This is a genomic window from [Clostridium] scindens ATCC 35704 (genome assembly GCF_004295125.1).
Taxonomy (GTDB): domain Bacteria; phylum Bacillota; class Clostridia; order Lachnospirales; family Lachnospiraceae; genus Clostridium_AP; species Clostridium_AP scindens.
Window position 1 is genome coordinate 1412843 of record NZ_CP036170.1, and the last position, 115343, is coordinate 1528185.

General features: G+C 45.7%; 112 protein-coding genes, 1 pseudogene and 1 CRISPR repeat array (2 of these 114 running past the window's edge). Of the genes and pseudogenes, 101 read left to right on the forward strand and 12 right to left on the reverse strand.

Features of this window, described 5'->3' with window-relative positions; genetic code table 11:
- The 8 genes in view from baiB to HDCHBGLK_RS07250 are tightly spaced (at most 50 nt apart) and all read left to right on the forward strand, a layout consistent with a single transcriptional unit that may run on beyond the window.
- Positions 1 to 539, forward strand: partial view of a bile acid--CoA ligase BaiB gene (gene baiB, locus HDCHBGLK_RS07215; protein WP_009247906.1) — the end only. Its footprint begins 985 nt before the window's first position; the window shows 539 of its 1524 coding nt (coding positions 986-1524); its start codon lies beyond the left edge, outside the window; the stop codon is at positions 537 to 539.
- Between the two features lie 47 nt (positions 540 to 586).
- The gene (baiCD, locus tag HDCHBGLK_RS07220) at positions 587 to 2506 is read left to right on the forward strand and encodes a bile acid Fe-S flavoenzyme BaiCD (protein ID WP_004607864.1); all 1920 of its coding nucleotides are present in this window, start codon (positions 587 to 589) and stop codon (positions 2504 to 2506) included.
- 44 nt (positions 2507 to 2550) lie between these two features.
- The gene (gene baiE / locus HDCHBGLK_RS07225) at positions 2551 to 3051 is read left to right on the forward strand and encodes a bile acid 7alpha-dehydratase (RefSeq protein WP_009247905.1); all 501 of its coding nucleotides are present in this window, start codon (positions 2551 to 2553) and stop codon (positions 3049 to 3051) included.
- Between the two features lie 32 nt (positions 3052 to 3083).
- On the forward strand, positions 3084 to 3833 hold the full coding sequence (locus HDCHBGLK_RS07230) for an SDR family NAD(P)-dependent oxidoreductase (protein ID WP_004607862.1): 750 nt from the start codon (positions 3084 to 3086) through the stop codon (positions 3831 to 3833).
- 50 nt (positions 3834 to 3883) lie between these two features.
- On the forward strand, positions 3884 to 5164 hold the full coding sequence (gene baiF, locus HDCHBGLK_RS07235; protein ID WP_004607861.1) for a bile acid CoA-transferase BaiF: 1281 nt from the start codon (positions 3884 to 3886) through the stop codon (positions 5162 to 5164).
- A 4-nt stretch (positions 5165 to 5168) separates the two neighbouring features.
- Positions 5169 to 6602, forward strand: coding sequence for an MFS transporter (locus HDCHBGLK_RS07240; protein ID WP_004607860.1), 1434 nt, complete (start codon positions 5169 to 5171; stop codon positions 6600 to 6602).
- 27 nt (positions 6603 to 6629) lie between these two features.
- On the forward strand, positions 6630 to 8615 hold the full coding sequence (gene baiH / locus HDCHBGLK_RS07245; protein WP_004607859.1) for a 7-beta-dihydroxy-3-oxo-5-beta-cholanoyl-CoA 4-oxidoreductase BaiH: 1986 nt from the start codon (positions 6630 to 6632) through the stop codon (positions 8613 to 8615).
- Between the two features lie 31 nt (positions 8616 to 8646).
- Entirely contained in the window at positions 8647 to 9201 is a 555-nt protein-coding gene (locus HDCHBGLK_RS07250) for a nuclear transport factor 2 family protein (protein ID WP_004607858.1), read from the forward strand.
- Positions 9202 to 9248: 47 nt separating this feature from the next.
- Here HDCHBGLK_RS07250 and malQ read toward each other — a convergent pair whose 3' ends face one another.
- Complete coding sequence (malQ, locus tag HDCHBGLK_RS07255) at positions 9249 to 10757, reverse strand: 4-alpha-glucanotransferase (RefSeq protein WP_004607857.1); 1509 nt, start codon at positions 10755 to 10757, stop codon at positions 9249 to 9251.
- Between the two features lie 119 nt (positions 10758 to 10876).
- Here malQ and HDCHBGLK_RS07260 point away from each other — a divergent pair, with 119 nt between their 5' ends.
- The 13 genes from HDCHBGLK_RS07260 to HDCHBGLK_RS07320 all read left to right on the forward strand — a co-directional run bounded on the left by HDCHBGLK_RS07260 (position 10877) and on the right by HDCHBGLK_RS07320 (position 24418).
- A complete protein-coding gene (locus tag HDCHBGLK_RS07260; RefSeq protein ID WP_009247900.1) occupies positions 10877 to 11284 on the forward strand; it encodes a protease complex subunit PrcB family protein in 408 nt (135 codons plus the stop codon).
- Positions 11285 to 11295: 11 nt separating this feature from the next.
- The gene (locus tag HDCHBGLK_RS07265) at positions 11296 to 12855 is read left to right on the forward strand and encodes a DUF3794 and LysM peptidoglycan-binding domain-containing protein (RefSeq protein WP_004607855.1); all 1560 of its coding nucleotides are present in this window, start codon (positions 11296 to 11298) and stop codon (positions 12853 to 12855) included.
- Positions 12856 to 12888: 33 nt separating this feature from the next.
- Entirely contained in the window at positions 12889 to 13764 is an 876-nt protein-coding gene (ispE, locus tag HDCHBGLK_RS07270; RefSeq protein WP_004607854.1) for a 4-(cytidine 5'-diphospho)-2-C-methyl-D-erythritol kinase, read from the forward strand.
- A 3-nt stretch (positions 13765 to 13767) separates the two neighbouring features.
- The gene (locus tag HDCHBGLK_RS07275; protein ID WP_039909911.1) at positions 13768 to 14445 is read left to right on the forward strand and encodes a GntR family transcriptional regulator; all 678 of its coding nucleotides are present in this window, start codon (positions 13768 to 13770) and stop codon (positions 14443 to 14445) included.
- Positions 14446 to 14509: 64 nt separating this feature from the next.
- The gene (spoIIR, locus tag HDCHBGLK_RS07280) at positions 14510 to 15193 is read left to right on the forward strand and encodes a stage II sporulation protein R (RefSeq protein ID WP_004607852.1); all 684 of its coding nucleotides are present in this window, start codon (positions 14510 to 14512) and stop codon (positions 15191 to 15193) included.
- 22 nt (positions 15194 to 15215) lie between these two features.
- Positions 15216 to 16400, forward strand: a complete 1185-nt coding sequence (locus HDCHBGLK_RS07285; protein WP_009247898.1) for a cation diffusion facilitator family transporter — start codon at positions 15216 to 15218, stop codon at positions 16398 to 16400.
- Positions 16387 to 17103, forward strand: a complete 717-nt coding sequence (locus HDCHBGLK_RS07290) for an acyl-[acyl-carrier-protein] thioesterase (RefSeq protein ID WP_004607850.1) — start codon at positions 16387 to 16389, stop codon at positions 17101 to 17103. The genes HDCHBGLK_RS07285 and HDCHBGLK_RS07290 overlap by 14 nt, the downstream gene beginning before the upstream one ends.
- Positions 17104 to 17130: 27 nt before the next feature.
- Positions 17131 to 17970, forward strand: coding sequence for a CvfB family protein (locus tag HDCHBGLK_RS07295; protein ID WP_004607849.1), 840 nt, complete (start codon positions 17131 to 17133; stop codon positions 17968 to 17970).
- Between the two features lie 50 nt (positions 17971 to 18020).
- Positions 18021 to 18257 (forward strand): hypothetical protein, encoded by a 237-nt coding sequence (locus tag HDCHBGLK_RS07300; protein ID WP_004607848.1) that lies wholly within the window; start codon positions 18021 to 18023, stop codon positions 18255 to 18257.
- 198 nt (positions 18258 to 18455) lie between these two features.
- Positions 18456 to 21932: a DNA polymerase III subunit alpha gene (locus HDCHBGLK_RS07305; protein ID WP_004607846.1), complete on the forward strand. Its 3477-nt coding sequence runs from the start codon at positions 18456 to 18458 to the stop codon at positions 21930 to 21932.
- Between the two features lie 68 nt (positions 21933 to 22000).
- Complete coding sequence (gene pfkA, locus HDCHBGLK_RS07310; RefSeq protein WP_004607845.1) at positions 22001 to 22978, forward strand: 6-phosphofructokinase; 978 nt, start codon at positions 22001 to 22003, stop codon at positions 22976 to 22978.
- Positions 22979 to 23117: 139 nt separating this feature from the next.
- On the forward strand, positions 23118 to 23963 hold the full coding sequence (murI, locus tag HDCHBGLK_RS07315; protein ID WP_004607844.1) for a glutamate racemase: 846 nt from the start codon (positions 23118 to 23120) through the stop codon (positions 23961 to 23963).
- A gap of 8 nt (positions 23964 to 23971) precedes the next feature.
- Entirely contained in the window at positions 23972 to 24418 is a 447-nt protein-coding gene (locus HDCHBGLK_RS07320) for a DUF1934 domain-containing protein (protein ID WP_004607843.1), read from the forward strand.
- 28 nt (positions 24419 to 24446) lie between these two features.
- Here the strand turns inward: HDCHBGLK_RS07320 and HDCHBGLK_RS07325 are convergent, their stop codons facing one another.
- Positions 24447 to 24887 (reverse strand): hypothetical protein, encoded by a 441-nt coding sequence (locus HDCHBGLK_RS07325; RefSeq protein WP_004607842.1) that lies wholly within the window; start codon positions 24885 to 24887, stop codon positions 24447 to 24449.
- Between the two features lie 145 nt (positions 24888 to 25032).
- On the opposite strand from HDCHBGLK_RS07325, the gene cls reads away from it, so the two are divergent.
- The 11 genes from cls to guaA all read left to right on the forward strand — a co-directional run bounded on the left by cls (position 25033) and on the right by guaA (position 38212).
- Positions 25033 to 26508 (forward strand): cardiolipin synthase, encoded by a 1476-nt coding sequence (cls, locus tag HDCHBGLK_RS07330; protein WP_004607841.1) that lies wholly within the window; start codon positions 25033 to 25035, stop codon positions 26506 to 26508.
- 118 nt (positions 26509 to 26626) lie between these two features.
- Positions 26627 to 27682, forward strand: coding sequence for a trigger factor (tig, locus tag HDCHBGLK_RS07335; protein WP_004607840.1), 1056 nt, complete (start codon positions 26627 to 26629; stop codon positions 27680 to 27682).
- A gap of 128 nt (positions 27683 to 27810) precedes the next feature.
- Positions 27811 to 29151, forward strand: a complete 1341-nt coding sequence (locus tag HDCHBGLK_RS07340) for a sodium-dependent transporter (RefSeq protein WP_082210559.1) — start codon at positions 27811 to 27813, stop codon at positions 29149 to 29151.
- Between the two features lie 15 nt (positions 29152 to 29166).
- Positions 29167 to 29505, forward strand: coding sequence for a nucleotidyltransferase domain-containing protein (locus HDCHBGLK_RS07345; RefSeq protein ID WP_167738464.1), 339 nt, complete (start codon positions 29167 to 29169; stop codon positions 29503 to 29505).
- Between the two features lie 322 nt (positions 29506 to 29827).
- Positions 29828 to 30106 (forward strand): sporulation transcriptional regulator SpoIIID, encoded by a 279-nt coding sequence (spoIIID, locus tag HDCHBGLK_RS07355; RefSeq protein ID WP_004607837.1) that lies wholly within the window; start codon positions 29828 to 29830, stop codon positions 30104 to 30106.
- 155 nt (positions 30107 to 30261) lie between these two features.
- Entirely contained in the window at positions 30262 to 31503 is a 1242-nt protein-coding gene (locus HDCHBGLK_RS07360; RefSeq protein ID WP_130574573.1) for an ABC transporter substrate-binding protein, read from the forward strand.
- Complete coding sequence (locus HDCHBGLK_RS07365) at positions 31500 to 33242, forward strand: sensor histidine kinase (RefSeq protein ID WP_004607835.1); 1743 nt, start codon at positions 31500 to 31502, stop codon at positions 33240 to 33242. The genes HDCHBGLK_RS07360 and HDCHBGLK_RS07365 overlap by 4 nt, the downstream gene beginning before the upstream one ends.
- A complete protein-coding gene (locus HDCHBGLK_RS07370) occupies positions 33239 to 34762 on the forward strand; it encodes a response regulator transcription factor (RefSeq protein ID WP_004607834.1) in 1524 nt (507 codons plus the stop codon). Before HDCHBGLK_RS07365 ends, HDCHBGLK_RS07370 begins: the two co-directional genes overlap by 4 nt.
- Positions 34763 to 34883: 121 nt before the next feature.
- On the forward strand, positions 34884 to 35114 hold the full coding sequence (locus HDCHBGLK_RS07375) for an HPr family phosphocarrier protein (RefSeq protein ID WP_004607833.1): 231 nt from the start codon (positions 34884 to 34886) through the stop codon (positions 35112 to 35114).
- Between the two features lie 62 nt (positions 35115 to 35176).
- Positions 35177 to 36544, forward strand: coding sequence for an MATE family efflux transporter (locus HDCHBGLK_RS07380; protein WP_004607832.1), 1368 nt, complete (start codon positions 35177 to 35179; stop codon positions 36542 to 36544).
- Between the two features lie 120 nt (positions 36545 to 36664).
- A complete protein-coding gene (gene guaA, locus HDCHBGLK_RS07385; RefSeq protein WP_004607831.1) occupies positions 36665 to 38212 on the forward strand; it encodes a glutamine-hydrolyzing GMP synthase in 1548 nt (515 codons plus the stop codon).
- An 88-nt stretch (positions 38213 to 38300) separates the two neighbouring features.
- Here guaA and HDCHBGLK_RS07390 read toward each other — a convergent pair whose 3' ends face one another.
- Both HDCHBGLK_RS07390 and HDCHBGLK_RS07395 read right to left on the reverse strand, forming a co-directional pair.
- On the reverse strand, positions 38301 to 39857 hold the full coding sequence (locus tag HDCHBGLK_RS07390) for an ATP-dependent nuclease (RefSeq protein ID WP_004607830.1): 1557 nt from the start codon (positions 39855 to 39857) through the stop codon (positions 38301 to 38303).
- A 14-nt stretch (positions 39858 to 39871) separates the two neighbouring features.
- Positions 39872 to 40480, reverse strand: a complete 609-nt coding sequence (locus HDCHBGLK_RS07395; RefSeq protein ID WP_004607829.1) for a helix-turn-helix domain-containing protein — start codon at positions 40478 to 40480, stop codon at positions 39872 to 39874.
- 159 nt (positions 40481 to 40639) lie between these two features.
- Between HDCHBGLK_RS07395 and HDCHBGLK_RS07400 the strand changes: the two genes are divergently transcribed.
- The 13 genes and pseudogenes from HDCHBGLK_RS07400 (at position 40640) to HDCHBGLK_RS07455 (ending at position 51684) form a co-directional block, all read left to right on the forward strand.
- Positions 40640 to 40828 carry a helix-turn-helix transcriptional regulator gene (locus HDCHBGLK_RS07400; RefSeq protein ID WP_004607828.1) on the forward strand — a complete coding sequence of 63 codons (189 nt, stop codon included), beginning with the start codon at positions 40640 to 40642 and terminating at the stop codon, positions 40826 to 40828.
- A 12-nt stretch (positions 40829 to 40840) separates the two neighbouring features.
- The gene (locus HDCHBGLK_RS07405) at positions 40841 to 41905 is read left to right on the forward strand and encodes a site-specific integrase (protein ID WP_004607827.1); all 1065 of its coding nucleotides are present in this window, start codon (positions 40841 to 40843) and stop codon (positions 41903 to 41905) included.
- Entirely contained in the window at positions 41905 to 42270 is a 366-nt protein-coding gene (locus HDCHBGLK_RS07410; protein ID WP_004607826.1) for a plasmid mobilization protein, read from the forward strand. Before HDCHBGLK_RS07405 ends, HDCHBGLK_RS07410 begins: the two co-directional genes overlap by 1 nt.
- Before the next feature lie 105 nt (positions 42271 to 42375).
- Complete coding sequence (locus tag HDCHBGLK_RS07415; RefSeq protein ID WP_004607825.1) at positions 42376 to 43386, forward strand: AAA family ATPase; 1011 nt, start codon at positions 42376 to 42378, stop codon at positions 43384 to 43386.
- A gap of 70 nt (positions 43387 to 43456) precedes the next feature.
- Positions 43457 to 43690, forward strand: coding sequence for a hypothetical protein (locus HDCHBGLK_RS07420; RefSeq protein ID WP_004607824.1), 234 nt, complete (start codon positions 43457 to 43459; stop codon positions 43688 to 43690).
- Between the two features lie 327 nt (positions 43691 to 44017).
- Complete coding sequence (locus HDCHBGLK_RS07425; protein WP_039909886.1) at positions 44018 to 45412, forward strand: plasmid recombination protein; 1395 nt, start codon at positions 44018 to 44020, stop codon at positions 45410 to 45412.
- 254 nt (positions 45413 to 45666) lie between these two features.
- A complete protein-coding gene (locus tag HDCHBGLK_RS07430) occupies positions 45667 to 47106 on the forward strand; it encodes an ISLre2 family transposase (protein ID WP_004607821.1) in 1440 nt (479 codons plus the stop codon).
- Between the two features lie 228 nt (positions 47107 to 47334).
- Positions 47335 to 48168, forward strand: coding sequence for an HNH endonuclease (locus HDCHBGLK_RS07435; protein WP_004607820.1), 834 nt, complete (start codon positions 47335 to 47337; stop codon positions 48166 to 48168).
- An 84-nt stretch (positions 48169 to 48252) separates the two neighbouring features.
- Positions 48253 to 48720, forward strand: a complete 468-nt coding sequence (locus HDCHBGLK_RS07440) for a hypothetical protein (protein WP_004607819.1) — start codon at positions 48253 to 48255, stop codon at positions 48718 to 48720.
- An 86-nt stretch (positions 48721 to 48806) separates the two neighbouring features.
- Positions 48807 to 49286, forward strand: a pseudogene (locus tag HDCHBGLK_RS07445) (MGMT family protein).
- A 108-nt stretch (positions 49287 to 49394) separates the two neighbouring features.
- A complete protein-coding gene (locus tag HDCHBGLK_RS19315; RefSeq protein WP_039909883.1) occupies positions 49395 to 49511 on the forward strand; it encodes a helix-turn-helix domain-containing protein in 117 nt (38 codons plus the stop codon).
- Between the two features lie 12 nt (positions 49512 to 49523).
- Positions 49524 to 50348 carry a putative signal transducing protein gene (locus HDCHBGLK_RS07450; protein WP_004607817.1) on the forward strand — a complete coding sequence of 275 codons (825 nt, stop codon included), beginning with the start codon at positions 49524 to 49526 and terminating at the stop codon, positions 50346 to 50348.
- Between the two features lie 469 nt (positions 50349 to 50817).
- Positions 50818 to 51684 carry a hypothetical protein gene (locus HDCHBGLK_RS07455; RefSeq protein ID WP_039909882.1) on the forward strand — a complete coding sequence of 289 codons (867 nt, stop codon included), beginning with the start codon at positions 50818 to 50820 and terminating at the stop codon, positions 51682 to 51684.
- Between the two features lie 675 nt (positions 51685 to 52359).
- Here HDCHBGLK_RS07455 and HDCHBGLK_RS07460 read toward each other — a convergent pair.
- The 3 genes from HDCHBGLK_RS07460 to HDCHBGLK_RS07470 all read right to left on the reverse strand — a co-directional run bounded on the left by HDCHBGLK_RS07460 (position 52360) and on the right by HDCHBGLK_RS07470 (position 53821).
- On the reverse strand, positions 52360 to 52560 hold the full coding sequence (locus HDCHBGLK_RS07460; RefSeq protein ID WP_004607812.1) for a DUF4368 domain-containing protein: 201 nt from the start codon (positions 52558 to 52560) through the stop codon (positions 52360 to 52362).
- A gap of 87 nt (positions 52561 to 52647) precedes the next feature.
- A complete protein-coding gene (locus HDCHBGLK_RS07465) occupies positions 52648 to 53535 on the reverse strand; it encodes a recombinase family protein (protein WP_004607811.1) in 888 nt (295 codons plus the stop codon).
- A gap of 52 nt (positions 53536 to 53587) precedes the next feature.
- Positions 53588 to 53821, reverse strand: coding sequence for a hypothetical protein (locus HDCHBGLK_RS07470; RefSeq protein ID WP_039909881.1), 234 nt, complete (start codon positions 53819 to 53821; stop codon positions 53588 to 53590).
- Positions 53822 to 54114: 293 nt separating this feature from the next.
- Between HDCHBGLK_RS07470 and HDCHBGLK_RS07475 the strand changes: the two genes are divergently transcribed.
- From HDCHBGLK_RS07475 to HDCHBGLK_RS07555, 17 genes are all read left to right on the forward strand, one after another.
- Positions 54115 to 54537, forward strand: a complete 423-nt coding sequence (locus tag HDCHBGLK_RS07475; protein WP_004607808.1) for a hypothetical protein — start codon at positions 54115 to 54117, stop codon at positions 54535 to 54537.
- Positions 54538 to 54637: 100 nt separating this feature from the next.
- Complete coding sequence (locus HDCHBGLK_RS07480; RefSeq protein WP_004607807.1) at positions 54638 to 55525, forward strand: DUF6602 domain-containing protein; 888 nt, start codon at positions 54638 to 54640, stop codon at positions 55523 to 55525.
- A gap of 157 nt (positions 55526 to 55682) precedes the next feature.
- A complete protein-coding gene (locus HDCHBGLK_RS07485; protein ID WP_233440745.1) occupies positions 55683 to 57521 on the forward strand; it encodes a Cas10/Cmr2 second palm domain-containing protein in 1839 nt (612 codons plus the stop codon).
- A 23-nt stretch (positions 57522 to 57544) separates the two neighbouring features.
- A complete protein-coding gene (locus HDCHBGLK_RS07490; RefSeq protein WP_004607805.1) occupies positions 57545 to 58231 on the forward strand; it encodes an RAMP superfamily CRISPR-associated protein in 687 nt (228 codons plus the stop codon).
- 12 nt (positions 58232 to 58243) lie between these two features.
- Positions 58244 to 59224, forward strand: a complete 981-nt coding sequence (locus HDCHBGLK_RS07495) for a hypothetical protein (RefSeq protein ID WP_004607804.1) — start codon at positions 58244 to 58246, stop codon at positions 59222 to 59224.
- A 3-nt stretch (positions 59225 to 59227) separates the two neighbouring features.
- Positions 59228 to 60049 (forward strand): hypothetical protein, encoded by an 822-nt coding sequence (locus HDCHBGLK_RS07500; RefSeq protein WP_004607803.1) that lies wholly within the window; start codon positions 59228 to 59230, stop codon positions 60047 to 60049.
- Positions 60042 to 60917: a CRISPR system precrRNA processing endoribonuclease RAMP protein Cas6 gene (gene cas6, locus HDCHBGLK_RS07505; protein WP_004607802.1), complete on the forward strand. Its 876-nt coding sequence runs from the start codon at positions 60042 to 60044 to the stop codon at positions 60915 to 60917. The genes HDCHBGLK_RS07500 and cas6 overlap by 8 nt, the downstream gene beginning before the upstream one ends.
- A 185-nt stretch (positions 60918 to 61102) precedes the next feature.
- Positions 61103 to 61999: direct repeats of the CRISPR family, unit length 32 nt; unit sequence GTCTCCACCTGTGTGGTGGAGTGGATTGAAAG.
- A 472-nt stretch (positions 62000 to 62471) separates the two neighbouring features.
- Positions 62472 to 63485 (forward strand): DUF7309 domain-containing protein, encoded by a 1014-nt coding sequence (locus tag HDCHBGLK_RS07510; RefSeq protein ID WP_004607800.1) that lies wholly within the window; start codon positions 62472 to 62474, stop codon positions 63483 to 63485.
- A 209-nt stretch (positions 63486 to 63694) separates the two neighbouring features.
- Positions 63695 to 64840, forward strand: coding sequence for an aminotransferase class V-fold PLP-dependent enzyme (locus HDCHBGLK_RS07515; protein WP_004607799.1), 1146 nt, complete (start codon positions 63695 to 63697; stop codon positions 64838 to 64840).
- Between the two features lie 153 nt (positions 64841 to 64993).
- A complete protein-coding gene (locus tag HDCHBGLK_RS07520) occupies positions 64994 to 66271 on the forward strand; it encodes a double-cubane-cluster-containing anaerobic reductase (RefSeq protein WP_004607798.1) in 1278 nt (425 codons plus the stop codon).
- 30 nt (positions 66272 to 66301) lie between these two features.
- Complete coding sequence (locus tag HDCHBGLK_RS07525) at positions 66302 to 66562, forward strand: DUF3343 domain-containing protein (protein ID WP_004607797.1); 261 nt, start codon at positions 66302 to 66304, stop codon at positions 66560 to 66562.
- A 75-nt stretch (positions 66563 to 66637) separates the two neighbouring features.
- Positions 66638 to 67192 carry a prolyl-tRNA synthetase associated domain-containing protein gene (locus HDCHBGLK_RS07530; RefSeq protein ID WP_004607796.1) on the forward strand — a complete coding sequence of 185 codons (555 nt, stop codon included), beginning with the start codon at positions 66638 to 66640 and terminating at the stop codon, positions 67190 to 67192.
- Positions 67193 to 67555: 363 nt separating this feature from the next.
- Complete coding sequence (locus HDCHBGLK_RS07535) at positions 67556 to 68212, forward strand: TetR/AcrR family transcriptional regulator (RefSeq protein ID WP_009249764.1); 657 nt, start codon at positions 67556 to 67558, stop codon at positions 68210 to 68212.
- 189 nt (positions 68213 to 68401) lie between these two features.
- Positions 68402 to 69649: an MFS transporter gene (locus HDCHBGLK_RS07540; RefSeq protein WP_004607793.1), complete on the forward strand. Its 1248-nt coding sequence runs from the start codon at positions 68402 to 68404 to the stop codon at positions 69647 to 69649.
- 364 nt (positions 69650 to 70013) lie between these two features.
- A complete protein-coding gene (locus HDCHBGLK_RS07545; protein WP_004607791.1) occupies positions 70014 to 71843 on the forward strand; it encodes a DUF975 family protein in 1830 nt (609 codons plus the stop codon).
- 35 nt (positions 71844 to 71878) lie between these two features.
- Positions 71879 to 72454, forward strand: a complete 576-nt coding sequence (locus tag HDCHBGLK_RS07550; protein WP_004607790.1) for a TetR/AcrR family transcriptional regulator — start codon at positions 71879 to 71881, stop codon at positions 72452 to 72454.
- A 43-nt stretch (positions 72455 to 72497) separates the two neighbouring features.
- Positions 72498 to 72851, forward strand: coding sequence for an MBL fold metallo-hydrolase (locus HDCHBGLK_RS07555; RefSeq protein ID WP_004607789.1), 354 nt, complete (start codon positions 72498 to 72500; stop codon positions 72849 to 72851).
- A 271-nt stretch (positions 72852 to 73122) separates the two neighbouring features.
- Here HDCHBGLK_RS07555 and HDCHBGLK_RS07560 read toward each other — a convergent pair whose 3' ends face one another.
- Positions 73123 to 73446, reverse strand: coding sequence for a sporulation initiation factor Spo0A C-terminal domain-containing protein (locus HDCHBGLK_RS07560; RefSeq protein WP_004607787.1), 324 nt, complete (start codon positions 73444 to 73446; stop codon positions 73123 to 73125).
- Between the two features lie 172 nt (positions 73447 to 73618).
- On the opposite strand from HDCHBGLK_RS07560, the gene HDCHBGLK_RS07565 reads away from it, so the two are divergent.
- The 14 genes from HDCHBGLK_RS07565 to HDCHBGLK_RS07635 all read left to right on the forward strand — a co-directional run bounded on the left by HDCHBGLK_RS07565 (position 73619) and on the right by HDCHBGLK_RS07635 (position 88324).
- On the forward strand, positions 73619 to 74776 hold the full coding sequence (locus tag HDCHBGLK_RS07565; protein ID WP_004607786.1) for an SAM-dependent methyltransferase: 1158 nt from the start codon (positions 73619 to 73621) through the stop codon (positions 74774 to 74776).
- A 185-nt stretch (positions 74777 to 74961) separates the two neighbouring features.
- Positions 74962 to 75159 (forward strand): hypothetical protein, encoded by a 198-nt coding sequence (locus tag HDCHBGLK_RS07570; RefSeq protein WP_004607785.1) that lies wholly within the window; start codon positions 74962 to 74964, stop codon positions 75157 to 75159.
- A gap of 280 nt (positions 75160 to 75439) precedes the next feature.
- On the forward strand, positions 75440 to 76414 hold the full coding sequence (locus HDCHBGLK_RS07580; protein WP_004607784.1) for a D-alanyl-D-alanine carboxypeptidase family protein: 975 nt from the start codon (positions 75440 to 75442) through the stop codon (positions 76412 to 76414).
- A 72-nt stretch (positions 76415 to 76486) separates the two neighbouring features.
- Positions 76487 to 77194: a VanR-ABDEGLN family response regulator transcription factor gene (gene vanR, locus HDCHBGLK_RS07585; RefSeq protein ID WP_004607783.1), complete on the forward strand. Its 708-nt coding sequence runs from the start codon at positions 76487 to 76489 to the stop codon at positions 77192 to 77194.
- The gene (locus tag HDCHBGLK_RS07590; RefSeq protein WP_004607782.1) at positions 77181 to 78329 is read left to right on the forward strand and encodes a sensor histidine kinase; all 1149 of its coding nucleotides are present in this window, start codon (positions 77181 to 77183) and stop codon (positions 78327 to 78329) included. Before vanR ends, HDCHBGLK_RS07590 begins: the two co-directional genes overlap by 14 nt.
- 132 nt (positions 78330 to 78461) lie before the next feature.
- Positions 78462 to 80567: an extracellular solute-binding protein gene (locus tag HDCHBGLK_RS07595; protein ID WP_039909879.1), complete on the forward strand. Its 2106-nt coding sequence runs from the start codon at positions 78462 to 78464 to the stop codon at positions 80565 to 80567.
- Positions 80568 to 80595: 28 nt separating this feature from the next.
- Entirely contained in the window at positions 80596 to 81063 is a 468-nt protein-coding gene (locus HDCHBGLK_RS07600; protein ID WP_004607780.1) for a hypothetical protein, read from the forward strand.
- A gap of 22 nt (positions 81064 to 81085) precedes the next feature.
- Positions 81086 to 82759, forward strand: coding sequence for a hypothetical protein (locus tag HDCHBGLK_RS07605; RefSeq protein WP_039909878.1), 1674 nt, complete (start codon positions 81086 to 81088; stop codon positions 82757 to 82759).
- Positions 82749 to 84017: a hypothetical protein gene (locus HDCHBGLK_RS07610; RefSeq protein WP_050755149.1), complete on the forward strand. Its 1269-nt coding sequence runs from the start codon at positions 82749 to 82751 to the stop codon at positions 84015 to 84017. The genes HDCHBGLK_RS07605 and HDCHBGLK_RS07610 overlap by 11 nt, the downstream gene beginning before the upstream one ends.
- On the forward strand, positions 83986 to 84873 hold the full coding sequence (locus HDCHBGLK_RS07615) for a carbohydrate ABC transporter permease (RefSeq protein ID WP_039909902.1): 888 nt from the start codon (positions 83986 to 83988) through the stop codon (positions 84871 to 84873). Before HDCHBGLK_RS07610 ends, HDCHBGLK_RS07615 begins: the two co-directional genes overlap by 32 nt.
- Entirely contained in the window at positions 84870 to 85709 is an 840-nt protein-coding gene (locus HDCHBGLK_RS07620; protein WP_004607776.1) for a carbohydrate ABC transporter permease, read from the forward strand. Before HDCHBGLK_RS07615 ends, HDCHBGLK_RS07620 begins: the two co-directional genes overlap by 4 nt.
- Before the next feature lie 32 nt (positions 85710 to 85741).
- Positions 85742 to 86854 carry an ABC transporter ATP-binding protein gene (locus HDCHBGLK_RS07625; protein ID WP_004607775.1) on the forward strand — a complete coding sequence of 371 codons (1113 nt, stop codon included), beginning with the start codon at positions 85742 to 85744 and terminating at the stop codon, positions 86852 to 86854.
- 121 nt (positions 86855 to 86975) lie between these two features.
- Positions 86976 to 87320, forward strand: a complete 345-nt coding sequence (locus HDCHBGLK_RS07630; protein WP_025645357.1) for a PadR family transcriptional regulator — start codon at positions 86976 to 86978, stop codon at positions 87318 to 87320.
- Positions 87317 to 88324, forward strand: a complete 1008-nt coding sequence (locus HDCHBGLK_RS07635) for an HAAS signaling domain-containing protein (protein ID WP_004607773.1) — start codon at positions 87317 to 87319, stop codon at positions 88322 to 88324. Before HDCHBGLK_RS07630 ends, HDCHBGLK_RS07635 begins: the two co-directional genes overlap by 4 nt.
- Before the next feature lie 74 nt (positions 88325 to 88398).
- On the opposite strand, the gene HDCHBGLK_RS07640 is transcribed toward HDCHBGLK_RS07635, so the two are convergent.
- From HDCHBGLK_RS07640 to HDCHBGLK_RS07650, 3 genes are all read right to left on the reverse strand, one after another.
- Positions 88399 to 89640 (reverse strand): MFS transporter, encoded by a 1242-nt coding sequence (locus HDCHBGLK_RS07640; RefSeq protein ID WP_004607772.1) that lies wholly within the window; start codon positions 89638 to 89640, stop codon positions 88399 to 88401.
- Positions 89641 to 90089: 449 nt separating this feature from the next.
- The gene (locus HDCHBGLK_RS07645) at positions 90090 to 90284 is read right to left on the reverse strand and encodes a hypothetical protein (RefSeq protein ID WP_004607984.1); all 195 of its coding nucleotides are present in this window, start codon (positions 90282 to 90284) and stop codon (positions 90090 to 90092) included.
- Between the two features lie 35 nt (positions 90285 to 90319).
- The gene (locus tag HDCHBGLK_RS07650) at positions 90320 to 91501 is read right to left on the reverse strand and encodes an IS91 family transposase (protein ID WP_039909242.1); all 1182 of its coding nucleotides are present in this window, start codon (positions 91499 to 91501) and stop codon (positions 90320 to 90322) included.
- A 164-nt stretch (positions 91502 to 91665) separates the two neighbouring features.
- Here HDCHBGLK_RS07650 and HDCHBGLK_RS07655 point away from each other — a divergent pair, with 164 nt between their 5' ends.
- The 15 genes from HDCHBGLK_RS07655 (at position 91666) to HDCHBGLK_RS07730 (ending at position 105989) form a co-directional block, all read left to right on the forward strand.
- The gene (locus HDCHBGLK_RS07655; RefSeq protein ID WP_004605350.1) at positions 91666 to 93123 is read left to right on the forward strand and encodes an FAD-binding oxidoreductase; all 1458 of its coding nucleotides are present in this window, start codon (positions 91666 to 91668) and stop codon (positions 93121 to 93123) included.
- A gap of 66 nt (positions 93124 to 93189) precedes the next feature.
- Positions 93190 to 93942, forward strand: a complete 753-nt coding sequence (locus HDCHBGLK_RS07660; RefSeq protein ID WP_230104731.1) for an electron transfer flavoprotein subunit beta/FixA family protein — start codon at positions 93190 to 93192, stop codon at positions 93940 to 93942.
- A complete protein-coding gene (locus HDCHBGLK_RS07665; RefSeq protein WP_004605352.1) occupies positions 93939 to 94874 on the forward strand; it encodes an electron transfer flavoprotein subunit alpha/FixB family protein in 936 nt (311 codons plus the stop codon). The genes HDCHBGLK_RS07660 and HDCHBGLK_RS07665 overlap by 4 nt, the downstream gene beginning before the upstream one ends.
- A 40-nt stretch (positions 94875 to 94914) precedes the next feature.
- A complete protein-coding gene (locus tag HDCHBGLK_RS07670) occupies positions 94915 to 96357 on the forward strand; it encodes an FAD-binding oxidoreductase (protein ID WP_039909324.1) in 1443 nt (480 codons plus the stop codon).
- Positions 96354 to 97151: an electron transfer flavoprotein subunit beta/FixA family protein gene (locus HDCHBGLK_RS07675; RefSeq protein WP_004605354.1), complete on the forward strand. Its 798-nt coding sequence runs from the start codon at positions 96354 to 96356 to the stop codon at positions 97149 to 97151. The genes HDCHBGLK_RS07670 and HDCHBGLK_RS07675 overlap by 4 nt, the downstream gene beginning before the upstream one ends.
- Entirely contained in the window at positions 97148 to 98161 is a 1014-nt protein-coding gene (locus HDCHBGLK_RS07680) for an electron transfer flavoprotein subunit alpha/FixB family protein (RefSeq protein ID WP_004605355.1), read from the forward strand. The genes HDCHBGLK_RS07675 and HDCHBGLK_RS07680 overlap by 4 nt, the downstream gene beginning before the upstream one ends.
- A complete protein-coding gene (locus HDCHBGLK_RS07685; RefSeq protein WP_004605356.1) occupies positions 98142 to 98657 on the forward strand; it encodes a hypothetical protein in 516 nt (171 codons plus the stop codon). Before HDCHBGLK_RS07680 ends, HDCHBGLK_RS07685 begins: the two co-directional genes overlap by 20 nt.
- Positions 98658 to 98661: 4 nt before the next feature.
- Complete coding sequence (locus tag HDCHBGLK_RS07690) at positions 98662 to 100263, forward strand: BCCT family transporter (RefSeq protein WP_004605357.1); 1602 nt, start codon at positions 98662 to 98664, stop codon at positions 100261 to 100263.
- A gap of 6 nt (positions 100264 to 100269) precedes the next feature.
- Entirely contained in the window at positions 100270 to 100845 is a 576-nt protein-coding gene (locus tag HDCHBGLK_RS07695; RefSeq protein ID WP_004605358.1) for a glycerol-3-phosphate responsive antiterminator, read from the forward strand.
- Between the two features lie 16 nt (positions 100846 to 100861).
- Positions 100862 to 101746 (forward strand): damage-control phosphatase ARMT1 family protein, encoded by an 885-nt coding sequence (locus tag HDCHBGLK_RS07700; RefSeq protein WP_004605359.1) that lies wholly within the window; start codon positions 100862 to 100864, stop codon positions 101744 to 101746.
- Between the two features lie 221 nt (positions 101747 to 101967).
- Positions 101968 to 102753, forward strand: a complete 786-nt coding sequence (locus tag HDCHBGLK_RS07710; protein ID WP_039909317.1) for an SDR family oxidoreductase — start codon at positions 101968 to 101970, stop codon at positions 102751 to 102753.
- A gap of 39 nt (positions 102754 to 102792) precedes the next feature.
- Positions 102793 to 104223: an FGGY-family carbohydrate kinase gene (locus HDCHBGLK_RS07715; protein ID WP_004605362.1), complete on the forward strand. Its 1431-nt coding sequence runs from the start codon at positions 102793 to 102795 to the stop codon at positions 104221 to 104223.
- A 21-nt stretch (positions 104224 to 104244) separates the two neighbouring features.
- Positions 104245 to 105030, forward strand: coding sequence for a 5'/3'-nucleotidase SurE (gene surE / locus HDCHBGLK_RS07720; RefSeq protein ID WP_233440746.1), 786 nt, complete (start codon positions 104245 to 104247; stop codon positions 105028 to 105030).
- A 71-nt stretch (positions 105031 to 105101) separates the two neighbouring features.
- Positions 105102 to 105623: a 4Fe-4S binding protein gene (locus tag HDCHBGLK_RS07725; protein WP_230104733.1), complete on the forward strand. Its 522-nt coding sequence runs from the start codon at positions 105102 to 105104 to the stop codon at positions 105621 to 105623.
- Positions 105624 to 105635: 12 nt separating this feature from the next.
- Positions 105636 to 105989 carry a hydrogenase maturation nickel metallochaperone HypA gene (locus tag HDCHBGLK_RS07730; RefSeq protein WP_004605365.1) on the forward strand — a complete coding sequence of 118 codons (354 nt, stop codon included), beginning with the start codon at positions 105636 to 105638 and terminating at the stop codon, positions 105987 to 105989.
- 53 nt (positions 105990 to 106042) lie between these two features.
- Here the strand turns inward: HDCHBGLK_RS07730 and HDCHBGLK_RS07735 are convergent, their stop codons facing one another.
- Positions 106043 to 106597 carry a TetR/AcrR family transcriptional regulator C-terminal domain-containing protein gene (locus HDCHBGLK_RS07735; protein ID WP_009249880.1) on the reverse strand — a complete coding sequence of 185 codons (555 nt, stop codon included), beginning with the start codon at positions 106595 to 106597 and terminating at the stop codon, positions 106043 to 106045.
- A gap of 148 nt (positions 106598 to 106745) precedes the next feature.
- Here HDCHBGLK_RS07735 and HDCHBGLK_RS07740 point away from each other — a divergent pair, with 148 nt between their 5' ends.
- The 10 genes from HDCHBGLK_RS07740 to HDCHBGLK_RS07785 form a co-directional block, all read left to right on the forward strand.
- Positions 106746 to 107228: an RNA polymerase sigma factor gene (locus HDCHBGLK_RS07740; protein WP_039909319.1), complete on the forward strand. Its 483-nt coding sequence runs from the start codon at positions 106746 to 106748 to the stop codon at positions 107226 to 107228.
- Positions 107200 to 107904 (forward strand): hypothetical protein, encoded by a 705-nt coding sequence (locus tag HDCHBGLK_RS07745; RefSeq protein WP_004605368.1) that lies wholly within the window; start codon positions 107200 to 107202, stop codon positions 107902 to 107904. The genes HDCHBGLK_RS07740 and HDCHBGLK_RS07745 overlap by 29 nt, the downstream gene beginning before the upstream one ends.
- Positions 107895 to 108602 (forward strand): ABC transporter ATP-binding protein, encoded by a 708-nt coding sequence (locus HDCHBGLK_RS07750; protein WP_004605369.1) that lies wholly within the window; start codon positions 107895 to 107897, stop codon positions 108600 to 108602. Before HDCHBGLK_RS07745 ends, HDCHBGLK_RS07750 begins: the two co-directional genes overlap by 10 nt.
- Positions 108595 to 109734 (forward strand): ABC transporter permease, encoded by a 1140-nt coding sequence (locus tag HDCHBGLK_RS07755; protein WP_004605370.1) that lies wholly within the window; start codon positions 108595 to 108597, stop codon positions 109732 to 109734. The genes HDCHBGLK_RS07750 and HDCHBGLK_RS07755 overlap by 8 nt, the downstream gene beginning before the upstream one ends.
- A 249-nt stretch (positions 109735 to 109983) precedes the next feature.
- Positions 109984 to 110808 carry an Rpn family recombination-promoting nuclease/putative transposase gene (locus tag HDCHBGLK_RS07760; protein ID WP_004605371.1) on the forward strand — a complete coding sequence of 275 codons (825 nt, stop codon included), beginning with the start codon at positions 109984 to 109986 and terminating at the stop codon, positions 110806 to 110808.
- Between the two features lie 89 nt (positions 110809 to 110897).
- Positions 110898 to 112001, forward strand: a complete 1104-nt coding sequence (locus HDCHBGLK_RS07765; RefSeq protein WP_009249865.1) for a DUF362 domain-containing protein — start codon at positions 110898 to 110900, stop codon at positions 111999 to 112001.
- Positions 112002 to 112232: 231 nt separating this feature from the next.
- Positions 112233 to 112928: a response regulator transcription factor gene (locus tag HDCHBGLK_RS07770; RefSeq protein WP_004605373.1), complete on the forward strand. Its 696-nt coding sequence runs from the start codon at positions 112233 to 112235 to the stop codon at positions 112926 to 112928.
- 2 nt (positions 112929 to 112930) lie between these two features.
- Positions 112931 to 113872, forward strand: a complete 942-nt coding sequence (locus HDCHBGLK_RS07775; RefSeq protein WP_004605374.1) for a sensor histidine kinase — start codon at positions 112931 to 112933, stop codon at positions 113870 to 113872.
- Positions 113873 to 113967: 95 nt separating this feature from the next.
- Positions 113968 to 114876 (forward strand): ABC transporter ATP-binding protein, encoded by a 909-nt coding sequence (locus HDCHBGLK_RS07780; protein WP_009249863.1) that lies wholly within the window; start codon positions 113968 to 113970, stop codon positions 114874 to 114876.
- A gap of 18 nt (positions 114877 to 114894) precedes the next feature.
- Positions 114895 to 115343, forward strand: the 5' portion of a protein-coding gene (locus tag HDCHBGLK_RS07785) for an ABC transporter permease family protein (protein WP_004605376.1). The gene runs 262 nt beyond the window's last position; the window shows 449 of its 711 coding nt (coding positions 1-449); the start codon lies at positions 114895 to 114897; its stop codon lies beyond the right edge, outside the window.

The following is a 115343-nucleotide window of genomic DNA, read 5'->3' on the forward strand; positions in this document are numbered from 1 at the left end:
GCATCGGCCGGCCGGTGGGCGACTGCAAGGTGTCTATCCAGGATGAGAATGGAAGGGAAGTTGCGCCTCTTGAGATTGGCGAGATCTATATGACGGCGCCAGCCTCTTATCTGGTTACCGAGTACATCAATTGGGAGCCGCTGGAAGTGAAAGAGGGAGGCTTCCGAAGCGTAGGGGATATCGGCTACGTGGATGAGCAGGGCTATCTGTACTTTTCTGACCGGCGCAGCGACATGCTGGTATCAGGCGGAGAAAACGTGTTCGCCACCGAAGTCGAGACAGCGCTTTTGAGATATAAGGATATCCTGGATGCTGTAGTGGTAGGGATACCGGACGAAGATATGGGGCGAAGGCTCCACGCGGTTATTGAGTCAGGGAAAGAGATACCCGCAGAGGAACTGAAAACGTTCCTTGGACAGTATCTGACTCCATACAAGATACCAAAGACATTCGAGTTCGTAAGGAGCATACGAAGGGGGGACAATGGAAAGGCCGACAGGAAGCGGATCCTGGAAGATTGTATTGCCCGCGGGGTATGATTCTAAAAATGCAAAGAAAACAAATTATATAAAGGAGGAGTAACAAAATGAGTTACGAAGCACTTTTTTCACCATTCAAGGTCAGAGGACTGGAACTTAAGAACCGTATCGTCCTGCCTGGAATGAACACCAAGATGGCAAAGAATAAGCACGACATTGGCGAGGATATGATAGCCTACCATGTTGCCAGGGCAAAAGCGGGATGCGCGTTAAATATATTTGAATGTGTAGCCTTATGTCCGGCGCCTCACGCTTATATGTATATGGGGCTTTACACGGGCCATCATGTAGAACAGTTTAAGAAATTGACGGATGCAGTCCATGAAGCAGGCGGCAAGATGGGGATCCAGTTGTGGCATGGTGGGTTCAGCCCGCAGATGTTCTTTGATGAGACCAACACTCTGGAAACTCCGGACACTCTTACGGTAGAGAGAATCCATGAGATTGTAGAAGAATTCGGACGCGGCGCAAGACTGGCTGTTCAGGCTGGATTTGATGCAGTGGAATTCCATGCGGCCCACAGTTATCTGCCTCACGAGTTCTTAAGCCCGGGAATGAATAAACGTACGGATGAGTACGGCGGAAGTTTTGAGAACCGCTGCAGATTCTGCTATGAAGTCGTTCAGGCAATCCGGTCTAATATTCCGGATGATATGCCATTCTTTATGCGTGCAGACTGTATCGATGAACTGATGGAACAGACCATGACAGAGGAAGAGATCGTTACATTTATCAACAAGTGCGCAGAACTTGGCGTGGATGTGGCAGACCTTTCCCGTGGAAACGCGACTTCATTCGCAACTGTATATGAAGTACCGCCATTCAACCTGGCTCATGGCTTCAACATTGAAAATATTTACAATATTAAAAAGCAGATCAATATCCCGGTTATGGGAGTCGGCCGTATCAATACAGGAGAGATGGCAAACAAGGTGATTGAAGAAGGCAAGTTTGACCTGGTAGGCATCGGACGCGCCCAGCTTGCAGATCCGAATTGGATCACCAAAGTAAGAGAAGGCAAAGAAGACTTGATCCGTCACTGTATCGGATGTGACCAGGGATGCTATGACGCAGTCATTAATCCAAAGATGAAGCATATCACCTGCACCCACAATCCAGGATTGTGCTTAGAGTACCAGGGAATGCCAAAGACAGACGCTCCTAAGAAAGTCATGATCGTAGGAGGCGGAATGGCAGGCATGATCGCCGCAGAAGTATTAAAGACCAGAGGCCATAACCCGGTAATCTTCGAGGCATCCGACAAGCTGGCGGGACAGTTCAGGCTGGCAGGCGTAGCGCCGATGAAGCAGGATTGGGCAGATGCTGCAGAATGGGAAGCAAAAGAAGTAGAGCGCCTTGGAATCGAAGTACGTCTGAATACCGAGGTGACAGCAGAGACCATCAAGGAATTCAATCCGGACAATGTCATCATTGCAGTTGGCTCTACCTATGCGCTGCCTGAGATTCCAGGAATCGACAGCCCAAGCGTATACTCTCAGTATCAGGTACTGAAAGGGGAAGTAAATCCTACAGGCCGTGTAGCCGTTATCGGATGCGGACTGGTTGGTACGGAAGTCGCAGAACTTCTGGCATCCAGAGGCGCACAGGTAATCGCAATCGAGAGGAAGGGCGTAGGTACCGGCCTTAGCATGCTTCGCAGAATGTTCATGAGTCCGGAATTCAAATATTATAAGATTGCGAAGATGTCCGGAACAAATGTCACCGCTTTAGAGCAGGGCAAGGTTCACTACATCATGACAGACAGGAAGACCAAAGAAGTGACGCAGGGAGTCCTGGAATGCGACGCTGCCGTTATCTGTACAGGAATTACCGCACGTCCAAGCGATGGACTGAAGGCAAGATGCGAAGAACTTGGAATCCCGGTTGAGGTAATCGGAGACGCTGCCGGCGCAAGAGACTGCACAATCGCGACCCGCGAAGGCTACGACGCAGGAATGGCAATCTAGAAAATCAGAACTTATCAATCATACATATAGAAAGGATGATACATATGACATTAGAAGAGAGAGTTGAAGCATTAGAAAAAGAACTGCAGAAGATGAAGGATATCGAGGCGATCAAAGAACTGAAAGGAAAGTATTTCCGCTGCCTGGACGGAAAGATGTGGGATGAACTGGAGACCACTCTGTCACCAAATATCGTAACCTCTTATTCCAACGGGAAACTGGTATTCCATAGCCCGAAGGAAGTTACCGATTACTTAAAGAGCACAATGCCAAAAGAAGAGATCAGCATGCATATGGGCCACACGCCGGAGATCACCATTGACAGCGAGACTACGGCTACGGGCAGATGGTATCTGGAAGATAAACTGATCTTTACGGACGGCAAGTACAAAGATGTGGGGATTAACGGCGGCGCGTTCTATACAGACAAATACGAGAAAATAGAAGGCCAGTGGTACATCCTTGAAACAGGCTATGTACGAATCTATGAAGAACATTTCATGCGTGATCCGAAGATCCATATCACGATGAACATGCACAAATAAGAACATTGTAAAAGAAAGGCAGGAGTAAGATTATGAATCTCGTACAAGACAAGGTTACCATCATCACGGGCGGCACAAGAGGCATTGGATTCGCCGCTGCGAAAATATTTATCGACAATGGAGCGAAAGTATCCATCTTCGGAGAGACGCAGGAAGAAGTAGATACAGCGCTTGCACAGTTAAAGGAACTTTATCCGGAAGAAGAGGTTCTGGGATTCGCGCCAGACCTTACATCCAGAGATGCGGTTATGGCAGCGGTAGGCCAGGTGGCACAGAAGTATCGCAGACTGGATGTCATGATCAATAATGCGGGCATTACCAGCAATAACGTATTCTCAAGAGTGTCAGAAGAAGAGTTTAAGCACATCATGGATATTAATGTGGTAGGCGTATTCAACGGCGCATGGTCCGCTTACCAATGCATGAAGGAGGCCAAGAAAGGCGTAATCATCAATACGGCTTCCGTTACAGGCATCTTCGGATCACTCTCCGGCGTAGGCTATCCGGCCAGCAAGGCAGGCGTAATCGGCCTTACCCAGGGACTTGGAAGAGAGATCATCCGTAAGAACATCCGTGTAGTAGGAGTAGCTCCTGGAGTTGTCAACACAGACATGACCAACGGCAATCCTCCGGAGATTATGGAAGGATACTTGAAAGCGCTTCCGATGAAGAGAATGCTTGAGCCGGAAGAAATCGCTAATGTATACCTGTTCCTGGCATCCGACCTGGCAAGCGGCATTACGGCTACTACGGTTAGCGTAGACGGAGCTTACAGACCATAATTTTGATTTTTACAAAGTAGAATATGTGATAGAAAAGGAGATATAAAAACATGGCTGGATTAAAAGATTTTCCAAAATTCGGAGCTCTTGCAGGGCTTAAGATACTTGACAGCGGATCTAACATTGCCGGACCTTTAGGCGGAGGACTTCTGGCAGAATGCGGAGCAACGGTCATCCATTTTGAAGGACCAAAGAAACCTGACAACCAGAGAGGATGGTACGGCTATCCACAGAATCACCGTAATCAGTTATCCATGGTAGCGGATATCAAATCTGTAGAAGGAAGGAAGATCTTCCTTGATCTGATCAAATGGGCAGATATCTGGGTAGAGTCATCCAAAGGCGGACAGTATGACAGGCTGGGACTTTCCGATGAAGTCATCTGGGAAGTAAATCCTAAGATTGCCATCGTGCACGTATCCGGATACGGACAGACAGGAGACCCATCTTACGTTACACGTGCATCCTATGACGCAGTAGGCCAGGCATTCAGCGGCTATATGTCACTGAACGGAACAACGGAGGCGCTGAAGATCAATCCTTATCTGAGCGATTTCGTATGCGGACTTACCACATGCTGGGCTATGCTTGCCTGCTATGTAAGCACCATTCTTACCGGAAAGGGAGAATCTGTTGATGTTGCACAGTACGAAGCACTGGCACGTATCATGGACGGACGTATGATCCAGTACGCCACAGACGGCGTGAAGATGCCAAGAACCGGCAATAAGGACGCGCAGGCTGCCCTGTTCAGTTTCTACACCTGTAAAGACGGACGTACGATCTTCATCGGAATGACCGGTGCGGAAGTATGTAAGAGAGGATTTCCGATCATCGGACTTCCTGTACCAGGAACCGGAGACCCGGACTTCCCGGAAGGCTTCACAGGCTGGATGATCTATACTCCTGTAGGACAGAGAATGGAAAAGGCTATGGAGAAGTATGTATCTGAGCATACGATGGAAGAAGTAGAAGCGGAGATGCAGGCGCATCAGATTCCATGCCAGAGAGTATACGAGCTGGAAGACTGCCTGAACGATCCTCACTGGAAAGCGCGTGGGACAATCACGGAGTGGGATGACCCGATGATGGGACATATTACAGGCCTTGGACTGATCAACAAGTTCAAGAGAAATCCTTCCGAGATCTGGAGAGGCGCTCCGCTGTTCGGTATGGATAACCGCGATATCCTGAAAGACCTGGGATATGACGATGCAAAGATCGATGAACTCTATGAGCAGGGCATCGTCAATGAATTCGACCTTGACACTACTATCAAACGCTATAGACTGGATGAAGTAATTCCACATATGAGAAAGAAAGAGGAGTAAGAGTATGAGCACCGTAGCCAATCCTAATTATAAGAAAGGTTTTGTCCCCTTTGCAATTGCAGCACTCCTGGTGAGCCTGATCGGCGGTTTTACCGCCGTTCTCGGCCCGGCCTTCGTGGCGGACCAGGGGATTGACTATAATAATACCACATGGATTTCTCTGGCACTGGCGATGTCTTCCGCCGCATGCGCTCCAATCCTTGGAAAACTGGGAGACGTGCTGGGACGCAGGACGACGCTGCTTCTTGGTATCGTGATCTTTGCGGCCGGCAATGTGCTGACAGCCGTAGCCACGTCCCTAATATTCATGCTGGCAGCCCGTTTTATCGTAGGTATCGGAACAGCAGCGATCTCGCCGATCGTTATGGCCTATATCGTAACCGAGTATCCGCAGGAGGAGACAGGAAAGGCCTTTGGCCTTTATATGCTGATCTCCAGCGGCGCCGTTGTGGTGGGACCTACCTGTGGAGGCCTGATCATGAATGCGGCAGGATGGAGAGTCATGATGTGGGTATGCGTCGCTCTGTGCGTGGCTGTATTCATAATCTGTGCATTCTCCATTAAGAAGACTGCATTTGAGAAGAAGAGCATGGCAGGATTTGACAAGCCGGGCGCAGCCCTGGTAGTCGTATTCTTCAGCTTGTTCCTGTGCATCCCATCCTTCGGACAGAACATCGGATGGTCTTCCACAGCATTTATCGCAGCTGCGGCAGTAGCGCTGGTGGCGCTTTTCATCCTGGTAATGGTAGAAAAGAAAGCGAAGAGTCCGATCATGAACGGCAAGTTTATGGCACGCAAGGAATTCGTGCTTCCAGTATTGATCCTGTTCCTTACTCAGGGACTTATGATGGCAAATATGACCAATGTCATCGTGTTCGTGCGCTATACCCAGCCGGACAATGTCATTATATCAAGTTTTGCGATCTCCATCATGTACATAGGAATGTCTTTAGGCTCCGTTATCATTGGACCTGTTGCAGATAAGAAAGAGCCAAAGACGGTTCTGACATTCTCTCTGGTACTGACAGCCATCGGCTGTGCGCTGATGTATCTGTTCAAGGCAGATTCCTCCGTCGCTATCTTTGCGGCATCCTTGGGAATCCTTGGATTTGGCCTTGGGGGAAATGCAACCATCTTCATGAAGGTAGCGCTTTCCGGCCTGTCCAGCGAAGTAGCTGGCTCTGGTACTGGAACCTATGGCCTGTTCAGAGATATCTCGGCACCATTCGGCGTGGCAGTGTTCGTGCCTATGTTTGCCAACGGCGTAACAGCGAATATCGCAAAATATGCGTCAGGCGGCATGGAAGAAGGCGCCGCTACGGTAAAAGCAGCCATCTCATCCATCCAGACGCTGACATTGGTTGAACTTGGATGTATCGTTGTGGGAATCATCCTTGTGAGAATGCTGCCAAGAATCTATCAGAAGAAAGAGGCATAAATAAGTTAAGAAAAGAGGTAATTATAAATGGATATGAAACATTCCAGATTATTTTCGCCGCTTCAGATCGGATCCCTGACACTGTCTAACCGTGTCGGCATGGCTCCCATGAGCATGGACTATGAAGCAGCAGACGGAACTGTGCCTAAGAGGCTGGCGGACGTATTTGTCCGCCGCGCCGAGGGAGGCACAGGCTACGTCATGATCGATGCGGTGACGATAGACAGCAAGTATCCTTATATGGGAAATACAACGGCCCTTGACCGTGATGAACTGGTTCCCCAGTTTAAGGAATTTGCCGACAGAATAAAAGAAGCAGGCAGCACGCTGGTGCCGCAGATCATTCATCCGGGTCCGGAATCCATATGCGGCTACCGGCATATCGCTCCGCTTGGCCCTTCTGCCAACACCAATGCTAACTGCCATGTGAGCAGATCGATCAGTATAGATGAGATCCATGACATTATAAAGCAGTTCGGCCAGGCGGCGCGCCGCGCCGAGGAAGCAGGCTGCGGGGCGATCTCTCTGCACTGCGCGCATGCATATATGCTGCCAGGATCCTTCCTGTCACCACTTCGAAACAAGCGCATGGATGAATATGGCGGAAGCCTTGACAACCGTGCCCGTTTTGTGATCGAGATGATTGAGGAGGCCCGCAGGAATGTGAGCCTTGATTTCCCTATTTTCCTTCGTATCTCCGGAGACGAGAGAATGGTAGGAGGCAACAGCCTTGAAGATATGCTCTACCTGGCGCCGAAGTTCGAGGCTGCTGGCGTAAGCATGCTGGAAATATCCGGCGGAACCCAGTATGAAGGCCTGGAACATATCATTCCTTGCCAGAATAAGAGCAGGGGCGTCAATGTATATGAAGCTTCTGAGATCAAGAAAGTAGTGGGCATTCCGGTTTATGCAGTAGGCAAGATCAACGATATCCGCTATGCGGCAGAGATCGTAGAGCGCGGCCTGGTAGACGGCGTGGCTATGGGACGTCCGCTTCTGGCAGATCCGGATCTTTGCAAGAAGGCAGTAAAAGGTCAGTTTGACGAGATCACTCCTTGCGCAAGCTGCGGAGGAAGCTGCATCAGCCGTTCCGAGGCAGCGCCTGAGTGCCATTGCCATATTAACCCAAGGCTTGGCCGGGAGTATGAATTCCCGGATGTGCCTGCCGGGAAGTCCAAAAAGGTTCTGGTTATCGGCGCAGGCCCTGGAGGAATGATGGCTGCAGTGACAGCTGCGGAACGAGGCCATGATGTTACCGTATGGGAGGCTGATGACAAGATCGGCGGTCAGCTGAACCTGGCAGTAGTGGCTCCGGGCAAGCAGGAGATGACTCAGTGGATGGTGCATCTTAACTATCGTGCGAAGAAAGCAGGCGTGAAGTTTGAATTCAATAAAGAAGCGACGGCAGAAGATGTCAAGGCGCTGGCGCCGGAAGCGGTGATCGTTGCCACAGGCGCGAAACCGCTGGTTCCACCGATTAAAGGAACACAGGATTATCCGGTGCTTACCGCCCATGATTTCCTTCGCGGCAAGTTCGTGATTCCGAAGGGACGCGTCTGCGTGCTGGGAGGAGGCGCTGTTGCCTGCGAGACTGCCGAGACAGTCCTGGAGAATGCACGTCCGAATTCTTATACCAGAGGATACGATGCAAGCATCGGAGATATTGATGTAACGCTTGTGGAGATGCTTCCGCAGCTCCTTACCGGCGTATGCGCCCCAAACCGCGAGCCGCTGATCCGCAAGTTAAAGAGCAAGGGCGTACATATCAACGTCAATACCAAGATCATGGAAGTAACAGACCATGAAGTAAAGGTTCAGAGACAGAATGGAACGCAGGAGTGGCTGGAAGGATTTGACTATGTCCTCTTTGGCCTTGGTTCCAGAAACTACGATCCGCTTTCAGAGACCCTCAAGGAATTCGTTCCGGAAGTACATGTCATCGGTGATGCCGTAAGGGCGCGCCAGGCAAGCTACGCGATGTGGGAAGGATTTGAGAAGGCATACAGCCTGTAAAAGCGGTTAGAGTAAAAAGGAGGCTTAAGAAATGGCAGTGAAGGCAATCTCAGGCAGCGACAAGGATCAGGAACTGATCATTGATACCTTGAAGCATGCCAGAAGGCAGGAGTATACGCCCCAGAGGCTGTGCGAGCTTCAGAAGATCATTGAGACCCAGTATTATTACTGGTGGATCATGGATATGAAGAAAGAAGAATTCTGCCTGGAACTGTTCGATGAAGACTTCCAATACTACTATAATGGCTATCTGGCATCAACTAAGCCAGAAGAACAGGCCAGGACATCCAAATGGGTCAATGCGCCTCTGGCAACGATGCATATGGGCCATCAGCCTCTCGTATGGCTCATGGACGAGAAAAATGCCAGGGGAATCTTCCAGTATGAGGACCACCAGGTCTATCGGGAAAGCGGCGAAGTCGTGGAGACATGGATGGTATACTGTAATGATTTCTGCAAGGATGAAAAAGGAATCTGGCACATCAAGACGATGCGTATGATCAAGCGGCAAGCTGACGGCCGCTACCATGACATCAATCCACCGGAAGGCTGGATGCCAGAAGAGTGGGATACATGTGATTTTTAAAAAAGGAGACAGGATGAATCTTCGGGGAGATATCATCCTGTCTTTTACTATCCTCTTCCATATAATAATGTAAGTTCTTTTAATTCCTCGGCAAGGGAAGGGCTTAAAGCGTCCTTTTTAAAGCGCCAGCTCCAGTTGTCAGAAGCCGTGCCAGGAATGTTCATGCGGGCCGTCGAGCCATAGCCTAGCAGATCCTGCAGCGGAAAGATACTGTAGCGGGCAATGCTCCCAAGGCAGGTGCGGATCAGGCAGCGGCCAATCTGCGGCGCGTCCTTGCAGCAGGTATAGCGTCGCACCTTTTCCTGACAGTCGGGCGGAAGATGCTGGTACCAGCCGGAAGTGGTGTCGTTGTCGTGGGTACCTGTATAGCAGACGCAGTCCGGCGAAGTAAACTGATGCGGAAGATAGCTGCTCTCTAAAGTAGAATCAAAAGCGAACTGAAGCACCTTCATTCCCGGGAAATGGAAATGTTCTCGCAGCGCATTGACCTCATCGGTGATGATGCCCAGATCTTCGGCGATAATAGGAAGATCGTCTCCCAGGGCATTCTGGATGGCGTTAAAGAGTTCATAGCCAGGAGCCTGCACCCATTGCCCGTTGATGGCGGTCTTCTCCCCGTATTCCACCGACCAGTAGGCCTCAAACCCGCGGAAATGATCAATCCGGAGGATATCAAGGACATCCAGCTGGTGCCGGATTCTGGAGATCCACCAGGCAAAGCCTTCTTCCTTATGGGCATCCCAGGCATACAGCGGATTGCCCCACAGCTGTCCCGTGGCAGAGAAGTAATCCGGCGGAACCCCGGCCACCTTGAGGGGATAGCCGTTTGAATCCAGTTGGAAGAGATGCTGGCTGGCCCATACGTCTGCGCTGTCCATGGAAACAAATATGGGGATATCCCCGATAATCCGGATATCCTTTTGATTGGCATATTCTTTCAGGCGCATCCATTCATCAAAGAACAAGAACTGCGTGAATTGGTAGAAGCCAATGGTCTGTGCCAGGCGGCCTCGAAGCCGGTCTTTTATGTCTTCTGTGGGATTGCGGTATTGATCTTCCCATTCCAGCCAGCTGCGCCCTTCGTTTCGTTCCTTGCATGCCATGAACAGAGCATAGTCATTAAGCCAGCAGCCTTGTTCCTGGACAAACCTGGAAAAGCCTTCCTTCAGCTTCTGATTATCATAGTCATCTCTGCAGAATTCCCGATATGCTGCTTCCAGGATATGCTGCTTCCAGGGGATCAGTGTTCCGTAGTCTACGCGCTCGTCGTCGGAAGCAGGGCAGCCCTCCAGATCCTTATCTCCTACAAGCCCCAGACGCTTTAAGCCGGAAGGGCTGATCAAGAGCGGCTGTCCGGCAAAGGCAGAAAAACTCTGGTAAGGCGAGTCTCCATATCCGGTGTGCGTAAGCGGCAGGATCTGCCAGAGATGCTGGCCTGCCGTTGCAAGAAAGTCTACGAATTTGTAGGCCGCCTCTCCAAGATCCCCAATTCCGTAGGGCGATGGCAGCGAAGTCGGATGCAGCAGGATGCCGGAGAGTCTTCTTTTATCTTTCATGAGTTTCCTCCTTCTATACTATTTTCGTACGAATAGACCTCATTATACTACAAATTTGGTATTTTTCCTAGCATTGCTGTGTATGATGTTAAAGAGAATATGCTCTTATGAGGGATTCTATGAAGAAACGATGGGGAATACTGCTGCTGGCCTTTTGTCTTCTTGGCCTGACGGCGTGCGCCGCAGGAAAGTTGGACACGGAGAAGATACGGGATATTGAATTCACGGTTCTTTCCAAAGAGGAGGTGCCGGAAGAATTCATGACACAGATAGAAGAAGAAAAGAGCGGTCAGATGAAGCTAAACTATGGGGACAAAGGATACCTGTACATAGCCAGAGGATACGGAACCAAGAAGACCACCGGCTATAGCGTGGAAGTTTTCCAATGCTATGAGACCGGGAATTCAGTCGTCATAAAGACCGGTCTTCAAGGGCCCGGCAAAAAAGAGGAGATTCTTAAGAAGAAGACCTATCCTTACGTGGTAATAAAGATGGAGTATACAGATAAACAAGTAGTATTTAAGTAGGAGGCGCAGATATGGAATATGTAACAAAGCAGATGCAGACTTACAGGACTGGCAAGACCATCACTGACCAGTTCTACATTGATGACGATTATAATGTACCGGACGCGAAAAGCGATGTGAAAAGAGTCATACTTGGCGAGGGAACGCTGGCGGTTGAAGATATGAAGATTGTGGAAAATTATATCCGGGTGGCCGGCAAGCTGAACTTCAAGGTGCTTTATGTGACGGATGAGGGCGAGACACGCCTGTCCTGTCTGGAGGGACGGATTCCCTTTGAAGAGATGATCTATCTGGAGCAAGATCCGGTGGGAGACCTGTTCATCCAGTCCTCAAGCGTAGATCTGACCGTCACGGCCATTCATTCCCGAAAATTGAATCTTAAGACCCTGGCTGAGATATCCATCTGCTCTGAAGGACGTAAGGAAGCGGAGATCACTACGGACATTGACAGCGATACGCCCCTTTATAAGCGGCATGAGAGCAAGGAACTGCTTCGGGTATTCACCACGAAAAAGGATACATACCGCATTAAGGAAGAGGTTTCCATCAGCGGCACGAAGGAGAATATCGGCACGCTTTTGTGGACGGAGGTCAACAGCAGGAAGCTGGATACGAGGCTTGAGGCGGACGAACTGAAACTACAGGGCGAACTGCTGCTTTTCTGCTTCTATGAGTCTCTGGATGGCAAGACGGACTGGATTGAACAGACAATTCCATATGAAGGACGTATAGAATGCTATGGAGTACAGGATAATATGTATCACCAGATATATCCAGAACTTACGGATGTGAACATCGACGTGCGTATGGATGAGGATGGAGAAATGCGCCTGATCGGAGTAGAGGCGACCCTGGAAGTACGGCTGATCATATATGAAGAAGAACAGGTTGATATCCTTTCGGACATCTATTCCTTGGAGCAGGCGTGCACTCCAAGAGTGAAAGAAGAGTGGATGGAGCAGCTTCTGTTGCAGAACCACTCTAAATGCAAGGTGACAGAGCAGCTCTCCCTCCCGGAGATTAAAGATGATATCCTGCAGATCTGCCACAGCAGCGCCCGGATCCAGATCGAGCGGACGGAACCAGCGGACAATGGAATTCAGATCGAAGGCGTGCTGCACATCAGTTTTCTGTATGTAAAGGCGGATGATACCATACCGTTTGATACATGGCAGGGAATGATACCATTTTCCTATCTGCTTGAGGGCAACGAGGCTTCCGCGGATATGGTCTATGGGCTGACTTCTGCGGTGGAGCAGCTCTCCATAGGGCTTCTGGGCAGCGATGAGATTGAGATCAAGGCTGTGCTTGCATTCAACAGCTTCCTGAAGAAGCCGGTTCGAATCATGAATATTGAGGAAGTGGAGTTTGCGCCCATTGATATGGAAGAGGTGGAAAGAAGGCCTGGAATTACCGGCTACATCGTGAGAGAAGGCGATGCGCTGTGGGATCTTGCCAAGAGATATAGCACCACGGTAGAAGGAATCATGGAGGTAAACGGACTGGAAAAAGATGAGATAAAACCAGGGGATAAGATATTGATTTTTAAGGAGAATATGAGTATACTGTAGGTACACTGTATACAAGATACAAGGAGAAAACATATGGATAAGCTGGACTTAAAAGCACTGGGAAAGATAAATCTGGGACTGGATGTATTGGGAAAGAGAGAGAATGGCTACCATGACGTACGAATGGTAATGCAGACAGTGTATCTCTATGACCAGATTCGCATTGAGAAGAGGAAGGAGCCGGGAATCAGCCTGTCCACCAACCTGTTCTACCTGCCGGTAAATGAGAATAATCTGGCTTACCGGGCAGCCAGCCTGCTGATGGAGGAGTTCCACATCAAAGAGGGCGTAAAGATCACCCTGGATAAGCATATTCCAGTGGCTGCCGGGATGGCTGGAGGAAGTTCCAATGCAGCGGCAGTCTTATTTGGGATAAACCGTATGTTTTCACTTGGACTGTCACAGAAAGACCTGATGGAACGCGCAGTGTCGCTGGGAGCCGACGTGCCTTACTGTATCATGAGGGGAACCGTGCTGGCAGAAGGAATCGGAGAGATTCTGACGCCCCTTCCAAATATGCCCAAATGCCATGTCCTGCTCTCCAAGCCGCCGATCAGCGTATCTACCAAGCTGGTCTATGAGAAACTGGATTCTTATGACAGTATCGAACATCCGGACATTGATGGAATCATAAAGGGGCTAAAAGATGGGGATATTAAGAAGGTAGCCTCCAGCATGGGCAATGTGCTGGAAAATGTAACCATAGAGGAACATCCGGTCATCGAAGAGATTAAGAACGTGATGCGCAAAGAAGGCGCGCTAAATGCCATGATGAGCGGAAGCGGCCCTACCGTATTCGGGCTGTTCGAAGACAAGAAGAGGGCCAAGAAGGCTGCCGCGAGGATAAAGGAGTTACAATTGGCGAAGCAGGCGTACGTGACCGGCGTACATAATGCAAGGAGGAAATAAATGATGGAACCGAACTTTAAAGTGAATATGAATGAGTACCTGCCTTTACGGGACGTGGTGTTCAATACGCTTCGCCAGGCGATCCTGCGAGGCGAGTTAAAGCCGGGCGAGAGGCTTATGGAGATCCAACTTGCCAATAAGCTGGGAGTAAGCCGTACGCCGATTAGGGAGGCCATCCGCAAGCTGGAACTGGAAGGCCTTGTCCTGATGATTCCAAGAAAAGGGGCCGAGGTAGCTGAGATTACGGAGAAGAGTCTAAGAGACGTCCTGGAAGTGCGAAGAGCGCTGGAAGAACTGGCCGTACAGCTGGCGTGCGAGAAGATTACCAAAGAAGAGATACGCGAGTTGGAACGCGTGGCAAAGGAGTTCCAGCAGGTGGTAAATAGCAGTGATATTACCGAGATTGCGGAAGTGGACGTATGTTTCCACGATATTATCTATACAGCAACGGATAACCAGAAGCTGATCCAGCTTCTTAACAACCTGCGTGAGCAGATGTATCGCTACCGGGTAGAGTATCTGAAGCGGGACGGCGTGTTTCCCCAGCTCATTGCCGAGCATGAGGCGATCATCCGTCATATCGAGAATAACGAGAAAGAGAAGGCCACGGAGGTCATGTGCAGGCATATTGACAACCAGGTAGAGACGGTGATCGACGTGATCCGGGCAAAACATAGCTAGCAGTTGAATAAAAGGCCTTTCATATGTCAAGACTCCTAATAACAGTGAAGGAGGTACGTTACATATGGAAGGAAAGAAAAATTATTTGGAAAGATATAGAATCAGACAGATCATCTGTGTTATACTTGGAATCTGCATTGCCCTGGCCGCAACGCTGCTTCTTACCGCAAGCCGCATGAAGCAGGTGGACGCGAAGGTCGCTCGTACCCAGGAGTCGCTGGCGAAGGAAGTGTTTCGCTTCCATGTGCTGGCCAACAGCGACAGCGACGAGGATCAGGCAGTGAAACTGAAGGTGCGGGACGCAGTCATTACTTATATGAAGGAAAGCATGGATGAAGAGATAGAAGGAAGTACGGATGCAAAGGATACGAAGGAGTGGGCCAAGGCACATCTGGAGGAACTGGAACAGGTAGCCGACAGCGTGATCGCAAGGGAAGGATACTCCTATCAGGCGGAGGCGGAAGTGACCACCTGTTATTTCCCGGATAAGCGTTACGGAGACATCCTGTTTCCGCAAGGAGATTACGAGGCGCTCAGGATCAAACTTGGAAAGGCCAAAGGCCATAACTGGTGGTGCGTCCTGTATCCCAACCTGTGCTTTACCAATTCTACCTGTGCCGTAGTCAGCGATGATGGGAAAGAAGAACTGAAAGAAGCGCTGACGGCAGAGGAATACGAGATGGTTACCGCTACCTCGGACTTTAAGATAAAATGGTTCTTCTTCGGAGAGGATTCCGAAGAGGATTAGGAGAAACATGGAGGCAGTTTTCATGACTGAATTTTTAGTTAGACATTTTGTTAAGAATCACGAAGACGTTGAAAAGGTGTCTGTCCGCACCGCCTATGGAGTATTGGCGAGCGTGGTGGGCATCTTTTGCAACGTTCTTTTGTTTGTGGTCAAGGGGGCTGTAGGATTCTTCCTGCACAGCGTCTCTGTCATGGCAGATGCGTTCAATAATCTGTCAGATGCCGGCTCTTCCATCGTAGGGCTTGTGGGGGTAAGGATGGCCAGCAAGCCGGCGGATGAGGAGCATCCTTTTGGCCATGGAAGGATTGAATATATAGCGGCGCTTGTGGTATCCTTCCTGGTACTGCAGGTTGGATTTACATTTTTTAAAGATTCCATCCGCAAGATACAGAACCCGGAAGAGTTAAAATTCCAGGCAGTATCCGTCATCATACTGGTTCTGTCCATTGGCGTGAAACTGTGGATGGGCATGTTTAATAAGAAGCTTGGGAAGAAGATTGATTCCAAAGTGATGATGGCTACGGCTACGGATGCCATGGGAGACGTGGTGACGACGACCGCCACCATCGCGTCCGTTTTATTTTTTAAGATTACGGGAATCAATATTGACGGAATCGTAGGAATCGGCGTATCCTTGGTGGTAATGTGGGCCGGAATCGGCATTGCCAAAGATACTTTGGAGCCGCTGATTGGCGAGGCAGTGGCTCCGGAAGAGTATGTGAGGATCAGCAGATTCGTGGAAAAGTATGAAGGGATCGTGGGGAGTCATGACCTGATCGTGCACAATTACGGGCCGGGCAGGAGCATGGCATCCATCCATGCGGAGGTACCCAATGACGTGGACATCGAAGTTTCCCACGAGATCATAGACCGGATCGAGCGGGATGCGGCCAAGCGTCTGGGAATATTCCTGGTAATACATATGGATCCGGTGGAGACGAAGGACGCGCATGTGCTGGAGGTGCGGCATCAGGTGGAGCAGATATTGGATGCAGTGGACTTCCGCGTATCCATCCATGATTTCCGCATGGTGGACGGAAAAGAGCAGATCAATCTGATCTTTGACATGGTGGTGCCCTTTGAGTACAGTACGCAGAAACAGAATGAACTGAAGATGACGCTTCGGAAGCTGCTTCAGATGGCAGATAAAAGATACCAGTGCGTTATCACCATTGAAAGGAGTTATGTAGCAAGTGCAAAGGGATAATCAATATACTTTTAAAAGCAGGGTAAGATTCAGCGAAGTAGATCACACCAAACGGATCACGCTTCCGGGGATCGTAAACTATTTCCAGGACTGCAGCACCTTTCAGTCGGAAGAACTGGGCCTTGGAGTAGACCACTTCGCAAAATATAAAAGGGCGTGGATCCTGTCTGCCTGGCAGGTCGTGATCGACAGATACCCCTCCCTGGGGGAAGAGATCAGCGTCAGTACCTGGGCTACCGAATTCAACGGCCTCTATGGGCTTCGTAACTTCTGTATGGAAGATGAAGGGCGGCAGATGACTGCCTGCGCCAACTCGGTATGGGTCTATATGGATATAGAGAAGGGAAGGCCGGCAAAGCCGGGAGAAGACGAGACGAAGGCATACGGAGAAGGGGAGCCCCTGAAGATGGAGTATGCGCCCAGGAAGATCGCGCTTGCGAAGGATGCAGAGCCTATGGATGCATTTCCGGTAAGGAAATATCATATAGATACCAATGAACATGTCAACAACTGCCAGTATGTGCAGATGGCTTTGGAAGTACTGAAAGAACGGATGGAAGTACGGCAGCTGCGGGTAGAATATAAGAGATCGGCCGTATATGGGGATGTCATCTATCCCCGGACAGCGTATGAAAAAGACCGGACGGTAGTGGAACTGTGCGATGAAGCAGGAAAGCCCTACGCAGTCGTAGAACTAAAGTAGAGGCAAGGGATTAAGAAGGAGGAAAGCATGACATTAGAAGAAGGATTAGGAACAAAGAAGACGCTTATGGTGGTAAAAGAAGTGGAATTCGGCGTGTACCTGGGGAACAGCCAGGAGAAGGTACTTCTGCCGAAAAAGCAGGTGCCGGAAGGCGTGGAGGTGGGAGATCCAATCGAAGTATTCCTGTATAAGGATTCTTCGGACAGGCTGATTGCCACCACCAACGAGCCAAAGATCATGCTGGGAGAGCTGGCAGTACTTAACGTCGCTGCGACGGGCGGGATTGGCGCATTTCTGGACTGGGGGCTGGAGAAGGATCTGCTGCTTCCCTTCCGGGAGCAGACGGCGCCGCTTAAGAAGGGGGACCAGATCCTGGTAGCCCTATATATCGACAAGTCGCAAAGACTGTGCGCCACCATGAAGGTCTACGAAAGGCTGCGTACGGATTCTCCTTATAAAGTGGATGACCAGGTGGAAGGAATCATCTATGAGTTAAGCGATAATTTCGGCGTATTCGTGGCAGTGGACAATCTCTATTCCGCATTGATACCTAAGAGGGAAGCCTTTGGGAAGCTCAGAGTGGGAGACAGAGTAAAAGCAAGGGTTGTGAAAGTAAAAGAGGACGGAAAATTAGACCTCAGCGTGAGGGAGAAGGCTTTTCTCCAGATGGATGTGGATGCGGACTTGATTATGAAGCGGATGGAGGAATATGGCGGAAGCCTTCCTTTTACCGATAAGGCTGACCCGGAATTGATCAAGAAGGAGTTTGATTTAAGCAAGAACGCGTTCAAGCGCGCAATTGGCCGCCTTTTAAAAGAAGGAAAGATAGAAATTGGTGAAAAAAGCATTGAAATCCGTAACAAATAGTTTATAATAAGGGGCGAAGGATTGAAAATTGGAAAGGAGATTGGTAGAAGATGAAAGTACAGAACATCACAGACGTAGATAAATTTTTTAAGGTAGTTGACCAGTGCAAAGGCAGGGTCGAGTTAGTAACAGGCGAGGGCGACAGGCTGAACTTAAAGTCCAAACTGTCCCAGTACGTGTCTATGGCGAATATTTTCTCTAATGGAGAGATTCCGGAGTTAGAGATTATTGCATATGAGAAGGAAGATATTGACAAACTGGTGAACTTTATGATCAACGGCCAGTAACAGGCCGGGGCTTGACGATGATATAAGCAGATAGCAGAAATGATTACTGCCAATGGAGGATTATCCATTGGCAGTTTTTTTGTCCGGTTTTTAGATTCACGTGTAAGAAAAAGGAACTTCCCCAAAACAAGGTTTTTTGGTATAGTATAAAAATACAGGACAGTCAACGATGTTTACAGATAGAAAGTGGGAAGGGATATGAGTTTTGCACATCTTCACGTTCATACAGAGTACAGTCTGCTGGACGGTTCCAACAAAATTAAAGAATGTGTTTCCAGAGTCAAGGAACTGGGAATGGACAGCGTAGCGATCACGGATCATGGCGTCATGTTCGGCGTTATTGATTTTTACAGGGCTGCCAAGGCCGTCGGCATAAAGCCGATCCTGGGCTGCGAAGTCTATGTGGCGCCAGGCTCCAGGTTTGATAAAGAAGCAGTAGGAAGCGGGGACAACAGGTATTACCATCTGGTTCTTCTTGCGGAGACTGATCTGGGCTATCACAATCTGATGAAGATCGTATCCCGGGGATTTACCGAGGGATATTATTATAAGCCTCGTGTGGATATGGAGATCCTTAAGGAGTTCCACCAAGGCATCATTGCCCTCAGCGCCTGTCTCGCGGGAGAGGTACAGAAGAATATTGTCCGCGGGATGTATGAAGAGGGAAAAGCAGCGGCATTAAGATATCAGGAGATATTCGGGGAGGGAAATTTCTTCCTGGAATTGCAGGATCACGGGATCCAGGAACAAAAATTGGTGAACCAGTCGCTGCTTAGGATGGCAAAGGAGACGCAGATTGGACTGGTGGCCACCAATGACGTCCACTATACTTACGCGGAGGATGAGAAGGCCCATGATATCCTCCTGTGCATCCAGACCGGCAAGAAGGTGGCGGATGAAGACCGTATGCGCTATGAGGGCGGCCAGTACTATATCAAGTCGGAAGAAGAAATGAAAACACTCTTCCCTTATGCCCTGGAGGCCCTTGAGAATACGCAGAAGATTGCGGACCGCTGCAATGTAGAGATTGAATTCGGCGTGACCAAACTGCCGAAATACGATGTCCCGGAAGGCTATACTTCCTGGGAATATCTGAATAAATTATGCTATGACGGATTAAAGGAGCGTTATCCGGACGGGGAGGGATCCTTGAAAGAGCGGCTGGAGTACGAATTGTCCGTAATCAAGTCCATGGGATATGTGGATTATTTCCTGATCGTGTGGGACTTTATCAAATATGCCAGGGATCATGACATCATGGTAGGTCCGGGAAGGGGGTCGGCGGCGGGCAGCATCGTATCGTATACCCTTGGAATTACCAGTATCGACCCAATTAAGTACCAGCTGCTGTTTGAGCGTTTCCTGAATCCGGAACGCGTATCCATGCCCGATATTGACGTGGACTTCTGCTTCGAGCGCAGGCAGGAGGTCATCGACTATGTTGTGGAAAAATACGGATCCGACCGGGTGGTACAGATCGTCACCTTTGGTACTATGGCTGCCAGAGGCGTTATAAGGGACGTAGGAAGGGTTATGGATCTGCCTTACGCATTCGTGGACGGTATTGCGAAAATGGTGCCTACAGAGTTGAATATTACGCTTGAGCGGGCACTGACGGTTAACCCGGAATTTAAAAGAATGTACCAGGAGGACGAGCAGGTCAGGGAATTGATTGATATGTCTAAGAGGCTGGAAGGACTTCCCAGGCATACATCCATGCATGCGGCCGGGGTAGTCATCAGCCAGAAGGCGATCGATGAGTATGTGCCCCTGTCTTTGGGATCTGACGGCTCTGTCACCACCCAGTTTACCATGACTACGCTGGAAGAACTGGGGCTGCTTAAGATGGACTTCCTGGGGCTTCGGACGCTGACCGTGATTCAGGATGCGGTCAAGCTGGCAAGCCGGTCCTCTGGCAAAGACATTAATATGGAACAGATCGACTATAATGATAAGGCAGTGCTGGACTCCATAGGAACAGGGCGTACGGATGGCATATTCCAGCTGGAAAGCGGCGGGATGAAGAGTTTCATGAAGGAACTAAAGCCGCAGAACCTGGAGGATATCATTGCCGGCATCTCCTTATACCGTCCGGGCCCGATGGATTTCATACCGCAGTATATCAAGGGCAAGAACCATATGGATAACATCACTTATGACTGCCCCCAGCTGGAGCCGATTCTTGCCCCTACCTATGGCTGCATCGTCTACCAGGAGCAGGTCATGCAGATTGTGCGGGATCTGGCAGGATACACGCTGGGACGAAGCGACCTGCTGCGGCGCGCCATGTCCAAGAAAAAGGGCGATGTCATGAAGAAGGAGCGCCAGAGTTTCGTGTACGGCAATGAGGCCGAAGGGGTTCCCGGCTGCATCGCCAATGGAATTGATGAAAAGACTGCCAATAAGATCTATGATGAGATGATTGATTTCGCCAAATATGCTTTTAATAAATCCCATGCGGCCGCCTATGCGGTGGTATCCTATCAGACGGCATGGCTGAAGTATTACTATCCGGTGGAGTTCATGGCGGCTCTTATGACATCCGTCATTGAAAATCCGGGGAAAGTATCAGAATATATCTATACCTGCCGCCAGATGGGAATTGAGATCCTGCCCCCAGACATTAACAAGGGAGAGGGAAGCTTCTCCGTAGATAACGGCAATATTCGCTATGGACTGGCCGCCATCAAGAGCATCGGCAAGCCGGTCATCCAGGCGATATTGACAGAACGGGAGGCCAGAGGGGAATTCAAGAATATGAAGGATTTCATCGAACGTCTCTCTGGAAAAGAGGTCAACAAGCGTACGATCGAAAGTTTTATCAAGTCAGGCGCATTTGACAGCCTGGGTGGGACCAGGAAGCAGTTTATGGTCATCTACGTGCAGATTCTGGATCAGGTTAACCAGGAAAGGAAATATTCCATGACCGGACAGATGTCTCTGTTCGATATGGTGGATGAGGATCAGAAGGCAGAGTTTGACATACCGCTTCCAGATGTGGGAGAGTACGAGAAGGAGACGAAGCTGGCATTTGAAAAAGAAGTGCTGGGCGTGTATCTTAGCGGCCATCCCATGGAAGAATATGAAGAGAAGTGGCGAAAGAGCATATCCAAGACTACCCTGGATTTCCAGCTGGTAGAAGATACCGGGCACACCAAGGTTTCAGACGGCGCCAGGGAAATTATTGGAGGAATGATCACCGATAAGACCATCAAATATACGAAGAATAATAAAGTAATGGCATTTGTGACCTTGGAAGACATGTTGGGGTCGGTCGAAGTGGTGGTATTTCCAAAGGATTATGAGAAGAATCAGCAGTACCTGAATGAGGACAGCAAAGTATTCATTAAGGGTCGGGTATCCGAGGAAGACGATGCCCCCAGCAAGCTGATCTGCGAGTCGGTGATTCCCTTTGAGCAGACGAAGCGGGAAATATGGCTTCAGTATGGCAGCAAAGAAGAATATCTGGCGGAAGAAGCACAGCTTCTGGATCTGATCAAGGACTCTGACGGGCAGGATGCGGTGGTCATCTACTGTCGGAAAGAGAAGGCGGTAAAACGACTCGGGGCCGGTCGGAGCGTAAGCGCGGATGCCCGTCTGTTAAGCAGATTGACGAATTATCTGGGGGAATCTTGTGTAAAAGTTATAGAAAAACCCATTGAAAACATTCGTTAATTCATGTACAATGTAGCACGAGGATAGTAAGGAATTAAGAAGAACGCTAATACAATGGAGGAATTAAGATGGCAGAGAAAATAATTCGTACGATAGGCGTATTGACAAGCGGTGGGGACGCGCCGGGAATGAATGCGGCAATTCGTGCGGTAGTCAGGACGGCATTAGGAAAAGGACTGAAAGTAAGAGGCATCAGGAGAGGATACCAGGGCCTTTTGAATGAAGAGATTATTGACCTGTCAGCCAGAGATGTATCCGACACCATCCAGCGCGGCGGCACGATCCTTCAGACAGCGCGCTGCGACGAGATGCGCACAGAAGAAGGACAGCAGAAGGCGGCGGCTATCTGTAAGAAATATGGAATTGACGGGCTTGTAGTAATCGGAGGAGACGGTTCCTTTAAGGGTGCCCAGAAACTGGCAAACCTGGGAATCAATACAATTGGCTTGCCGGGAACCATCGATCTTGACATTGCCTGTACAGAATATACGATTGGATTTGACACGGCAGTGAATACGGCAATGGAAGCGATTGACAAGGTACGCGACACCTCTACTTCCCATGAAAGATGCTCAATCATCGAGGTTATGGGAAGAGATGCCGGATATCTGGCACTGTGGTGCGGCATTGCCAACGGTGCGGAGCGTATCCTGATGCCGGAAGAGCATGACTATAACGAAGAGGCAATCGTTGCTGACATTCAGGAATGCCGGAAGCGTGGAAAGAAGAACTATATCATCATCAATGCAGAAGGCATTGGCGATTCCATGAACATGGCGAAGAGAATCGAAGAGGCGACGGGCATGGAGACAAGGGCAACAGTGCTTGGACACATGCAGCGAGGCGGAAGCCCTACCTGCAAGGACAGAGTCTATGCATCCATCATGGGAGCGCTGGCGGTGGATCTGCTTGAACAAGGAAAGACGAACCGCGTGGTGGGATACAAGCATGGAGAATACGTTGATTTTGACATCGACGAGGCACTGGGCATGCAGAAAGGAATTCCGGCATACCAGTATGAGATAGCAAAGGAACTTGCATTATAGGAACTCTATGAGGCAAGAAAAAGGCATTGGATGAAGAAAAATCCAATGCCTTTTTAAATATACAGGAACACCCATAAACCCGCTTTGGGGAAATTACTCTTGAAAACAGCAGGGATTGACGTTACAATGAGTATTACGAATGGTTTTAAAGGAGATAATAATTGTGGAGAATAATAGAGAAAATACAGCGCCGGTAGGAGTGTTTGACTCTGGCGTGGGAGGGCTGACGGTAGCGCGGGAAATCATGCGCCAGCTTCCTATGGAGAATGTGGTGTATTTTGGAGATACGGCAAGAGTTCCCTATGGAAGCAAGTCCAGAGATAATATTATCCGGTTCTCCAGGCAGATTATTCGCTTCCTGGAGACGAAGAATGTTAAGGCAATCGTGATTGCCTGCAATACGGCAAGCGCCCTTGCGCTCGACACGGTGCAGAAGGAGACGGATGTACCGGTGATCGGAGTGATAGGGCCGGGAGCCAGAGCAGCTGTCAAGGAGACAAGGAACGGCCAGATTGGCGTGGTGGGGACGGAGGCGACCATACAGAGCGAGACTTATACCAAAGTGATACATAGCCTGAATCCGGAAGCATCCGTTATCGGAAAGCCATGCCCGCTTTTCGTGCCGCTTGTGGAAGAGGGGTTTGCAAAGCACAAGATTACGGAAGAGGCCATTGATTTCTATCTGTCGGATATGAAGTCAACGCAGATTGACACGATGATTCTGGGATGTACCCACTATCCACTGCTTCGCTCCAAGATCATGGCTTACTTCGGAGAAGAGATCCATATCGTGAATCCCGCCTATGAGACAGCTATGGACCTGAAGGCCGCGCTGAATGACTGCGGCATTGCCAATCAGTCAGGCATACCCGCGACCTATGAGTTCTATGTAAGCGACGCCGCCCAGAAGTTTACGAAGTTCGCCAATTCCATCCTGCCATATGATGTAGCGACGACGAAGCAGATTAACATTGAGGAATACTAGGAGAGCCTATGACAAAGGATGTATTACTTAGCATATCCGGCCTACATTACGATGTGGCCGGAGTAACGGAAGAAGATGAGAATGAGCCGATCGAAGTTATTACGCCTGCGGCGTATTACTTCAAGAACGGCAAGCATTATGTGATCTATGACGAAGTGGTGGAAGGGATGCCCGGTACGATTAAGAATAAGATCCGCATTGCCGAGGACGGCAAACTGGAAATCATGAAAAGCGGGCTTGCCAACACCCATATGGTCTTTGAAAAAGGCAAGATCAATATGACGGAGTATGAGACGCCATACGGAGAACTTCTGGTGGGAATCCATACAAAGGAAATGACGGTAAAGTCGGAGGAAAAAATCATAGATGTCCATGTGAATTACGAATTGGATGTCAATGGAGAGATGGTGGCAGACTGCAATATCGAGATGAATATAAAAGCATTGGACCGGTAAGATCCAATGCTTTTTATGTGGCTTGTCCTTATTTGTTTCTTAATCTTGCGAAGAAGCCTTTCTTCTTCTGAGGAGTCTCTAATGGCCCTCTTAATCCTTTGACCGCGGTAATATAAATACCGCTTACGGTAGCCTTTACTTCCTTCTTGACGGGAATCAATGGGAATACCTGAGCATCGCACATCAATGTCATTACCTTCGGGCCTACCTTAGCCTTTACTACAGGAACTTTAGAGCGGCGCAGATACTTTGGCGTACCTTCTACGACAATACTTGGGAACCCGGCTTCCTTAAGCCTCATCTTGCCTTTATCAATGATAAGCATGGACACGGTCTGTGCGACGGCAGCCAGCTGCTCCTGCTGTTCGGCCTGCTTTTTCTCTGCTCTTTTTCCTAAGAAATACAATACGATGCAAGCAATGATTAAAACGACTAAAATAACAAGCAATACAATCGTTAACGTCTTCACGGCGAACCTCCTAAAAATCTATTTTACACGAACTACATTGTACCATTCTTTGAACGCAAGTGCAAGAGATTTGAGATTTTGGGGTTACTTTTCCGGCAAGAAACGGTATAATAGATAAAATAACGAGATTTTTAAGGAGAGTAGCATGCTTCATACTGTGACGGAGGGAATTGGAACCGTATACTGGTGGATACTTGACCATCTGTTTCTTATTAACATCATATTTGCGCTGCTGATCATATTTTTTCAGCGGAGGAATCCTACGACGGTGTGGGCGTGGCTTTTGCTGCTTTACTTTATACCGGTGCTGGGATTTGTGCTGTATCTGGTGCTGGGGCAGAATTTCCGCAAGGACCGGATGTTCAAGATGAAGGAGATTGAAGGAGAGATCAAATATGCTGTCCGGCGGCAGGAGGAATCTATCTATCGTAAGAAATTAAGGCTTCGGGATCCCGAGCTTGAGCGGTTCAAAAGCCTGATCTTATATAACCTGAACGAAGGAGAAGCAGTACTGACGGATAATAACGATATCAGAATTTATACAGATGGACGGGAGAAGTTTAATGCACTGCTTACGGAGATGGAGCATGCGAGAAACTACATCCATCTGCAATACTATATTATCCGTAATGATGAACTGTGGCAGGAGATAGAAGAAGTCCTGGTCAGGAAGGCGAGGCAGGGAGTCGAAGTCCGGGTGCTGTTTGACAGCATGGGATGTAGAGGGATGCGTAACTCGGTCTGGATGCGCCTTGAGAAAGCAGGCATCGAGGTGGCGGAATTCTTTCCGGCGATCTTCGGCCAGCTCCAGTTACGCGTGAATTACCGGAACCACAGGAAGATCGTGGTTATAGATGGAAGAATCGGGTTCGTGGGCGGATTCAATATTGGAAGAGAGTATGTGGGGAAGGATAAGAAGTTCGGATACTGGCGGGATACTCACATCTGCATCGAAGGCTCGGCAGTCACTTCCCTGGCAGTACGGTTTGTGCTGGACTGGAATTACGCGGCTAAGGAAAATCTGTTTCTGGAGGATCGGATTTTTGAGATTCCTACGTATATCCGGAACGGGCGCGACCCTATTCAGATCATATCAAGCGGCCCGGATTCCAGAAGCCAGGAGATTCGTGACAATTATCTGAGACTGATTCATATGGCAAGGAAAAGCATCTACATTCAGACTCCGTATTTCATACCGGATGATGATATTGCGGATGCCCTGGTAATTGCAGCCAAGTCTGGAATCGACGTGCGCATCATGATTCCCTGCAAGCCAGATCATCCGTTCGTATACTGGGCAACCTACTCTTATCTGGGCGAGATGATCGAGGCAGGAGCAAGATGCTACACTTATGACAATGGATTCCTCCATGCCAAGTGCATGTGCGTGGATGGACTGGTCAGCTGCATGGGAACTGCCAATATGGACATCCGCAGCTTCAGCCTGAATTTTGAAGTCAATGCGGTGATCTACAGCGCCAGGACGACGGAAAAGCTGATGGAGGCATTTGAGAACGATATTACCAAGAGCACTCTGGTGACAAGAAAGAAGTATGAGCAGCGCAATCTGCTCATTCGAATCAAAGAACAGTTCTGCAGGCTGCTCTCCCCTGTGCTGTAACCGGCAGGGCAGATTCTTAATAAAGAGTGAAATATGTGTGAAAATGCTTTGAAAGTTCTGTTAAATGTGCTATAACATAATAGTGTGATTTAACGGAAAGTATAATAAGAGGTGTAAAATGAAGAAGAAAATTGTAGTGCTATTAACAGGAATACTTGCCGCATCCATGATGCTGGCAGGCTGCGAAGGGAGCAAGGGACTGGAGACAGACAGCCTGAATATATCCCAATATAAAGGAGTAGAAGTTGATCAAGTCAGCAAGCCGGACGAGATTACGGATAAAGACGTGGAAGATGCAATCCAGGCAACGCTTCAGACCAATGCAACCACTAATGATATCACAGACCGGGCGGTGAAGTCCGGGGACACGGTGAATATTGACTTCGTAGGAAAGATTGACGGAGTAGAATTTGAAGGCGGATCGGGAACAGACTACCCTCTGACCATAGGTTCCGGCCAGTTTATTGAGGGATTTGAGGACAGCGTTGTGGACCATAACATCGGAGATACCTATGACTGGGAGGGCAAGTTCCCGGATAATTACAATAAAACGGAATATGCAGGGAAGCCGGTAGTATTTACCATTACGGTGAAGTCCATCAGCGAGCAGGTGGTGCCGGAACTGAACGATGAGTTTGTAAAGACGGTTTCTGAGAAATCAAAGAATGTAAAAGAGTATAAGAAGGAAGTAAAAAAGCAGCTGGAAGATGATGCCCAGACCACTTACAAGGATACGCTAACCCAGAAGGTATGGCAAAAAGTTTTGGACAACACGAAGGTGAAGAAGTATCCGAAGAAAAAGGTAAAAGAAATCTCTGATTCCCTGGTCGAGCAGTATAAAACGGCAGCGGAGTATTATCAGACAGATTACGAGACATTCCTTAAGGAGCAGATGGGAAGTTCAGTAGAAGATTTCGAGGCCCAGGTGGACGAAGCAGCCAAATCAAGTGTCAAGCAGCAGCTGGTGACGGATGCCATCGCGGACAAAGAAAAGATCAAAATGGATGATAAAGAGTACGAGAAGCAGTTGAAGAAGATTGCGGACGCGTACGGATATGAAGATATCAAAGCAGTTAAGGAAGCAGCATCCGAGGAAGATCTAAAAGAGATTGCACTGAATAACATGGTGAAAGAATGGCTGACAGAGCACTGCGTGCAGGTTGCTTCAAAATAAGCCGCTGGTAGTTTCAGGAAGTAAAGACATATAAAGACCCCTTGCATAGAATAAAGAAATCGGCTATGCAAGGGTTTTTTGCGAGGAGAAAGGGCTTTCCTATAGAACAAAACGATTGGAGAGAGATGATGTCGAGAGGGAATGAAAAAGGGAGAGATGAGTTTCGCACCAGGCTGGGATTTATCGTGGCCTGCATCGGATCTGCGGTAGGCATGGGAAACATCTGGATGTTTCCATATCGAACCGGCAAATTTGGCGGCGCGGCATTCTTAATCCCGTATTTTATATTTGTAATCCTGCTGGGATTTTCCGGCGTGATCGGGGAGATGGCGTTTGGCAGGAGCATGAAGACAGGGCCTTTGGGGGCCTTTTCCAATGTGATGGGGATGCGATTTGGAGAAAAGGGAAAGAAGTGGGGGAAGGCCATCGGGATGATACCGGTGATTGGCTCCCTTGGCATTGCCATTGGGTATTCTGTCGTGGTGGGGTGGTTTTTAAAGTATCTAAGCAGCGCGGTTACCGGAAGCCTGACGAAGATCGAAGATATGGGGGCCTATTTTGGAGGGCTGGCGGTAGATTTTGGAAGCGTGGGATGGCAGATGCTGGGCCTGGCGCTTACCTTCCTGGTCATGGCCTTAGGAGTAACGAAGGGAATCGAGAAGATGAACAAGGTTATGATGCCCGTATTCTTCTTGTTCTTCATTATCCTTCTGTTTCGGGTGGCAACTTTGCCGGGCGCGGCGGAAGGGTACCGCTATATGTTCGTACCCAAATGGGAGCAGCTGGGGGATATCAAGACCTGGGTATATGCCCTGGGACAGGCCTTCTTCTCCCTGTCGCTGGCAGGATCCGGCACGATTGTGTATGGAAGTTACTTAAAGAAAGATGTGGACGTCGTCAGCTGCGCGAAGAACGTGGCCTTCTTTGATACCTGTGCCGCGCTTCTGGCGGGCGTGGTGGTGATACCGGCAGTATTTGCGTTCGGACTGGATGTTGCCAGCGGCCCTCCGCTGATGTTCATTTCCCTTCCGGCAGTGTTCCAGCAGATGCCATTTGGCGAGGTGTTTGCCGTAATCTTCTTCGTGGCTGTGCTCTTTGCGGCTCTGACTTCGCTGATGAACCTGTTCGAGACTTCTATCGAGGCGTTGCAGCAGCAAGTCAAACTGTCCCGGAAGGCAGCGGTGGCCATTGTTGCGGCAGTATCCGCGGGAGTGGGTGTCTTCATTGAGAGCGGGGACTCCGTAGGCGCGTGGATGGATGCGGTATCGATCTACATCATTCCGCTTGGCGCGCTTCTTGCGGGAATCATCTTCTACTGGGTATGTCCGAAGGGATTTGCGAGAGAGCAGGTGGAGACCGGGGCGAAAAAGCCTCTGGGAAAATGGTTCGAGCCGGTGACGAAGTATGTATTCGTAGGGATTACCCTGGTGGTGTATGTGCTTGGAATTTTCTTTGGAGGAATCGGATAGAGCAAGAAATGCAATATCCTGCGGCAGATTGCCCTTAGGGCATGCCGCAGGATATTTTTTATATATGGAAATCATCTAAACGCTGTTATTTTATATGGCTCTTATGCTCGAGGAGTTTATGATGAATTTTCGGATGTTGACATTATGATTCTTCTTAATCTGGATGAGATGGAACTTAAGAAATATCGACAGCAGTTGTCAGAGATAACATTTGACTTTAATATGGAGCATGATATAGATATTAAGCCGATCGCAAAAAGCAAGGAACTATTTTTAAAATGGCAGGAGTCTTATCCATTTTATAAAAATGTTAGTCGAGAAGGGGTGACGCTATATCGTGCAGCATGTTTATAATACCGGAAAAAAGAAGATTTAAAATCGGCGAAAGCACTGTTTGAAATTCCTGAATACAGAGGAGCCAATAATAGAGCATATTATGCAATATATTATATCGGCAATCCATGTATTGGATGAGGTGGACTGTAATCGACATAATGATACAATAGTCAATTTTATATAAAAACAGAATATCAAAATGTAAAAAGTAACCATCAATTGATTCCGGTAGTTTTTCTTGGATGACAAAAGAGAAGATTAAACAGATGCTCTAAATTGCGAATAAGCTTTCTGATCCCTGCATAGATTGTAAAAAACAAACTATGCAGGGGTTATTGATATGAAGGATTATATTGAGGAGAGGGCAGTAGAAATAGCATATTATATCATTGAGCACAAAGCCACTGTAAGGCAGACAGCCAAGGCGTTCGGAGTTAGCAAGTCTACCATACATAAGGACGTAACGGAACGCTTATTGAAGATTAATCCGTCTCTTGCTGCCGAGGCACGCAAGGTGTTGGACATGAATAAGTCGGAACGGCACATCCGAGGAGGCATGGCTACCAGAGAGAAGTATCTGCATCAGCATGGGCAGGATGCAGTCGGAACGAGTATCTGAGAAGGAGTGGGAGATTGCGCAAATCTCCTTCTTTTTTTCTGCCCTGCTATAAGCACGGAAGAAGCAATGCCAGGAAAAAATTTGTCCGCAGGCGGTCAATATGTTAAAATGTAGGGACTACTATTGGTGATAGCGATACTACAGGAGGAAAAGACTTGAGGGACAAGATAAGATTCCTGTCTGCGGCATTGGCAGCAATGCTGGCGGTATCCCTGGCGGCGGCCGGCATTGGCGGCTGCGGGAAGGAAGAAAAGATAAAGCAGAATGAGGAGCAGCAGATAGAACTATGGTATTACTGGGATATGGCTTACCAGCAGAAAGTGCTGGGGGATCTGATTGATGAATTCAACCATTCCCAGGATGATATAGAGGTGACCACCAGATATATACCGGACGCGGATTTTAAGAAGGAACTTGCGCTTAGCATGTATGAGGGAACCATGCCGGATATTGCGCTGGTAGATTCGGCAGACTTCCAATTCTTCCAGCATACGCAGTCCTTTGCGGATCTGACGGATGAGATCGAAGGGCTTGAGGACTATCTGCCGGAGGCATTGGCGCCATGCGAGGAAGGAGGGCGGATCAAAGGGCTTCCATTTGGAGTGAACTGTGTCGCCTTATTTTATAATGAAGAAATGCTGGCAAAGCGCGGATTAAATCCGCCGGCTACGTGGCAGGAATTCTACGATACGGCAAAGGCGCTGACAGCAGATGGAGTCTATGGGTATGCCCAGCCGGCCCTGGAGAGTGAAGAGAGCATGTATTCATTCCTTCCGGTACTGTGGTCTATGGGCGGGGATGTGGACTGCCTGAACTCCCGGGAGAGCGCCTATGCATTCCAACTGTTCCGGGATCTTACCGAAGATGGCGTCGTAAGCCGGCAGAGCATCAGCCTGACCCATAAGGATCTTGCCCAGCAGTTCGCAAAAGGCAATATTGCCATGATGATCGGCAATCCTATGCAGGTGGAGTATATCCGCAAGATCAATCCCAATCTTGCGTTTGATGTTACGGATATCCCGTCCATTTCCGATAAGGTGACGGTTCTCGGGGGAGAGATCTTCGGAGTGACGGACGGCAAAGGAAAGGACGCGGCAATCGAATTCCTGAATTATATAAGCGACATGGACAGGATGGCCGGGTATATGGATGATTTGGGCTATATGGCGGCCAGAAAGGACATTTTAGATGGACAGTTTCAGGAAGACGCGGTTCTGCATAAGTTCATCGGAATGCTTTCCTGCGCAAGAACCAGAGAATTTACCTATCAATGGCCGGATATTACGAGAACGGTAGTGTCTGCCCTTGAGCATTCTATTATCGGCGAGGAAGATGAGCGCATAATATTAGAGGAAGCGGCGGATAGCATACAGAAGATCAGGGAGGGTGGACAATGAGAAGAGAGATGACGCTTAGAAGACGCCTGCTGCCGATCTTCATACTGGCTACCGGAATCCCCATCGTCCTGTTTGCCCTGATATCCCAATACAGGCTGCGCAGCAGCCTGAACGAGAATATACAGATGCAGATTGACAACAATCTGAACCGGGCGGACCAGAGCCTGGATATGATATTGGATAAGTACGATACGCTTTTGTATGACTTGTGCACGGATGATGAGATAATTGGAATCGTGGAAGATATCAATCAGAAGAAGGATACCCTGGAAGTAAACAGCAGCAGGATACGCCATGAATTAAGCCATATCTGTAACCGAAATGACGGCATAGAGGGAATTACCATTATTACAGAGGAAAATCAGGTCATCTTTTATGACAGGCTATCAGCCTCCTCCGTAAGCAGCAGCTGGGCGGACAAGATAAGGGCGCCTGAGGTAGTAAAGGGGGCCTTGTACCGGGGGGTGGGACAGCCTATAGAGTCGGGGAATGATAAGGTCTATATGTTCCAGATCATCCGGGAATTCGTAGACTACCGGGATATCCATAAGTCCATAGGAACCGTGATTCTAAGCATTAATACGGATGTGCTGGAGCCGGTTCTGGATGCTGGGCAGAACGCCGACATCTACCTGCTTCAGAAGGGGAAGATCATAGCAGCGTACGAGGAAGATAAATGTGGAAAGAAATTGGATGCGGCGAAGGACGAAGAATTCCGCTACACCAGGAAAATGAATGAAATGAGTGGATTTACGATCTGTAATGCCCAGTCCCTGAGGCTATATCACCAGACTTTAAAGGAGCAGATCCTGTTCTGGATATTCATAGCAGTAGGCGCAATCCTACTACTGATGGCGCTGACGTATTCTTTGACCAGGCCGTACCTTAAGGAGATCGACCAGATAGCAGATGCCATGAGCCAGGCGGAACAGGGAAACTTCCAGGCACGGGTACCTGTTACCGAGAATATGACGGTAGAGGTGCGCAAGATTAGTTCGGGATTCAATGAAATGGTGGGCCATATTGACAGCCTGATCAATCAGGTCAAAGAGGCGGTGGTTGAGCAGAAAAACGCGGAACTATCCGCGCTGGAAGCCCAGATAGATCCGCATTTCCTCTATAATACGCTGGATACCATCAACTGGAAGGCCATTGAACTGGGAGAATTCGAAATCAGCGAAATGTTAGGAGCCCTGGCGGATATCTTAAGATATACGGTTAAGAATGCAGGGGCAGAGACTTCGATTGAACAGGAACTGCACTGGCTTGCAATGTACATCCTGCTACAGAAGGCGAAACTTGGAAGAGAACTCCAGGTAGAAGTAAAGGTGCCGGAAGAACTATACGGATACAGAATCCACAAACTGCTTCTGCAGCCATTTGTAGAGAATGCGATCCGGCATGGCCTGAAGCAGAAAGAAGGCGAACTGAAACTGGGGATTACCATGAGATCGGCAGGAGGCCAGATGCACATCATCGTAAAGGACAATGGCCGCGGAATTCCGGAAGACGTCTTACAGAGGCTTAATGACAGCGAAAATGAAGCAGATGAAAAAGATTCTGGAGAGCACATGGGAATCGTCAACGTGAGAAAGCGCCTGAACCTATATTATGGAGATCAGGCGGACCTATATTTTGAGAGCGCGCTGGGCAAGTACACGAAGGTGCATCTGTTTATCCCTGTAGTCAGCCCTCATAGGCAGGCAGACGAAGAAGGCAGAAAGGAGGAGGGCCAATGAGAATTGCGGTAATAGAAGATGAAGCGCCGATCCGGGAAGGCATGAGCAAGATTCTGAAGAAGATTAACGAGAATTATGAACTGGTAGGAAAGGCAGAAAACGGCAAAAAAGGGCTGGAACTGATCCGCAAAGAGAAGCCGGACCTGGTAATCCTGGATATCCGCATGCCGGATATGGACGGGCTTACCATGCTCTCCATTGTGCGGGAGGAAGGCATAGAGTGCAAGGCTATCGTCCTGAGCGCCTATTCGGATTTTGCATATGCGCAGAGGGCCATTGAACTGGGAATCGAGAACTATCTGCTGAAGCCGATCAAGATTGCGGAACTTAAGAAGGCCCTGGAACAGGCAGAGGTGAATATTTCCAAAGAACAGAGCAAGGAGCAGCTGTTCAGCCTGGAATATATCTTTCTGAACGCCATAACAGGCCAGCTGGATGAAGACGGGAAACTGGCTGACATGATTACCGAGCGGTATGGAATCAGGGGGGACGAGCAGATTGCCATATTTGGCATTGGATTAAGCGATAATTATGACCGCTACCATGAGATGGTTCGCCGGACCATGGAAGAAGTAGGTATTCACAGCAATGAATTCCATTTCTACGTTATCGAATTCCAGGAAAAGGGCTCGATTGTCGTCATTCTGTACCAGTTGGAAGACCAGGATAAAATAAAAGAATATTTTAAAAAGACGGTGGTTCCGATGCTTGGAAGCCAGATACCCGGACGGCTCAGCTGCGCCTGGGGGAACTGCCGGGGACTCTTGAATATAAGGAAAGCGATTCTGGAGATGGACAGCGTGCTGGAGTGGAACCTTTTCTTTGACAGAGGGACGCTGATCAGCAAGAGGCTGATTGACGCGACCCAGACCTATCCGATCAAGTACCCTATTGACATCGAGGTGCAGACGAAGGAGGCGGTGGCGGATAGCGACCGGAAAGAGTTCTTAAGCAGTCTGCGCCGCTTCCGGGAATACTGCAGGGAGGGAGCGTGCACGCCCCAGGATATGAAAGAAGCATGCAGCCGCTATATGATGAGCCTGCTGCACGTGGCAAAGGAATCAGGGAAACTGGAGTCATCCGTGTCTATGCAGAATATGATTACGTCCATATCCGACGCAATATTCTGGCAGGATATTGAAGAAGCATTTCTTACATTTTTTGAAAATCTGTCCTTGAAAAACATCGGGGAAGATGGCGTAAGCCTGCTGGTCCAGAAGGCCATACAGCATATCCAGGAGTACTATAACCAGGGAATCACCTTGGAGGAAGTGGCTGCCAAGCTGCATGTGTCCGAAGAATACCTAAGCACCCAGTTTAAGAAGCAGACCGGCAGGACATTTACCGAGACGATCCGTAAATACCGCATTGAAAATGTAAAGGAATTGCTGTTAAAGTCAACGCTTAAGCTCAATCAGATCGCGGATATGGTTGGGTACTCTGATCCCAAGTATATGAGCAAAGTGTTCAAGGATGAAGTAGGGATGCTTCCGGCAGAGTACCGGAAGAAGAACAGTTAAGGACAAAAACAGGCAAAATTCGGAAAAAACCGTTAAAAATTTCTACTTTTTTAAAAAATTTCCACCTTGGAGGGATGGGAGATTATGCTAAGATGTTCATAACGAAAAAGGAGAGATTGTTATGAGCAAAAGAATCGTTGTATTTCAAAATCCAAGCGATATATTAGAATTTGTAAGAAAGGTCGAAAAATATCCTTATGACATGGACATGAAGCGCGGCCGTTATATCGTCGACGCGAAATCTCTGCTGGGACTCATGAATCTCGGTTTTCAAAATGAGATTGAGTTGAAAGTCTATGAAGAAGAATGTGATGACCTCTGGAAGGATATAGAAAAATATGTCGCTGCATAAGCAAAGTGATGCTTGTGTAATGAAACTCCCTGTCGTATAATTTACGATGAGGAGTTTTTATTATGGAGAAGAAAATGAAAAAAAGAGTTGACAGAAGCAGCTACTTATTCGACAATAAGGCGCTGCTTGCATTAATTATTCCGTTGGTCATCGAGCAGCTTCTTGCAGTACTTGTTGGCATGGCGGATTCTATTATGATTGCGAGCGTGGGCGAGGCAGCCGTCTCCGGCGTATCGCTGGTAGATCAGATCATGGTCCTGCTGATCAATGTATTTGCCGCCCTTGCAACCGGCGGCGCGGTGGTGGCCGGACAGTATCTGGGACAGAAGAATCAAAAGGAAGCCTGTAAGTCAGCCACCCAGCTGGTATGGTTCATTACCCTGTGCTCGGTTGTGATTACCTTGCTGGTCTATGCGGGAAAATACTTCATCCTGCACGGGATCTTCGGAAAGATCGAGGCCGACGTAATGGGGCATGCCAATACCTACCTGATGATCGTGACGGCATCTATCCCGTTCATGGCCCTGTATAATGGAGGCGCGGCGATCTTCCGTGCCATGGGCAATTCCAAGGTGTCCATGCAAGTATCCATCATCATGAATATCATCAATGTTGGCGGAAACGCGATCCTGATCTACGGATTCCACAGAGGGACGGAAGGCGTGGCCATTCCCACCCTGGTGTCCAGGATGGTGGCAGCGGTTATCATCATTGCCCTGTTGTGCAATCCGAACCAGCTTCTACATATCGAGCGCACCTTCCGCTATAAGTTCAACTGGCAGATGGTAAAGAAGATCCTGAGCATCGGCGTGCCAAACGGCCTGGAGAACAGCATGTTCCAATTGGGCAAGATCCTGGTTTTAAGCCTGGTATCCACATTTGGAACTTACGCTATCGCGGCAAATGCGGTGGGCAACGCCATCGCCCTATTCCAGATACTTCCCGGAATGGCAATATCCCTGGCAGTTACTACGGTGATCGCAAGATGCGTAGGGGCAGGAGACTACGAACAGGTGAAATATTACAACCGGAAACTGATGGTGATCACCTATGTATGCATGGCGGCGACCGTGTTCTTCATATTCTCCATCCTTCCGCTGATCATCAAGGCTTATAATCTGTCAGACGTGACAGCCAGTGCAACCGAGCAGATCATCCATTTCCATGGAATCAGCGCAATCCTGATCTGGCCCATATCCTTTACGCTGCCGGCTACCTTCCGTGCGTCGGGAGATGCCAAGGCATGCATGTACATATCCATACTGTCCATGTGGATCTTCAGAATCGCATTCAGTTACGTGCTGGGTAAATACATGGGATTGGGCGTGTTCGGCGTATGGGTGGCAATGGTCATCGACTGGGTATTCCGGGCGCTGTGCTTTGTGATCCGGTATTTCAAAGGTACCTGGCGCAAAAGCGTGATTGTGTAAAATCAAAAGAAGTCCCTTGTCAACAGGGGGCTTCTATCATATAATAGAACCTGATTTTGAGAGACATTTACCCGATTTGGACACAATAGGTACGAGATTGACAAAATAGGAGGAATTCTTGTGAAGAGAGAATTAGTAATCGTCATTGATTTTGGAGGGCAGTATAACCAGCTGGTAGCAAGACGTGTCAGAGAATGCAACGTATACTGCGAGATCTATTCCTACAAGACAGACCTGGAGAAGATCAAAGAAATGAATCCCAAGGGAATCATCCTGACCGGAGGACCCAACAGTTGCTACGAGGCGGATTCGCCCACATATAAGAAAGAATTATTCGAACTTGGCATACCAGTCCTCGGACTGTGCTACGGCGCCCAGCTGATGATGCACATACTGGGCGGCAAGGTAGAAAGCGCCGACGTCAGGGAATATGGCAAGACAGAAGTCATCATAGATAAAACCCAGTCGCCAATCTTTGAAGGCGTGTCGTCCCCAACCATCTGCTGGATGAGCCATTTTGACTACATCTCTAAGGTGGCGCCGGGATTCGAAATCACTGCCCACACGGCAGACTGCCCGGTGGCAGCGGCCGAGAATCCGGAGCAGAAATTATACGCGATCCAGTACCATCCGGAAGTGCTCCATACTGCAGAAGGCACGAAGATGCTGTCCAACTTCGTGCTTGGCGTATGCGGCTGCGCCGGAGACTGGAGGATGGATTCCTTCGTGGAAGAATCCATCAGGCAGATCCGGGAGAAAGTCGGCAAAGGCAAAGTATTGTGCGCCCTGTCCGGCGGCGTAGACTCCTCCGTGGCAGCAGTCCTGCTGTCCAAGGCTGTAGGAGATCAGCTGACCTGCGTATTCGTAGATCACGGGCTTCTCCGTAAAAATGAAGGAGACGAAGTAGAGGCTGCCTTCGGACCAGAAGGAGCTTATGACCTGAACTTCATCCGTGTCAACGCCCAGCAGCGTTTCTACGAGAAACTGGCAGGAGTTTCAGAGCCGGAGGCAAAACGTAAAATCATCGGGGAAGAATTCATCCGCGTATTCGAAGAAGAAGCCAAGAAGATCGGCGCGGTAGACTTCCTGGTGCAGGGAACCATCTACCCGGACGTGGTAGAAAGCGGGCTTGGCGGAGAATCCGCAGTCATCAAGTCCCACCACAACGTGGGAGGCCTGCCGGACTGTGTAGACTTCAAAGAAATCATCGAGCCCCTGCGCGACCTGTTCAAAGACGAAGTAAGGAAAGCCGGACTGGAACTTGGCATCCCTAAGCACCTGGTATTCCGCCAGCCGTTCCCCGGCCCGGGACTTGGCATCCGCATTGTCGGAGAAGTGACGGAAGAAAAGGTTAAGATGGTTCAAAACGCAGACGCAATCTACCGGGAAGAAATCGCTAATGCCGGATTGGATAAAAGCGTCGGCCAGTACTTCGCCGCGCTTACGAATATGCGAAGCGTCGGCGTCATGGGGGATGAGAGGACCTATGATTACGCGGTGGCCCTCAGAGCGGTGAACACCATAGACTTCATGACGGCGGAAGCCGCGGAGATCCCGTGGGAAGTGCTGCATAAGGTGACCAGCCGGATTGTGAATGAAGTAGATCATGTGAATCGAGTGATGTATGATATTACCTCTAAGCCGCCTGGGACGATTGAGTTTGAATAAAAAAATGGAGCTCGGAAATCCAGCATTTATGCGGGTTTCCGGGCTCTTTGTATGTGGGGTGAGTACAGAATGAGTACAAAATATATAATCAGTGAAATAATTGCTGTAATGCTGTTCCCAGTCTTTGCTCAAAAGAAGTATAGTCGTTGTAATCAATGACTAGTTGACATATAGCTTTTCTGAACTCGATTTTTTTGCCACCGTTATTAACATATTCATCAGATAGTATACTAAATAAGTTCTTTCCGTTAGTAAAATATTCGGTATCATTTTTAATAGGCTTATTTTGTTCGGCATCATGCTTTTTCTTTGTATTTATGTTTTCTCTATACTGTGCCTCAAACCAATTTGGTTCTGTTTGGAATTTAAATAAACGATCTCTGATTTTTCTCATTAATTCATAATTATGCATATCAAAAAGTTGAACTTTTAAATATTTTTCAAGACTTTCGATAGGAAGAAAGAGAATATTATTGTTTGGTATGCGTGACCATAATTTATCTTCATCTATTTTTTTTCTTACTATGTCTTGAACATCCCCATCAATGATGCTGATAATATGGGATGATTCAGTGAGAATTCTATCGGTAATAAAATTCTCATGCAAATCTAATGTGTTATCATAGCCACCAACAGGCAAAACTTGAATACGTTTGTTTTCATCAAGATTTATTTTGTGAATGAAATTATTTACAAGATACTCTGCCAGATCATCTTCTACAAGGATGATTACATCATAACCATTATGAGAATATATGTCACGTGTTATATATGCTGGGTAACATGGCGTTTCACAAACAATAGTATCATCATTAATCTGCTTTAAATAAAACAGATTATCAATAGGAAGTGCATGTATTATTTCGAGAGAATGTGTTGAAAAATATGTAGCAACGTTGTATCTATGAGATATGTTTTTCATAAATTCAACTAATCTCTTAATTGCCGATGGATGTAAAGCGAGTTCAATTTCATCAATAAGTATCAAATTTAATTTCTCACTATTATTAGTGCGCACTAATAAATTATTGAGTAGGTGTAGTAGATTTATTAATAAAAATTCACCAGTACTTAAATCAAAATGACTTAATAAGTGATTATTGGTTTCCAGAAAATATGGTACACCACGATACTGGTATATCTGCTCAGCTTTATTACGGTCTATTCGGAATAATTTTTCGTAGTAGTTTTTATTATTATGTAAAATTAGTCCTAAATTTTCCCTGACAAAATCATCAGCCGGGAGCAAATAGTGACGGTTGACACGTTGCAGCTTTTTATATGTCTTATATGAAGATGTATTTGAAAAGCGAGTACCTTTTGTGATACTACCCTCTTGAAAACCTCGCAAATTTAAAGTGGGAGATGTTGAGCAAGTCCATCTACCGTTTGTTTGGGGTTGCCACTTTTCAGTGTTTTCATCTATTGTAAAAGATATGAATGAATCATCTGTGTAATCAAACGGTCTTAACATAGAGAAATTGATTGGGCGTACTAATCGTGGAGCAATAGAGGATAATACAGTACTTTTACCAATTCCATTAATTCCTGTAATTGCGTATACATCTGGTTTAAGTGGCATATCTATCTCAAGGGAGGATATACCTTTGATGTTGTTTATTTCTACATGTAATTTTTTATTCATAATTTTTCCTCCATTTAGAAACAGAGTGCCATTTGGCTTTTCTGTAATTCCAATTCTACTTTTTCTTTTGTTTCAGTAATTTCATCAATAGCTGCCTGTGTAGCTTCATTTGGATTATCACCAGCGGATTTCAAAGCACTCTGGTAGAGGTAATTCATCTTTTCCCATTTCAACAAGTCATTAAATACCTTATAACTTCTGATATTCAACAAAGCATCTTGTAAAGACAGCGTATGTGTTTTTCCTCTGACAGTATATCCGATTTCAAGATAAGAGGAAAGAACCGGATTCAAACGAATGGATACGGTGTTATCCTTTAACAGTTTATCTTCCCCACGCTCTCCGCTAATCTGTAGGATACTGGAATTACAAAGCACCATAAGTATGCCCATCAGATCACCGACTGTTTCCAAACGAAGTCCGGCAGTATCACTGCCATTTAAAGCATTATAACTGACACCGAGTGCGGCTGCAATCTTCTCTAACTGAGGAGGTTGTGGCTGCATTTTATTTGTTTCGTATTTTCGGATGGACACCGGATGGATGCCGGTCAGTTCAGCCAATTTATCTTGCGTGATTCCGATTTGTTTACGGCAGTATTTGATTTTTTCTCCTACGGTCATTTTTATCGCCCTCCATGTATCGAGATGGCTACATTATATCACGTATGAAAAAAATTTTCTACAGGCATTTCAAAACACTTGACAATAGCGATATCGCTACATATAATAAAAATATAAAATGTAGCGATTGCGCTACATAAAGAAAAGGAGGAATTTCATATGGAACAGAACAACAAGATTTATATTACTGCAAATGAACTCGCAGAAATGTTGGGTGTTTCCGTGGGTCATGCTTATAAGCTGATTCGTAAGCTAAATCAGGAATTGGAAAAAGAAGGATTTCTGGTGATTGCAGGCAAAGTTCCCAGACGTTATTTTGAAAAACGCTGGTATGGTTACAGCGCGTAGGAGGTGTTTTGAATGAGAGCGGAAAAAGACAAGAAAACAGGAAAATGGTTGATTCAGTATCGTTATACGGATTGGCAGGGCAAGCGCCGGAAATCTACAAAAAGAGGTTTTGCTACCAAACTAGAGGCAGAGGAATGGCTGCGAAATTTCCTTATTACGCAGAATGCGGACTTTGATATGAAGTTTGAGGAATTCTGGAAAATGTATTGTGCAGATATGGAGACTCGTCTGCGGGAGCATACCATGAGAACAAAAAAGTATATTGTGGAATTGAAAATTCTTCCGTATTTCGGGAAGAAGCGGGTAAATGATATTACAGCAGCGGACATACGGCAATGGCAGAATGAGTTGATTAAAAAGGGGTATTCACCTACTTACCTGAAAACAATTAATAACCAGTTGAGTGCAATATTTAATTATGCGGTTCGATATTACGATTTGAAAAGTAATCCCTGTGTAAAGGCTGGAAGCATGGGAAAGAGCAAAGCCGAAGAAATGGATTTCTGGACAGGAGAGGAATTTAGGAAGTTTATCGACAGTATTATGAACAAAAGGCTTTCTTATATGGCATTTATGACTTTGTACTGGACGGGGATGCGTTTGGGAGAACTGCTGGCTTTGACTCCAAAAGATGTTGACCTGGAAAAACGAACGATTTCTATCACAAAATCTTATCAGCGCCTTGGCAGGAAAGATGTGATTACTCCGCCAAAGACACCGAAGAGCAAGAGAGTGATTACCATTCCGGAGTTTCTAGCTGCAGACATCAAGGATTATATGGATAGCTTATATGATTTGCAGGAGGATGACAGGCTGTTTCCCATTACAAAATATTATCTCGAGCATGAAATGCAGCGAGGAATTAAAGAAAGTGGTGTAAAGCGGATACGGTTGCACGATTTGAGACATTCACACGCAAGTCTACTGATTGAGCTTGGATTTTCACCATTGGAAATTGCAAATCGGCTGGGACATGAAAAAGTGGAAACCACATTGAATACCTACGCACATCTTTATCCAAACAAGCAGGCGAAACTGGCTGATCGGCTGGACAGTGAATATAGGGAGGATTTGTAATGAGTGGATTAGATAAAAACAGAAAACGAAACCAGACAGTTTGCTTTCGGATGACACCGGAAGAGCGCAGGGAATTAGAAGCCCGTATTACAGTGAGCGGACTGCCAAAAGGAAAGTATTTTATTCAGTCGGTACTTCATCAGGAAATAAAGATTGCGGTTGGTAAATATCAGAGTGATCGGTTAAGTCTTGAGATACGGAGATTGTGGGAGCGTCTGGATCATTTGGAAACAGAGAATTTGTATGAGTTACTGGCAGACTGTCAGGCATTAATGAAACAGGTAATTGAAATCACGGGAAAAGATTGTTCAGCCAAATGGACAGCAAGTGATTTTAAAACAGAGATAATGGAAGATGAAAAATAAAAACCTTTAAGTGTCGGCAAACACCTAAAGGCGGAGACTTGGTAGAAAATCCAAATCAATTACTAAAGTCATTCTACCAAAGTCTCCATTATCTTTCAACAGAAAATGGAGGTAATTTTGGATAACAGAAGAAACGAACCGAATTTAAAATTGATAAATATGGAACAGGTTGAGGTGGAAAAAATAGACTGGCTGATTTATCCGTTTATTCCCTTTGGGAAGGTTACGATTGTGCAGGGGGATCCGGGTGAGGGCAAGACCACAATGGTGCTTCAGATTATCGCAAAGCTGACGAAAGGAGAGTCTGTATTATCGGGCAGTGATGAACCTATTTTAGAGGGTAAAACAATGGCTCTGGATCCGGTAAATGTGATTTATCAGACTGCAGAGGATGGATTGGGTGATACCATCAAGCCACGACTTCTTGCGGCTGGAGCAGATTGTTCCAGAGTAATGGTGATTGATGATAACGATCAGGCATTGACTATGATGGATGTCAGACTGGAAGAAGCCATTATACAGACAAAAGCACGACTTGTAGTTTTAGATCCGATACAGGGATTTCTGGGGGCTGATGTAGATATGCATAGGGCAAATGAAATCCGTCCGCTTATGAAACGTGTAGCGATACTTGCTGAAAAATATCATTGTGCGATTATTCTGATTGGCCATATGAATAAAAACAGCAATGGAAAATCATCATATCGTGGACTTGGCTCTATTGATTTTCAGGCAGCAGCCAGAAGTGTTCTAATTGTTGGCAGAATCAAGGATGAACCAGAAATCCGTGTTGTCTGTCACGTGAAAAGTTCCCTTGCACCAGAAGGAAAATCCATTGCATTCCGTTTGGATAAAGATAAAGGGTTTGAATGGATTGGAGAATATGATATCAGCGCAGATGATTTGTTAAGCGGAGATAATCGTGGGCAGAAAATCCATGCAGCAAAAGAGTTCCTGAAGGAAATACTGGTATCTGGTTCGATGGCACAGACAAAAGTGGCAGAAGAAGCGGAAAGCAGAGGAATTAAAAAGAAAACACTGTGGAATGCGAAGAAGGAACTGGAGATTGATTCTGTGAAGATAGGGAGTCAATGGTTCTGGATGTTGCCGGAATAATATTGGGAAGATGGCAAGATTACCATTTCTTTAAGAACAGGGAATCTTGCTATCTTGAAAGGAGACATGGATGAAAAATGTACAAATATCGCAAGAACTATTTATGAAACTACTCCGATATCATTTGCTTGATGATGACAGCTGCACCGACGAGGTGAAAAAAGGTTTGGAACAGAAAATGAATGCTATGGTGGAGCGTGAATTATATACGAAATCAAAAACTGCCCAAACGGAGGAAGAACGGGAAAAAGCCCGGCAGGAGTATTTGGACAAGCGAGGGATACAGAAGGACTTCAGATGGTAGTTCTTTCCTGATTACCATTCTGACAGGGGCGTGACACGCTCCTGTATAGATGGCGGACAAGAGAAAATGCAGATGTGAGGACGGAGGTTTTTAGGATGGCAGTGGAAAGGGAGCTCTGACTTAGGGCATCCTCTGCAGGACATTTCATCCCGACCGTAGGGAGGAATAGCCCCGCAGGGCGCAAGGGCAACTTTTGATGGACGGAACGGCTGTCGAAAGTGCTTTTGCGTTACTTTTGACAAAAGTAACAAAACTGCCCTAACGGGCATGAATACAATTTATGTGCCGTATCCGGCACTATTTAAAGAATGTGAGGTGAAAAATAGGATGATGAAAAGAACAGTCAGTGGTATGACCGGAGCTGGTTCTCTTGCCCATAACAGAAGGGATTTTATTGCAGAGAATGTTAATCCGGACAGAGTACACCTGAACATCTGTTACCGGGATGAAAACCTGAAGGATGTTTACAAAGAACTGTTTGATGAAGCGGTAGAACGATATAATGTCGGGAAAAGAAATGACCGGAAGATTACGAATTATTATGATAAAATTCAGCATGGAAAGCAGGAGAAGTTGTTTCATGAAGTAATCTTTCAGATTGGAAATAGTAAAGATATGGCTGCCGGAACACCAGAGGGAGAGCTTGCAGTCAAGATCCTGGATGAATATATGCAGGAATTCCAGAAACGCAATCCAACACTTCGGGTATTTTGCTGTTATCTGCATCAGGACGAAGCTACCCCACATCTACATATTGATTTTGTACCTTATGTGACCGGATGGAAGGGAAAAGGAATGGATACAAGAGTTTCACTGAAACAGGCATTAAAAAGTCTTGGATTTCAAGGTGGAGCTAAACATGATACAGAATTGAATCAATGGATCAATCATGAAAAAGAAATTCTATCAGAGATTATGGAGCGACATGAAATTGAGTGGGAACAGAAAGGAACCCATGAAGAACATCTGGATGTGTATAATTTTAAGAAAAAGGAACGTGCAAAAGAAGTAAAAGAGCTGGAACAGAAAATAGAAAGTTTGACAGCAGATGTTGAAGCAGCAGAATCAGATATAAAGGTGCTTAAGCAGGAAAAAGTTGATATAGAAAAAGCCAGAGATCAGGTCAGTGAAAGTAAGGAACAGACGAAAAAAGAACTTGAGCATATGGAGAAGCAACAGAATCAGTTGAAACTAATTATGAATAATATTGATAAGGAATTGAAAAATTCTGGACAAATCAAATTGGTGTTACCGGAAGCCGGAACACTGGAACTTGCGTCTACATATCGAAACAAAAAAATCAAACCACTGTTTACTAAGATGAAAAATTATATTGCAGGATTAGCTGCGAAAGTGATAGAAATTACCAGAGAAGCGGAAAAATGGAGAGATAAATATTATCAGTTGAAGAAAGATTATGATGATCTGGAAAAAGACGTTGATGAGGTAGCGGATTTGTGTGATCAGTTGTCTGATGACGTGAATAAGCTGGAGATAATATCAGATAAGTATAACAGAGCGTTGCGGATATTTGGAAGGGATACCATAGAGTCAGCAATCTGGAAAGATATTCAGAGAGAAAAAGCACTGGAAGAACAAAAACGAAAAGAGCAGATGCCGAGAAAAATAATTGACAGGCTGCAATGGGGCAGGGAAAGAAGTCAGGAGTACAATATGCAGCAGAAGAAAAATAAAACTAAACGCAGAGGAATGGAGTTGTGAGAATATGAGAAATATTTGTATTATGGGAATGACGGATTAAGTTATATGTTGCATAGAAATTATTATTTGAGTGGTTTGGTTCTTATCAAAAAATTGTACACAATGAGTATAGGATTCTGTGGAAGGTTATTTTGGTGGTGAAGTTGGAGTAAAGAAATAGTCAGTTGATAAAAAACAAATGAAAAGAGTATTGGTTCCTTGAGGTATAATGATTTCGACGAAAAAAACAAAAACCGAAAGGAGTACCAATACTCATGGACATTATAACATTAATTCAGGTTCTTGTCAGCGGATTACTCAATGCTCAGGAGGAGTTTTTAGAACATTTGGATCAGTTCTCAACCTTTGAGGAGACTGTGAACAGACTGACAGACCAGGTCGCAGCAGATTTTATAGGACTGACTTTGACAGCTGCTGATACCTTGATCCGAGAAAGTGGGAAGCGTAAAGCTGGCTATACTGTACAGAGAAGCAGAAACCGGACTCTGATCTCAGGAGTAGGCGATATTACATTCACCCATACTCTATATAAAGATTCGGAGGGGAAAATACGGTGTCTGCTGGATGAACTACTCCATCTCCCAAACCGGGAACGGTTTACTCCTGTAGCCGAAGCAAAAGTACTGAACGAGGCGGAAGTACATTCCTATCAGCATGCAGCAGACTCAATCCAGACAAAAGGACAGACAATCACGAAGACAACGGTAATGAATAAAGTGCATTCCATCGAAAAAGAGTTACCCCCGATGGAAGAAACCCATGTAGAAAAGAAAGCCTGTGAGTATCTTTACATCGAAGTCGATGAAGATCATATCCACCGGCAGAAAGACGGAAAAGAGCAGGGATGTTTTATGGGAAAACTGATCTATCTTTTTGAGGGAAAAGAAGAAGTCTGCAAAGGCAGGCAGAAATTGATCTCTCCATTCTATTTTGGAGGGCTTTATACGGGAACAGATCAGAATGCATCCCTATGGGAAAAGGTGGATTTTTATATCCGACAGCACTATGATTATGATGTTTTAAAGTGCGTTTATATCAACAGTGACGGGGCAGGCTGGATCAGGGCGGCGGACAATTATGTCGGGAAAAGCAAGCTTGTGGCAGACCGGTTTCATCTGATGAAATATATCAACCGGGTAGCGCGATATACCCTGGATGAGGAAACGATTACAAAAGAGCGGTTTTATAAATATATTTACAAAAATAAGCTTCTGGCGGCCAAAAAACTTCTGACACGGATCCAAAATCAATGTGAGGGAAGTTACCGTGCAGTAGAGGAATGCCGAAAGTATCTGGTGGGGAACTGGGAGTATATTCAGCGAGCATTCCATGACAAGCACGTACTGGGCTGCAGTGCAGAGGGGCATGTGAGCAGCGTGTATTCGGAACGTATGAGTTCCAGACCGATGGGATGGAGCGAAACGGGAACAGACAGGATGTGTAAACTGAGATGTTTTATCCGGAACTATGGTCGGGAAAAAGTAATCGATCTGGTGAACTATCGAAGGGAGAAGGAATTGTATGCAGTCGCGGCAACAGGTACAGACGGGATGATTGAAGAATGTCAGCGGAAACGGTATACGAAGAAGCAAAGAGAAGTTCAGAGGTACGCAGAGACACTGCACGTAACTCTTTCTAAGAGTTCAACAGTACGGAAGATTCTTGCAATCAGGGAACAAATCGGGAATATCTAAACTTGAAATAACGAAATGTAGGTTGTATGATTGAGAAAATAAGTCTATGATCATTTTTCTTTAGGGAAAGTCTTTTTCATTTCAACTGACAATTCGTTTACTTCATCGGTGGTGAATATAAGAATGGTGTTTGGAATGGGAGTGTGATAAAATAAGAAAGAAATCAATTGGTAATTATCGTAACTTTATGGAATAGTGATAGAAAGATTTTTTGGGGGAGGGGGGTCTATGAAATTTGAATACATACCTAAGATTCGTGCGCAAGAATCGTTTGGATATATCGATTTTCCAGATAAGTTCTACAGATTTATAGATGAATTTAACATTGTAGGTGTTAGATGGTTACAACCTACAACCATCAGTGCATCTTATTTTTTGAGAGTACTTCAGGAGGGTTCATCAGCAAAGGCACGTGGATATGGAAGAGGTAATAACAAAGAGAATGATGAATTATCGATTCAAATGCAGGATTTTTATCACCCCCTTCTGGATCATGGTGCTTTATGGAAAGTGAAAAATGACAATGTGATATGTACTGCAATGCCATATGGTGATAGGGAATCTATCACTGATGGGTTTTATAGAATGGTTAATATGTTCCATTATCCGGAAACAATGAAGATGGAGTTTTTAGATGATAAATATCGATTTCGGATTAACGGTGATCATATGATTGCCATCTATTGTGATTCATCACAAGAGAATTTTAACCCGAATTGCTCAGATAAGGAATTACGTAGAAAAGCAATCCAGCATTCTGCTCAGGGATTCTTACGTTATCAAACAACAACTGGTTCATATGTTCGTGATCGTTATGTGAGCGAGTATGCCAAAAGGCGTGCACACGGAATTTGTCAGTTATGTGATAAGCCGGCTCCCTTTTCTGATTGTGATGGAAATCCATTTCTTGAAACACATCATATTATTTGGCTTGCTGATGGAGGAGCAGATTCGATAGAAAATACCGTAGCACTTTGTCCAAATTGTCATAGGAAAATGCATACTTTAAATCTTAGTGAAGATGTTGAAAAACTTCTAAAGATTGCTACAATAGCAGATTAGTCATGCTTGGAATAAAAGTAAAAAATTATAAAAAAGTACAATTCCAGTTAATGAACTGAAAATTGGGAATTATGAGGTGAATTTATGCATTTTGGATTTTCCTATATTGGCTTGATTTTTCTTATCATGTTAATGGTTCCGAATTTGTTTTGGACGAAGAATCAGCCCAAAGACTATGAAAAATATGTACATAATGAAAGCAAAATCTTGCTGTTATTTGAGAGAGTTGGCGAAGTTTTAGTGACTTGTTTGTTGCTGATTTTCAAAGATTTTAACATTCAAGGCATTTCTGCATGGATGATTTGGCTGATTACGGCATTTGTGTTGATGATTATGTATGAATTATACTGGATACGGTATTTTAAAAGCGAAAAGACGATGAAAGATTTTTACAGCAGTTTAATGGGTATTCCTGTTGCAGGTGCTACTCTTCCGGTTGTTGCGTGCGGTTTGATTGCTATATATGGACGGAATCCAATTTTATTTGTGGCTGCAATAATATTGGGTGTAGGGCATATCGGCATTCACTTAAATCATAAAAAAGAGTTATAAATTCTGGTTATGATAAGAAATTTATAAAAGTGTCTCATTGCATAGAATAGGAAAAATGTATATCCTTGGATCAGTAGGTGGCGGATATGGCTAATGAAGATAAGAAGGATTTTAATGCAATGTTGCATGATAATAAAGATATGCCAAAGTTCCAGATAATTACGGATGAAAAGAGCATTGAGAAATATGGTGGAAACAGGATGTATTTTGCACCACCCATTGATTATGATGAAGTGATGAAAAAAATTCCATATGGCAAAGTGATTACAGTTGGAAAGATAAGAGAATTTTTTGCGAAAGAGAATGGTGCAGATTTTACGGAACCTATAACTGCCGGAATTTTTGTATCTATTGCTGCATGGGCAAGCCACCAGAGATTGGAAGATAAAACGTCTTACTGGAGAACACTGAAAGCAAATGGTGAATTGAATGAAAAGTATCCAGGCGGTACCCGGAAACAAAAAGAAAAACTGGAAGCAGAGGGTCATATCATCATTTAAAAAGGGCGAAAAAGTATCAGGTATTACGTTAAAGATTACGAGGATTTTCTGTTTGAAATGGATTAATCTGTACCAGACACGCAATGTCCGGTCGAAAATCAGGTGATTCTCGGTTTATGTCGTGGGGGTTTTCTGAAATAATTGGTAAGTTGTAAGTGAAAGAGAGGTAGAAACATGGACACAAAAAAGATCGGAGCTTTTTTGAAACAATGCCGTAAGGAAAATAATCTTACACAAGAACAGCTTGCAGAAAAATTTGGCGTATCGGCAAGAACCGTTTCCAGATGGTAGACAGGATCAAATATGCCAGATCTTAGTATATTGGTTGAACTTGCTGATTATTATGACATTGAAATAAAAGAGCTTCTGGATGGAGAAAGGAGTTCGACCATGAACAAAGAGATGAAAGAAACATTAAACAAAGTAGCTGATTATGAAGAGTGGGTAAAGCAAAAAGCCTTAAAAGCCGGAAATCTTGCTTTTGCATCGATGTTCCTGATCAGTGTAGGAGCGATTATCATACAGCTCCTATTGGCAGTAAACCTTCGTCTGGTGCTGGGAGAAACATTAATTGCTCTGGTGGGAGGAATTGTATATGCGTTTCTTATGGTACATAATGGTATTTGGGATAAAGGTTTGTCTCAGAGAGAGGCACTATGGAGAGATTTTCTCACCAGTGTAATCTGTGCAGGAATTTTCTCAGTGCTTTATGGTATATGCCTGGGAAGAATGGGGGCAACTGAGAAGCAAACGATATATTTGTCCTTACTTTTTCTGGGTGGAATCATAATCGTAGCATTTATTGTTCTCAGGATATTATCATATTTTAACAGGAAGAGGCGACGGATTTCAGTTAATGGGGAGCAAAGAGATCTTCCAACGTCAAAGGGAGGTTGTACAAAAATCTACAATGCCAAAGACATAGTAGAAGCGGCAAGAATTGTAGAACTGTTAAAAGAACATGGAATTGCTGCTTTTTCACAGGAAGCAGGTGCAAGTGTCGCTATGCATGGTGCATCAGGATTTGGTATGTACGGTATGGACGTATTGGTGGAAACCGATGAAGCGAAAAGGGCGTTGCAGATTATCGAAACTGCAGATGATCCTCAGGGATCAGAAAAATTTTGACATTTCTATTGAAGCGTGATAATATGATTATAGAAAAAGAGTGCTACCGATAGACGGTTAGTCCGATATAAAGTCAAACAAAAATTGCCGCTTAGTTTACCAGACTGGGGCGGCTATTTTTGTGGTTTATGATTATCCTTACCGAATGTGTATCCGATACTAAAGCAGGTTAAGCCGAAGCCCACTACTGCGATAAAATCTACAATACTCATTGGCTTAGCCCTCCTTTCCAGTGGATTCCCGTAAGGGTTTCTATGTAATCAGAGGGTCACAGTCCCTCTGTTGAAGGACTAACCGCCTACCGTTGTATGGTAGCACCCATGCATTGATTATAACAGTCGGCAAGATTGACTGCAACAGCAAATTAAAGTGAGTGTAAGTATTATGGCAGTTAAACTATATATGATGCTTACTGATATTGATGTTAAAAAACAATAGAATAGACTTCAGATTGGGGAATAAAATCTATATGGGAATTTTATCAACTAGGGAGTGGGCAACTGTAATCTGGGCCTTTATTTTCTTTGTGTATGCAATGGTGCATAGACAGATTAGAGAGGCGTTTTGGAAAGTGGTAAAAATATTCTTTGGTAAGAAGTTAAGAATACTTTGGGGTACTATTTTGCTTTATGTTTTGGGTATAACTCTAATATTTTATCATTTACCGTTTTGGGATAACGTTTATATTAAAGATATTATAGTCTGGCTTCTCTTTTCTGGTTTGATATATTGCATGAATGCTGTTTCACAAGAGGCAGATGAGGAATATATTAGAAAAGTTTTAAAAGACAATTTGAAATTAACGGCTATTTTGGAATTCATTATTAGCACATTTACTTTCAACATATGGGTCGAATTGGCAATTATTCCAATTACTACAATGATCGTAATGATGAATGTAATTGCAGAGCGAAAAGAGGAATATGAGAAAGTACATAAATTGTTAGATATCGTTCTTGCAGTAGCAGGATTTTGGATACTATACGAGACTATAAAGATTGGAATACATGAATATAAAGAACTGGATGCATTAAATACTTTTATTAGTTTTATGATTCCCATTGTGTACTTAATACTAATGATACCGTTGGAATATATACTTGAGCTTTATTCGAAATATGAATTGTTGTTTGTTAGGATGTCATTTAAGGAAGAAAAAGATAAAAAAATTCAAAGAAGACATCGTTGGCTTGTTATAAAAGTATGTAAACTTTCAGTACATAAAGTGCTGCTGTTTCAAAAGAAATATTGGTGCAAAATGTATAGTAGAATGTCCATGGAAGGATTTGAGAAGTTGATAGAAGAATTCAGGAACGAATGCAATAACGAGAGATAACTTTTGTATATCAGAATAAATTATTGGCTTGATGCATGAGTACATTTTGAGTACAATTTTTATATCAATCAAAATTATGCCTGCGAATATGGCGAATATAGTGACGAAAGTAGCGAAAACGCTATTAAAAACACTGAAATTAATCTCCTGTGAGACGAGTTTGAGTAGAGGATTAAAACCCCGCAAGCCAGTAATTACAAGGCTTGTGGGGGTTCTTCTGCCCGAAAAAGTAAGATTTTATTAAGACTTTCTGTAATGTGCTTATTTAGCTTGCTCGCTGCCAATAAGGATTTTACAAATTTCAAATCCCAAAGTTAATTATTTGACCTAAATTATCTATTTGGAGAATTTCGAGATGAATTTATCTGAAACATCTGCCCATTCATCCAATCTTGAAACACATTTTATCAGGTTGTCTATATAATCTAATTCATTGATATTTAAAACTTCAAAAATTATCCGTCGGCATAACAAACTCATGTTTAACTTTCATAGGGATATTTTTAGAAGTGGGCTTAAAACCCTTATGTATTGGGAGTTTCCGGCAGATGCCTATGCTTCCTCGTTGGATTTATTAGTATCAGTTGCAGTTTCTAAAGCTGCTTTTTCTTTTTCAGCATGTTCTTTCTCATCCTTGCGTCGATTGTAGGTGCGATTCCATGCACGCTTGCGACGTTACCGTTCTTCTTCGGCTAATTCCTCCGGTGTTAGCTCTGGCATTGGAACATCCAGTTTACCTACATATTTGAGATAAATGTCGATTTCCTGTGTGCGTTCCCCGGTTGACTTGTCAGCCTCATGCACTTCGATTCGGTCTATAAATTCGTGAATCATTGGTGTAGCCAATTCAGAAAAATCTGTGTACTTATGCAGCATTGCAATAAATTTATCGGCATTCGAAGCTTCTTCTTTTGCTGTAGCTAACTGTCCTCTGGCAGTAGTAAGGAATTCTTCTAATTCAGACTATTCCTTTTCATAGTCAGCAGATAGCATATCGAAACGCTTATCGGTCAGTATCCCGGATACATTATCTTCATAAATACGTTTTATCAAATGGTCAAGCTCAGCAACCCGCTTTTCGGATTTGGTAATCTTTTTAGTGAGAGCCTTTGTATCCGCTTCCTGTTTCAAGATGTTAGATCTTCTAACCTTTTCCAGAATTTCATCCTCATGCTCTTTGATATAGCTTGCTGTATACTGCAAAGTTGTCAAAATCAGGTGTCTGACCACATCTGTCCTTACGTGGTGCTGGGAGCATTTGTTTTCAAAATGTCCCTTTGCCTTGCTATAGGTTGAGCAGGTGTAATTATTCTGGGCATTGGCATATTGGGAATGCTTGTCCTTGTAAGATTCCTTAAAAGTTCTGAAATTTACAGTATGCCCCATATATTCCGGTTTTGATACCAGGTCTGTGATGGTGGTAGCAGTCCAGGAATAAGGTCTTGTCATATCGCACTTGCCTCTGCAAGTACCGAGTCCCTGCTTGGCAAGATAGTAGGATGGACGTTCAATCTTTTCAACTGAGAGTATTCTTGCAACCTGCATCGGACCATTACCTTCGATAATCAGTTGGAAAATACGTTTTACTACGGCAGCGGCTTCTTCATCAATAAGCCAGTGATTGTTATCTTCTGGGTCTTTTTTGTATCCGTAGATGACATTAGAAGTCAGATGCTTGCCCTCCATACCCTTGTTGCGTAGCACAGACTTGATTTTCCGGCCGGTATCACGCACATACCATTCATTCATAATGTTTAAGAATGGTGCAAATTCATTGGATTCAGAATGTGTGCTGTCAACACCATTGGAAATGGCAATAAAGCGGACACCTTTTTCACGGAATAGAACCAAGATGACTCTTCACCATTACTTACTACATCATTGAAAGCCTGCTCTATAACATCTAAGGATAATTCTGTATCTGGTACATAAGCATACATAGCTTGTATTTTTTACATTGGCATTTACCTTTCAAAATATTGTCTACAATTCCTATATTGGGAGATAGATTAGCACTACGTCTGCTTCTTGCAAGCACCTCGTCAATATCATCGGAGACGATGACATTGGCCTTGTCGAATCCAAAGATTTCCCACGCGTCTTTTCCGACCTTTTTCGGATCAACGTCTATGCGCATACCAGTTCCAGGCTTTTCTTGGATTGGATCATTATTACAGCATAACGCCCGACGCTTCCTAATCCCCATACGATTACTTTGTACTTCTTCATAATAAGGCTCCTTCCATGATTATATACGTGTTTACAAAATTCTGAAATCATGGAATCGCATTCATACAGAATTGTCAATATTAAATGGATAAGGATATATTATTTTTACAAAATATGTTAAAATGAGTACATTATAAAGGAGTTTTGTCATGAAAAATAAACATCAGCTACAATCAGAAAAAACATATCAGGTATTTATCGATGCAGATCCTGCAGTGCTATAGCACGCATGAAGAGGAACTGCTGAAGCAGATTCTGGAAGCGCAGAAGGAGGCCGCAGATCCTCTGGACAAGGTACTTCAAATATTTGACGCAAAAGTCATCGTTTCCTTAAAGTTCGCAAAACTGGGAAGAGAGTTATACGTCTGCGCCTTGCATTATTATGATGAGAATCTGTTTGATGATACCATTCCGCTCTATGTGAAGGTAAAAGAAGCCTTGGATGAATGCGTGGAGAAGAAATTGTATTCATTCAATGAGGATACCAGGACGGTTGCATGGGAACTGATTGACTTTTCCAGGGGGATTGTCTTCGACTATTATCTGAGGCAGGAGAGTTATGACTTAGGGTCTGTTTCGGCAAAACGGATGAAACGGTATTTAGGGACGTTTATAGAAAAGTGACGGACTTGCCAGTGCGTGGAAGGGGGAATTAATTGAATAACAGTTTCATGATGGTATGGGTGACAAGGAGGCCGAGTAGTAAGATTGGGAGGAAAAAGGTATGTCTGACGAGGAAAGATTTAAAAAAGCAATCAAAAACATCAAGAACAATTATAAGCAGATTGAACGATCGAAAGTAAATCAACTGTATCTTGAACAAGATTTACATCCGACTACGATTGGGACTGCAAGGGAAGAGATTTGGGGAGAAATATTCGAGGGCCTGATACCCAAAAAATTCGTGGTAGAAAGATCCGTCTTCCTCATTGATGCAAAGGATAATGTATCTTTGGAAGCAGATCTTGTGATTATGGATGAGATGTATACTCCGTACATATTCCGATATGGCAGTATAAAGTTCATACCAATCGAGGCAGTGGCCGCTGTGATACAATGCAAAAGCACGAGTGTGGATAAGAAGAGCCTGGGAGAATGGGCTGAGTCTATAAAGATATTGAGAACTTCTGAAAGAGCAGTGGCCAGATTAGCCACTATGTTTTCCACAGGACCAGTACTAACGCAGCCATCAACGCGCCCCATTCTTATACTGTGCGCGTTAAAAACTGAAATTAGCAATGAGTTGGAGGAGTTGTTTGATATCGTACTTTTGGCGGTAAAAAAAGGCAAATCAGATATTGAAGATAGTTATATCGATGTGCGGTTTAATAAGGAGTTTGATAATCTTCTGAAATGGTTCGAGGCATTGAACTTTAATAATATTGATAAAACGGAGGATGTGTGGAAAAAGATCCATAATGCAGATAAAGCAAAGAAAAGATTGGGCGGAATGAAATTAGAGGAGTTCCAAGTAAATGATAAGAATGGAAAGAACATATCCCTCTTATCCTTTAATCTACAGTTCAACCAACTATTGATGCTGATTAATAATCCCATGCTGTTTCCTCATCAAGATTATGCAAAGCTATTTCAGGAATGTGAGGAGGAATAAGATGAAAGACCAGGTTGTAGCAATATCCATTGATAAGATTCAAACGGCTCTTTTTGAAGTGATTAAATCAGGTACCCAGGAAAAGCAGACGAACAGCGGCACGTTGAGAAGCATTATGGCGGCGTCCAGGAGGATTTCCGGAGATTTCTACAGGGATGTGGGAATAGAAGGAGATGCAGGGGAATTTGCAGGAAAGGTAAAAGAAATATTGCTCCAATGTTCCGGAGTATGCATCTTTACTACCACGTGTGCAGAAGATGAAATCTCAAAACGTTTGAAGAGATTATTCGCAAAGTTTTACCGGGAGTCAGGCGGAAAACTGATTTTGAAGTATGTACTTTTTACAGAGGACGTGTCAACGGGGAATGGAAAACTCAAAGCGATTCAAAGTTCTAAGGAATTGCTGAAAAGCAAAGCATGTATGAATCAGGTAGTGAAAGAGAATCAAGAGATTCTTTTTCAGTTTATGAAATACCATGAAGAAGATATAAGTGCACAGAATGAAGAGGGAGGCGCGTTTGTCCAGACGATAAATGATTTGAGAGCTTCTGAGCAAAAGTCCAATGAGAATAAGCAGGACAAGGGAAGTTTTCGAATTGTGGTGATTAAGGCAGATTTAGATGGAATGGGAAGTGCTTTTCAGAAGATCCAAGATTTTGAGGTATATCAGAAAGTGAGCAGCATCCTGAACCAATATATATCCATGGAGTATTTAGAAGAAAAGGTCAGGGGATTTCAAATAAATAATAGCGAGTTTAAAGTATATCCTCTTTATGTTGCAGGTGATGATATCTTTTTTGCCGTGGGAATGGAAAATTTAATAGAAGGTATTAATCTTTGCAAATGGATTGTCAAAGAATTAAATAGTGCTATTGAGGATACGGTTGGCACCGCATCATTTAATAAACTGACGCTCAGCATTGGCTTGGACTTTGCCTTCAACCGGGAACCGATTCGCTACTATTTTGCACGTGTCGAGGATCAATTGAAGAAAGCTAAAAAAGCAAAAGCATTGAATAAAGGTGAAAGAGATCGGCTGGTTGCAAGAATCTGCATAAACGATGTCGTATATTACGATGTGAAGCGAGAGGAGAAAAAGGAAGAGGAAAATACCGAAGCAGAGTCGGACGTACCAAAATGGGAACATGTGATTCACGGATTAAAGGTAGCAAAAAGAGCAGAAAAAGAAGGAATTGAAGTGACTGCATTTCTTTACGAATTATTGAGAAAACTGAAGGTTCGAGAGGAAGATCCGACGGGAATAATACATAGCAATCTGGTATTATATCATCTTTTGCCTCAGTATTTAGATGATCCATGTAAGGAGAAAAGAAAAGCAGAACTTCTGTTATTAGAAAATATATTAAGTTTTATAAGTTTTGGCAAAAAGAATGAGACAAAGGAATTGAACTTTGATCAAACTTCTTGTACTAAACTGGTAAAATATATAAGTCTGCTTATATTGCTTTGCGATATTAGATTTAATATTAGGGAAGGCGAAAAATCTCAAGTACAGTATGATGAAGAAAAAATTAAAAAGGTATTTAACCGGCCGCTGCATTATCTTTATGACAATAGTTTGTATAAGTTGTGGATGGAATCAGGAGTGGAAGAAAGTCTAGTTAGCAAAATGAGAAAGATATTTGTAAATAAGGCGTTTTATAAAAATCCGAATCCAGAGGTGAAAAGACCTGTACAGGTTTACCAGACTCTGCAAATTACAAACTCCATGTTTATACGCTTTAAAAGATTCGATATGGATATTGATGCTGCGGCTGTAATGATAAAAGCCATGAATCCAAAGACAAAAGGGCAATATCTTAAAGAAAAGAAAGAGAGAAAATGCACACAGCCGCCTGGAAACTTGTATTTTAAGGAAAAGGATTTTAAGAATATGGCAGTAAAGTCTGGCTTATGGAAGAAAGAATATGTAGATGCCTTAATGATCTTTTATCGGTTTAACAGGGCTAAAATTCATTATCTGTCAACGAAATAATCATTGTTAATGGGAGGAACGAGATGGAAAGAATTAAGATAGAATTAACGACGTTATCAAATCTGTTTATTGGGGATACTCCGTCCTCATTTGAGATTGGAGGCATAGATCAGTATACGAAGACCGATTTTTATAATAAGCCATTGGTTCCTGCCTCTTCTTTAAAGGGCGTGCTGCGCAGAATTATCAGCGACATGGAGACTGACGGTACGGCAGAGGAGATTGCAAAGGCATATAAAGATTATTTTAAAGATTTAAAAGAAAAGAATATAAGGAATTTGGAAAAAGTGGCAGATAAGATTGAACCTGAGAGAAAAAAGGGAATTAATGACCGGTTTGAAAAGACGATTGAAGAGGCATCTGCGGAATACCTGTTTGGAGTTCAGGGATTTAATGATGCTCCCAAACTGATTTTTAATGATCTGGTGGTAAAAGAAGGCCAGGAAGAAAGAGAATTATTTTCAATAGATTCCAAAAATAGAATTGATGTTGTGGAAGACCAGTTAAGTGCAAAGCCAAGAACCTATAAAACGGTGCGTCCAGGAGTTGTTTTTACCGGAGATATTCTGCTCTATCGAATGGAAAGACTTGGGATAAAGGGCATTAGAGAGTTTGTAGAAAATTCTTTGCTGGAGTTCAATTCAGGTATTTATCGTCTTGGAGGCTCTGGCAGCAGAGGTTATGGCAGAGTCCGGATTGAGGTCAGATAGGAGGCAGAATAGATGAAAAAGGTAGATGTTTTCGAGATTTGTATGAAACTGACAGGGCGGCTGACCCAAATTCCGGATTCGCAGAAGATATTTGGCTCTATGATTTATCATTATGCAGAAAGAAATTCGGATGAGCAGGCGGCTGCCTTGGTAAGAAAAATCCGGAAAGGCCAGTTATACTGCGCAATTTCTAATATGCTTCCGCAAGGATATATGCCAATGCCACAAGTGGATTTGACAGTAGTAGATACTTCATCACCGGATAAGATCGATTTAAAGACACTTCACGAAGAACAAAAGAAACGAGCATACATTCAGGAAAAGGACTTAAAAGAAGTCATGGAATATCCTAAGAAGATAGCAGAATTATATCCATATGTAAAAGTTAAGGAACTACAGCAGATTCATGCAGTACTGGACAGCCATCAGTATAACCTGCCGGGGCTTGATCCAAACCTCTATTCCGTTCCGGAAGTGCAGGTGGTAGAGGTAAGAAAAGATGACAAAGATGAGAAAGAATGTAATCTGTGTCAATTTGTTTTTTATATGGCGATTGAAAACGGCCCGGAAGAAAATGAATTATACAAGATGCTCCAAGAGGCCAAGGAGGAAGAAGGAAGATTTTTCTTAGGACCCCGTACTTCTCAGGGGATGAATACATATGTAGTGGAGCGAATTGAAAAGAAGAAAGAAGAAAAATGTATGGGCAAAAGATATCTGAATATGGGAATGCTTTTACCAGATCGGATTGATTATGACAGATCCACGCTTCGCCTGTTTACCTCTGAAAGAAGACCTTATAATATGAGCGCAGGCTGGGAAAAGTCTGATGATAGAATGGTCATTAGTTTTATTGAAGCAGGAAGTATTATCTATCCGAAAATTGATATTTTTCATACAGGACGTTCTGTGGCATCGCCCTTCGATGCCCGGGCAATTGTATTTGGCAACGCTTTTTTATATCCGTTATTCAATAATGAAATGGAGGGGTAAAGGGTGAAAAAACTTAAGAGATTTGATTATTATCTTGAAACCATTTCTTCTATGCCGCTTTCTCCCAGAGCGCAGGAAGCGCGTTATGCGGGTATTGATTATGATCCGGAAAGTATAAGTAAGAAGTATGGAAAAAACATTAACATAATCTATCCATTTTACCAATATGGCGAGTATCATTCAGAACAGCCAGAATATTATATTCCCGGCTCTTCTATTAAGGGAGCGATGAAACGCGAGTTAAGAGATGAGTTTGGCAGGTTTATGGTAGATGATATTCCGGTTCGAAGTGATGATATTGTATTGCGCCAATTATATAAAGTGCAGAATCTGCCGGAACAGTGGGAAATAAAAGAAAAGCCGGAAGATCGAAAGAAGATCATGCTTGAACTGTTCTTTCCTCAGATGGCAATACAGATGCTCCGGCGTGGTATTTCCTATAAAGGAGAAATATATGCAGAGGAGGAACTTGACGCTTTCCTGGAGGAGATACGGGATGGCACGAAAGAAAAGTTAAAACAATTTATATATAGCCTGGATAGGATTCTTGAGAATGTGTATGAAAATCCAAAGAATGTAAAAAGGGAAATAAGCTGTCTGAAAGAATTAGAAGAGGCGAGGATTGGAGTACAATCGCTTATAGATACCTGCAAACGAAATGAGGCACTATTGCTGATGGGCGGATACAAGGGATTATTGCTGTCAGAATTATTTTCATATAGGGATTCGGCGGATGGAATGCTAAAGGGAGCGATCTATCTGGATAAAGAATGCAATCTTCCACATGGTATTGTTAAAATTAGATTAGGGGAAGAATATGTATGATAAGAATTTGTTTTCCGTAACCTACTTGCCATTAACAATTCGATTAAAATGCTGCGAACCAGTGAAACTTCCGGCTTATTTAGGCTCTATGCTCCACGGAACGCTAGGGTGGGCCCTTTTGCCTCAACAAAAGGTGTATCGCTACTTATTTGAAAACCGAAGAAGAAGTACAGGACAAAGAGATATCGTAAATCCATATATAATCAACACGCCGCCACAGAAAATGAATTATCAAGAAAATGATGAACTTGTGTTTCAGATCCTGCTGCTTGGCGATGGGATAAAGTATGCAGAGGACTTTGTAAATGTAATGACAGAGACATCTGTATTTGGCTTAGGGGCAGGCAGGGCAAAGTTCGAACTGGTTGATATACGCCATGGAGTCAGCCTTCATCCAATATGGGATGGGGAACATCTGTGGCAGAAAGAGATTGTGGCAAGTGCATTGGTAGATGAGATTTATGAAAATTGCCAGTATTGTTCTATTCAGATGAAGACGCCACTACGGATCAGGAGAGATGGCGAATTGCTGACTCAGATTGATATGCCTGCCATTATGCGAAATATAACCAGGCGGATATCAGATATTGTAGATAGGTATGGCGGATATATAGATAGAGAAAAGGCAGAAACCATATGCGATATGGCCAGGGAAATCAAACAAAAGAATGCAGAGATATATGTATGCCATCTAGAGCGATATTCCAGTAGAAAAGGCGAAAAAATGGACATGAGCGGTGTGATGGGATCATTAGCATATCAAGGAGAACTCACAGCGTTTACACCTTGGCTAAATGCGGCCAGTGTACTTCATATAGGCAGAAATGTGACATTTGGGTATGGACAGGTTAACGTCGTCTTTGCCTAGCAATTGAAATTTGGTGCGAATGTCAAGCAAACATAAAATTCCAGGGGGATTCGCACCAAAAAAAGATACAAAATGGAATGGTAATGCTAAGAATATGTAATAAAAACTGGTGATAAATATATGAAATAATAGTTAATTTGTTGGAAATTAACAAAAAGTCCTGTATAATATTATATGATATTGCAGTCTCCACCTGTGTGGTGGAGTGGATTGAAAGTAGGAAGGAGGGATAGCATGCAGAACGGACAGTATGTCTCCACCTGTGTGGTGGAGTGGATTGAAAGATGTATGGTCCTCTAACTCCGTCTACCAATAACGTCTCCACCTGTGTGGTGGAGTGGATTGAAAGATATTCGTTCATTAGTTTCCCTTTCTACTAACCGTAGTCTCCACCTGTGTGGTGGAGTGGATTGAAAGGATGTATATAGTGTTAAGATACTTTAACAGACTACGTCTCCACCTGTGTGGTGGAGTGGATTGAAAGATTCTGTGTCATGAGCAGGATATCTGAAATCTCGGTCTCCACCTGTGTGGTGGAGTGGATTGAAAGACAGAAAAGTCCACAACCTTCCCTTTCTCTGCTAGTCTCCACCTGTGTGGTGGAGTGGATTGAAAGGATTCATAAAACGCCACATATTAGAAAATGTGTGGGTCTCCACCTGTGTGGTGGAGTGGATTGAAAGAATTAAAGGTGGTGGTTAACTTGAAGGAAAGAAAGTCTCCACCTGTGTGGTGGAGTGGATTGAAAGATCAAATTTATATCGTTCCGTTCCAAATCCGCATGTCTCCACCTGTGTGGTGGAGTGGATTGAAAGTCTTTTGGGTACTCGATTCCGAGTATCTCCATCAAGTCTCCACCTGTGTGGTGGAGTGGATTGAAAGTCTATCTGCTTATTGTGCTGTGTAAGAACTATTATCGTCTCCACCTGTGTGGTGGAGTGGATTGAAAGAAATCACCTGTATAATTAATTACGCGCCCATTTTGTCTCCACCTGTGTGGTGGAGTGGATTGAAAGTCTTCTGGTTTCTCGCACCTCTCAAATTCGATAAGTCTCCACCTGTGTGGTGGAGTGGATTGAAAGAGGGATGACAATGCTAGTCTGAGAAAGAGACACATGAATCTGCTGGCAGATGGGCTCGGTATGATCCACCATTCTTTGAAACATAAGTTCAATGTAAGCATCGAAATCATGTTTAAAACGTGATAACAGGGAAGTATCGGGGACTTTAGAGAAACCTGAAAGCCGAATAGAACTCGGGTGGAATAAATTCATGGAGATCAAAGTGTTCTGAAAAAAGAACAAAGAAAGAGGGTAATTGTCAATGAGTTTGCTTTGAAAGTCTGAAAAAATATCATTTAAAGCGATCTGTTGATATTTAGCAGTCATAAATTTTCTCCTCCTCAGGAGTTGAAATGTATTGGTGTCGTTACCTATATCTTACCACCCGTGGAGAGAAAATTTATATAAATCAAGTAAGAAACCCCAGTAAAATCAAGGAGAACAGCATTTATCAAATGCCTAAAGTACACAGAATAAGAGGAGAAATGAGCAAATGAGAAAAGAAGCAAGTTTAGCAGAGTGGAAGGCATTGTATGAAATCGCAACGGAACTTAAGGAGTTGCGCCCGTGGGAGTCTTTCTGGGATATGGATCTGATCCAGCTGCAGGGAGAAGAAGAGGAAGATGTAGCCTTTGTAAGCATTCTCGGAAAAGGGGGAGACTGCTATGGGATAACGGTATATGAGGGGTATGATGGATTAAATGATTTTATGCGCCTCGCACTGGCAGATGAAATGAATCTTTCCGTTGAGTTTGCAATGTTCTCCCAGAATAATCTGACTTGCTATTGGGGAAACCGGGAAGAATTGAGTGAGAAACAGAGAAAGACGATCAAAGAACTGGGCTATAAGTACCGTGGGAAGAATCAATGGCTGTACTTTATGTCTTATCAGGCAGGCTATTTTCCATACAATCTGGATGAGGATGAAGTGCGAAGGATGACGAGATACCTGGGACTTCTTCTGGAGGCAGTGCAATGCTACCGCGATATGGAGGAAGTGGTAGACTTTAAGGGAGGCGACCTGTTTTGCTATGCGTTTAATGAGAAGACAGGAGCCAGGAAGTGGGGAGCACAGGCCATGCCATTTACCAGTTGCCAGTTTCCCAGCCTGACGCTGACGGAGGAAGAACTTTTGCGGGAATTAAAAGAAGCGTCGAAAAATGATTGTATTTTGGAGGCTGAGTGTACTTACACCGGGTCGGCAGTAACTGATAAAAAGTATGACCGCCCTGCCAACCCAATGCTGTGTCTCTTGGCGGAGAGGAATTCGGGAATGATGTTGAAGGCAGAAATGGTCGGGCCTGACGAGGATGCAATGGTGGTACTGGCTGAAACTGTGGTGGGATTTATCCTGACCCATGGAGCGCCAAAGGAAATCCGGGTAAGCAATGTGATTATCGAGGCAATCCTGGATCAGGTGTGCCAAGTAGCCGGAATACGGTTAAGGAGAGTGAAAAAACTTTCGGCAGTCAGCGAGTTTTGGGAAGGCATGCGGGAAAGACTCTAAGGAAGAAGTAACATACGGGAAAAATCGTGTGGTTAGAAAATAAATCAAGGGAATAGATGATGCATTATAGATAAGAAAAATATAACGCATCACCTATTTCCTTTTTCAATCAATGGGGCGCATGGAATATGATAAGATTAATTTAACGCGGGCAGGCAATAACCATTGACTCCCGCATTCGGACAAACATTTCACACAGGGGGAAGAAGATGGAAAGAATATACTTTGACAATGGCAGCACATCCTGGCCAAAAGCGCCAAAGGTCGCAGAGTCTATGGCGGAACTTCTGACGAATGGCGCGTTCAATATCAACCGGGGCAATTATGAAGGCGCATACGAAGTGGCTGGAATCGTGCTGGAGACCAGGGAGCAGCTTAAGCGGCTGTTCCATGCCGCAGATTCAAGAAGCGTAATATTCTCCCCGGGCATTACCTATTCCCTGAACTATTTTATTCAGGGGTTCCTTAAGAGCGGGGATCATGTAATCGTGACCGGAATCGAGCACAATGCGGTGATGCGCCCTCTTCACCAGATGGCGAGCCGGGGCGTGACGTATGACATTGCTCCTGCGGATGAGCAAGGGAATGTCAGCGCAGAAGAGATGGAGAGGCTGGTTCGGCCGCAGACAAGGGCAATCATCGCCTCGCATGCATCCAATGTCTGCGGAACCATCGTGCCCATCCGGGAAATCGGGGAAATGTGCCGCCGGAGGCATCTTATTTTTGCGGTGGATACGGCGCAGACGGCCGGAACTCTTGACATAGACATGCAGAAATGCGGCATCGACTTCCTGGCATTCACCGGGCACAAAGGGCTTCTGGGTCCCCAGGGGATTGGCGGGTTTCTGATATCCGAGGAGCTGGACCGCCAGATGCAGCCCTATATTGCGGGCGGAACAGGGAGCCAGTCAGATTCCTTCGAGATGCCGGATAATCTGCCGGACAAGTATGAGAGCGGGACAATGAATCTGCCGGGAATTATCGGGCTGCATGCTGCGCTGTCTTATCTTGAAGAGACGGGGATAGAGAAGATTCACGACAGGAAGATGGAACTGACAGAGTATTTTCTTGAGAGTATAAAGGAATTGCCGGGAATCCGGATTGCCGGAAGGCAGGACGTAAGACAGCGCGTAGCCGTGGTGTCTCTTGACTTTCAGACCAGCGATAACGCAGTCGTGGCATTTGAACTGGAGCAGCGGGCAGACATTATGACGAGAGTCGGCCTTCACTGCGCGCCGCTGGCTCATCGGACGCTGCATACATTTCCACAGGGGACTATCCGCTTTGCATTTAGCGCAAGCAACACTAAAGAGGAGATTGATATTTGTATTCGGACGCTGCGCGAACTTGTCTGATGAAGATATAGATGAGATATAGATAACATAAATAAGTATGGATAATGTTGGGAATTAACAATAGCCCATTCCAGCAGGTTGCGTTGTCCTTAATAGGAAAAAATGATACGGTAAATATAGTCGAATATTGTAAAATACAAGGAGGACGATAATATGGACAATAATCACAAGATGTGGAGCGACCTGGGCATGAACCTGGAACTGCATGACCAGTTATGCGAAGTACTGCCGCAGGCATTTGGGGATGTTTTCTTATCACAGGAGAACAGGCCGGAAGGCATGGATTACTATAACATGGTCGTGGCGGATATCCACGGAATACGCCCGGCGGAATTGATCGAGCATCAGAACAAAGGCGGAAAGGTCTTCGGAACATTCTGCGTCTATGTGCCGGATGAGGTTATATTTGCGGCGGACGCGATTGCCACAGGCCTGTGCGGAGGCTCCCAGTTCTGGGTTCCGGGAGGAGAGAAGGTGCTTCCGACGAATACCTGTCCGCTGATCAAGGCATCTGTTGGCGCAAGGCTTGACAGGACTTGCCCATTCTTTAGGATCGCAGATATGTACATCGGAGAGACGACCTGCGATGGAAAGAAGAAGGCATGGGAGATCTTAAGCGAGGATGTGCCGGTCTATGTAATGGACCTGCCGCAGATGAAGCGTGCAAAGGATGTCAAGGCATGGGCTGAGGAGATCGAGGCCTTAAAGGAAAAGGTAGAAGAGTTTACCGGAAATAAGGTGACTGCCGAGAAACTTGCCGAGAGCATCAAGCTGATCAACAATAAGAGAAAGGCTCTGGAGAGGCTCTATAACTGCCGCAAGAGCGATAACCTTCCGATTAGCGGAACGGATGCCCTGGTAATTTCCCAGATTGCGTTCTACGATGATCCGGCCAGATTCACGCAGATGACCAACAAGCTCTGCGATGAGTTGGAACAGAGGATTCAGGACGGCGTAAGCGTTGTTCCGGCAGGCACGAAGCGAATCATGCTTACAGGTACGCCGCTTGCCATCCCGAACTGGAAATTACATAATATCGTCGAGACCAGCGGCGGCGTGATCGTCTGTGAAGAGATGTGCACAGGCACGCGCTATTTTGAGAACCAGGTGGATGAGACCAAGGAGACGGTGGAAGAGCAGATCAAGGCAATCGCAGAGCGTTATATGAAGATCAACTGCGCATGCTTCACTCCGAACAGCGGAAGAATCGATGATATCCTGCGCCTTGCGAAGGAATATAAGGTGGACGGCATCATTGACGTGAACCTGAAGTTCTGCAACCTCTATGATACAGAGGGCTATTTCGTAGAAAGGGCTATGAAAGAGGCAGGCATTCCGGTACTTGGAATCGAGACAGACTATACAGACAGCGATGCGTCACAGCTTCGTACAAGAGTAGGAGCATTTATCGAGATGCTCAACAACAGATAGTGAGTAAACAGAAAAAGAGGGGATTGCCAGATGCAGCAACTACAGCATTATGTGCTGTTTCCAAACCACGACAATGGCATGCGTCTCTATAAGGAATTAAAAGCGCTGGGAGTGCGGGCGGTCATATCCCCCACTCCCAGAACTGCCAGCAAATGTTGCGGAATCTCGCTGATGGTGGAGGAAGAAGACCTGGGAACCATCCAGTCCTGCGCCAAAGAGCACGACATCGAGATCCTGAAGATTGCGGCGGTGGAGCGTGACTTGAATCCGAAAAGGGACCGGTATTGCTAGATATGGCGCTATCTTGACGGGCCTGTATATTTGGAGTAATATGGACAGGACTGAATCAGAACGGGAGATATCGCTATGGAATTACAGAATGGCCGCCCGGCGTCTTTGGAGGGGCGAGAAGAAAAAGAAATTAAAGTATATGATCTGCTGGATCGTCTTGGCATAGAGTATCTTAGGACGGATCACGAGGCAGCAGGCACGATCGCGGACTGTCTGGAAGTAGACCAAGTGCTTGGAATCACGATCTGCAAGAATCTGTTCCTGTGCAATCGGCAGAAGACAGAGTTCTATCTGCTGATGATGCCAGGCCATAAAAGCTTGCGAACCAAAGAACTGTCCGCCCAGATCCCAACATCCAGACTGTCCTTTGCATCCGGGGAGGATATGGTCAAGTACCTGAACGTGCTGCCTGGCTCCGCTACGGTCATGGGGCTGATGAATGATACAGAGAACCACGTACAGCTGCTGGTAGATGAAGAAATATTAAAAGATGAATATGTGGGCTGCCACCCATGCGTGAACACATCCAGCGTGAAGATCTGCACGGAGGATGTGTTTGGGAAGTTCCTGGACGCAGTGCATCATGACTATATAACCGTAACATTAAGCGATAATTCCCCTCAATCTTGAGGGGAATTATTTTTATCTTTATAGGAAATTTCTAAGATTGTAAAAAATAGTGTATAATGTATGAGAAATAAAAAACAGCATAACAAAGAGTGCAGTTTTTTTGTGGTAAACTTCCAACACCAACATAGAAGTGCCACACTTTGATAGATGCCATATATTACTCATGTAATTATTATTCCGCACCCGGAGAGGCATAGGGCAGGCAGTAAAACAAAAGACCATATGATTAACTTTATCTTTTAAAATTGATTCTACCAGGATTTTTAAGATTATTATAAGGAAATAGAAAATAAGAAAAATGTATTTGACAAACATACTAACGGTATGTATAATGAACTTACCATCCACATACAGGAGGGAGCCATGGCAAGAAACAAATATCCGGAAGAGACAAGAAATTTAATCGTTGATACGGCAGCCAGACTATTTATGGAGAAGGGGTATGACCACACGTCTATCCAGGATATCATAGACAATCTGGGAGGCCTTACGAAAGGAGCCATCTATCACCATTTCAAATCCAAAGAAGAGATTGTGTACGCGGTTTTTGAAAAGTTGTACGCATCGGCGGATGTAGACATGAAAAAGGTCTGCGAGAGTAAGGAATTGAATGGATTTCAGAAGTTACAGGAAGTCTTCAGGTTATCCATTTTTAATCCGGTGCAGAATGATGTGTTTGTAGTAGCAATCGATATGATTAAGAATCCACAACTGCTGGTCATCTATCTGCGTGATACGGTGCAGACAGAGTCGACAGAGATAGTGAGACGTATTCTCGAAGAAGGGATAGAAGATGGGTCTATAAAGACCGAGTACCCCAAGGAACTGGCAGAGGTCTTGATGCTGCTGGGAGGAATATGGCTGAATCCAATGGTTTATCATTGCGATTCAGCAGAAATCGTGAGAAAGACAAGATTCTACAAGCATATGCTGGAGGCGCTTGGCCTTAATCTGATTGAGGATTCATGGATTGAACGGATAGAATCATATGCCGTATTGTATCAGGAGAATCAAAAGTAAGAAAAACTGTCCTGTTTTTGCAGGGCAGTAAAATTTTAAAATTATACATACCAACGGTTGGTATTAAAGGGAGGATAAGTCGTGATTGAAGTAAAAAGAGCAGGAAAAACCACTTTGATGAAGATGGCAGCAGGCAGCGTCGCATTTCGTAAGATGGAAGTATGGATTAAGAATATGGAGGTTAAGTAAATGGATCAGAAAAAGGGCTATTCAAAAGATTTTTACCTGGTCGTAATCGGTCAGATCATCTCATTGTTTGGAAATGCGGTTATGCGGTTTGCACTGCCCATCCATCTGCTGAACGTGACGGGATCAGCGGCCGTCTTAGGCGTGGTGTCCGGATGCGCGTTCATTCCCCTGGCGGTGATGTCACCAATTGGCGGGATCATAGCGGATAGAGTGAACAAGTGGAATGTAATGGTATTTCTAGATTTCTTTACTTCCGGGCTGACCGTTCTATTCTTGCTGATGTATGGAAAGGTAAGCATAACAGGAATGGTGCTGGTGACTCTATTCTTGCTATATGGAATCAGCGGGGCATATCAGCCTTCCGTCCAGGCAAGTATTCCGGTATTGGTAGAGCCGGAGCATATTATGCCGGCGAATGCTATTATTAATATGGTATCCTCTTTATCCGGCCTGTTGGGGCCGGCGCTTGGCGGCACAGCGTATAGCCTGTGGGGAATCTATCCGGTGCTGTCCATTGCCGCGGGCTGCTTCTTCTTATCTGCCGTGATGGAGATCTTTATTAAGATTCCATATGAGAAGAAGCAAAGCACAGAATCCATCCTGCGTCAGACGAAAGACGATCTGAGCGAGAGTATTGCCTATATCGGCCGGAAAAAGCCGGAACTAGCAAAACTGACGCTTTGCTGCGCGGGCGTGAACCTGGTCATGTCTGCGCTGATGGTCATAGGCCTGCCTGTTATCGTGATGAATATACTTGACTTTTCCAAGTCTGAGGCATCCAGGCTATATGGATACATGGAGGCGATTCTTGCGATCGGCGGCCTGGCAGGAGGAATCGGCGCAGGCGTATTTGGACAGAAGTTAAAGGTAAACGGAAGCTGGAAGTTCCTGCTGGCTTCAGGAGTTCTGCTGGTTCCCATGGGAGTCGTGCTGCTGCCTTCCTGCCCGCCGTATCTGGCATATGGGGTGCTTGCGGCTGTAGGGATTGTCATTATGGCTATGTCAGCAATCTATACCATACAGATTATGTCCTATATCCAGATCACGACGCCCCAGCACATGGTGGGGAAAGTCATTGCCTGGATTATCGCGGTGTCTACATGTGCCCAGCCAGTGGGGCAGGTTCTATATGGATTCCTGTTCGAAAAGATAGGGCAGAATGCGTATCTGATTTTCTATGCGGCAGCAGTATGCTCGATGCTGATTGCGTGGGGAAGCAGGAAGGCAACGAAGGCATTGCAGAATTGAGAGACAGTTACTAGCGAAAATAAGAAAGAGATGATGCCTATTGTAGCGCAATTGCTGGACCGTACGGTCGGCGGAGATGAAAGGATCCGAAGGATCGTAAAAAGACGGACGGGATTATTGCGACTTCGCTTATCGTTGCAGGATATTTCCTGATCATCGGCGCAGGCTATGTGCTGAATACGGTGACGAACTGTTTCCTGGGTGCGTTAAATGAGCCATATCGTGGCATGTGTAGCGGCATCCTATGCGGGATACAGAGAAATATGCAGATAAATTATGTCTTGAATCCTAAAGGTTGTGCAATCTGGCCATTTGTCTTATAATATATGCGATTACTAGAATGAAGGATTGGAAAAAGTAACGAATGATGAATAGAAAGATAATGAAAAAGGCAGCAAAGCGCAACCTGAAGAAGCACTATTGGATATTCTTGGCGGCTTGCTTGATCGCGGCTTTTCTGAATGTGGAATTCTCCGGGACTCTGAGTTTTGCGCAGGTCAATGTGGAGCCGGCCCAAGAGGCAGAAGGAAGTCCTTCTTCCGGGAACACCGCGTTTAAGCAGGCAGGCGCGTGGGATGTTATGAATGATATCCTCAGCGGCAATGAGAAGGAAGGAAAGCAGCTGTCTGAGCAGATCAGGCAGGCGCAGATTCAGCAGTCCGGGCAAGCGAATCCTGCATTTGGCAGGAGCAGAGGCGTGCTGGCCCAGGCGGTGAACTCCATTACATCCGGCTCTTTATTTGTAACCATCGCGTCTGCGGTCAATGGAATGGTGAAATCAAAAGAGGTGGCGCTTCTGATCCTGATTGGCCTTAGCATGACCTTGATGCTGGGTTTCTGGTTTTTTATTACCAATGTATATACAGTAATTTCCAGAAGGATATTTCTGGAGGGACGTAATTTTGAGAGCGTGCCTATTCAGCGTTTCCTCTTCTTATTCCGCGTGCGGAAATGGACGAAGGCGGCATGGACCATGCTGGTCAAGTATATATATGAGTTTTTGTGGTCGTTGACGGTTATTGGAGGGATTATCAAGCGTTATTCTTATTATATGGTGCCATATATCGTGGCAGAGAACCCGGATATTTCCGCAAAGAACGCAATCCGGCTGTCCAGGAAGATGATGAATGGGCATAAGTGGGAATGCTTTGTATTTGAACTGTCATTTCTTGGCTGGAGTATGCTGGGGGCGGTTACGATGGGGCTGTCACAGGTGCTGTATTCCAATCCATACAGGGTGGCGTCTTTTACAGAGTACTATGTTACCCTTAGAAAAATGGCCAAAGAACGGAACATACCGGAGGCGCAGCAGTTAAATGATATCTATCTCTATCGGCCCGCCGGAAGGGAAGCGCTGGATCTTGCATATGCTGATGTGATCGCGGTGATGGAAAAGCCAAAGAAAGAGATAGATGACCTGAAAGGCATCCGCAAGTTCTTTGCGGACTACTTGGGCATTCTGCTGTTCCCGAGCGCAAAAGAGCGGGAGTATGAGGAGGATCAGGCGGAGCGGACTAGGATCTTTGCCCTGCAAAGAGCGGTAGAAGGGAAGTGCTATCCCAGCCGCCTGGATCCGATTCCAGAGATGGCGAAGCGGCAGAAGGTAGAGACGGTTCATTACATGCGTCATTATACGGTGTGGTCCCTGATACTATTATTCTTTATATTTTCCTGTATCGGATGGGTATGGGAGGTGAGCCTTCATCTGGTAAATGACGGCGAATTTGTCAACCGCGGGGTCCTCCATGGCCCATGGCTTCCGATATATGGAAGCGGCGGCGTTCTGATCCTTACCGTACTCAATAAGTTTCGCAAGAACCCGGCGGCAGAATTTGTGGCGATCGTCGTATTGTGCGGTGTAGTGGAATATTTTACTTCTTATTATCTGGAAGTAACCCAGGGAAAGAAATGGTGGGATTATAGCGGATATTTCCTGAACCTGAATGGGCGCATCTGCGCGGAAGGGCTGCTGGTATTTGGCGTGGGAGGCATGGCTATTGTATATGCGCTGGCCCCTGTCCTGGATAACTTTATACGGAGACAGAAGCTAAAGGTAGTGATTCCTGCCTGTCTGGTGCTTCTGGGAGCCTATGTTGGGGATGCCGCATATTCGTCGGAACATCCCAATGCAGGGAAAGGGATCACGGACTATCAGAGCAGGGCTGTAAGACTTGACACGTATGCCAATAAATGAAAAGATGCAAGTGAACACTTGCAAGGAGATTGAATATGCTTGCCGATACCCAGGAAAAGATTATTAAAGCGACGATGGAACTGGTGATGGAAAAAGGATATTCCAATACCACGACGAAAGACATTGCCCGAAGCGCCGGGATCAATGAATGTACGATTTTCCGCAAATTCAAGGGTAAGAAAGAGATCATACTGGCAGCGATGGAAAAGCCGGAGTGGAATCCAGATTTAAAGCCAGAAGACTTTGAAGGATACTCGGGAGATATGCTGGGAGATCTTACACGTTTTTCTGAAGTTTATATGCAGAAGGTAACGCCCAGAATGGTAAAGGTATCTACCGGACTTCGTACGCCGGAATTATATCCGTATACTGCAAAGGGGATTTTGAAGATTCCTCAGACCTTCAAGAAGGCATTAAAAGAATATTTTGTGGAGATGAAGGAACAAGGAAAGATCCGGCGGGCAGATCCGGAGGAACTGGCAATGATGTTCTTGTCCATGAATTTTGGGTTCGTATTCTTGAAGGCATCTTTCGGCTCTGAACTTTCACCGATAGAAAGTGCAGCGTATATCGAAAGTAGCATAAATACTTTTGTAAAAGGGATCCTATAGAGAACCATTATTATGGCACTGAGAGGTGCCATATATTTTTAACATGAATAGTTATGAGGAATATATCCGTCAGTTTGCAGAACGCCCGATTCCTAATTTTTATAAACTGGTCAATGCCCCGGTAAAGATTGACAAGATCCTGGCCGGAGGCGAGGCTATCGTGCTGGAAGAAGGCATGACCTTAAGCGCGGCAGAAGTTCCGGGCCATTCGAGGGGGGCTACGGCGTATTGCCTGGATAATGGGAAAGAAAAAGTGCTTTTTACGGGGGATTCCATTCCTGCAAAAGGCGATCTGCCTATATTTACGGATAGCGTTAAGAGCAAAGAGACGCTGGAAAAGATAAGGAGGATGCAAGGCATAGATTGCTATTATCCTGCCTGGGAGAGGTGTATGTAAGAGACGAGATATCTGATATCCCGGATAGCGCGTTTCGTATAATTAAAGACATTGAGAACTGTTCGGCAACAGTGTTATTGGAATATGCAGATCGAAGCATGGAGGAGAAGATGGGTCGGATATGCAAAGAACTTCGGATGGAGCATCTGTCCAGGAATCCGCTGTTTTATAGGAGTGTACTAGGCAGCCTGGGTGGGGCATAGATAAATATATAGAATATATGGATCAATAGCATCCCTATGATGAAGGAAAAGAAAACCCGTGAAACGGGTTAACCTTCAAGGGCATTATACAGGATATCAAGGACCTCACTGTTTGTCGGTTTTTCTTTCAACGGATACCGGGCTATCTTTATTAGGTATTCTCTGTTTCCATTATACCAGCAATAAGCTATGGCGGTGCGCATACAATGTTCGACATTATCTTGAGATGTCTGGTATTTCCTGGCAACTTCCGGATATATGTACTTGCAGATGGACGGGATCTTATCTCCGTCATCAAGGCAGAGACATAGGGCATGCTTAATATAGTGGAAGCCCTGGTAAGTAGAACGTATGCCAAGAGTGAGCAAAGTATCTTTAACACGTTTATCCATAATTTCGCCTCCCTTTTGCTATTAATAACACTTAAGGGACGGAAAATACAAAGGAGCGGAGCGAATTCTATGAAAACATATAGAAATCGACAAAGCAGAAGCACCCTGTATGTCTCAGGATTTTTATGGGAATAATAGGAGGCAGCAGATAATGATATAAGGGAGGCAGATTATGAACGAATTTTTGACAAGTTATCTAGGCGGCATCATACCGGTAGCATTCAGGATTCAAAGTGGTGAGGAAAGCATGATCGTAGGAAGGGATCGGCCTGAGTTTACGATCACGCTTAACGAAGATCTGGACAAGAAAGAATTGCTGACCAGTACTTCTCTGGCGCTTGGGGAGGCTTATATGAAGGAAGAACTGGAAGTAGACAGGGACTTATATGAAGTCTTGAATCTGTTTCTTGGACAGATGGGAAAGTTTAAGATGGATAAATCTGCTTTGAAAAAATTAATCCTTACATCAAAAGCAAAAAAGAACCAAGAAAAAGAGGTAAGGTTCCACTATGATATCGGCAATGAATTCTACCGTCTGTGGCTGGATGAAACGATGAGTTATTCCTGTGGATATTTTAAAAATGCAGAGGATACGCTGTATGACGCGCAGGTTAATAAGGCGGATCATATTCTGGAAAAACTGCAGCTTCAGGAAGGAATGACCTTGCTGGATATCGGATGTGGATGGGGATTCCTTCTAATGCGGGCTGCAAAAAAATATGGGATAAAGGGAACCGGCATTACGCTAAGCAAAGAGCAGTACCAGAAGTTTTCAGAGGACATCGAAAGGGAAGGATTGAAAGACCGGCTGCAAGTCGAACTGATGGATTACCGGGATTTGAAGCATAGCGGCGTCCAGTTTGACCGCGTGGTGAGCGTAGGGATGCTGGAACATGTGGGTAGAGGCAACTATGAATTATTCATGGAGAATGCAGAGGCAGTGTTGAAGCCGGAAGGGTTATTCCTTCTGCATTACATCAGCGCACAGAAGGAGCATGAGGGCGATCCATGGATTAAAAAATATATTTTTCCTGGAGGGACGATTCCCAGCCTGCGTGAAATTATCGATATTCTTCCGGAATATGAATTTCACGTGCTGGATATTGAAAGTCTTCGCCGTCATTATAACAGGACCCTGCTTTGCTGGCGTGAGAATTTCCTGAAGCACAGAGCGGAGATTGCCAGAATGCAGGGAGAGGAATTTACCCGCATGTGGGAACTTTACCTGGCTTCCTGCGCGGCGACATTTAATAATGGAATTATTGATCTGCACCAGATTCTGACCTCGAAAGGAATCAACAACAGACTGCCGATGACCAGGGTGGTATAAGCATAAGGGGGGGATAGGCCGCATGCGCCGTCTCCCCTAATTGGTTATTGATTTTCTATGAAATCTGTGCTAACGTATCCTATATTATCTATTCTATTTTGCCAGTAAGCTGGCGTCAGCAACTCTTCCGCGGATTCTGCGGGCCAATTCAATTTGAATGATGATATTTTAGAAGGGAGCAGTCTATGGGTAAGAACGACATAGCAGTAAAACAATGGCTTTCTGCAAAAGACCGGTTTGCAGATTTATTTAACATGTTGATTTTCGGAGGCAGCACGGTCGTGCATCCGCAAGACTTGGAAGATATGGAGGGAGAGGCAGATATCTTTGTTCCTGACAAGGCAGGAGGGGAGAATGGGATGCGCCTATCTTTTTTCTGCTGAGCAAATATAATGGCAGGGAAGAAGGCGTATCGGAGGCCCTTGACATCCTGGACAGGCAGATACAGGAATTTTACCAAATATACAGCCGGAAAAACCAAGAGAAAGAATAGTCGAGAGATTCCGTAGATAACTCTACAATGGGATGAAGAGAATTCCAGGATACATTAACCTTTTCTTAGGAATTAAACAACAGAATATTAAAGTATGGGTAACTCTTATTCAGTAGAATATTACTGAACAAGAGTTATTTGTTTATAATAGGAAAGGATTGGTGTATAACATGGAATATAGAATTAGGAAGCGCTATAAAAAGAAAAGGCGGCATTTTATAAGGAGGGTTGTTATTAGTATTGTTGCAGTGGCGGTTTTGATTTTAGTTGGAAGGAAGTTTACTCCTAATACTGCAATAGATCTGGAGAACTTATATAGTCCCTATTCAATTTTAACTGATCTGGATTCAGGGAACGCTCTTGCTGAACATAATGCACAAGATCGGATTTATCCGGCATCGCTTACCAAAATTATGACAGCCATACTGGCAATTGAAAATACGCAGGACATGGAAGAAGTTATAACACTTCCTACGGATTTTTTCTCAAAACTGTATATAGAGAATGCTTCTATGGCTGGCTTTCAGCCGGGAGAGCAGGTCCGTTTAAAGGATTTGCTTTACGGCATGCTTCTTCCGTCTGGTGCGGAATGCTGTCTGGCTTTTTGCGAGAGGATTGCCGGCTCCGAGGAAGCGTTTGTGAGACTAATGAACAAGAAGGCAGGGGAACTGGGGTTGGAGAATACGCATTTTTGCAATTCAACAGGACTGCATGATTCGGAACACTACTCCACTGTGAAAGATATTTCTGCTCTTTTGCAGTATGCTTTAAAAAATGAAACCTTTAGAGCTGCCTTTACAAGCAGTCAATACAGTACGCTTCCATCGGAGCAGCATCCGAAGGGTTTTACATTTTACAGTACGATGTTTGAATGTATGGAAAGTACAAAATTTACTGGAGGAAAAATCATAGGAGGAAAAACGGGATATACGAAAGAAGCAGGATTATGTCTGGCAAGCCTGGCTGAAATAAATGGGAAAGAAGTCATTTTAGTAACTGCTAATGCGGATGGAACGCACCAGACAACACCATTCCATATTCTGGATGCTATGAATGTGTATCGTCAGATGGGGGAATCGTCTGTATGTTATAGCAGTAAATTTTCACCTAATGGATATCTTAGGAAACAATTTATAATTTCATAATGAATATTAAATATAATATTAATGTCAACCTGATATAATATGTAACATTTAAATGAAAAGGAGAATAATGCCTTGAGCGAGAAGATACTTGTCGTTGATGATGAGAAAGAAATTGCTGATTTGATTGAAGTATATCTTCAGAATGAAAATCTGAATGTATACAAATTCTACTCAGGTACAGAGGCGCTTGCCCATATGGAGAGCGTAGATTTTGACCTTGCCATATTAGACATTATGCTTCCGGATATCAGTGGTCTTTCTATTTGCCAGATTATGAGGGAGAAGGGCTGCGCTTGTCCTATCATCATGCTTACGGCAAAGGATGAGGAAACCGATAAAATTACCGGACTTATGCTCGGTGCAGATGATTATATTACAAAACCCTTTCGCCCGCTTGAATTGGTAGCGAGGGTAAAGGCGCAGCTTCGCCGCTACAAAAAATACAACACGGTCTCTGCTGCCCCTGCGACAGAGACAATTCTTGAATATGCCGGATTGACTATGAATATCAAGACATATGAATGCCTGCTTAACGGAGAAAGTCTATCGCTGACACCTACGGAATTCGCGATTCTTCGGGTTCTTCTGGAGCGCAAGGGCAGCGTGGTCAGTGCGGAGGATTTGTTTCATGAAATATGGCAAGACGAATACTATAATAAGAGCAATAATACCATTACCGTACACATTCGTCATCTTCGTGAAAAAATGAAGGATACCGGCGGAAATCCCAAATATATCAAAACTATCTGGGGGGTGGGCTACAAGATTGAAGATATTTAAAAAATCAGAATACAACTATTCAAAACTTAGCCGTCTGACATATATCAAAGGAGTATTTATTACGGCGGGCGCTGTCCTGATCATATTTCTCCTGCGGTTATTAAGCAGGGGGCATCTGGCAGACAGAATTGCCGAATGGATAGCGCGTCAATTCTCGCTAAGTGATTTCCAGGCTGAGATGGCCTATTTCAATCTTATAACCCTTAACATGCAGTATATACTTGCGACGGTAATCATCATATTCATGCTTCTGCTATTTCGGATGCTGCTAAATTCATATAAAAAATACTTTGATGAAGTCGTGAACGGGATTGACCAACTTATAGATGAGGACGGACAGATATCGTTATCTCCAGAATTAGAAGTTGTTGAACATAAACTGATTCATGTAAGCCATACGCTCAAAATACGCGATGATGAGAAGCAGAGAGCGGAGCAGCAGAAGGATGACCTTGTAGTTTATCTGGCTCACGATGTAAAGACACCGCTTACTTCTGTTATGGGATATCTAAGCCTTTTGGATGAAAACCCGGACATGCCTGACGGGAAGAAATCAGAATATATCCATATTGCATGGGAAAAGGCTAATCGGCTTGAAACTTTGATCAATGAATTTTTTGAAATTATACGTAATAATTCGGAATCTGCTCCCCTTCAAAAGACAAAAATCGACCTGTATTATATGATGGTACAGATTGCAGATGAACTGTATCCGCAATTGAATTCATGTGGAAAACGCATTGAGAATAATATTAGCGAGACGGTCGTGTTGTACGGAAACCCTGATAAATTGGCGAGAGTATTTAATAACATTTTGAAAAATGCCATAGCTTACAGTGTGGATCACAGTGTTATAACGATATCGGCCCAGGAACGACCTGGAAAAACTGTGATTAAATTTGAAAATGAAGGAGATATTCCGAAAGACAAGCTCCAAGTGATTTTCGATAAATTCTATCGCTTGGACAGTTCGAGACTAAGTGCGACCGGTGGTTCTGGACTTGGCCTTGCTATCGCAAAAGACATAGTGATACGACATGGTGGCGACATTAAGGCTGAAAGCAGTAATGGAGTTACGGTGTTTAGCATTGAACTCCCATCAATCCCATGCAAAGTTTCCGACGAGATGTGTTAACAATTCTTAGGATTTCATTTATCATTCTTTAAACAATCATTTATTTCAATTTAAAAAATTGCCTGTTCTTTCATGGTATTCTGAATCAACCTGAAAGAGCAGGCAATTTTTATGAAAGGATGGAGACAAATTATGAAACAGTTATATCGAAGTTTTACAATCCTATGTCTGATAGCCGTGATTTTTTCTATGACGGGATGCAGTCATAATACCAAAGATGATGAAACGGGGGAATCCTATGTCGCAAGGTTTTTTGATATCCCTGATGAGGTGAAAGGGATTTCAAGGCTCTTAGCAAGTGATGAGACTGCCTATATGTGCTGCTCAGAAAATGATGAGGTTTCGTACATAGCATCCATATCAATGGATGGCAGTGACTTTCAAAAACTGCCGTTACAAACGGAGGATTCGATAGAATTCCTGGATTTTGGTATAGATCAACAGGGCTGCATATGGACCGTCTGCCGGGATCATGCCGGAGGTTACAGTCTGAAAAAATTTGACAGCAGCTACACGGTAGTTCAATCTGTTGACTTGACTTCGGTATTGGACGATGCAGTGCTCTCATCTGTTGACAAGGATCTATCTATAAGTATAGATGCAAAGGGGAACATCTGCTTAGCAGCCAAATGTGGAAGTACCTATGCGTATCTTTTTGACAGCAGCGGACAGTTTTTATTTCCTCTCAATTATGGCGGGAATCTTATGACTACAATAACGACTGCCGAAGGAAAGATCGGAGTATGCGCTACGACTTCGGATCGAATGAACTACGATCTGCTTACTGTGGATATGGATAATAAGAATTGGCATAAAGATATTATTTATCTGGGTGCAGTGACGGGAATTTATGGAGGTCATACTAGCAATTTTTACCGTTTTGACTCTTCAAGCCTGTATGGATACAACTCTGGGGAGCAGGAAGGCAGACGTATCTTTGGCTGGTCCGATATGGGACTAAATACAGCAGATGTTCACTTATGTGAACTTGAGGACGGACGATTTGTGGTTCTTGCCGCATCCTCCAACCAGGCCTCCGTGCTCTCATATGAGATGGCTGTCCTTACGAAGGGCAGCGATAAACGGACTGTTCTCAGCATGACTAGCCTGACGGCGAATCCGAGTGTTGTCCAGACGGTTTCAGATTTTAATAAGACAAATAAAGAGTATAAGATCGAACTGACGGAGTATTTTCCGTATGAACAAAACGTATCCGATGAGGACTGGAATAATGCCATAACGAATCTTAACACACAGATTATCTCTGGAGACATACCAGACATTCTGGATATGAGCGATTTATCTGTCCAGATCTACCATAACAAGGGATTGCTGGAAGACCTTTATACATACATGGAGAAAGATCCGGAAATTAACAGGGATGATTATTTTGGAAATGTATTTGATGCTATAGGTATTGATGGCAAACTGCCATACATCACAAATGGCGTGGCCGTATCCACAATGCTGTCTGACGCAAGTGCACTTGGCGATACTGCTGAATGGACACTGAAAGACTTGGAGGATGTTCTTGAAACCTCTGGAACGAACGCCATAAGTAATCTGTCAAGTGAAGCATTTCTCAAAATAATGCTGCAGACCAGCGACAGTCTTGTTGACTGGAGTTTGGGCGAGTGCTTTTTCGATTCTTCAGAGTTTATCGAATTGCTGGAATTTGCCGGGAAAATCCAGGATAACATCGCTGGAAATAATACGGACATGAATGCGGGTCTGGCTTCTTATGAAACGATCAACAGCGTATATCAAATTGCACGATACAGAGATTTATATAAAGGGAACCTGAACTTGCTCGGTCTTCCAAGTGACAGTGGCGAATATCACGCGGTCAAGCCGGAAGTAAAGATCGGAATATCTTCATCTGGCAATCATAAGGATGGCGCATGGGAGTTTGTCAAAATGTTTTTGATGGAGGAACATCAGGAATCTTGTTATATGCTTCCAATCCACAAGGGGGCATTTGATACAGTCATGCAGGCCGCCATTGATGGGAATTCTATGTGGACTCTGGTATACGAGAACTTAAAGGCAGCGCAGGAGGATGCAGAGACTGTGAAGGGACTGATAAGCGGTGCTTCTTATGTGGTGAACGATAATCTGACTTTGGAAAATATCGTATTAGAAGAAGCAGCCCAATATTTTGCTGGGATAATGAGCGCACAGAAAGCCGCTGAAAAGATTCAAAGCCGGGCAACGCTTTATATAAAGGAGCAAATGTAATCTAATAATAAGAAAGGAATTATGATTTATGAAAAAATGTATTGTCAGCCTGTATGTAATCATCTGCTTAGGGATATTCTTATTTGCCGGGTGTGCAAGTGCAGATACGAACGATAAGACGAATAAGGAGAAAAAGGCCCCAGCCGGGGAAGACGCATTTGCCAATGCAAATGATATGTTCAAATCTGCTGATCTTTGCGGTACAGTTAATGGCTGTTCGGATACGGGATGTACCATAGCTCCATTGCCCTTTTCTTCAATTGAGGACGATGGGACATCGTCTTCTGAAGGTGTAGGAAGTAATGACATTATTTATACGGATGAAACCATATTTCAAAAAGCAAGAGTCGATTCTGATGGAAACACCTATTCTATAAGCGATGGTGGGAAAAATGAACTGAAAGATGGTGATATTATATTGTGTTTCGGGAATCTGCAGGCAGATGATGCTTACTTGGCAGAAAAAATTATTATGATCGAATTCAATTATGATTAATTATACAGGAGATGAGACACCAATGCTTGTACATATCAAGGAAAAGATCAAGGATATTGTCACAGATGATAAGCGTAAGCCTTTTATTAGCAACCGCGTACAACGTATAGCCATACGTCTAATATCCTCATTCTTTGCATTAATTCTTTTATTCACAATTGTTTCCCGTGTTTCCGGCTCTGCTGCCGTTGCAAGCGTTCAGGTATCAACAATGACAAGTGGGGAATTGACTGCTCAAGCCGAAATTGATGGAACAATTGATGCGGAAGATGGCATATCAATCGTCTTGCCAGAGGGCCTCAAGGTAATCGCAGTCAATGCAGAGAAAGGGAAAAAAGTAAACGAAGGAGAGGCATTGCTTGAATTTAATAAGGAAGCCATTGAACGCGAACGGGAGAAACTAGAGGACGAGATTTATATTCTGAACCAGAGAATCAGCCTTTCGGGGACAGGAAGCAGCGACAGTGTTCTTGAAGCACAGCAGGCCTTAGAAGATGCGCAGGAGGCGTATAACCGTTTGACCGCTAATTCCGGGCGGAATGATTGCGCAGATCTTGAGGCGGCGCTTACGAGCGCAAAAAATAACCGAGACAGGGTACTTACAACTACAAAACAGGCTTTTGTTAAAGAAGCGGAAGACAATCTAAAAAGTGTAAAAGAATCCGCGGAAAATGATATCCGCCTAGCGCAGCAGGCGCTCTCCAAAGCAGAGTATGGGACTCCTGCCTATGACAGCGCACTCCAGAATCTTGAGAACCAAAAGAAGTACTGGGAGAATGCAATTACGGAGGCAGAAGAAAAACTGAAGGCGGAAAAGAGCCGGACCGATTTTTCGAATGAGGCAGCAGTCATGGAGGCACAGGCTGCGATTGACGATGCAAAGAACGCCTTGGAAAGTGCAAAGAGGGAGTCTGAATATTCCAGAGAAGATGAACTCTATGCTGCAGAAAAGGACATTGAAGCGGCACGGCGGGCATTGAAAAAGGCTCAGGAACAGGCGTCCGTATCACAGACAGAAACTGAGATTGAGATCCTTACATACAAGTCTGAGTTGTCAGATAAGGAAAAAATACGTGATACACTGCAGGATATCCTGGATCATGACGGCCATGTGACAGCTCCGGCTTCCGGCATCGTATTGAAAACCTTGGAAAAGGATTCAAAAACGGAAGAAGATGTTGACGCGGTTACGATTTCCCGTAAGGGGGAGGGCTTTGTATGTAAGGGCAGCCTTGAAGAAGAAAGCGCCGAGAACTTCTCTGTGGGCGATACGGGAGAACTTAGTTATAGACTGGATGGCAGAACACAAAAGCTAAATGCTCAGATCACCTCGATTAGCGCGCCCGATAAGAACAAAAAGGTTCTGGTAACAGTCGCGCTGCCCGATGGGACCTATACGCCCGGCATGTCCGCGCAGTTTTCCCTGAGCAAAAAAAGCGAGACATATCAAAACTGCCTGCCGCTGACCGCGCTTAGAAGCAGCTCTGACGGCGATTACATCCTTGTACTCCGGAAACAAAGCACTGTAATGGGAACAGAGTGGATTGCCGCGCGGGTTGACATCATTGTCAGAGACAGGGACAGCCAGATGATGAACATTGAAAGCACGGAAGATGCGCTGAATTATTCGGATCAGGTGGTCACAGGTTCCAACAAGGCTATTTCGGAAGGAGACAGAGTGCGTATTGAAGACTAACAATTCTATACACTGCCGGGTTCTGGCAGTAACAGCAATACTGACTGCTTTCGTCTGGTGCATGGCTTGTTCATTCTACAGTACGACCATGGACTCTTGCGCCAGCATCAGTGTCCGATGGAAAAATGGAGGCGTCAGTCCGTCTGCTCTAGTCAGACAGCAAAATAATGCCAAGAAGGACGGTATAGCAGATCAGCCGGAGGTCACATTATGGCAGGTATACTCCGCACAACAGATCATGGATTCGGATATGCGCAATACAACAGCAAATGTGGTGGCTGTTTTTGGGGAGTGTGAGGATATCACGACAAAATCTATGCTCTATGGCGCTTTCCCCTCAAACTCTGATACACAAGGATGTGCTGTAAGTTCTGGGCTGGCATTTTCCCTTTGGGGAAGCACGCAAGTGCTCGGCGTCCAAGTTAGGATTGAAGGAGAAGTATTCTATGTGCGTGGTGTATTTGAAGATGATAATGCAAGGGTATTTCGGCAGGCCGAGTTCGACAAAACCCTGTCCAATATGCAGCTGACATTTCCTGGCGGCGGAACACGGGAGGATGCGGAGCGTTATCTTACTGCTGCAAACTTCATGGGAGGTACAATTCTGGACTTGCCTCTGATGGGAAGGGGATTTCGTATTCTTTTTAGATCTCCTGCTATCGTTTTAGCATTTGGCATTATTGTAAGGCTGTTAAGGCGCGCAAGAAAACTCTGGCATTACCAAGCGTGGCTGTTTTCCTATCTGCCGTTTGTCCTTGCTGTCTTGGCTGTACTTATGCTCTGTATTGATTTACCAGAGATCCCTTCCAGTTTCATCCCTTCCAAGTGGTCTGATTTTGAATTCTGGAAAGATCTGTTTCTTAGTCATTGGAAGAATGTTACGAGATGGACGTCGGCAGCGCCAACCTTCAGAGATAAAGAACTTTGGGGTTCGGCATCAGCCATGCTGCTGCTTTCTATATTCGCAACGATCCTTGTAGCAGTATCGGCAGCGATGACTTCTATACGTTCCTATAAGAATATGGTCCTGACCTGTGCGGCATACATACTGACGCTTTGCTTGATATCCCTGGGTACGGCATCATCCGGCAAACTATCATTCTGCAAAGAGATGTACCTTGTGCCTTGTCTGTGGATCGGTATAGATTACATGCTCTATTGGCAAGGAAGAAGATTTGACTTGGCATCCCATGAAAGGAGGCTTTCTGATGATAAAAATACTTCTAATGCAACGGAAGAAACAGTGGAACAAACATGATTACAAGGCTCCATGGAAAGAACGTATCGTGCCGTGGCTGTTTCTGGCTCCCAGCCTGTTTGTTGTGAGCGTAATGGTACTGCTCCCGCTCTTGGATGCGTTTCGCCGATCCTTTTTCCTCGCTGTCAGCAGTCGATTCGTTGGACTACAAAATTATATTTCCGTTCTGGGCAACAGCGCGTTTAAGCTGGCAGCGGGTAATACCGCGAAATTTATAGCGGTTTGCATGCCGCTGCTGCTTGTGATCTCCCTGTCAGTTGCCCTGATGCTGACTGCCTTTCAGGAAAAACATGGAATTTTCAAAACCTCTTTTCTGGTACCCATGGCAATTCCTGTGGCCTCAATTGTTCTCCTGTGGCGCGTCATATTCCATAGAAACGGGCTGCTCAACGGGATACTGGCGCCTTGGGACGCTGCTCCGGTTGATTGGATTGGCAGCGCCGCTTCTTTTGGAGTACTGGTATTCGCATATCTCTGGAAAAATTTCGGGTATGACATGGTGCTGTGGCTCTCAGGCATCAGCGCCATTAATCCTGCATTGTATGAGGCGGCGCAGATAGACGGCGCGGGGAGTATCAAGCGGTTTGTAAAGATCACGTTACCAAACCTCATGCCAACTCTGTTCACGGTTACCGTGCTGTCTCTGCTCAATTCATTCAAAGTGTTCAGGGAAGCCTATCTCATCGCTGGCAGCTATCCTGATGACAGCATTTATATGCTTCAGCATCTGTTTAACAATTGGTTCAGCAACCTGGATGTGGATAAAATGTGCGCAGGCGCTGTGATGATGGCATCGCTGGTATTCATTCTAATTATGATATTACAGAAGATTTTGAATCGAGGTGGCAGCGTATGAAAAAATGGTTCATCGGACTCGTCCTTCTTTTTATAGCTGTTTTTATATGGGTGTTGCTGTGGATGCTCTTCTCCGGCACTCTTATGGGAGCCGGAGAATTGTCTTCGAATCTTGCTCCGGTTCTGGAAAGCGATGACGGCTTCGCTACGTGGCCCATCATTGCAAATTACCCGACTTTGCAGGCATATGTGGAACTGCTGCTGGATACGCCTCAATTCTTCACGGTATTCTGGAATTCCTGTAAACAGGTTTTTCCGATCATACTCGGTCATATAGTTTTAGGCGCCCCTGCAGCGTGGGCATTTGCACGTTTTGAATTCCGTGGGAAAAAAGTGCTGTACACCTTATATATTGTCCTTATGCTGATGCCCTTTCAGGTAACTATGGTTTCCAGTTATCTGGTGCTGAATAAACTGGGGTTTATTGATACCATATGGGCAATTATCCTGCCCGGCGCAGCCTCTACTCTTCCGGTGTTTATTATGACGCGCTTTTTTCTGTCGATACCTAGTGCCGTAACGGAAGCAGCGGCTGTGGATGGGGCGTCACCCATTCAGACGTTTTTGAGACTTGGGCTGCCTCTCGGGGCTCCGGGAATCCTCTCAGTTGTCGTGTTGGGCTTTCTGGAATACTGGAACGCGATGGAAGCGCCGCAGGCATTCCTGAAAGACCAGACCCTTTGGCCGCTATCGCTCTATATGGCGAACATTACAGCTGACAATGCCGGAGTATCCCTGATCGCGTCCCTGATAACACTTATGCCGCCTCTCCTGATCTTTCTGTTTGGGCAGAGATACCTTGAGCAAGGCATTATATCTTCTGGAATGAAGGATTAAAATACAGGACTGATATATTGAAGGAGCTGATTATGGAAAATAGATTTCAGGCAAGTGGCCTACAAATACACAACGTAAATAAATGGTATCCCGGAGACGTTCACGCTGTCATTGATATGAATATGGAGATCGAACAGGGCGAATTTATTGTTTTCGTTGGCCCCTCCGGCTGTGGCAAGACTACACTGCTTCGCATGATTGCAGGGCTTGAGGGCATCAGCAGCGGCGAGGTCATTATGGATGGAAGGGTCGTTAACAGAGTGCCGCCCAAGAAACGAGATATAGCGATGGTATTTCAGAACTATGCCCTTTATCCGAACATGAAGGTAAAGGATAATATTGCGTTCCCCCTTAAGATGCGCCATACCGGGAGGCAGGAAACAGCGTCGAAGGTAGCAGAGGTTGCAGAAAAACTGGAATTGAATACGCTGCTTAACAGGAAGCCGGGCGCCCTTTCCGGCGGTCAGCGGCAGCGCGTAGCCCTTGCACGGTCAATGGTGAGAGAGCCGAAGCTTTTTCTCATGGATGAGCCGCTGGCTAACCTGGATGCAAAACTCCGTGTTGAGATGCGCCGGGAGATTATAACGCTCCAGCGGGAATTAGGGGTAACAACAATATATGTCACGCATGACCAGATCGAAGCCATGACCATGGGAACGCGTATTGCTGTCATGAACGGCGGTGTTCTGCAGCAGTTTGGAACGCCCCAGGAGATCTATCAGCATCCTGCCAATATGTTTGTTGCCGGATTTATAGGCTCTCCCAATATGAATTTATGGAATACAGAGCTTGTTTCCGAGAATGGACGTAATTTTCTGACCCTGGGGAAAGCCCGTATTCCTGCAGGCAAAGACAGTTATCCTGCGGATCAATTGCAAGAGCCGCTCAAGGGTGGGATTCGTCCTGAACACATTGAACTTGTTGCGCCGGATACATGCGGCGCAATCCGGATGACCATCAGCATGCTGGAGAATACGGGGCGTGAGACAGCGATTTTCCTTACAGCGCCCGGCATGCCGGATCTTGCCATTGTGACGGATGCTGATTTCTCGGGGCAGCCCGGACAGGTGGCGTACATTCGCCTGAGGCCGGAAAAAATACATATATTTAATGCCAAGTCACACGCCATCACTCATGAAAAGTGATTGGCGCCATTATCATTTTTTCAACCAGAACGAAATCATCCTCTTTTTTGCTGCTCCAGTATTTTAATATTGACAATAGTGTGCGCCGCACAGTATAATGAAAACACAAGGAGGAGACTCTATGGGAGAAGAAAAAGATTTGATGCACAACCTGATATCGGAACTGCGCAGAGGAACCTTGATATTAAGCGTATTAAGCCAGCTGAGCGAGGCTAAGTACGGGTATGCCCTTGTGCAGAGCCTGGAGGAAAAGGGCGTGGAGATAGATCCCAATACCTTGTATCCGCTGCTTCGCAGGCTGGAGAAGCAGGGAATACTAACGAGCCAGTGGGATGTGGGCGAGTCAAAGCCGAGAAAGTACTACAGCAGGACTCCTATGGGAGACGACATATTCCGGCGCTTAAAAGAACAGTGGGAACAGTTGTCAGAAAATATGGAGCAGATATTGAGGGAGGAAGAGATATGACAGACAGGGAGAAGGAATTAGTCAACCGCTATGTCTATGAGGTGACAAAGAGGATCCCGAAAGAACAAAGAAGCGAGATTGAAATGGAACTTCGGGAACTGATCGAAGATATGGCAGAAGGGGCGCCGCTTGAGGAAGTGTTCGCAAAACTGGGGGATCCGGCAGTATTTGCCAGGAAGTACAGGGAAGATAAGAATTATGTCATCAGCCCGGAATACTACGATAACTATGTCTGGGTGATGAAGATCGCGGTTGCCTGCATATGGGCAGGGCTGCTTATCGCCATGGCGGTGAAATGCTTTATTGACTATCAGGATATCATCCGGATAGCCGGCGAGTTTATCAGTGACGCAGTCATGGCATCGTTAGCAATAGTTGGAACCGTTACCTTGATCTTTGCATTCCTGGAGAGACAGAAGATCAAAGTGGATTTGAAGCAGGAAAAGCCGTGGTCGCCGGATATGCTAAGCCCGATTCCGAATAAGAAGTCCAGGATCAGCAGAGGAGACTGTATCGCGTCCCTGATATTTCTTGCGCTGTTTAGCTGCCTGCTTATTTTTGCGCCGCAATTGATCGGAGCATATTCGGTAAACGGAAGGGATGTCTCATACGTGCCTGTCTTTAACCTGGGATGGTGGGATGTGATATTGCCGGTACTTCTTCTTGCGATGGCGGTGGGATTCTTCAATGAGATCATCCGCCTGATTTACGGATGCTACTGCAAGATGGTTTTGCTAAGCAGTATCGTGACCAATTGCATAGGTATCGTTCTTGCATTTATCGTGCTGAAGTTCCTGCCATTCTGGAATGCTAATTTCGCGCAGGAGGTTGCGACACAGCTTGATGATACATTTAAATTCAAAGTATTCTGGCAGAATAAGATGATTCTGGGGTGGGATGGAGACTTCCTGTCGAATGTCCTGCTGGCAATCATTGTGATCGCTTCCGTAGGCGAGATCATCACGACTGCGTATAAGACGGCCAGATATGGAACAGACAGATAGAAAAGAAGACACGCCTCCAGGATGCAATTCGCTTCCTAGGGATGTGTCTTTTGTTTTAGAATGCTTTCAAGGAATTACTGTGCCTTTGCAGCTTTTTCCTTTTTCACGATGCGGCTTAAGATAAAGGTAATGATAGCACAGAGTACTGCGGCAACCATTGCATAAGCCCATGTCATATTGTAGCCGGTCCTGCCATAATTATCCATCCAGCTGCCGACTAATGTATACATAAAGATGTCAGGCGTGTAGCCTAAGCAGGATGCAATACCAGATACACGGCCGCTCATGTTGAGCGGGATGCCTGCATCGTCATGCACTGCGAAGTACTGGCTTCTTACGGCGTAGATAAAGAACAGGCCGACGAAGAAGTTTGCTACTACCATAACGCAGAGGCTGGCCTTTGCCGGTACGACGATAAAGAGGGCGAAGGATAAAGCCAGACCGATACATCCGCCGATGATAACTTTAAAGCGAGATTTCATCTTATCTGCCAGGAAACCGCCGACAATACCGCCAGCACCCTGGATGAGGTAACGGATACCGCCGAGCGTAGCAGCTGATGCAGCTGATAATCCATAGAATTTCTGTGCAAATGTGGTTGCATATGCAATCAGTCCGTATACGCTGTAAGCAGTGAAGACGATTGCTACAAGCAGCCATACTCTCGGGATCAGAAGAACCTTGAACATACCTTTTGTAACGTCTATAAAGGATTCGGAATTCTCTTCCTTCTTTGTGTCTTCAATAAAGATAAAGTTAAGGATACCAATGATAATAACTACGATAGAGCATACTTTGATAGCCGCGGATGCTCCGGCAACTTCATCTGCAAAGTGAGTAAATGCAGCCGTCATGCCGAATACAAGCAGGGCATTCATGATACCTCTGAGTCCTTCCTGCAGTCCGAACAGACGTCCCTGCTCCTCTTCTGTACCAAGCATACGCGTTGCCTTGATACAAGCGGACCAGTAGGTGATAATGGTAGAGATACCCATAAGTACGAAGATAACACGGCTTATGGTATAGCCAGGGAATGTGGAGAACCAAAGTCCCAGGACACCCGTTGCGATAAAGGAGAAAGTAAGCAACTTTCTCGCTGAAAACTTATCGGCTATAATACCACCTATAAAATAAGAGAAAAGTGACATTGTCGCATAACCGGATGATAATAGTCCCATCTGCGCGTTAGACAGGTTCATTGCATTCTGAATCGGTACATAGAAGGTTTCTCTTATGTACGGCAACTGAAAGATGATTCCGGCACCAGTTGCTAGAAGAAGCAGAGTGCCATACTTCTTAATAAAAGCTTTGTTCATGATTTCGCCTCCAGATTAACTATAATAATTTAGTGGTGATATGGCGCTGCAGTCGCCCTATCTGTTATGAATGTAACAAAAAAAGAGAAAAGTAATGCCTTGACAGCGTTACTTCTCTCCTCACTCTTTGTAACTAACACGAATGATAAAATATTTGTGAAAAAAAGTCAATCAAAAAACTGGTAAAAATCGAAATATAATCATTCTGCACAAAAACGATGCTCCAATAATATGAAAAATAACCAATTGACTTTTTGCGCAAAATGGTTTTATACTATATGCAGTTACCGAAAGAGATTTTCAGAGAAAAGTAACCAGCGTGGCAGGAGTTCCCTGCTCGTGTTGTGTTACTTTTCTTTTTTTACTTTATAGGAAAGTTCTCCTTTCGGAGAACTTGGGGACTAAAATAGCCCGCTCAAAAGCGGGCATAGTGAATCAGACGGTTTGGATTAAAAGATGTAAAAGCCCTCTTCACCAAAATCGTCATCATCAAGGTTATCAAATTCATGTAAGAAATAATCCATATCCAGAAGTTCGTCGTCACTCATGTCATGGACTTCTTTAGAAGTCATACCTTCTGGTGGATTTTTAATGTACTGTTCCCTTAGTTCCTTTGCGAGTTCTGCTTCTGTTATACGTTTCATAGTGTGGCCTCCGTTCTTAAGATATATTGAGTTTATCATGAGAAAAGAGGTTTTGGAAGATATGAAAACGAGGCAGGCGAACGACATCTATGTTTTTGCATAGCCTTTTCGTATAATTCATGCAAAGGAACAGGATTATGATTAAAATATAGTTCTAAAAATAGCATGGTTTTTCCACAGTTCGGACATTTTAAAGGATCGTAACCAAAAGAATGTAAGATTGAATCACGCCACCTATTGAGTGAAAGAAAAAAGTTATGTTTTTCTCTGGAAATGGCTTTTCGTAAAAAATTGTCAGAATTACGGTGACGAGCGTAAATACCATAATAGCGAATCATTTTAAAATGTTTTTCAGGGATGTGTTGTGTTAAGCGGTCAATGAATTCCAAAACAGGAACAGTTTCTGTAATAAGTTTATTGTCTTCATGACGGTTGTAATGGAAGGTGACAAAATCACCATCGTAAGAATCAATGCGAGAAGTAGCAATAACAGGTCTGCCAAGATAACGACCGATATATTTGATAACCTGAGAAGGATTACACTTGTTAGGCATGGCGCGAACATAAAAACCATTTTTATCTTTTGCATAGATAGCAGATTTTACTTTTTTGAAAGCTGGACCTATTTTTTGATGGAGTTCATTTAAAAGAGCAGTTTGGAACGCATCACGTAAAAAATGATAGTTAAAATGTTTGAAGTGTCGCCAGGAAAGAGTATTACCAACACCACCTTCAGAAACAAGGCAGTGAATGTGAGGATTCCATTTTAAATCTCTGCCAAAGGTATGAAGGACGCAAATAAATCCAGGAGTAAATAATTCAGATTTATTTTCTTTATGGAACATACGAGAAATCACGCTGTTGACTGCCGAAAAAAGGCAGTTAAGAAGAGAACGGTCTTTAAGAAAAAAAGGCCGCAAAGAATCATCAATGGTAAAAACACAATGCCGATGTTGTACATCAATAATCTTAAAAGACATAGCAGTAGTTCTGTCAATGGAATACATGTTACCACAAGTTGGACAGAAGCGAGAATGACAACGAAAAGCAGTAAATTTGAAATTACCACAATTGGGACAAATATACATGGCGCCACCATAAGATGGATCGCCACAATGAATCATTTTTTCTACATTCTCAACAATAGCATCACGAGGATGTTGAAGATAAATCATTTCTTCATAATGTTCGATAAAAATTTTTTGTAAGATATTCATAAGACCATTATGAAGCAAAATGAAGCAAAAAGAAACCCCTATCCCTCATGATTGAGGGGCAGGGGAGTTGAAGTGTCGAAGACACTATTTTTATTCCCATTTATCTCCTACGGTGAAGAAGTAAAGAAAAATGCGTTATAATGAAATGAAAGGAGCCCAGAGTCATGGCAATTATTTCAAGAGAACAAATCGTAGAAGGATTAGTTGATATCCTTGGAAAAGATCAGGTCGTAACAGACGAGCAGGTATTAAAAGAAAGCAGTATCGACAGATACAGAAAATATGAGCAGGTATGCGAAGTATATACGCAGCCTATCCCGGCAGCAGTGGTATATGTTAGGAGCGCCGAGGAAGTATCAGAAGTGCTGAAATTCGCTAATGATAATGAAATTAACATAGTGCCAAGGACAGGGCACTCCGCGATCGAGGGCGGACTCGAGACAGCCCTTAAGGATTCTGTCGTAATCGACGGCTCTACTATGAATAAAGTAATCAAGGTAGATGAGTACAACATGCAGGTTACCTGCCAGTGCGGCGTGCCGCTTCAGGAACTGGATGACATGCTTAGAGAAAGAGGACTTACGACGGGACATTCCCCACAGTCCAAGCCGCTTGCACAGATGGGCGGGCTGGTTGCGACAAGAAGTATCGGTCAGTTCTCTACCCTGTATGGCGGTATCGAAGATATGATCGTAGGATTGGAAGCAGTATTTCCGAACGGCAAGATCTGCAGAATCAAGAATGTACCAAGGCGTGCGGCAGGACCGGACATCAGACACATCATCTGCGGCAACGAGGGAGCGCTCTGCTTTATTACAGAAGTTACATTAAAACTCTTCAAATGGCAGCCGGAGAACAACCGTTATATCGGATACAAGCTGGATGACGAGCATATGAAACTTGGATTTGACTGCCTGCGCGAGGTTATGGTAGCAGGATATAAGCCATCTTTCGCAAGACTTTATGATGCGGCAGATGCGCAGCAGCACTTCAGTTCCTGGCTGGAAGAAGGCAAGGCAATCCTGATCTGGATGGCAGAGGGCCCGGCAAATATCACTCCTGCGATCGAGGAAGGCATCAAGGATCTGATGTCCAAGCATCCGGAACTGGAAGAAGTAGACCCGAAGCTGATCGAGAAATGGTATGGCGGACTGAACTGGGGACCAGAGCAGATTGCGGAAGAGAAGGAAGAAATCAAGGCTACCCAGAACATCGGCATTACGACAGAGGTATCCGGAAACTGGGATAATATTTATGAAATCTACAAGACTGCATGTGACAGAATCATGGAAGAAGTACCGGATATGACGTTGATGGGAGGGCACTCTTCTCACAGTTATATCAATGGAACGAACATGTATTTCGTATACTATTACAATATCGTAGACTGCGCTCCGGAAGAGGAGATCAACAAATATCACGACAGAATTAACCAGATTATCTGCGAACAGGTTATCAAATACGGCGGATCCATCGTTCATCATCATGGACTTGGAAAGGCAAGAGCAAGATATGTAACAGAGGAGTATGGATCTTCCTACTATATGCTGAAGACTCTGAAGCAGGCATTCGATCCAAACGGCGTTATGAACATGGGAACATTGATTCCGCTGCGTAAATAATCCATGAAGATCTTAGGGTGTTTCAAGATAGTTCCGGATCTGGATTTTATTGCACAAGAGGACTGGATGGCAGATGGACAGCTTCAGGTAGACACTAGTTACGCAAAACTGCTGTGGAACTGTTTTGATGAAGGAGCACTGGAAATGATGTTAAGGCTTTCTGATTTATCAGAAGGCTTTGATGTCGTATATGAGCTTAATGCGCTGACGGTCGGCAGGCTCCGTCATGAAACCTTTTTAAAGACCTTGTATGCGCTTGGATTTAGCCATGCTGTCAGGGTAGAGGCAGAAGAGGATGTGGACTTAAGATTCTGCCCGGGCCTGATTGCAGATGTAACAGCAAAATATGTAAAAGAGACGGCTTCTTCGGACGTGATCGTTATGGGGACACAGAGTTCGGATGGCAGCAACATGAAGACGCCGCTGCTTCTTGCGGAGAGGCTTGGGTGGACATGCATCACGCAGGTGACAGCGATGGAGCCGGTAGATGAAAAGCATCTGAAGGTAACCAGCCAGGAAGACGGAAAGACAGCGGTACAGGTTGTGACGGTTCCCATCGTGCTGGCGGTAGGAAATGCGCCTTGCGCCTATTTAAGGGTTCCTACGCTGAAAGACAAGATGAAACTGGGGAAAAGACCAATCGAACATATCAGCCTTCATGAAGAACTGGCAGAAAGCCAGAGCCGGAATGTAGAACTTAAGGGGCTGACACCGATAGATGACAGCAGGGATACCATACTGATAGAAGGAGAGTCGCCGCAGGAGAAGGCAGAGAAACTGTACGAGATGTATTTGAAAGGGAGGCTTGAAAGACTATGAAATATCATTATATTATAAATGCCTATTCTGATGATGCCATCTGCCAGATGGAAGAATTCCATGCGTTCCAGGATGCCTTCCTGAAAGATTCTGAACAGGGCGAGGTCTATATTCTTTGCAGAGGCAATGAAGATATAGAACTGCTTGCAAGGCATATCGCTGAAAACGCGGTTGTGGTGGCTGCGCCGGACTATTCCCCGGAGGCTGTGCTGGAGGTCCTTGAACAGGAGGCGGATTCCGAAGACCTTTATATTTTCGGGAGCGGTTATAGCGGCATCGAACTTTCTGTAAGACTGTCCGAAAGGCTTGGGGGAAGTTCCGTAACGTCCGTCCATGCTCTGGAGGCGGGGGAACCCGTGACGGTAAGGAAGATGGTCTATGCAAACCATATGGAAGGCACGTTCGCGATGAAGAAAGGACCTTACTGTATCTCGCTTGCGAAAGGAATGCAGCGTAAGGAGGCACAGGAGGGCATATTCCATATTGAGAGGGAACTTCGCTGCAGAAAAGGAAACGATTTTGTGGTTTCCAGGGAGACCATGAAAGAAGAGACGGCCGGAGGCCTGAGCGATGCAAAGATCGTGGTTGCAGCCGGAAGAGGCATTCAGAATAAAGAAAATGCAAGGTTCCTTGAGGAAGCGGCAAAAGCCTTTGGCGGAGAACTTGGGGCAAGCCGTCCGGTGGCGATGAATGCTTGGACGCCTATGAGCAGGCTGATTGGCGTGTCCGGGAAAATGATCGCGCCGGAGGTCTGCATTACAGCGGGCGTATCCGGGGCCGCGGCGTTTTATGCAGGAATTGAAAAGAGCAAGTTGATCGTAGCAATTAATACGGACGAGCAGGCGCCGATCATGAAGAAGGCAGATGTGGCAATCGTGGATGACTTCATGCCGGTAATCCAATCTCTGCGCAAGATTGTAAAAGAGCAATAAGGATACGCTGGGGTAAGAATAAATGACGGGGGATGGGCATATGAGACAATTGATTTATACGATGAAAGAACAATATGAAGAGTTTTTAATAGACGAGTCAAAATTCTCCGGATATGCGGACAGCATTTCTTTCCCGGAGAGCCAAGAAGAGATGCAGGAAGTGCTTCTGGAACTGAAAAAAGGACGGGTACCCGTGACTATCCAGGGAGGAAAGACTGGAATTACCGGAGCAGGCGTTCCCAAAGGCGGACATGTCATGAACCTGTCCCATATGAATAAAGTTAAGGACAGCGTCCTGCTGGAGGACGGGACCGGGCTGATCACCGTGGAGCCCGGCATTAACCTGATCGATCTCGGGAAAGAGATTGCCGCGCGGTTCAGGAAGACCCCCTTATTCTGGCCTCCGGATCCTACCGAGAGTTCAGCCACGGCAGGCGGTATTGCGGCGACGAATGCCCAAGGCATCTGCCGGCTTCTATATGGACCAAGCAGAGATTATTTCGCGTCTTTAAAACTTTTGAATAGCGATGGAGAGATTATGGCGATAGAAAAAGGGCAGAAACTGACCCTTGCGTCAGGCAGGGAAATCGACAGGATGGATGCGGTGCTGGGAAAGGAAGGAATCACCGGGGCAATCTGCGAACTGACGCTGAGACTGATTCCGAAGCCGCAGAGCCAGTGGGGGATTGCGTTTTTCTTTGGCAGCAGCGAGGATGCAGGGAGGTTTGTCGATATTCTAAGGCTCGACATGCCGGAATGCGAACATGCGAAGGTAGCCGCGGTAGAATACATTGATCGGATGGCGATGGACCTGATCGAGGAGCATAAAACTACGATGACGAAGATCAAGGAACTGCCGGATATCGGGGAAGAGACCAAAGGCATGGTCTATATAGAACTGCACGGAGACGAAGAGGAAATAGAGATCCTTGCCGAGTCCTTGATGGAATCGGCGATGGTATGCAATAGCAACCCGGAAGAGGCGTGGGCCGTATCCGGCGAGACGGATGTGGAAAAAATGCATGCATTCCGCCATGGAGCCGCAGAGACCTCCAATCTATATATCGAGAAAGTGCGGCAGATGGATGAGCGGATTACCAAGCTGGGAACAGACATGGCGATATCCGGCACGCCATTTTCAGAGATTCTTTCTTATGTAGAAAAGGAACTTCACGATGCCGGATTAAAAGGCAGCGTATTTGGCCATGCTATGGAAAATCATCTGCATATAAATATACTGCCTGAGAATTACGAGGAATATGAGGCGGGAATCCGGCTGATACGCCAATGGGCATCGCAAGTGAGAGAACATCAGGGGAAAGTGGTCAGCGAACACGGAATCGGCAAGCTGAAGCTGGAGATACTGGACGGATTCGTGCCGGAGCGCTATATAGGGCTTTGCAAAGAATTAAAAGAGCAGCTGGATAAAGACAGCCTTTGGAACAATGGAAATATATTTAAAGAAGAGGAGGCTGCCATATGAAGATCGCAGTATGCATGAAGCAGGTGCCAGCTGCCTCCGAAGGGAATATGGATCCTGAGACAGGCGTGCTTATCCGGGCAGGGCTTCAGGCAATTGTAAATGTATATGATCTGGCGGCCTTAGAGGCCGCCCTTAAAATAAAGGAAACATACGGTGCAGAAGTCCATGTATTCACGATGGGACCGCAGAAGGCAGAAAGCGTGCTTCGGGAAGCATTTGCCATGGGGGCGGATGAAGGTTTCCTTATCTGCGATAAGGCCTTTGCGGGCGCCGACGTGCTTGCCACATCCTATACGCTGATGCAGGCAATTAAGTCAGCGGGAGATTATGATCTGATCCTGTGCGGCAAACAGACGACCGACGGTGATACCGCCCAGGTAAGCGGCGCGCTGGCAAGGTGGATGGGTATGCCGCAAGCAAGTTGGGTGACCGAAATTGTAAAAGTCCTTCAAAATGCAGTTGATGTAAGATATAATATGGATAATCGGACGCTATCGGCGCGGGTTGCATTGCCCTGCCTGCTGTCTGTTGAGAAGGATTCCTTCGTGCCAAGGATGCCCTCGCTCAAACTTAAGATCAGCGGAAGAAAGAAAGAGATCCGTCTGCTGGGGATCCATGACTTTATAGATCAGGAAGAAGAGCATTATGGCCTAAAAGGATCAGCCACAAGAGTGAAGAAGATATTTCCGCCCAAGCGTACGAAGCGGCAGGATGTAGCGGTATTGGAAAGAAAAGAGGCGGCGGAATATATTCTGAATATCTTAGAGGTGGACAGGCAGGAGGAACAGATATGAGACAGGCAAACATAGAGGAATGGTCTAAGATCCTGGTATATATCGAGTGCAGGAAAGGGAAGATACATCCGGTAGGGCGCGAGTTGATCGCAGAGGCGTCAAGGCTTGCAAAAAGGCTTGATATGCCGGTCTATGCGGCAGCGATAGGCAGTGATCTGGAGAAGATAGAGGGGCAGTTAAGCGGCTGCCCGCTTGAGAGACTCTATCTATACGAAGCGGCGGACGAGTATAGCCCGCTTGCATATGAGAAGATCCTGGCGGATTGTATCAAGGAGATTAAGCCTTCCATCGTCCTGATCGGTGGAACTTCTGAAGGAAGGGCGCTGGCGCCCAGGCTTGCAGTTGTCTTTGAGACTGGCTTGACGGCGGACTGTACATCCCTTGAGATTGATGAGGAGGGCAATCTGGTGCAGATCAGGCCTGCGTTTGGCGGAAATGTGATGGCCAGCATTGTGACACGCTTTACAAGGCCTCAGTTTGCCACAGTAAGGCCTGGGGTGATGGAGCCGGCGTTCATAGAAGGACAGCCGGCCCCGAAGATCATAAGAGATTCGATTGATGCTGCTGAGGATGCATTTCAGGTCCTGAGTGTAAAAGAGGCGAATGTTACGGAGAGCATTGCGGACGCGCGCATTCTTGTCGTGGCAGGAAGAGGCGTCAGGAAGAAAGAGGACCTGTCAATGCTTGAAGAACTGGCGGGCCTTCTTGGAGGAAGACTTGCCTCAAGCAGAGCCCTGGTGGAGAAGGGATGGATGCCTGCGAAGTGCCAGATCGGCCTGTCAGGCAATACGGTGAGCCCGCAATATATCATTACCTGCGGGGTGTCGGGAACCGTACAGTTTATGGCTGGCATGAAGCATGCCAAGAATATCATCGCGATCAATAGGGATCCGGATGCGCGGATATTCGAGATTGCCCATTATCCTGTACTTGGCGACCTGTATGAGATCGTACCGGAGATGATCGGACGATTGAAGGCAAAGAAAGGCGATGATATTGCTGAAACTTAGATATCAATTAACAAAAGATGAGATAGAGGAAGCCTTGCTGGATCTGAACTGGAGAAAGGAAGGCATTTTCCGCAGTATAAACCTATGGGCTATGAGCCTGATTGGCGTCCTTTTGCTGGTCGGATATACGAGAAATCCCGGTCAGTTCTTTCTGTTCCTGCTCTTGCTGCTTGATATACTGCTGCTTCTATATATGGCATATGGGACTGCATACCTAAGAAAAAGAAGGGCCGGGAAGATCGCGGCGCAGGAGGGGGAATACCGGATTGAGATCACGGAGTCATACATCGTGATCGCAGATGCGTCTAAAAAGACAGAGTTATCCGGCAGAAAACTTCAGTTTCTTTGCTCCGAGCATGTATTGGTCATTCGGATGGACAGAGAAGTTGTTACGATTCCCCGGCGGATATTGACGAAAGACGAGTATGAGGCGATAAGAAGAGTTGCTGGGCTATACAAAAGTAAATTTATAAATATAATGACGGAAAAGGAGTAACAATATGGAAACAGAAGTACAAGAGAAGACCGTGAAACTATCGTTGAGGAAGGGAGTATTCTTTCCGCCCTGGCTTTTGCTGGTGGCAATGGTCGTAGTGAGCCTTACGAACGGCGAAGCTTTTATGGCAGGCCTTAATACGGTGACAAATTGGATACTGGGGAACTTTGCGTGGGCATTCAACTTGACGACGCTGGCCTGCGTGATCACCGTTATCATGGTATACTTTTCCCCGCTTGGAAAGGTGCGAATCGGAGGAAGCAAGGCAAGGCCAATGATGCGGTTCATCGATCTGGTGTGGATCACGCTATGCACGACGATTGCGGCAGGCATACTCTTCTGGGCATGCGCAGAGCCGCTGTATCATATGTATGCGCCTGCGGCAGTAGAAGGAGTCGAGGCAGGAACAGCCGGTTCCGCTCTGTTCGCTATGAAGACGATGTTTCTGGAATGGACCTGGTCTCCGTATGCGATCTATACAGTAGCGACCCTGATTTTCGCGTTCGTATTCTACAATATGAACCAGTCCTATTCCATGGGATCTGCGCTGGTGCCGGTCTTTGGAGAAAAGGTAAAGAAATACAACGGAGTCGTGGATGTCATCTGCCTGTTTGCCCTTGTAGCCGGAATGGCCGCATCGCTTGGAACCGGCACGATGACGATTGGCGGCGGCATTGAGAAGGTATTTGGCATCAAAAGTGACCCTGCGGCGTGGGGCGTGATTATCGCCGTTATCGTGACTACCTTCATCATATCAAGTATCTCAGGTATCATGAAAGGCATCCGGCTTCTGTCGTCTATCAATGCCAAGGTATATATGGTCCTTCTGCTGTTCCTGTTCGTATTCGGGCCAACGGCATTCATGCTGAACTTTTCCGTGGAATCATGGGGCGCTTATATTCAGGACTTTTTCAAACTGAGCCTGATGACGGGAGATGTATTCCAGGATAGTTGGGCAAAGAGCTGGCCAATCTTCTACTGGTGCAACTGGCTGGCATGGACGCCGATAACCGCTGTCTTCTTAGGAAAGATCCTGAGAGGCTATACGATCAAGGACGCGATTAAGTGTAACTTTGTTATTCCTGCAATTTTCAGCACCATCTGGATGGGACTTTTTGCGACGGCTTCCATTTATTATGAATTGAATGGCGCAGGAATGTATGATATATTGACGAATAAAGGAACAGAAGCAGTTGTATATGCCGTATTTGACCAGTTGCCTCTGGCCATGATTGTGATCCCGTTCTATCTGTTTATCGTGTTCATATCATTTGTCACAGCATCCGACTCTAACACGAATGCCATGGCAGGATTGTGCACGAGCGGCATTACGCAGGATGAGCAGGAGTCTCCGGCATGGCTTAAGATCGTATGGGGCATCTCCATCGCGCTTATGACGTGGCTGCTGATCAGTTTCGCGGGAATCGACGGAATCAAGGCAGCATCGAACCTTGGCGGCTTCCCGAATATGTTCCTGATCATCATTATGATCATTGGATTATGGAAACTAAGCCATAATCCGAAGAAGTATGATGTACACAAAGAAGATTACGACAGCAGCGGGCGGCCGATTGAATCGCCAAGGCTGCCGGTTGAAAAGGAGTAAGACGATATGTCTTTGACAAAAGAATACTTTATGGAAGCAACAGAAGCCTGCCCGGTCATCCCAGCCATCAAGAATGACGAATGGCTGGAAGGCTGCAAAGAGTCGGAGTGCGGGATTGTCTATATTATTTACGGAGATATCTGTACGGTTGCAGATATCGTGGATAAAGTGAAGGAAATGGGCAAGAAGGCAATCGTACATGTGGATCTGATTTTAGGCTTGTCGTCTAAAGAGATCAGTGTGGACTTTATTAAGAAGTATACGAAGGCAGACGGCATCATAAGCATGAAGCCGGCGCTGATCAAGCGTGCCAACGAGTTGGGCATGTTCACGATACAGCGGTTCTATATGATGGACGCGCTTACCTATGCGAATATCGTCAAGCATGTCAAAAACTGTAACCCGGATGTGGTCGAGTTCCTGCCGGCGGGATTGCCCAAAGTCATACAATATCTACTGGAAGAGATTGACAAGCCGGTGGTAGCAAGCGGGCTGATTCTGGATAAGGATGATGTCATGGGGGCCTTAAAGGCTGGCGCATTTGCAGTATCGACCACCAACCGGGAAATGTGGGACTGTTAGGAAGAAGGAGAATGAAATGAAAGCAGACATTGAATGTCATGGATGCTGTGTCCGGAAGGCAGAAGGACTTCTAGAACAATATCAGGTGCCGGATGAAAAGAAGGCACAGGTGATGGAAGCGGTTGAAAAGACGGTGAGAGAGGCCAAAGCAGAGGAATCAGCCCCGGAGATGATGGCTAAAGTCATGAGGATACTGGAAGCAGGAGTAGGTATTACTGATGCATATGATATCCCGAAGAAAAGATATAATGAACTTCTTTTGAGCAAAGAAGATGGAATATGCCAGGAGATCCGGCAGGAGAAGGATCCTTTCTTTTCTGCCCTGCAGTATGCCATTACAGGGAATTATATTGATTTTGGAGCAATGTCGGATGTCAATGAGGAGAAATTAAACGAACTGCTGGCAGATCGCCACAGCGTTACCCTTGATGCCGGGGAGACTGCCTTGCTTAGAAAGGAATTGGCTTGCGCGAAGAAACTGGTGTATATTACAGACAATGCGGGGGAGATCGTGCTGGATAAAGTCTTTATCCGCGTGATTGAGGAAATATTTCCGGAACTGGACATTACGGTGCTGGTACGCGGCGTACCGACTCTGAATGATGCGACGGTGGAGGATGCCGAATTTGCCGGGCTGGATCAGTTGGCCCGCATTCTGCCAAATGGCACGGATATCCCGGGAACGCCTCTTGAGGATATCAGCCAGGAGGCTTTAAAAGCAATCGATGAGGCAGATCTTTGCATTGCCAAAGGACAGGGAAATTTTGAGACTTTACGGGGATGCGGCAGGAACATATATTATCTGTTCCTGTGTAAATGCCAGCTTTTCGTGAAGAAGTTCCAGGTTGAGCGCTTCACCCCGGTACTTAGCAATGAAACAAGAATTGTGCAATATGCATAAAAGCCATCCTTCCCTTTTAACAACAATCACGATATTGACAAATGAATTAACTAGACTTAAAATAGATGTAGTTACTAAAAGAGCGGAAGAGAGAGTAACTTTTACCCACGGCAAGTGGGTGGAAGTTGCTCTCTTTTTGTTTCAGAGTTTCTATTGTGCGCAGGTAGAATCCGGAAGGCTCTTTTTAATAATAATGTCAAGAGTATATGGAGGTACAAAAAATGAGTTTGAATATGAATGATTTTTCTATGGATTTCTTTTCACTGAAGGGTAAGAATGCAATCGTAACAGGCGGAAACAGCGGACTGGGACAGGCATTCGCACTGGCGCTTGCAAAAGCAGGAGCAAACATCTTCGCATTTGCATTTGTAGATGATGACGGAACAACCAAGAAACTGATCGAAGACTGCGGCGTAAAATACACATTCATGCAGGGGGACCTAACAGAAGACGGAATGTGCGACAAAGTAGCAGAGAAGTGCGTAGAGACCTACGGAAGCATTGACATCTTAGTAAACTGCGCAGGCATCTGTAAGATCGCAGACGTACTTGACTTTGGCAGGGCAGAGTGGGATCCGATGATTGCCATCAACCTGACAGGCGCATTCGACTTAAGCCATGCAGTTGCTAAATACATGATCCCTCAGAAGAGCGGAAAGATCATCAACATCTGCTCCCTGTTCTCCTTCCTTGGCGGACTTGGATCACCTGCATACGCAGCCATGAAGGCAGGACTTATGGGTCTTACCAAGGCTTATGCTGACGAACTTGGAAAATATGGCATCTCTGTAAACGGAATCGCTCCTGGATATTTCCAGACAGCAATGACATCCGGTACAGGAAGCGCCAACGATGAGAAATATAACAAGATCAAAGATCATATTCCGGCTGACCGCTGGGGCGAGAGACAGGATCTTATGGGCGCGACCGTATTCCTTGCAAGCCATGCTTCCGACTATGTAAACGGAACCGTGCTGGTAGTTGACGGCGGATACCTTGTAAGATAATTATTTGAATCAAATAACACGAAGAAAGAGGTTTGGATCATGAATGAGAAATATATTATCGGAATCGATGAAGGATCCCAAAGTGCAAAAATTCTTATATTTGACACAAAGGGAAATATTGTATGCGAGGCAAAGCACGCATTAAAGGCATATAACCTTCCGAGGCCGGGCATCGTGGAGCATCCGGATGACGACTGGTGGGATGCGATCTGCGAGGCAGGAAAAAAATGTATGGCGAAGTTCGAAGGGAATAAAGAAGACATTGTAGGAATCGGACTGTGCACGATCCGTTACTGCCGTGCCTATCTGAAAGCCGATGGCACGCTGGCCCAGCCGGCGCTCAGCTGGATGGACATCCGCGTGGCGCACCCTTACGAGCATACCAACCCAGATGTAAAATACATCGTGGCATCCTCCGGCTATATTACTCATCGCCTGACCGGCGAGAAGAAGGACACGGTTGCGAACTATGAAGGCGTATGGCCAATCGACGTGGACAACTGGGGCTGGTCAGAAGATCCGGCCGTATACGAGGCAACCGGCATGCCAAGAGAGATGCTCTTTGACCTGGTAATGCCGGGAGATATCCTTGGATATGTCACGGAGGAAGCGGCAGAAGCCACCGGCTTCCCACAGGGACTTCCGGTTGTGGCAACATCAAATGACAAGGCTGTAGAAGGGCTGGGAACCGGATGCATGGGCGATACAACGGCATGTATCTCTCTTGGAACCTATACGGCAGCCATGATGGAGGGAAAAGAGAACTTAAAGGATACAAAATGCGTATGGCCGAAGTTCTCCTGCGTTCCGAACAAATACCTCTATGACAGCAACGGAATCCGCCGTGGAATGTGGACCATCAGCTGGTTCAGGGATATCCTTGGGGACAGCTACATCAAGGCGGCCAAGGAGAAAGGCTTATCTGCGGAAGAACTGCTAAGCGAAGAAGCAGAGCAAGTACCAGCAGGTTCTGACGGCCTGATGACGGTGCTTGACTGGCTGGCACCAGTGGACGCCTTATATAAGAAGGGCGTAATGATCGGCTTTGACGGAAGACATACAAGAGGCCATATCTACCGCTCTATTCTGGAAGCAGTTGCACTGACGATGAAGAAGCATGTAGATGATATGTGCGATGAGCTGGGCGTCAGTCTCGACAAGATCATCATTACCGGAGGCGGTTCCAATAGCGACTTGTTCATGCAGATATTCGCGGATGTATTCAATATCCCATCTGTGCGTAACGAAGTAAACGGAGCAGCAGGGCTTGGCTCTGCAATCTGCGTAGCTGTTGCGGCAGGCGTATATAGCAGCTTTGACGAAGCAGTTGCCAATATGGTAAGGATTAAGGACGCATTCCAGCCAGATCCGGAGAAGGTGGCATTTTATGAGAAAATGTTCCCAATCTACACGGATATAACCAAGCATACGGACGAAGTACTGAAGAAGTCTTACGAACTCTTCCAATAATTTTATATGAAGCCACTTATCTTGATCACGAATGACGATGGCATCCATTCGCCGGGCCTTGCAGCTGCGGCATGTGCGGCGGCAGATCTTGCGGATATCTTGATTGTCGCCCCGCACACCCAGCAGACAGGTATGGCAAGAGCATTTCCAAGAACCGAGGATGCCGGGATAATAGAAGAAGAATGGATACAGATTAACGGGCAGGAAGTGAGGGGCTATGGGGTTCATGGCTCCCCGGCTCTTGCCGTTGCGCATGGCGTGCTGGAACTGGCAGAGCGAAAGCCCGACCTGTGTATCAGCGGCGTCAATTATGGCGAGAATATGGGAGCCGTGCTTACATGCAGCGGCACGCTGGGAGCGGCATTTGAAGCCGTAAGCCATGGCATTCCCACCATCGCCATATCCCTGGAGGCAGAACTTGCCATCCAGCGATCCAATGATTTCAGGCAGACAGACTGGGATGCGGCTAAAAGGATGCTTCATTCATGGATAAGCCGGGTGTTGGATAGAGGGATGCCGGAGTATGTAGATCTGATCAATATCAATATGCCGGCGGGCAGCGGACATCCTGACGAATTTAGGATCACATCCTTAAGCAGGCAGAATTATTTCGAATTCATCCGGCCAAAGGCCAGGAATTTAAAGGAGCCCTTTGCGCTTAAGTCCAGGCTGTCTGTAGATATGGATACGCTGGAAAGAGACAGTGATATCCATGCGGTGTATGTGGACAGGATTACCTCTGTCACGCCGATTAATATGAATATGTCCATAGGTTTAAAAGAAGCGATGGTGGAAAAATATATGTGAAGAAACAGGCCTTTTTATGGAGGCTTGTTTTTACTGTTATTTCGATTGACTTTAAAGGGCAATTTGATAGGATGGAGTTAACAATAGATTTTGTTAATACATTTTTTCTGAGGGCGTACGAGGAGCCACCAGACGGGAGAACTATCCACCGGTATGTACAGCCCGGACAGAGTCTGCTGATCGGCCGTCCGGCGGGCAAGTACCATGAACTGGATAAGGAGAATGTAGATTGGGATAGTTTTGACCATACGCCAAGACAGCAGCCGAAGAAGCCGGATCCGGCCAAGGCGAAGGAAACGATGCGGGATCTGTGGGGAACATTTACGGAAGAACAGGTAAAAAAGGAGACGGAACGATGCCTTGGATGTGGGGCAACCGTGGTGGACCAGAATGTATGCGTGGGCTGCGGCATATGCTCGACCAAATGCAAGTTTGACGCGCTCCATCTGGAACGCCGGTATGACGCCCATGAAGTCCCATATGAGAAACTGATTGTAAACCACATGGCACCGACTTTGATGAAGCGGGGAGCAAAGATTGCGGCCAGGAAGGCCAAGGACATCACGCTTAGCAGAAAGAGAAGGCAGAATTGAAGGTAGAGGCATATGCATGAACTTGGAATCGTATTTAGCGTAGCGGATAAGGTGCTGGAAATCGCCAGGGACAATGACCTTACAGAGATTGTGGCCATTACCATGCAGATTGGGGAGATCAGTTCCGTGATTCCGGATTATCTTAAGAAATGCTTTCCGGCGGCTGTGGAGAGAAGCCCGCTTTTTGCGCATACAGAACTGAAGATCGAGATTCTTCCTGCCAGGTATCTGTGCCACAGCTGCGGAGAATCCTTCAGTCTGGAACAGTTCAAAGAAAGCGGCGGCTGTCCGGCCTGTGGGGAGCAGGATTTCCTGGAACTTCTGACCGGGCGGGAGTGTTTTATAAAGAATATAGAAGCATATTGATCAGATTTTAAGAGCGGCACGACATCTTAGGATGCCAGGCCGCTCTTTCTTAGTTAATTTTCTTCAACAATCCAGGTATTCCTTAGATATTCCGGCATGGCCTCGTAGAAAAGGCCGGCCAAATCCTCCGGCGTCATATCCTCCGGGGTATTGAGCCATTCCTGCAGAATGCCTACGCATCCGTGGCAGTATAGGCTTATGGTATAGCGGTCACGCACGCTAAGCGAAGTCTGACCCGTGGAAGACAAGTAGCATTTCTCGACGATTCCAAAGGAATAGGAATATAGGAATCCAGAATGGGCATTCTGTCCGGATGAGCGGAAGGCACGCCGATAGTACCAGGAGTCCTCGGCGATTCCCCTGCACATATGCAGCAGGAATTCCCTCCAGCTGCGGCAGACCCGCTGGCCGATCAGCCGTTCCGCCAATACCATGGAATTAAAGTTCAAGACATCATACTTGTCATGGAAATATCGGTAGAATGTGGACTTTGAAACACCGCTTTGATTGATGATCATTTCCACGGTGATTTTTTCAAAGGGCATATGGTTTAGTAATTCATTAAAGGCATCGAAAATGCGTTGCCTTGTATAGGAACTGTGGGTCATGGCAAACCTCCCGTCAATCATTCTACGGCAGTAATCTTAAGTAATATTATAAATGATAGGAGTCGGAACTGCAAATAATTATGTGCACAGCCGCACATTTCTGTGCTATGATTCGTTAAATAAAGTGAAAGGAGGGCTTCATACATCCATGGATATAGAAGAACAGTATGATAAAGTGTACCGATACTGCTACCTGCGGATCCGGCATCAGCAGACGGCAGAAGATATTACGCAGGAAGCCTTCCTACGTTTTTTGGAGGTCCATTCTTACCGGGAGATAGGGAAATGTCTTGCCTATCTATACACGATAGCCCGCAACCTGTGCACGGATTATTATCGGAAGAAAAAGGAAATGCCGCTTCCGCAGGACTATGAATTGGCGGGGGAGGATGAGCAGGATGGCCTGATACAGACGATGGAACTTAGAAAGGCCGTAAAACAGCTTAAGGAAGAGGAACAGGAACTAATCCTGCTTCGGTACGTCAATGACGTGCCAATCAATGATATCGGAAGAATCATGGGCATCTCCCGGTTCGCGGTTTACCGCAGATTAAGGATATGCCTGAAGCAGTTAAAAGAAGAGTTGGGAAGGAGGGAGGATTATGAAGAAAGAGATAAAAGCAGGACTTAAGGAAATATATGAAGCGCCTCCGTCGCTTAAAAAAGATGAATTCCTTCAGAGGATTGGCGAGCCGGAACTGACCCATCTCGAATTCCTCAGGATGCAGGTACATTATATCCGCAAAGGAAACTGGCTGATATCAGTAGTCTTTTTTCTGTCAGCGCTGTTTGCGCTTAGGCAGGCAGAACTTGAACTGCTGTGGCCCATATCTGCATTTGTCCCGTTTCTGGCGTTGTCTGTGGTAGCGGAGAACAGTCGTTCTTTGAGATATGGGATGGAGGAATTGGAACTGTCATCAAGATTTTCTCTAAAGGCCATCGTAATGGCAAGAATGGGCGTGATCGGTTTGGGCAATCTTATGCTGCTTTTGATTCTGGCAGCCTTTGTTTGGAGGAGGTCTTCGCTTTTGACAGCCGGGGTCTATCTTCTGCTTCCATATCTTTTGGCCACATTTTTGAATCTCATGCTGGTCAGGAAGGTAAGCGGCAAGGAGAGCATCTACTCTTGCCTTGGAATGACGATTCTGGCGAGCGCTGCCTCTGTATTACCAGGGGTGATGAACATTTCTATCATGGGGCTAATGCGCTCCGGCTACTGGGCTGCGCTTCTTGCGGGCACTGCCATACTTGCGGGGCGTGAAATTAAAAAATTATTACAACAGTCGGAGGAACTGGTATGGAATTAATCATTGACCGATTATCGAAACAATATAAGAACAAGATTGCCGTTGACCGGATATCCCTGACGCTTCATCAGGGCGTATATGGACTTCTGGGAGCAAACGGGGCAGGAAAGACTACGCTGATGCGTATGCTGTGCGGAATTTTACGGCCTACAAGCGGCACGGTCATGTTTGAGAATATGGATGTATCAACGGAAGACTACCGCAAGGAACTGGGGTATCTTCCCCAGGATTTTGGATATTATCCTAATTTTACGGGGAGAGATTTCCTGATGTACATGGCGGTGCTGAAGGGAATGACGAAAAGCCGCGCCCAAAAGCGATGCGCAAAGCTGCTGGATGAGGTGGGATTAAAAGAAATGGGAGATAAGAAGATTAAGACTTATTCCGGGGGCATGAAGCAGAGACTGGGAATTGCCCAGGCTCTTCTAAGCCACCCAAGGATATTGATCTTAGACGAGCCCACCGCCGGGCTGGACCCAAAAGAGAGGGTGCGCTTCCGGGATATGATCGCAGCGTTGGGAAAAGAAAGCATCGTGATTCTCTCCACCCACATTGTATCTGATATTGAACATATCGCTGACCGGATATTGCTGATGAAGGACGGACAGATTATTTTCAATGGAACACAGGAGGAGATCGGAGAAGATTTAGAAGAGTTCTATTTGAAGCAGTTTGAGGAGGTGGGAGAACATGCGTAGTTTCTGGTTGCTGACTGGTTTTGAGTATAAGAAATTATTTCAGCGTAAGATCGTATGGATAACGCTTGCAGTTATGATTGCAGCCTGCATCCTTCTGCCTTGCATTTCCTACATGGCTACCGGTTATACCATTGATGGGGAACCTGTCAATGGATATGATCTGAAGAAAAAACATGTCGCCCAGGACAAGGAAGCCAGTGGAACCAGGCTTGATGGGAAGACGCTCAAAAATATGGAGGAGTCCCCGTCAGATATTCCCGGCGGGCTATTCAACATGGTGTACTATATCACTGGCGGATGGGAAGTTGATGGCCTAAAGGAACAAGAACTATACCAGATCCGTGAGAACAATATAGAGGCAAATTGGGAGAGCGCCAGGCTTTCCAAGGGAGAAAAAAAGTATATGGCAGAGCAGGAAGAGAAGATTGAAAAACCTCTGACATATGAATATTCAGACGGATACCAGGAGGCAGGCACGCAGATGGTATTTGTCGGGCTGCTGCAGACGCTTCTGATTGCCATCTGCATTCCATCCGTATTCGCGGAGGAACATATAAGAAAGACGGATCAGTTGAACTTATGCACGAATATGGGGAAGAAGACGCTGTATCTGGCCAAGATTGCGGTAGGTATTTCCTTTTCGCTGGCGGCCACGGTGATGATGGCTCTGGCAATAACAATTCCTACATTTTTGATAAATGGATTGGAAGGATTTGATGCTCCGATTCAGTCTTTTGCCCCGCTGGAGTCATGGGCGATGACCGCTGGAGAACGATTGCTGATCATGATGGCGATGGGGCTTCTGGCAGCGATCCTGCATAGCGCGGCCGGAATGCTGATGTCAGAGAAAGCAAGGGGCAATGTAGCGCCGATGGCGGTGATGGTAGGATTTATGCTGGTATCCCTCTTTGCAACCGTGCCGGATCAGTACCGAGCGCTTGCGCAGGCCTGGGATTTGGTTCCGGGCAATGTCCTCTCCGCGACAGGCCCATTCGGCGTGCGGCTGTTCCAGATATTCGGAAGATATCTGGCTGCCTGGCAGGTGGTGCCGATTGTCTACCTTGCGGTCGCGGCAGTATGCATCGTACTGGGTGGCCGCTTATATAAAAACTACCAGGTGAGCGGCAGATAAGTATATTTGCTCAAATGATTCGGGGATTCTGCATCTTGCAGAATCCCCGTTTGGTATTGAAGAACCAAAGAAATTATGGTAGCATAAAAACCAAATCAGACATTCTTTTTTATTCTATGGCAGATCGCCGATTAATCCAATGTTATGATTTCAATCCAATGATGTCAGGGGGGATGCGCTTGCGTGTGATTTTTTGACTTTTTATCTGTTAAGAAACTTTTGCTTGTGATAAGATGAAAGGAGAAACCTATGGACAAAAAACAAAACTTAATACCATTGCAAGAGTTGAACCTTACCAGCCGCTTCCTGTTCGACGAGGTGCTGGAGGATCCCCAGATCCATCAGGACGTCCTGGGCATTATATTCCAGAGGGACATCCCGCTGCTTGAGAAGAATGAGACGGAGAAGGAACTCCGGGTATCGCCGCTTCTGCGCTCCATCCGGATGGACGTATTCTCCATGGATGAGGAGAAGGCCGTTTATAACACGGAGATGCAGCAGAAGAGAAGGGCGGATCTGGCGAAGCGCAGCAGATATTACCAGTCCCTGGTGGATGCCGGGCTTCTGGAGCCGGGCGTGCCGGATTACAATCGGCTGAACACGTCGTATATCATAATGATCATGCCTTTTGACCTGTTCGGGCATAAGAAGTATGTATATACGTTTCGAGCCAGATGCGAGGAGGAGCCGGAGTGCCTGCTGGAGGATGGTGCGACGCGGATCTTCCTGAATACCCGGGGAGAAAACGATGACGAGGTGCCCCGGGAACTGGCAGAGTTCCTGCATTATCTGGAGGAAACCACGGATGAGAGGGCGGCAAGCACGGACAGCCAGCGGATCAAGCGGATCCATAGGCGGGTGCGTAAGGTGAGGCTCAGCGAGGAAGTCGGGGTGAAGTATATGCAGGCTTGGGAAGAGAAATATTATGAAAGGGAAGAAGGAGCGCATAATAAATTAAGGGAACTGGCGGCAAAGAAATATCGCAAGGGGATGTCTGTGAAGGAGATTGCAGAATTGCTTGAAGAGAGTGAAACGACGGTTCAAGAACTGCTGAAGGAGTCAGAGATGAGATGATCTAATTTCAAGAATGTCATATTGTGGTAGAGAACTGGGGCAGTATGAGTTATAATGGACTCAACAGTAGTTTTCAGGAGGGAAAGTCAATGGAAAAATCAAAAGTATATTATACGAATATGAAGGCAACGTTCCAGGAGAATCTTCCGCAGAAGTTAAAGCGCCTGATCAAGACAGCAGGAATCGGGGAGATTGACTTTGAAAATAAGTACACCGCAATCAAGATGCACTTTGGGGAGCCTGGCAACCTGGCATTCTTACGGCCGAACTATGCGGCCGTAGTAGTGAATACTGTGAAGGAGCTAGGTGGCAGGCCATTTCTTACAGACTGTAATACGCTGTATGTCGGTGGCAGGAAGAATGCGCTGGATCATCTGGATTCCGCGTATCAGAATGGATTCTCGCCATTCTCTACCGGATGCCACGTCCTGATCGCGGATGGATTGAAGGGAACCGATGAAGTAGAGGTGCCGATAGAAGGAGAATATGTAAGAAATGCCAAGATCGGACGTGCCGTTATGGATGCCGACATATTCATTACGTTGAGCCATTTTAAAGGACATGAGTCTACCGGATTTGGAGGCGCGCTTAAGAATATTGGCATGGGATGCGGATCCCGGGCGGGAAAGATGGAAATGCACAGCGCAGGCAAGCCTTACGTTGAGGTTGAGAATTGTATCGGGTGCGGCAACTGTATCCGGGTGTGTGCCCATGATGCGCCGAAGATTACAGACAGGAAAGCCTTTATTGACCATGACAAATGTGTAGGCTGCGGCAGATGCATCGGCGTCTGTCCGAAGGACGCAGTCTGTCCTCCGAACGACGAGTCCAACGATATTCTGAATAAGAAGATCGCCGAATACAGTCTTGCAGTTGTGAAGGGAAGGCCTCATTTCCATATCAGCCTAGTGATCGACGTATCACCGAACTGTGACTGCCATTCAGAAAACGATATCCCAATCGTTCCAGATGTGGGAATGTTTGCGTCCTTTGATCCGGTGGCGCTGGATCGGGCTTGTGCGGATGCGGTCAACAGGCAGCCTGTGATGGCTGGAAGCCAGCTGGATGACATGCCGCATACACATCATGACCATTTCATCAATTCTGCCCCGGAAACCAACTGGAAGGTGTGCCTGGAGCATGCCGAAAAGATCGGGCTGGGGACACAGGAATATGAATTAGTGGAAATCTAATTGGGAATTCGTATCTCGTTATATTTTACATACCGCTATAATAGAAGCCGGGCCTATCAGGCACGAAATCCTTCGGGATTTTGCGCCTGATAGGCCCGGCTTCTATATTGTGCGCTGTCTTCAGCAGCAAAGAGTCCCAGAATAACTTAAGATAAATGAAAGGTTTTTGTGGGAGGAGTATGGTATTATGGAGAGGATAGAGAATTTGACTTATGTTAGGGGCGTGGAAAAATGAGGATATTATTGGTGGAAGATGACAGGGAGATCAGCGAGATGCTGGAGGAATTTCTGATACAGGAGGCATTTGAAGTGGTCCCGGCTTTTGATGGGCTGGAGGCATGTGAGAAGTTTGAAGACGGGGAATTCGACCTGGTTCTTCTGGATCTGATGATTCCGAAGATGAGCGGGATGGATGTGATGAAGACAATCCGGGAGAAGAGCGTGGTGCCGATCCTTATCGTATCAGCGAAGGACAGCCTTCTGGATAAGTCCCTGGGGCTGGAACTGGGGGCGGATGACTATATAACCAAGCCATTTGTGATGGCTGAGGTGCTGGCGAGGATCAAGGCGAATCTTCGAAGGACGAACCAGTATGCGGCGGGCAGCAGTCGGAAGCAGGAAGAGCCGGCGACCTTGTCTTGCGGGGACATCCAGCTGAATCCAGCTGATTTCACGGTGCGAAAAAGAGGAAAAAAGATTGACCTGACCGCAAAGGAGTTTGAGATATTGAGACTGCTGATGCAAAATCCCAAGAAAGTGTATACCAAGGAGCAGATTTATTCGCTGGTTTGGGAAGATGCTTATCTTGGCGATGAAAATGCGGTGAATGTACATATCAGCAGGCTGCGCAATAAGATTGAGGATGATGCCCGCAACCCGGAATATATCATTACGGTGTGGGGATTCGGGTATCGGATTGGAGGGTAAGGATGAATGGAATGATCATAGGGATTCTGGCTGCCATCTGTATTCTATTGGCAGCGGTATCTGTCAGGGAAAACAGGAAATATAAGGCTTTAGAAGATAATGTAAAGAAAGTGGCAAGCCAGATGGAACGGATCCTGGATGAGGATACGGATGAAAAGGTGATGGAATTTACCGGGAGCCGGGAAGTGGCAGGACTGATCATGCAGGCAAACCGAATGCTTAACGACCGGCAGAGAATGAAGGCAGAGTATAAAAGGGCGGGCATAGAAGCAAAGAGGATGCTATCTAATATTTCCCATGATATCAAGACTCCGCTTACCGTAATCCTTGGCTATCTTGAGATATTGATCATGAATGGGGCAGGCGAGACGGCGACGCTTTTAAAGATACAGAAGAAGGCCAGCCAGCTGATGGAACTGGTTGAAGAATTCTTTACGCTATCTAAGATAGAGGCTGGCGATATGGATTTTGGACTGTCCAAGATATCGCTGAGCGAGATCTGCCGGCAGAGTATTGCCGATTTCTACAGCATATTGACCGAGCGGGGCACGCAGGTGGAGATTGAGATTCCAGAGAGAGACATCTATGTATATGGTAATGAGGATGCCATCCGTAGAATCCTGTTTAATCTGATTACCAATGCCATCCGCTATGGGTTAGACGGGAAATATCTTGGAATTTTCCTGATCCCGGGAGAAGAAGAGGTGGAAATACGCGTCAGGGACAAAGGAAAGGGGATTGATAAAGAAAACGCCGCGCATGTGTTTGACCGCCTGTATACGATGGAGGACTCCAGAAATAAGGAAATGCACGGGAATGGCCTGGGACTTTCCATAGCCAGGACGCTGGCGGGAAGAATGGGAGGGGATATCACCCTTGATAGCGTTCCGGGACAGGAGACGGTATTTACATTGAAAATGAAAAGACATCATTATCTCCAGTAAGACCTGCCGAAAGAATTTCGTAAGAATTGGTCAAGAGTTTTGAAAAAAGAATCCGGTATGATAGACCTATAAAGAAAACGAAAGGAAGAAGAGACATGACATACGCATTAGAAACACATAATCTGACAAAGAACCTCTCAGGCAGGGATATCGTATCGGATGTAAATATCAGAGTGAAAAAGGGGGAGATCTATGGATTCCTTGGCCCTAATGGAGCGGGGAAGACGTCGATCATGAAGATGATCACGAATCTGTGGAAGCCGACATCCGGGTATATTACCGTGATGGGGAAGCCGCTGAATGACAATTCTTATGACATCCTTAAGAGGATGGGAAGCATGATCGAGTATCCCACATTCTACGACGGGCTGACCGGGAAGGAAAATCTCAAGCTGCACTGCGAATATATGGGCTATTACAGCCCTAACTGTATTGCCGATACATTGAATATGCTGGGCCTGGCCGGAGCGGAAGACAAGAAGGTGCGCAATTACTCCCTGGGCATGAAGCAGAGACTGGGAATCGCAAGGGCCGTCCTGGCAAAGCCGGAACTTCTGATCCTGGATGAGCCGACCAATGGCCTGGATCCACTGGGAATGAAACAGATCAGGGATCTGCTTCGGATGCTGTGCGAAGAATATGGCATTACGATTCTTATATCCAGCCATCTGCTGTCAGAGATTGAGAATGTCGCCCATACGATCGGGATCATGAATCACGGCAAACTGCTTCAGGAAATCTCCATGGATGCCATTACGGACCAGAACTTTGCCTATATCGAACTTTTGGTTTCTGATGTGAAAAAGGCTGCCTATGTGCTGGATGATAAGCTTGGCATCAATAACTTTAAGATTATTGATATCAATGTAATCAGAATCTATGACGTCAGCATATCCGTGGAAAGAGTCTCAAAGGTACTGGCGGAGAACAACGTAGGAATCGAAGGCGTAACCAAGAAGCAGGACACCTTGGAAGATTATTTCCTGAAGCTTACAAGGGAATAGGGATTAGGAGGAATCAAAATGGGAAAATTAATCAAGCTTGAGTGGGAAAAATATGAGATAGGAAAATATATACGCAATGCGGCAATTCTGATCGTGCTTCTGGTGATCTTTAACTATGCCATGACATTTCTGGGGATCGCCAATGACCCGGATACAGGAGTGCCGGATATGGCAATCTCCAATATGGGGGTATCTACCAACGTAGAACTGCTTACAGACATAACGTTCCTGATATTTGCGGCAGCCATGCACGCCACATTTATCATCGGGGCATATAAAAATAAGACCATGAACCTGATGTTTCTTTATCCGTTAAACAGGAAGAAGATTATGGCGGCGAAGATGCTGGCAGTCTGCATTTTCTGCTTCGCAGGCATCGTGATAGCAAAATTGGCCTGCTATGGAGTCAGCAATCTGGGCTTCATGATGGGTCAGAAGGCATCCTTTCCGATGGATTACAATATGCT

Excerpts from the sequence above, each read along its gene's own strand:
- HDCHBGLK_RS07680 (WP_004605355.1), top strand. The coding sequence starts at position 97,148 with ATGAGACAGGCAAACATAGAGGAATGGTCTAAGATCCTGGTATATATC.
- spoIIID (WP_004607837.1), top strand. The coding sequence starts at position 29,828 with ATGAAGGATTATATTGAGGAGAGGGCAGTAGAAATAGCATATTATATC.
- HDCHBGLK_RS07770 (WP_004605373.1), top strand. The coding sequence starts at position 112,233 with ATGAGGATATTATTGGTGGAAGATGACAGGGAGATCAGCGAGATGCTG.
- HDCHBGLK_RS07580 (WP_004607784.1), top strand. The coding sequence starts at position 75,440 with ATGGAATATAGAATTAGGAAGCGCTATAAAAAGAAAAGGCGGCATTTT.
- HDCHBGLK_RS07515 (WP_004607799.1), top strand. The coding sequence starts at position 63,695 with ATGGAAAGAATATACTTTGACAATGGCAGCACATCCTGGCCAAAAGCG.
- HDCHBGLK_RS07560 (WP_004607787.1), bottom strand. The coding sequence starts at position 73,446 with ATGGATAAACGTGTTAAAGATACTTTGCTCACTCTTGGCATACGTTCT.
- HDCHBGLK_RS07750 (WP_004605369.1), top strand. The coding sequence starts at position 107,895 with ATGGAATTAATCATTGACCGATTATCGAAACAATATAAGAACAAGATT.
- HDCHBGLK_RS07430 (WP_004607821.1), top strand. The coding sequence starts at position 45,667 with ATGGACATTATAACATTAATTCAGGTTCTTGTCAGCGGATTACTCAAT.
- HDCHBGLK_RS07275 (WP_039909911.1), top strand. The coding sequence starts at position 13,768 with ATGGAACCGAACTTTAAAGTGAATATGAATGAGTACCTGCCTTTACGG.
- HDCHBGLK_RS07470 (WP_039909881.1), bottom strand. The coding sequence starts at position 53,821 with ATGCGCATAGACGTTGATCCGAAAAAGGTCGGAAAAGACGCGTGGGAA.
- HDCHBGLK_RS07425 (WP_039909886.1), top strand. The coding sequence starts at position 44,018 with ATGATGAAAAGAACAGTCAGTGGTATGACCGGAGCTGGTTCTCTTGCC.
- HDCHBGLK_RS07570 (WP_004607785.1), top strand. The coding sequence starts at position 74,962 with ATGGGTAAGAACGACATAGCAGTAAAACAATGGCTTTCTGCAAAAGAC.
- baiH (WP_004607859.1), top strand. The coding sequence starts at position 6,630 with ATGGATATGAAACATTCCAGATTATTTTCGCCGCTTCAGATCGGATCC.
- HDCHBGLK_RS07415 (WP_004607825.1), top strand. The coding sequence starts at position 42,376 with ATGGAGGTAATTTTGGATAACAGAAGAAACGAACCGAATTTAAAATTG.
- HDCHBGLK_RS07495 (WP_004607804.1), top strand. The coding sequence starts at position 58,244 with ATGAAAAAGGTAGATGTTTTCGAGATTTGTATGAAACTGACAGGGCGG.
- HDCHBGLK_RS07545 (WP_004607791.1), top strand. The coding sequence starts at position 70,014 with ATGATGAATAGAAAGATAATGAAAAAGGCAGCAAAGCGCAACCTGAAG.
- HDCHBGLK_RS07340 (WP_082210559.1), top strand. The coding sequence starts at position 27,811 with ATGTCGAGAGGGAATGAAAAAGGGAGAGATGAGTTTCGCACCAGGCTG.
- HDCHBGLK_RS07410 (WP_004607826.1), top strand. The coding sequence starts at position 41,905 with ATGAGTGGATTAGATAAAAACAGAAAACGAAACCAGACAGTTTGCTTT.
- HDCHBGLK_RS07230 (WP_004607862.1), top strand. The coding sequence starts at position 3,084 with ATGAATCTCGTACAAGACAAGGTTACCATCATCACGGGCGGCACAAGA.
- HDCHBGLK_RS07605 (WP_039909878.1), top strand. The coding sequence starts at position 81,086 with ATGCTTGTACATATCAAGGAAAAGATCAAGGATATTGTCACAGATGAT.
- HDCHBGLK_RS07540 (WP_004607793.1), top strand. The coding sequence starts at position 68,402 with ATGGATCAGAAAAAGGGCTATTCAAAAGATTTTTACCTGGTCGTAATC.
- HDCHBGLK_RS07250 (WP_004607858.1), top strand. The coding sequence starts at position 8,647 with ATGGCAGTGAAGGCAATCTCAGGCAGCGACAAGGATCAGGAACTGATC.
- HDCHBGLK_RS07440 (WP_004607819.1), top strand. The coding sequence starts at position 48,253 with ATGCATTTTGGATTTTCCTATATTGGCTTGATTTTTCTTATCATGTTA.
- HDCHBGLK_RS07645 (WP_004607984.1), bottom strand. The coding sequence starts at position 90,284 with ATGAAACGTATAACAGAAGCAGAACTCGCAAAGGAACTAAGGGAACAG.
- HDCHBGLK_RS07405 (WP_004607827.1), top strand. The coding sequence starts at position 40,841 with ATGAGAGCGGAAAAAGACAAGAAAACAGGAAAATGGTTGATTCAGTAT.
- HDCHBGLK_RS07420 (WP_004607824.1), top strand. The coding sequence starts at position 43,457 with ATGAAAAATGTACAAATATCGCAAGAACTATTTATGAAACTACTCCGA.
- HDCHBGLK_RS07660 (WP_230104731.1), top strand. The coding sequence starts at position 93,190 with ATGGCAGATGGACAGCTTCAGGTAGACACTAGTTACGCAAAACTGCTG.
- HDCHBGLK_RS07300 (WP_004607848.1), top strand. The coding sequence starts at position 18,021 with ATGAAAGTACAGAACATCACAGACGTAGATAAATTTTTTAAGGTAGTT.
- HDCHBGLK_RS07375 (WP_004607833.1), top strand. The coding sequence starts at position 34,884 with ATGAGCAAAAGAATCGTTGTATTTCAAAATCCAAGCGATATATTAGAA.
- HDCHBGLK_RS07320 (WP_004607843.1), top strand. The coding sequence starts at position 23,972 with ATGACAAAGGATGTATTACTTAGCATATCCGGCCTACATTACGATGTG.
- HDCHBGLK_RS07525 (WP_004607797.1), top strand. The coding sequence starts at position 66,302 with ATGCAGCAACTACAGCATTATGTGCTGTTTCCAAACCACGACAATGGC.
- HDCHBGLK_RS07370 (WP_004607834.1), top strand. The coding sequence starts at position 33,239 with ATGAGAATTGCGGTAATAGAAGATGAAGCGCCGATCCGGGAAGGCATG.
- HDCHBGLK_RS07365 (WP_004607835.1), top strand. The coding sequence starts at position 31,500 with ATGAGAAGAGAGATGACGCTTAGAAGACGCCTGCTGCCGATCTTCATA.
- HDCHBGLK_RS07730 (WP_004605365.1), top strand. The coding sequence starts at position 105,636 with ATGCATGAACTTGGAATCGTATTTAGCGTAGCGGATAAGGTGCTGGAA.
- HDCHBGLK_RS07675 (WP_004605354.1), top strand. The coding sequence starts at position 96,354 with ATGAAGATCGCAGTATGCATGAAGCAGGTGCCAGCTGCCTCCGAAGGG.
- HDCHBGLK_RS07450 (WP_004607817.1), top strand. The coding sequence starts at position 49,524 with ATGCCAGATCTTAGTATATTGGTTGAACTTGCTGATTATTATGACATT.
- spoIIR (WP_004607852.1), top strand. The coding sequence starts at position 14,510 with ATGGAAGGAAAGAAAAATTATTTGGAAAGATATAGAATCAGACAGATC.
- HDCHBGLK_RS07380 (WP_004607832.1), top strand. The coding sequence starts at position 35,177 with ATGGAGAAGAAAATGAAAAAAAGAGTTGACAGAAGCAGCTACTTATTC.
- HDCHBGLK_RS07635 (WP_004607773.1), top strand. The coding sequence starts at position 87,317 with ATGACAGACAGGGAGAAGGAATTAGTCAACCGCTATGTCTATGAGGTG.
- cas6 (WP_004607802.1), top strand. The coding sequence starts at position 60,042 with ATGTATGATAAGAATTTGTTTTCCGTAACCTACTTGCCATTAACAATT.
- HDCHBGLK_RS07725 (WP_230104733.1), top strand. The coding sequence starts at position 105,102 with ATGGAGTTAACAATAGATTTTGTTAATACATTTTTTCTGAGGGCGTAC.
- HDCHBGLK_RS07740 (WP_039909319.1), top strand. The coding sequence starts at position 106,746 with ATGGATATAGAAGAACAGTATGATAAAGTGTACCGATACTGCTACCTG.
- HDCHBGLK_RS07520 (WP_004607798.1), top strand. The coding sequence starts at position 64,994 with ATGGACAATAATCACAAGATGTGGAGCGACCTGGGCATGAACCTGGAA.
- HDCHBGLK_RS07455 (WP_039909882.1), top strand. The coding sequence starts at position 50,818 with ATGGGAATTTTATCAACTAGGGAGTGGGCAACTGTAATCTGGGCCTTT.
- pfkA (WP_004607845.1), top strand. The coding sequence starts at position 22,001 with ATGGCAGAGAAAATAATTCGTACGATAGGCGTATTGACAAGCGGTGGG.
- HDCHBGLK_RS07625 (WP_004607775.1), top strand. The coding sequence starts at position 85,742 with ATGGAAAATAGATTTCAGGCAAGTGGCCTACAAATACACAACGTAAAT.
- tig (WP_004607840.1), top strand. The coding sequence starts at position 26,627 with ATGAAGAAGAAAATTGTAGTGCTATTAACAGGAATACTTGCCGCATCC.
- HDCHBGLK_RS07760 (WP_004605371.1), top strand. The coding sequence starts at position 109,984 with ATGGACAAAAAACAAAACTTAATACCATTGCAAGAGTTGAACCTTACC.
- HDCHBGLK_RS07460 (WP_004607812.1), bottom strand. The coding sequence starts at position 52,560 with ATGCTGCATAAGTACACAGATTTTTCTGAATTGGCTACACCAATGATT.
- HDCHBGLK_RS07395 (WP_004607829.1), bottom strand. The coding sequence starts at position 40,480 with ATGACCGTAGGAGAAAAAATCAAATACTGCCGTAAACAAATCGGAATC.
- HDCHBGLK_RS07260 (WP_009247900.1), top strand. The coding sequence starts at position 10,877 with ATGAAGAAACGATGGGGAATACTGCTGCTGGCCTTTTGTCTTCTTGGC.
- HDCHBGLK_RS07735 (WP_009249880.1), bottom strand. The coding sequence starts at position 106,597 with ATGACCCACAGTTCCTATACAAGGCAACGCATTTTCGATGCCTTTAAT.
- baiCD (WP_004607864.1), top strand. The coding sequence starts at position 587 with ATGAGTTACGAAGCACTTTTTTCACCATTCAAGGTCAGAGGACTGGAA.
- murI (WP_004607844.1), top strand. The coding sequence starts at position 23,118 with ATGGTTTTAAAGGAGATAATAATTGTGGAGAATAATAGAGAAAATACA.
- HDCHBGLK_RS07295 (WP_004607849.1), top strand. The coding sequence starts at position 17,131 with ATGACATTAGAAGAAGGATTAGGAACAAAGAAGACGCTTATGGTGGTA.
- HDCHBGLK_RS07565 (WP_004607786.1), top strand. The coding sequence starts at position 73,619 with ATGAACGAATTTTTGACAAGTTATCTAGGCGGCATCATACCGGTAGCA.
- HDCHBGLK_RS07775 (WP_004605374.1), top strand. The coding sequence starts at position 112,931 with ATGAATGGAATGATCATAGGGATTCTGGCTGCCATCTGTATTCTATTG.
- HDCHBGLK_RS07490 (WP_004607805.1), top strand. The coding sequence starts at position 57,545 with ATGGAAAGAATTAAGATAGAATTAACGACGTTATCAAATCTGTTTATT.
- HDCHBGLK_RS19315 (WP_039909883.1), top strand. The coding sequence starts at position 49,395 with ATGGACACAAAAAAGATCGGAGCTTTTTTGAAACAATGCCGTAAGGAA.
- HDCHBGLK_RS07710 (WP_039909317.1), top strand. The coding sequence starts at position 101,968 with ATGAGTTTGAATATGAATGATTTTTCTATGGATTTCTTTTCACTGAAG.
- HDCHBGLK_RS07240 (WP_004607860.1), top strand. The coding sequence starts at position 5,169 with ATGAGCACCGTAGCCAATCCTAATTATAAGAAAGGTTTTGTCCCCTTT.
- HDCHBGLK_RS07550 (WP_004607790.1), top strand. The coding sequence starts at position 71,879 with ATGCTTGCCGATACCCAGGAAAAGATTATTAAAGCGACGATGGAACTG.
- baiF (WP_004607861.1), top strand. The coding sequence starts at position 3,884 with ATGGCTGGATTAAAAGATTTTCCAAAATTCGGAGCTCTTGCAGGGCTT.
- HDCHBGLK_RS07535 (WP_009249764.1), top strand. The coding sequence starts at position 67,556 with ATGGCAAGAAACAAATATCCGGAAGAGACAAGAAATTTAATCGTTGAT.
- HDCHBGLK_RS07620 (WP_004607776.1), top strand. The coding sequence starts at position 84,870 with ATGAAAAAATGGTTCATCGGACTCGTCCTTCTTTTTATAGCTGTTTTT.
- HDCHBGLK_RS07305 (WP_004607846.1), top strand. The coding sequence starts at position 18,456 with ATGAGTTTTGCACATCTTCACGTTCATACAGAGTACAGTCTGCTGGAC.
- baiE (WP_009247905.1), top strand. The coding sequence starts at position 2,551 with ATGACATTAGAAGAGAGAGTTGAAGCATTAGAAAAAGAACTGCAGAAG.
- HDCHBGLK_RS07640 (WP_004607772.1), bottom strand. The coding sequence starts at position 89,640 with ATGAACAAAGCTTTTATTAAGAAGTATGGCACTCTGCTTCTTCTAGCA.
- HDCHBGLK_RS07700 (WP_004605359.1), top strand. The coding sequence starts at position 100,862 with ATGAAAGCAGACATTGAATGTCATGGATGCTGTGTCCGGAAGGCAGAA.
- HDCHBGLK_RS07595 (WP_039909879.1), top strand. The coding sequence starts at position 78,462 with ATGAAACAGTTATATCGAAGTTTTACAATCCTATGTCTGATAGCCGTG.
- HDCHBGLK_RS07685 (WP_004605356.1), top strand. The coding sequence starts at position 98,142 with ATGATATTGCTGAAACTTAGATATCAATTAACAAAAGATGAGATAGAG.
- HDCHBGLK_RS07665 (WP_004605352.1), top strand. The coding sequence starts at position 93,939 with ATGAAATATCATTATATTATAAATGCCTATTCTGATGATGCCATCTGC.
- cls (WP_004607841.1), top strand. The coding sequence starts at position 25,033 with ATGCTTCATACTGTGACGGAGGGAATTGGAACCGTATACTGGTGGATA.
- HDCHBGLK_RS07745 (WP_004605368.1), top strand. The coding sequence starts at position 107,200 with ATGAAGAAAGAGATAAAAGCAGGACTTAAGGAAATATATGAAGCGCCT.
- HDCHBGLK_RS07650 (WP_039909242.1), bottom strand. The coding sequence starts at position 91,501 with ATGAATATCTTACAAAAAATTTTTATCGAACATTATGAAGAAATGATT.
- HDCHBGLK_RS07480 (WP_004607807.1), top strand. The coding sequence starts at position 54,638 with ATGTCTGACGAGGAAAGATTTAAAAAAGCAATCAAAAACATCAAGAAC.
- HDCHBGLK_RS07510 (WP_004607800.1), top strand. The coding sequence starts at position 62,472 with ATGAGAAAAGAAGCAAGTTTAGCAGAGTGGAAGGCATTGTATGAAATC.
- HDCHBGLK_RS07670 (WP_039909324.1), top strand. The coding sequence starts at position 94,915 with ATGAGACAATTGATTTATACGATGAAAGAACAATATGAAGAGTTTTTA.
- HDCHBGLK_RS07285 (WP_009247898.1), top strand. The coding sequence starts at position 15,216 with ATGACTGAATTTTTAGTTAGACATTTTGTTAAGAATCACGAAGACGTT.
- HDCHBGLK_RS07690 (WP_004605357.1), top strand. The coding sequence starts at position 98,662 with ATGGAAACAGAAGTACAAGAGAAGACCGTGAAACTATCGTTGAGGAAG.
- HDCHBGLK_RS07695 (WP_004605358.1), top strand. The coding sequence starts at position 100,270 with ATGTCTTTGACAAAAGAATACTTTATGGAAGCAACAGAAGCCTGCCCG.
- HDCHBGLK_RS07780 (WP_009249863.1), top strand. The coding sequence starts at position 113,968 with ATGACATACGCATTAGAAACACATAATCTGACAAAGAACCTCTCAGGC.
- HDCHBGLK_RS07765 (WP_009249865.1), top strand. The coding sequence starts at position 110,898 with ATGGAAAAATCAAAAGTATATTATACGAATATGAAGGCAACGTTCCAG.
- HDCHBGLK_RS07435 (WP_004607820.1), top strand. The coding sequence starts at position 47,335 with ATGAAATTTGAATACATACCTAAGATTCGTGCGCAAGAATCGTTTGGA.
- HDCHBGLK_RS07755 (WP_004605370.1), top strand. The coding sequence starts at position 108,595 with ATGCGTAGTTTCTGGTTGCTGACTGGTTTTGAGTATAAGAAATTATTT.
- HDCHBGLK_RS07265 (WP_004607855.1), top strand. The coding sequence starts at position 11,296 with ATGGAATATGTAACAAAGCAGATGCAGACTTACAGGACTGGCAAGACC.
- HDCHBGLK_RS07715 (WP_004605362.1), top strand. The coding sequence starts at position 102,793 with ATGAATGAGAAATATATTATCGGAATCGATGAAGGATCCCAAAGTGCA.
- HDCHBGLK_RS07475 (WP_004607808.1), top strand. The coding sequence starts at position 54,115 with ATGCAGATCCTGCAGTGCTATAGCACGCATGAAGAGGAACTGCTGAAG.
- HDCHBGLK_RS07390 (WP_004607830.1), bottom strand. The coding sequence starts at position 39,857 with ATGAATAAAAAATTACATGTAGAAATAAACAACATCAAAGGTATATCC.
- HDCHBGLK_RS07600 (WP_004607780.1), top strand. The coding sequence starts at position 80,596 with ATGAAAAAATGTATTGTCAGCCTGTATGTAATCATCTGCTTAGGGATA.
- HDCHBGLK_RS07655 (WP_004605350.1), top strand. The coding sequence starts at position 91,666 with ATGGCAATTATTTCAAGAGAACAAATCGTAGAAGGATTAGTTGATATC.
- ispE (WP_004607854.1), top strand. The coding sequence starts at position 12,889 with ATGGATAAGCTGGACTTAAAAGCACTGGGAAAGATAAATCTGGGACTG.
- HDCHBGLK_RS07555 (WP_004607789.1), top strand. The coding sequence starts at position 72,498 with ATGAATAGTTATGAGGAATATATCCGTCAGTTTGCAGAACGCCCGATT.
- malQ (WP_004607857.1), bottom strand. The coding sequence starts at position 10,757 with ATGAAAGATAAAAGAAGACTCTCCGGCATCCTGCTGCATCCGACTTCG.
- HDCHBGLK_RS07615 (WP_039909902.1), top strand. The coding sequence starts at position 83,986 with ATGCAACGGAAGAAACAGTGGAACAAACATGATTACAAGGCTCCATGG.
- HDCHBGLK_RS07530 (WP_004607796.1), top strand. The coding sequence starts at position 66,638 with ATGGAATTACAGAATGGCCGCCCGGCGTCTTTGGAGGGGCGAGAAGAA.
- HDCHBGLK_RS07400 (WP_004607828.1), top strand. The coding sequence starts at position 40,640 with ATGGAACAGAACAACAAGATTTATATTACTGCAAATGAACTCGCAGAA.
- HDCHBGLK_RS07630 (WP_025645357.1), top strand. The coding sequence starts at position 86,976 with ATGGGAGAAGAAAAAGATTTGATGCACAACCTGATATCGGAACTGCGC.